The organism is Chitinivorax sp. PXF-14 (assembly GCF_040812015.1).
Taxonomy (GTDB): Bacteria; Pseudomonadota; Gammaproteobacteria; order Burkholderiales; family SCOH01; genus JBFNXJ01.
In genome coordinates this window covers 1-113,112 of sequence record NZ_JBFNXJ010000001.1, presented here as the reverse complement: position 1 = coordinate 113,112, position 113,112 = coordinate 1, and the positions used below count along the sequence as shown (strand labels likewise).

The following is a 113,112-nucleotide window of genomic DNA, read 5'->3' as shown; positions in this document are numbered from 1 at the left end:
CGCTTTCCCCGCAGAGCGCTTCTTCTGCATGGTCGGCACCAACCGTGCCGACTACGATGTTGCCCTGGGCCTGTCGCGCTCGTTTGCCGGCCACGGCAGCGATGGCCTGGTCAAGGTCGAGAATGCCTCACTCTGGGGCGTCAACGCCAAGGGTCAGTTCACCACGCCCTGTGCCACGGCCTACACCTACCGCTCGCACTCGGGCAACTTCGGCATCGTCAACAGCGAAGAAGCCTACCAGAACCTGACGCGCTTCCTGTTCGGCGACATCCGTGTCGACATCTGGCTCGACGTCGACGCCGTGCAACTGCCGCCCGACCTGCAAGGCAAGCCCGTCAACGCGCTCTATCAATTTGAAGTGCTCGCCTCGCCACGCGGCAAACGCTGGTATCTGACACGGCGCGTGGCCGAGGAAGACTCGGTCGCCTGCCGCAGCCACACCGAGCTGACCGACCCGGCCAACAAGCTCGCACGCAAGCTCTACCTGTCGACGGTGTTTCTTGCCAACAGCGGCAAGGTCAATCCGGACAGAAAATCGCTGGCCTACAGCATGACCCTCGGCGTACGCGTACCGGACTACGAAGTCGAACGCAAATTCTGGGCCGACACCCACTATGAAGGCAGCTACCTGTTCCGCGATTCCGTGGTAATTGAAATGATCCCAGCAGAAACCCCAGGCGACGCCTGGAGCATCAACTTCGCCTGGCAAAGCGACACCGTCGGCCGCGCCACCACGCCCATCGCCTACAAAATGCTCAAGACCGGCAAGCTGGAGATCCCCATCCCGTTCGGCAACAACGCCGCGCCAGGCATCCAGGGCAAGCTGCGGTTCATCGCATCGGCGTGGAATGGGTGAGAGGGGTGTCCGCCTGCCAACGGAAAAGTAGAGCGGGTATTCGAGGCGCAAACAAAAAGCCCTGATTCGAATGAATCAGGGCTTTTGATATTTGGTGGCGGAGCGCGGAACTGAACCCACGACCACTTTCAAGACTGAATAGTAACACATTTGCCTCGCGAGCGTAATTTCGATGATTTGGCCGAATCAGCCCGCCAACTCATAGCCCACGCCGCCCCCTGCCCGGCGTTTTGGGAGCACTCCGAGGCCCATCAACTGCTTGATGTGCGACACCCAATCTTGTCGCCAGTAGTCAGCTACGCCAATTCTCAAACGCGCTGTAGTTCGGCCGCCCCTTCCCTCGGTTCAGCTTGCCAAGGATCGTGGCATCGATCCGCTGATGCAGGAAGGCAACGACTTCGTCAAAACGCTCTTCCCCGAGCAATTTCCACGAGGTGCCGAACTTTCGCTTGAGTGCCTGGTGAATGGCCATGTACTTGAAATCGGACTTCCCGGTTTTATCCGCCTTCTGATACTCCTGATAGCGGTCGATCAGATGCTGGCAGTAGGCAACCTTTGCCTGCGCCGCGCCAATTGAACTCGGGGGCGGCTGAATCGATGGGCCTTTGGATTTGGTGTTTTTGATAGTGACGGTGTGAGCCTGAATAGCTCCCGGGCTCTGGATGGCCACATTGCCACTATTACCGACGATGGTTACGTCGCCACAGCTGGCCTGGAGTTGTTGAGCAATACGCGCGGCAGCCGGTGATATTTCCGCGACACCTTTTTCTTCATGGTCATGCTTAATGGACTGCAATCGGCCAACGGTAAATGCTTCCGTTTCGGTATCGATAATCTTGTGGTGCCTGCCGCACATCAAAATGAGATTCGTTGCTGCATTGCGCTCCTCCTGCGTTTGGTTCGGGTCGTATCGGGGGCCGCCGGCATTCAACGCTCGAATGTGGCAGACCTCTCCGGTCACCGTTCCACTGCTTTCCGCAATCGGCGCGGCACACCCTGGGAATGCACATTGATTTTTCGAGCGCGCAAACAAAGTCTTTATGGTTGGCAACGAAGGTGCGGTCATAAGGGAGATCGGAGCAATTTGATTTGAACTGAGGTTAGTTTGCAGCAGGTTTTACGGCAAGTGTGAAAATCACTTCCATCCCATCGATACAGCGTATTCGTCTCGCATTCTGAGCAGCGTCGGTTTTCATGCAAATTTGCATGGAATCACTGACGATGACAAGACACTGCACCTGCTGCGGCACACCCTTCGAACCCCGCCCACAAGTCCCCGACCAAGCCTACTGTTCGGCACCCGACTGCCAGCGTGCCCGCAAGCGCCAGTGGCAGCAGGCCAAGATCCAGTCCGACCCCGACTACCGGATCAACCAGCGCGCCGCCCAACGAGCGTGGTCGCAGCGCAATCAAGACTACTGGCGCAACTACCGCGACGCCCGGCCCGAATACGCGCAACGCAACCGCGAGCAGCAGCGACTGCGTGAAGCCAAGGGCATAGATGTCGATCTTGCAAAGATGGACGTGTGCGACCTGCCGACCGGTCTGTATCGAATCACGCGCCATCCAGCGTTTCCAAGGGAGATCGGCGATCCTTGGGTCGTCCAGATCGCGCCAGTCTGTGTGATGTGTCCGTGCAAGATGGACGTGTCAAGAGAGGACTTGATCGACACCCCGTCAATCCGCCCGTAACTTCGCCCCCAAACAGGCTCTCGAATATTCTGCATGGCAACGATTCCGACTGTGTGCGCTGCCGCCGTGGCGCGGCGTCGTGTTCATTGAAAGGAGTGGCAGACCCGAGAGCACCAATCACAGAGTGACCGGGCCTATGCAAGAAATCGAACCTCCTCCACACCCACCGGGGTCGGGCCCGGTGTTTCGGGCTGCGCAATACGTGCGGATGTCCACCGAGCACCAGCAGTATTCGACGGAGAACCAGGGCGACAAAATCCGCGAGTACGCCGCCCGGCGCAACATCGAGATCGTCCGCACCTACGCCGACGAGGGTAAGAGCGGGCTGCGCATCGACGGGCGGCAGGCACTCCAACAACTGATCGCCGACGTGCAGGCAGGCACGACCGATTTCCAGATCATCCTGGTCTACGACGTGAGCCGCTGGGGGCGCTTCCAGGACGCGGACGAGAGCGCCTACTACGAGTACATCTGCCGCCGCGCAGGAATCCAGGTCGCCTACTGCGCCGAGCAGTTCGAGAACGACGGCTCGCCCGTGTCCACCATCGTCAAGGGCGTCAAACGTGCAATGGCGGGCGAATACAGCCGTGAACTGTCGGCGAAGGTGTTCGCAGGCCAGTGCCGCCTAATCGAACTCGGCTTCCGCCAGGGCGGGCCTGCGGGCTACGGGCTGCGCCGTGTGCTGATCGACCAGTCCGGGTCGGTGAAGGGGCTGCTTTCGCGCGGCGAGCACAAGAGCCTGCAGACCGACCGCGTGATCTTGCAGCCTGGCCCCGACGTGGAAGTCGCCGTCGTCAACCAGATCTACCGCTGGTTCGTCGAGGATGGTCTGTTCGAGTCGGAGATCGCCGACAGGCTCAACACCAAGGTCATCGTCACCGATCTGGGCCGGGCGTGGACACGGGCCACCGTGCGCGAGGTGCTATCCAACGAAAAGTACATAGGCAACAACGTCTACAACCGGCGCTCCTTCAAGCTCAAGAAGACGCGTGTGGTGAACAACCCGGAGATGTGGATCAAGAAGGAAGGCGCGTTCGAAGGCGTCGTGCCGCCGGAGCTGTTCTACACCGCGCAGGGCATCCTGCGTGAGCGTGCACACCGCTTCAGCAACGACGAGCTGATCGAGAAGCTACGCCGCCTGTTCCAGCAGCACGGCTACCTCTCCGGCCTGATCATCGACGAGGCCGAAGGAATGCCCTCGGCGGCGGCCTACGCGCACCGCTTCGGCAGTCTGATCCGCGCCTACCAGACGGTGGGTTTCACGCCGGATCGGGACTACCAGTATCTGGAAGTCAACCAGTTCCTGCGCCGTCTGCACCCGGAGATCGTCGGCCAGACCGAGCGGATGATCGCCGAGGCCGGCGGCGTGGTCGTGCGTGATCCGGCGACCGACCTGCTCACGGTCAACCGAGAGTTCACCGTCTCGCTCGTGCTCTCGCGCTGCCAGTTGCTCGACAACGACCGCCGCCGCTGGAAGGTACGTTTCGACACCAGTCTGACGCCCGACATCACGGTTGCCGTCCGGCTCGATGAGACCAATCAAGCCGCGCTGGACTACTACCTACTGCCCCGGTTGGACTTTGGGAACTCGGGCATCCATCTGGCCGATCACAACGGCCTCGAACTCGAGAGTTACCGCTTCGACAGCCTGGACTACCTCTACGGCATGGCCGAGCGCAGCCGCATCCGGAGGGCCGCATGACGAAACCACACCACGCCACCGACCTGCAGATGATCCCGGTCGATCAGATCGCCGTGCTCAACCCGCGCGACCGCAATGGACGTGTGTTCGAGGAGATCGTCGGCAACATCAAGACCCTCGGCTTGAAGAAGCCGGTCACTGTCACGCCGCGTGACGATCTGGAGGACGGCAAGCGCTACCTGCTGATCTGCGGCGAGGGAAGGCTCAAGGCGTTTAAGTCGCTCGGTGAGAAGGAGATTCCGGCACTGGTCGTTACGGTCAACGACGAAGACGCCTTCATCATGAGCCTGACCGAGAACATCGCCCGCAGGAAATACAGCGCGCTGGAATTGCTGATGAGCATCGAGCAGTTGAGTCAGCAGGGCTACGACAAGCGCGTCATCGCACAGAAGACCGGCCTGAGCCTCGACTACATCAAAGGCATCCTGCTCCTGTTTGAGAAAGGCGAAGAACGTCTGCTCGCCGCCGTCGAGGCCGGACGGGTTCCGCTCAACGTCGCCATCACCATCGCGGGCGCCAGCGACGAAGAAGCGGTGCAGGCCGCGTTGCAGGACGCCTACGAAAGCGGCCAACTACGTGGCGGGCAGCTGATGCAGGCCCGGCGCGTGCTGCAGCGTCGCAGCGCCCTGGGCAAGACGCTGGCCCACCGGCCTGCGCGCAAGGGAGCATCCGTCACGACGTCCAGCCTGGTGCGCAACTACCAACACGAGGTCGAACGACAGAAGCTGATGATCAAGAAGGCTGAGTTCACGCAGCAGCGCCTGTTGTTCGTGATCGAGGCGCTACGTCAGTTGCTGGCCGACGAGCATTTCTCCAACCTGCTGCGCGCCGAAGGACTGGACACCTTGCCCAAGCAACTGGCCGAACGGGTCTGGGCCGGAGGCCACGCGGCATGAGTCGGCCCCCGCTGGGCTTCATACCCGATCCTCTGACACTTCCGCTGGATCGCATCCTGCCGTCGCGCAAGACGCCGGAGGGCTTACATACCTCGCGCAAGTTTAAGCAGATCATGGCCTCGATGGAGGCGGTCGGCCTGATCGAGCCCCTGAGTGTAGGCAAGGCCGACAAGGTGACTGGCCAGCACATTCTGCTCGACGGGCACATGCGATTACTGGCGCTACGACAGCTCGGCTACGCCGACGCGCCGTGCTTGATCGCCACCGACGACGAAAGCTACACCTACAACAATCGGATCAATCGCATCTCGTCCATTCAGGAGCACCACATGCTCCGGCGTGCTGTCGAGCGTGGCGTCACGCCCGACCGGCTGGCCAAGGCGTTGAACGTGGACGTCAGCCAGATCCACAAGAAGGTGAGTCTGCTCGACGGCATCTGCCCGGAGGCGGTCGAGATGCTGAAGGATCTGCACTTCGCCGCCAATCTCGGCTCGGTGCTGCGCAAGATGAAACCCACGCGGCAGGTCGAGTGCATCGAACTGATGCTCACTGCCAACAACATGACGGTCGCCTACGCCGAGGCCTTGCTCGCGGCTACACCACCGCCACTGTTAGTCGGCGAAACCAAACCAAGGAAGCTGCGGGGCGTCACCGCCGATCAGATGGCGAAAATGGAGCGCGAAATGGGAAACCTGCAAGGGCAACTGAAGCTTGTCGAGAAATCCTACGGACAAGACGTGCTGCTGCTCGTATTGGCGCGCGGCTACCTCAGCAAGCTGATCGACAACAAAGCGGTGTTCCGCTTCCTGTCGCAGCGCCAGCCCGACGTGCTGGCCGAATTCGAGAACATCGTCCAGACGGTGACGTTGGACGGCAAATGAATGCGTCCGATCACCGATGCCAGCGCTTCCTCGCCCGCCACGCCACGGCCAGCTGATGAGCACGACGAGGCAGATGTGGCCATGCACCGCAGCGCCCCCGAGGCCGATCCGACCTGTCTCTATGGCCTGATCGGCGACGTTGCTCGGGCGGGCAGCGACGGCACGGAGACCAACGCATACGCCATCGCCGCCAACTTCATGGCGTATCTGTCATGTGCCATCGGGCGTGGCGTGTATCTGCCCGTCGGCAATACCAGGCATCACGCGCGACTGTTCTGCCTGCACATCGGGCGTTCCGGCCGTGGCCGCAAGGGCGATGCGGTGTCGCTGGTGCTGCGCATCGATCAAGCACTGCGCGCGATGGACGAATCCTTCGCGCCGCAGGTTCATCGCGGTGGCCTGTCTACGCGCGAAGGACTGGCTGCGCTGATCCACGACGGCTACCGACAAGGTCGGCAGGACGTACCCGCCGTCGAAGATAAGCGACTGTGGGTGGTCGAATCCGAGTTCGCCAACGTGCTGCACCAAGGGCGGCGCGACGGCAACACGCTGTCGGCGGCACTGCGTGACTGTTGGGATGGCGTCGACCTCAAGCCCGCCACCAAGTCGAACCGGCTTTACGCCAGCGATCCGCACGTCTGCCTGAGCGGCGCGATCTCACCGGGAGAACTGACGGGGCTGATGAGCACGCGCGAACTGACCAACGGCTTCGCCAATCGCTTCCTGATGATCTGGGCAGAACGCACGCGGATGTTTCCGTTCCCGAAGGAAACGCCACAGGCGACGGTCGAGAAGTTGGCGGCGCGAACGCAAGAGGTGCTGGCCTTCGCTGGAGCCGACCAGCCCGGACGGCGAGAGCACCTGCGCATGGAGTTGTCACCGCAGGCCCAATGGCATTACAGCCAGCTCTACCGGGGTGAGCTGAACTCGAACCTCGGCGATGGCATGCTCGGGGCCATTCTGGAACGCCGGGCACCGATCCTGTTGCGCTTGGCAATGCTGATAGCACTCACGGATCTTCAAACCCGAATCGACGCCCAGCACATCGACGCGGCGATGGCATGGATTCGCCATGCCACCGCGTCGGTGCGCTTCATCTTCGTCAGTGCCGCCGATGAGGCAAAACTGGCACAAGTGCTGGAGTTGTCGAATCGCGTCCAGGACTTCCTGCGCGAGCGGGGTCAGGCCACGCGCAGCCAGATCAGCGCAGAATGTTTTCGGGGCAAGGTGCCGAAGGCGCGGCTCGACGCCAGCCTGGAACTCCTGTTGGCCAGTACGCCGCCAAAGATCACAGTGCAGTGGAACGAACGCGCCGACGGTGCACCGGGGGCACCACTGCGGGTGTATCGGCTGGCATCGGGGTAGCTGGGGGATTTTTTCGCTGATTTCGCTGAGGCAAATTAGCCGCAAGTGCTTGTCACGGCACTAATTTCGCTGATTTCGCTAATTTCGCGGGGGCCCTATGCACGGACTCATTCTCAATGGAGTGCGGCATCCACGGTTCGCCAGACAATCGGGTTAGGCGTACTGATCGACGACGGGATAAACAGCGTCGCCCCAAAGTGCATTCGGGTTGTCCATCATCAGCGCGACGATTACGGGAACGAGCTTACCCAGGAGACGAGTGCAATCACGCAACTGGTCGCGGTTGACCTTGCCGTCCCAAGTCGCGCCGCCGTGGATCAGTTGATTGCGCAGCGTGTAGAGACGATTGAACATGACCGAGAGCAGTGCGGGCGTATTGCCGCCGGCCAGCGCGGACTGCGCCGACTTCTTCGCACTGGCGAAGCGATCCTTCCATTCGTCTTCACTGATCCGGCCACGCTGGAACTCCCAAAACAGATGAAAAACGTAGGGATTGTCGAGCAGTGCGCGGATGCTGCCGGAGAACTCCGTCCAGATCAGGTCGTCGATGCGTTTGCTGGTGTCGAGGTCGCAGAGCTTTTGGAGAAAGGCTGTGAACGTGGCCTTGTCGGACGTGCGGTCACTGTCGTCGAGTTCCTGCGCGTAGGCAGCATTGAAGGCGATCCACAGAAAGATGAATTTTCCGTCCATGTCTTCCGACTGCTCGGCACGATGTAGCCAACTCAAGGCTCTGTGGATGCGCAGCGTCAGGCTGGTCGGATGTCCGTCGCGCACCAACCGATGACGCTGCTTGAGTGCAGAGTGCTCCAGCGAACTTCCGGCCATGGGTTTAAGCGTGGACATGGATCAGGCTTCCGGTTGAGACGATTCTGCTGGTTCCCGTCGCGCGATCTGGCTCCAGCCTTTGTCGAACGTGAACGTCCGCGCGTGGCCAACAGGGTTCTGAATCCTGAGAACCCGTGCCTTCTCTGCATCGGTCGCATGCTCGACCACGTACAGCCAGTACGCATCCCCTTTCGCGTGGGCATAGTCGAACTGCGTGCGGGAAAGACCCACGGGTCGGTTTTCCAGACTGCCCGTCATCGACTTGACCTCGACCCAACGAACTGGCTGGCCGCCGCCGTTGACTTCAAATAGATCAAAACCCGGGTTGCCCTCCGGTGTGCGTTGCAACCCGGGTTCGAGCGAAATGATCAGGGTAATGGCGTGATCCTCAATCTTCATCCGTGCGGCCTGATCAAGGCCGTCTGGATCGGCTTCCTCGTCGTCGGGATGGGTGCCGAGGTAGGAAATGAACGGCCTTCCGCCAGCAGAACCCGGCGCCCGTTTTCCCTGTCCCCCATTGCTGGTTCCACCGCCCTTGCCACCACCGGTGTGGCTACCAGAGCCACCGGGTGCCCCGCCGTTCCCCTGACCGCCGCCACGTGGCGTCCCAGTGCCAGCTCCACCGTGACCGCCGCGCCCTGTGCCACTCGTTGCGCCGTCGCCGCCGTCCGGGTCGTGCGTTCCTGGCGGAATGTCCGGCATCCCGTCTCCATACAGGTCTTCCGCGTCGCCGTAGACATCCTCGTCAGATGGATTTGTGTCGTCCGCCTCAGCTTCGGTCGAAACATCGTCGGACGACGCATCGCCAGATGAAGCCTCGTCCTCTGGAGGTGCACCAGTGATCCCAAGCCGGGAGGTCAGATCTGCCACACTGGTAATGCCGAGCTTTCGCAGCAAGTCGAGGGCGGCAGGATCGATACCAGCTTCTTTGGCCAGCTGGTCGATGATCGGCGGCTTGAAAGCGATTTTGGTCAGCAGGAAGGGATTGGTTTTCCAGCCGAGGGAATCGAACACCACCAGGTTCGGTGGCATGAGTTCGCCGTTGGCATCGGGCACCCAAGATGCCTCGTTGAGGTTGCGCAGGAAGGCCGCCGGAAAACTCGTAGCGTATTTGCCGTGGTGCGACCACGTGTACGCCCCATCAAAGATACCGCGCCCGCGACGTTCCTCAAGGTCGCCCAAACTCTCCCAGATCAGGCGAGCACGCTCGACACGTTGCTCTGGCGTGAGCGTCGGTAGATGGTCAAGCAAGTCTTGGAAGCCTTGCAGCATCCAGTCTTCCACGTTATCGCTGTAGCCCGAAGTCTCTGCATGGCCCGCTTGCAGGCGAAGCGCCTTCAGTCGGTCGCTCCAGTGCGGCTCATTTGGGGCCTTCTCCGGACGTGGATAGCGCAATGCACCACAAGCCTCCAATAATTCGCGCATTTCTTCGCCACGCAAGCAGGCGTATCTGTCGTCAACGATCAAGACATCCGGAACACCGGCGAAGAGTTGCTTCAGGCGATCTGTGGCGATGTAGATGCCGCCCGGTTTGGCGACGTAGCCCTCGCCGTCGCCGGCATCAACGACCATCACGAATGTAGTCTTGCGCAGCGCCGCGAGGAGCTTTTCCCGTTGCGTCTTCGAATCGGTACTGAATGCTGCACGGATGCGGTCGATGTCGGCGGCGTAGTCGTCGTCGGCAACGTCGACTGTCTCTTGCTGGTACTTCGGAAGCAGGTTCCAGACTACGTCATCGACCGGATCGGGTTCGGTGATGCCGAGAGAGATAAGGAAACTGCGTGCCTCGACCGTTGCACACACCGCTGGGCGAATCGTCGGGAAACCGGTCTTGATGGTGCTGGGCAAAAATGCCTTGGCCGTTCCGTTTTCACGGGAGACAACATGGGTCCCGTCGACGAGGCGAATCAGTGGAATCTTGTCGAGGCTACGGCGCAAGGCTGCTTCTTGGCCGCTCAGGAACTCGTAAAGCTTCAGCACCCAATTGTCGGACTGGGCCTCGAGAAATCCCTTGGACAGACGCGGAACCAGGGTTGCTGGCGTCACCTCGGTGATACCCAGTTCCTGCATTAGGTAGGTACGAATCTCCGGTTGCCTGTCCGGGGTGATGTCGCCCGTCAGCCACGCTGAGGCCTTGGAGCCGAACAGTACCTCGATCTGCTCCGGGCTGAAGAGTTCACGAAGCTCTTGCGTGCGGGCCAGTTTCGCTTGTGAGGCCGGGACAAAGCCCCCATCGAAACGTGGCAGAAGCGGTTCGTTCAATAACGCCTGTCGGACAGTTTCGAAGATAGGCGCGAACATCGCCCCTTCGGGAAACTTCTCTCGACCGAGCGGCAAACAGCGCAAGGCGGAGGTGTCCAGCATTGCGTTGTCGCGCATCCAGCGCATTGCTTCCACCAGCAGACTGGATGTCTCCTTAACCAAATGCTGGTTCCACGGCTCACCGCGTGGAATGTTGTCGCGGCTGGGCGTTGTTCGATACGGCCCCTGCACGAGAAAGCCGAGATTGGTCGGAACCACCGTTGGGAAGAACACCACCAGGGGCGAAGCAGCCACAGGCTGCACTGACCACTGACTCGGTGCATCCTTAACCGCGACTAGAGAAAACGCGACCTCTACCCGACCAACCTTTTCCTGCGCACCAGAGAACACGTCGCGGTGGAACACCAACCAGTTCTCGTCGACTTCGGGCTTGCCGGTTTCTTGGCCGATCACCGTGATGCGATGAACGTTGGGGCCGAGCGATTCTGGATCGCTGCGCAGATAGACGCCCGATGCACCGCCTTGGACGTTCCAGTTGATCTCGTTGATGTGGCGCAGAAAAAGCAGCGCCCCTGGACCCAAGTGCCGGAACCCCGCCGTGATCTCCTGTCGCGCGGTTTCGTCATCTGACTTCAGAGGAAGGACGATCAGCGTCTCGTCCGTCGAACGTTCTGTTCGATTCGCACGCCTCGGCTGCACGTAGCTCTCGACGACAAAGTCCTCGTCGCCGGAGTGAATTTCCGGGCGGTCGGTGAAGGTATAGACGGACTTGAAGCCGATGCCGAACCGGCCAATAGAGAACTTGTCCTTGGTACTTTCGGCAATGCCGCACACACCGCGCACGTCAGCCTCGTCGAACGGCCTGCCGAAGTGAGAGAGCCACAGCCGGGTCGGGGCCAATTCGAACGTGACCTTGCGCGGCCCGGGCGCGTCACCACGCCGACTAAGCGCATCTTCCGCGTTCTGCAGCAATTCAAATATGAAATGCGTCCGGTCGTCGTAGCGGTCGGCGAGCAGCATTGGACCGATCCGACCGATGTCGGTGCCGTAGCGCCGCTGGTTTTCTTCGCAGATTGCTTCGTAGTTCGACGCCACCACCGCTCCCCTCTCGGCCAGGCATCTGACTGATGCCAAGTTTGCCCAAGTCTGCCCAATTGCGAAATATTATGACAAGATATGGTGCTAAACCAAGCTCGGTGCAAATGACATGAGAAAGCCGATGAGCGACCAGCCAGACGAGATCCTCACGATTGATGAGGTTGCTGCTTTCCTGAAGGCAGGCAAACGCACGGTCTATCGCCTGGCCGCCAGCGGCAAGCTCCCCGCATTCAAGCTTGGGGGCACGTGGCGGTTCAGACGCAGCGATCTGGATCAGTGGATCGCCAGTCGCGTCGGCAAGGCGTTGGTGGACGACGACGAGGTGGAGGAATGAGCCCCAGCGCGCCCGTACTCCAGTCCAAGGCCAATCCACAGCAGCTTGAAGCCATTCTGGCCACCGATGGCCCGGTGCTCATCATTGCCGGGCCAGGATCGGGCAAGACCTTCACATTGGTCGAGAGGATCGTCTACCTCATCACCCACAAGGGAGTCGCCCCCGAGTCACTGCTGGTCGTCACCTTCACCGACAAGGCTGCGCGCGAACTGACCACCCGCATCTCGAACCGGCTCGCCGAGCTGGACATCCAGTTCAACCTGAACGAGATGTACCTCGGCACCTTCCACTCCATCTGCCTGCGGCTGCTGGAGGACTACCGGGAGTTCACCCGGCTCAAACGCAGCTTCACGCTGTTCGACCAGTTCGACCAGCAATACTTCATCTACCAGCACATCAAGGACTTCCGCGCACTGCCAGACGCCGAGTTGGTCATGGGCGATGATCAGACGGGCCGCTGGGCACAGTCGGAGAACTTGCTCAAGTGGCTCAACAAGGTCAGCGAGGAAGCGCTCGACGCAACCACACTCTCAGCTGCCCCCGAACCAGAAGTTCGTGCGTTGGCCACCTGCTTCGCCAAGTATCAGGAGCTGCTGCACGAGCACAATTCGCTGGACTTCTCAGGCATCCAATACGAGGCCTTGCAACTGCTGGAAAAGCACCCCGAGGTGTTGGCACAACTGCGTGAGAAGCTCACCCACCTGATGGTGGACGAGTACCAGGACACCAACACCATTCAGGAACGCATCCTTCTGCTCCTGGCGGGCGGGCGCCGCAATCTGTGTGTGGTGGGCGACGACGACCAGGGCTTGTACCGCTTTCGCGGTGCCACCATCCGCAACATTTTGGAGTTCCCGGCGCTGTTCGACGACAGCCAGTGCAAGCAGGTCAAGCTGACCGTTAACTACCGCTCGCACCCGGACATCATCCGCTTCTACAACGAATGGATGAAGGAGCAGGTATGGGACGACGGCACGCGCGTGTTTCGCTTTGCCAAGCAGATCGTCCCGCGTGAGGATGACTTCCCCGATCTGCCGACGGCGGTCCGGCTGGCCGCCAGTGACGACAAGGACGACACCACCAACTGGCACGCGGAGGTGTTGGCCTTCCTCAACGGGTTGAAGGACTCGGGCCAGCTTTCCGACTGGAATCAGGTCGCCTTCCTGTTCCGCTCGGTCAAGAACGACAAGGTCGTGGCACTGGCACGCTTCCTCGAAGCGCAGGGCGTGCCCGTGTTCTCGCCCCGCTCGAACATGTTCTTCGAGCGCGAGGAGATCCGCCTGATGATCGGCGCGTTGATCTTCTTGTTCCCTCAGTTTCCCAAGGTGCGGGCGTGGGCCGAAGGCGTCACGCTGCCCATTTGGGATTTCTACGATCACCAGTGCTTCAAGCCCTTCATCGATGAGCTGCGCAAGCCGGAAAACAAGCCACTGCTGGACTGGGCACGTCCGCTGGCCAAGCGCCACGCCGTGCTGACTCAGAACACCGACTACGCCTTCTCCGGCCTGTTCTATCAATTGCTGCAGTTCCCGTTGTTCTCGCGCTTCCTCACCGACGAAGCTGTGCAAGGCGTGGACAAAGGGCGCGCCGCGCGCAACCTTGGCACCTTCTCCAAGCTGCTCACCAAGTTCGAGTACCTGCACTTTGTCAGCGTGCTCAACCCCGAGTGGCTGGAAAAGAATCTGCGTGATCTGTTCAACCAGTTCCTGCGCTTCCTGCAGGACGGCGGCATCGGCGAATACGAGGATGAGGCCGAGTACGCACCCAAGGGCTGCGTCTCATTCCTGACTATCCACCAGTCCAAAGGGCTGGAGTTTCCGGTCGTGGTGTGCGGTTCGCTAGAAGCGGTGCCGCGCAAGCAGTACGGCGCGCTTGATGTGCTGCTGGAGGACGGCGGCTACCTTTCCAAGGAACGCTTCGAGCCGCTCGACCACATCAAGAACTTCGACTTCTGGCGGCTGTTCTACACCGCCTTTTCTCGCGCCCAGAACCTGCTGGTGCTGGCTGCGCAGGAAAAGCAGGGGCGCGGCAAATCGCCGTCGAAGTATTTCGAGCGCCTGTTCTACGAACTGCCCCGTTGGCGTGATGTTGATTTATCGGCACTGACCTACGAGGCAGTCAAGCAGATCAATCTAAAGCGCGAATACTCGTTCACCTCACACATCACCGTGTTCGAGAACTGCGCCGAACAATACCGCTTCTTCAAAGAGCTGGAATTCGCGCCTATCCGCGAGAGCCCGATGCTGTTCGGTACCTTGGTGCACCAGACCATCGAGGACATCCACAAGACCGTGCTGCGCGGCGAAGAAGGCACCATCACCTTCGATGCCATCAAGGGCTGGTTCTCGACCAACTACGCGATGCTGTCGAAGAAGGAGCGCGTCTACCTCGCGCCCTCCTCGCAACAAGCGGCGCTGCTGCATGTGCTGCGCTACTACGAGCGCGAGAACGGCCACTGGGACCGCATCAAGGAGGCCGAGGTCGAAATCTCGCTCATCAAGGAGCAGTACATCCTCAAAGGCAGCGTCGACTTGATCCGGGGTGAGCACGACACGGTCGAGATCATCGACTTCAAGTCGGAGAAGAAGCCCGACATGGAGAAGGATCGGGATCGCCTGCGTCAGTACCAGCACCAGCTGGAGGTGTATGCCCACCTGGTTGAGGAACGCACCGGCCAAAAGGTCAGCCGGATGCACCTGTACTACACCGGCGAGGACGGCGGGAACCCTTACGTTTCGTTTACTAAGGACGACCGCGCCATCGGCAAGACCATCGCGCGTTTCGACGACATCGTGGCGCGCATCGAGCGGCAGGACTATCAGATCGCTATACGCCCGGCCAAACTGTGCCTGAGCTGCGACATGCGTGCCTACTGTGACAACAAGAACTGGAAATTCAGGAAAAACGACTGATGAGCAAGAATACCCCCGCGCAGGAAAGCCTGCAACTGGCCACGCCCGATGGCAGCACAACCAACGTCGAGAAGTACGAGTTCGAGCCAATCAGGGGCTACCCGATGCTCAACTGGCGCGGCAAGCGCCCGTTCACCTCGACGCAGTATTACCCGGCGCAGTTGAAGGAAGTCCACGGTGAAGAGGTGGATGGCTGGCGCAACAAGATTTTTTGGGGCGACAACCTGCAGGTGATGAGTCACCTACTGAAGGAGTTCCGGGGCAAGGTTGATCTGATCTACATCGATCCGCCGTTTGATTCGAAGGCAGATTACAGAAAGCAGGTTTCTCTGCGAGGCAACAAGACGAAAGGCGATCAGGCAGCCTTCGAAGAGAAGCAGTACGGCGATATTTGGACGAACGATGAGTATCTACAGTTCCTCTACGAGCGACTTCTCTTGCTGCGCGAACTGCTAAGCCCTTCTGGAACGATATTTCTTCATTGCGATTGGCATAAGAGCCATCACATTCGTTGCTTGCTTGATGAAGTGTTCGGCCAGAACAACTTTTGCAATGAGATTGCGCGCATCAAGTCAAATCCGAAGAACTCGGAACTCACTGCGTTCGGGAACATCCACGACACGGTATTCTTTTACCGGAAGGGCGGAGGCGACTATGCGTGGACACCGCTTCGCGAGGAGAAAGACTCAGAAGACCTCGCCCGCATATTTGAGAAGGTAAATGGTGAGGGCCGCAGGTACACAACGGTAGCCCTGCATGCGCCAGGAGAACGTACCGGAGAAACGGGGCGGCCTTGGCGCAACATTCCTCCGCCGCGCGGACGGCACTGGGCATATGTTCATTCACAACTCGATGAGTTTGACGCCCAGGGGAAAATTGAATGGTCGCCATCTGGCAATCCACGACTGATCCGGTACGCAGATGAAGATGAGGGGAATCGGGTTCAAGACGTTTGGACGATGAAAGACCCACAGTATGTTGACTATCCGACTGAAAAGACAGAATCGTTGCTGGAGAGGGTCATATTGGCCTGCTCCAAGCCAGGGGATCTTGTTTTCGACTGTTTCATGGGTTCAGGCACGACCCAAGCGGTCGCCATGCAGCTTGGCCGTCGTTTCATAGGTGCAGACATTAACCTCGGATCGATCCAAACGACAACTAGACGGCTGATCGGTGTTGCCGATGGTCTACGCCAGAAGGGACTTGAAGGCGAGACCAAATATTTCATCGGCTTTGAACTGCACAACGTCAACCACTACGACATCTTCCGTAACCCCGTGCAGGCCAAGGAACTGCTGATCGAGGCTCTGGAAGTACAGAAGCTGGAATTCAGCACCGTGTTCGACGGCGAAAAGGACGGGCGGATGGTCAAGATCATGCCTGTCAACCGCATCGCCACACGCGCCGATTTGAACGAACTGATCCACAACTTCGACCAGAAGGCGTGGCAGCACCGCCACAACGAGAATCCAAACCGCCCGGTCGAGAAGATCACCCTCGTGTGCATGGGTCACGAGCCTGACTTGGCCGCGCAACTGGAGCTGGCCGCCAAGCCCTTCAAGATCGATGTCGAGGTGGTGGACATCCTACGCGACAACGCCAATCTGGAATTCAAGCGCGATTCGCAAGCTAAGGTGGCCATCAAGAACGGCGAGCTGATCATCGAGAAGTTTTACCCGATGAACTTGCTGCAGAAGCTCTCGCTGCAGAAGGAGTCGGTCGAGGACTGGAAGGAATTGGTCGAGTCGGTGCTGATCGACTGGAACTACGACGGTGCAGTGCTGCAACCGGCGATGTTGGATATCCCCGGCAAAAGCGAGATGGTCAAGGGCGCGTACAAGGTTCCGAGCGATGCGGGCACGATCCGCGTGAAGATCACAGACCTGCTGTCAGAGTCCTGGGAAGGGAGCGTCAGCAATGGCGACTAAACGCGCGAGCGCGAAGACCAGCACTGCGGGCGCATCACTGGATTTCGCCTTCTTCCGTTTCCTTTGGCAGTTTTACAAGGACAACCGAGGGACGATCCGGCAGAACTACAAGGAGCTGACCCGCAAGTTCCTCGACTTCAACAACCCGGAGAAGAACCCCAAGGCCTTCCTCCGTCAGCCGCAGTTCGAGGCGCTGGAAACCTATGTCTTCCTCAAGGAGTTCCTCGGCAACGCCAAGGTCGAAGAAGTCTTCCGGGCTTGGTACGAGCGCAGCGGGAAGTTTGAGGGCCGAAAGTTTGGCTCCTTCCTTGGCACCGCCGGGCAGGAGATGTTCTCGTTCGGGGAGTCCGACGAGCTGGAACTGAGCTCGTACAAGCTGTTGTTCGAGAAGATGCGCAAGAACTCGCGCGCCTACCCGAACTACATCTTTGCGCTGACGATGGGCACGGGCAAAACCATCCTCATGGCGACCTGCATCTTCTACGAGTTCCTGCTGGGCAACAAATTCGAGAAAGACGCACGCTACTGTCACAACGCGCTGGTGTTCGCACCTGACAAAACGGTGTTGCAGTCACTGAAGGAAATCGAGTCCTTCGACATGACCCGTGTCGTGCCGCCAGAGTATGTGAATTTCCTGACCACGCACCTGCGCTTCCACTACCTAGAGGAGGCCGGTACCTCGCTGGATACGCTGGATCGCTCGCGCTTCAACATCATCGTCTCCAACACGCAGAAGATCATCCTCAAGCGCCAGCATAAGGAAAAGACGTCAGTCGACAAGCTGTTCGGCGCGACCGGCGAAACCCTCGCCGCCAACGGCGTATATGCCGATGCCGCCGATCTCTACAACTTCGACCAGCCAGAGGAAGAAGGCGAGCTCACCACCAATCAGCGCTTCGAGAAGCTACGCCGCCTGGAGCAGTTGGGCATCTTTGTAGACGAGGCTCACCATGCCTTCGGCAAGGCGCTGGCCAAGGACATGGGCGTGGGCGCGAAGGAAACTGACACCAGCCTGCGCACGACCATCGACATCCTGGCCGCCAGCCTGAACGCGGCAGGCACCCGGGTGGTAGCCTGCTACAACTACACCGGCACGCCCTACGTGGGACGCGAGGTGTTGCCGGAAGTGGTTTACGCCTATGGCCTCAAGGAAGCCATCGACAAGGGCTTCCTCAAAAAGGTGACGCTGCACGGCTACGCCAACACTCGCACCGACGAGTTTGTCGACATCGCCATCGAGAATTTCTTGAAGGAATCTGGCGAGTTGCGCCCGGAAGGCTTGCTCCCTAAGCTGGCATTCTTCGCGGCCACCATCGACGAGCTGACCGGCGAACTGCGACCTGCTGTGGAACGTGCGCTACTCAAACACGGCATCCCAACCTCGCGCATCCTGGTGAACGTGGGCGACGACAAGCTCACCACCAACGACGACATCCGTGAGTTCAATCGACTGGACACCGAAGGATCGGAAAAGCAGTTCATCTTATTGGTCAACAAAGGCCGAGAAGGCTGGAACTGCCGCTCACTGTTCGGTGTAGGACTGTTCCGCGAGCCCAAGTCCAAGGTGTTTGTCTTGCAGGCCACAATGCGTTGCCTGCGCGCCATCGGGCAAGCCCAGCACACCGGGCACGTATTCCTCTCGGATGACAACCTCAACACGCTGAACGACGAACTGCAGCAGAACTTCCGCATCAGCGCCGACGAGCTGCAGAAGACCGGGAAGGACAAGGAGCGCGTTGAGATCCGGGTGGTCGAGCCGCCGGTCAAGATCAAGCTGGTTCGCGTGCGCAAGCAGTACCAGATGCGCGAGAAGCAGTTGGTGACCGGGCAAGAGTTGATACCTGAGCGGGCAGATGCTCAGAAGTGGAGTGAACTGGTCGAGAAGTACCGCCTGATCGAAACGCAGCAGGACGGTTTGACGGTCGCTGACGCGGCGCGTGCTTCAGGCAGCCGCACCTTTGACCTGACCTCGCGCCGGGAGAAGCGGACCTTCTCACAACTATCGCTTGTGGCCGAGGTGTCCCGCTATCTGAACCGAAGCCCCCTCGAGATCGAAGAGTTGCTCGACGCCACCAAGGAAGGCTCCACTGAACTGGTGGCCATCACCAACGAGTTCAACGAGCTGCTGTACGACGAGATCATCCCGCGCTTGTTCCGCCAGCTCTACGACCTCGACGAGTCGCAGCAGACCGAAGAGCACGAGGTCGACCTGATCAAGTTGCCCCCGAACGGCTACTACGAGGTGTCGGCGGCGAAGGACAAAATCGTCCGCATGAACGACGCGCAGATTAAAGACGAAGAGCGCGCCAAGAGCTTCCACCTCGACACCTATTGCTTCGACTCGGGCTCGGAGAACTGGCTGTTCTGGGATCTGCTGCGCGAGCAGCGGGTGAAGAAGATCTACTTCACCGGGATGCTGACCCACGGCCAGTCCGACTTCTTCATCCAGTACATCGATCCGGACTCGCGCACCGTGCGCAGCTACTACCCCGACTTCATCTTTCAGCGCGAAGAGCCGGATGGCAGCCTGAAGTACGTGATCGTCGAGGTGAAGGCCGACAACCAGATCGAGGACGCCGTGGTGCAGGCCAAGAAGGACTTCGCCCAGCAAATTGCCGTGGCCAGCGGGATGGAGTACCGCATTCTCAAGTCGTCCGATGCGGACAAGCGGCATTTTCGGGTGCTGCTGTAAGAGCTATCAGTTGCCGTTGATTTCGTAATCGTAGGTGCAGGGAAAACCAAATGACCAAAAAAAGAATCTCAAAGAGCACGCTCTCTATGTTCCTTCGCACGAAGTGCGACCGGGAACTCTATTTGTCCCTGCATGAAGATTCCGAGCTTGATGCACATGGAATGCCTGTTCCACTTCAAGCACGGCCTGGAATTGGTGTGCTGCAAACCGCAGGTCGAGATTTTGAGGATGAGCGAAATGATCAGCTGATCCAGGCATTCGGCACGCTGGTCATCTACCAACCAGACAAGGCTGGTACGAACAAGCCCGTTAAAGCTCCGCTGGCATCACTACTCGGAAAGGTGACGGCACTACCTTCGATCATCCTGCAAGCCAAGTTCGAACCGTCATCTTTTCAGAACGGCGTAATGGCAAACATCGGGCTGCAACCGGTGCAGGTTGACCAAGTTCCGCCAATCGCAGGACTCATACCTGACATCATCGTTGCGCGCCAAGCAAGGGCCGATGACGAAGAAATATGCCCAAACGGATCTAGAAAGCCAATCAATCAGGCGTCAGAAACACGATGCGCGTTGAGCATCATTGATGTGAAGCACACCAGTGAAGCGAATCCAAGCTACTCGGCTGAGGTGGCACTTTATGCGCTTTTTCTTGCGAACTGGATTGCCGATCAGGGACTGCAGAATAGTTACTTCGTCACGACTCACAGCTATTTGTGGACACGTTTCAAGCAGGGGCAATCGGTACTCGATGGACTGATGTCTGGTGCTGCTTCGGCAACACCGAATCAGTATCTGGACGCACTGATTGCCGACAGCGAAGATGCCAATCTCCGCTTTTATCTGCCAACCGTTCTGCATTTCTTCCGGGAAGACTTGCTCCGGGTCATTGCCGTCGGCGATGCCTTGCCCAACGGTTGGGTGAACCTCGAGTGGCACGTGGATGGTCGCTGCAGTGCATGCGACTGGCTGGGACATGAGAAGTGGGCGAATGCGAAGGATAAGGCGCGAATTGCGGCGCAGCCAACCCATTACTGCTACCCAGCGGCAAAGCTCACCGGTCATCTGAGTCAAATTGCAGGCATGACTCGTGGTGCGAGGAAAACGCTCCAGATCAATGCTATCCAGGACACTGCAGGGGCAGCGGCGGCTCCTTCTGCGCACCCTGCCTTTCAGCAACACAGCCATCTCAAGAAGGAGCGTAGTCGCATTCCAGCACGCGCGAATGCACTCATTTCCGCGACGACAACGGTGGACAACTCTGCGGTGCTCGCAAGTTTGGCACCTGCACCGCAGCTCCATGCCTCTATCGCAGTAAATTTCGATCCAAGCGCCGGACTACTTACGGGCTTGTCCATACTTGGTCGCGCGACTGCCTATGTAAGCGGGCAGTCCCCACGTCAGTTTGCTCCGAAGTGCTTTGTCGTCGACCAGAAGAATTTGGCAGACGAATGGGTTGCCCTGGAGGGGCTGCTATCAACCTTGTCGGACATGGTCGATCAGGCAGAAGCATTTGTTCGTGCGGCAGGAAAAACACCGCTGACCGCACAGATCGCTTTTTGGGAGCAGCGACAGTTTGAAGAGCTATGTGCGGCGATGGGACGGCATTTGCCAAAGGTGCTGAGCCTGACGAATCGGAAAACCAAAGCGCTAGCCTGGCTGTTCCCGGCTGATGAGCTGATCGAGAAGCCGGACGGTGCTGTCAGTCCATGCATTGTCTTCATCGACGAAATTGTTCGACGAGTGGTCTTTGCACCGACACCCCACGTCATTACGTTATTCGACACTGCGGAAACGTACTACTCGGGGCCGGGAGCTGTTCGTCTCGGAGATGCTTACTATCGGGAATTCCTGACCAACGGTATTCCGAGAGAGCGGATCTACGAGATCTGGAGCAACGTCACCATCATCAAGAGGGGCTCAGTTACCGTCCCTCGAAATACAGTGATTCAGGAGTTCGGCAATGCCTTGGAAAAGCAATGCCGTGCGTTGAACAGCGTGGTCGAGCGGTTGCGGACGGACTTCAAGGGGCAATTGAAGGCTAATGCTCCGAAGCTGACGCTCTCTATACCCCAGGGCAGTCGTGACGTCGCGTTCGATAGCAAGCTGTGGATCTGGTGGGAAGAACTGCAATATCAGACCAGGAAGCTGGAATCTCATCAGCGCCTAGCGCTTGATGCCGAAGCATTGGAGGCAAGTTACGAGGCTGTACGTCTTACCAATGGCCAGCCCACGGGAACGCCGAACGAGTACATCTACGATGTCTTGCCCGGGTCAACCGAAGCCAAGCTTGACGACAATGAAGGCTATCTAGCCTTGGGCAAAGAGGGATACCCAGGGCTTCCACTTCAGCGTGCCAGGGATCTGATTCCCGTCACAGCCCCTCCTTATTTAGGGCAGGGTGACACCCTTCTGACCCCGTTGTGGTCGGCTCTCTCTGTAACGCTGGTGTCATTCGACCGAGGCACACGCAAAGCAGTACTGAAGTTAAGTAACTGGCGTGAGGCAGCATTCGCGCCGTACCTGCTGGCCAATTCAACGGTCGACCTGCTGAACGATATTTTCATAACCAAGGGCCAAGGCTCATTCAAATGGTATGAGACAGTCAAAAAAATCTTAGCCTCTGTCGGCAACCCATCGATTGCGGTTGCCGATAGAAATGCTGCCACTGCAATGGGCGCTAACGCAGCAAGGCCAGGTACCGCAGCGATCACCCCACTTGCTCGCATTCTGTGGGAAGCGGACACCGTCCATGCGGCATCGGTTGTTGCCTCGCCTCAGGCTGCATCAGTAGCCGCCTACGCCAAAGCCAAGCACAACCTGAATACCAGCCAGACTGATGCCGTTGCCCACGCCGCAGAAAAGGGGCTGACCATCATTTGGGGGCCGCCAGGCACCGGAAAGACCCAGACGCTCGCTGGATGTATTCATGGACTCGTCCATGACGCTGTGCAGAGGAATCAGCCGCTGAAGGTGCTGGTCGCCGGGCCGACCTACAAAGCGGTTGAAGAGATCATCGGTCGCGTAGTTGAGTCGCTAGATGCTGACCCAACATGCTCGGCAGAGGTCTTCGTGGGATATTCCTCGTCGCAGACTCCTAAACCCTTCGCTGCGGCCAACCCTCATTTGCGTGTTGAATCATTCAATCTCAGCCAAGCCAACCAGGAAACGCAGGACTGCCTCGCTAGTTTGGCGAATACTGAGACGGTCACCATTGTCGCCACTTCGACAATGCAGGCATACAAGCTCGCAGACTGGGGTTGCGGTAGCTGCGTTGGCTCTGTTTTCGACGTCGTGATCGTTGACGAAAGCTCGCAGGTTCAGGTCACCACGGCAGTTTCTCCGCTTGCCACTCTGAAAGAAGATGCGCGACTGATCATTGCAGGCGACCATCTTCAAATGCCACCCATCATGGCTCTGGAACCACCCAAGGGTGCCGAATACTTGGTGGGCAGTATCCAGAAATACCTGCTCGAACGACCATTTGGCAATCAGATCACTCCATGTCCATTGGAAGAGAACTACCGGTCGGCTGAGGACATCGTTGCCTACGCCCGCACCATCGGCTATCGAGCAACCCTACAGGCCGCAAACGCTGCCACGGCGCTTCACTTATTGGCAGCGCCACCAACTCCCGCGTCCGGATTTCCAGGAGGCATGCCTTGGTCTCCCCTTTGGCCGCACATTCTGGCTCCCGAGAACAAGGTGCTGACTTTGCTCCATGACGATGACCTCTCATCACAAAGCAATTCCTTTGAGGCAAAGATCGTCGCTGCCTTGACTTGGTGTCTCAGGCAAACAGCGAGTGCTGAGCTTGATGGACGCGGCCCGGTTACGCATGCGGTGCCACAACCAGATCAGTTTTGGGGACGGTGTATTGGGATCGTTACACCGCACCGCGCACAGCGCGCGTTGGTGATCCGTGAACTGAGAGCGATATTTCCATCTGACCCGCCAGATTTGATCGACTCAGCAGTTGATACCGTTGAAAAATTCCAAGGGGGACAGCGTCACACGATCATTGTGACTTTCGGGGTCGGGGACGCCGACGTGATCATGGGCGAGGAAGCATTCCTCATGCAACTTGAGCGGACCAACGTCGCCATCTCCCGCGCAATGGCCAAGTGTCTGGTGGTCATGCCGATGACCCTCGCAGGACACGTTCCTCAAGACAAGAAGGCGCTCGAGACTGCACATGCGATCAAAGACTACGTCGACGAATTCTGCAACCAGGAAATCAGCAACCAGATATCGCTCGGATCAACGTTGCGGCAAGCGAAACTGCGCTACCACCGATAGCAGCTAGCGCAATCAAACTCTTTCGACGTGAAAATCAAACTCGACGGCGGCTGCAGACTCGGCTTTCATCTGATCTGCTTGCCGCTTGCCGACATCTGCTGATTTGGCCGAGCGGGTGGAGACCAAGCGCCAATCGACTCCGGACTCCTCCAGCGAATCTCTGAAGAGTTTTTTCGCATCAACCAGTGCAGACGGAATTATTCCGAATCGAACGTACATATGAAGCGATTCAGCCGACGCTGCGCTGTCGGCTATATTCTTCCAAACCTTGCCGAGCGAAGCTGCAAATACTTTCTGTCCGCCGTGATCGAGTTGCGGTCCAGCTGAGTAGTCAATGGAGTCAGGCCCACCCAGAAACCAGTTTCTCAGCCATTGATCTTGGACATACGTCCGCATTCCGTAATAAGGGGGGGACGTGATCACAATCGACGGCGCAGTGCCAATCGACCTGAACAATTCTTCCGACTGAGCATCGCCGTGTAGCACTTGAGATGTCGGACACGGTGACGCTTGCTCAAGGCCCACCAAGCGTTCGATCTTGCGACGAAGCACGCGGAGCACATCTACCTTTGGTGCTTCAAGATTCCGTTCTTTCCAGAATCTCACGGCGTAATCAGGCTTTGATGCGTAAGTCCGCGGCATTTGATTTGAAAAGTAGCCCGCGTTCTCGACGTGTTTTGGAAGTGGGCCATGCAAACATCCAAGCGCTGCAGCGCGCAAAATGGACGATGCATCTGTTTCATCGTCGAGACCGAGCAATCCCTCACGCAAGGTGCAAATATCACGGAGCGTCGATTGGTGATATGCCGAACGAAAAAATGGAGTATCTGGCAATGCGACCGGGGCGATATCTGAAATGAACTTTGCCGCAAGCTCGAGTGGTGCCTCAATGTCACAACTCGCCAACTTGGCTTTCGCAATTGCGACAGCGACGGGCGATGAGTCAATGCCCCAGGCAGAAAACCCGAACTTTCGCGCTGAGAATAGAGTTGTGCCTCGACCACAAAATGGGTCGAGCACAACTGGCTTTTCCTTTAGATGCTTTTTGAGGACCCTGTTCGGATACTCGAGCGGAAACATCGTAAAGTAAGGGCAAATTGCGTTCAGCGCATTTTCTTTGTTATAGGCAAGGGCCACGTTCTTGGTACTTGTGCTTGGCGTAAATTTTGGATATAAGGGCCAGTTTACACGGCTATGAGCGTGTAGGGAACGTTTCGCACTCATAGATCAGCTCTCCCACGCAACAACAAGCATTCGGCTTGCCTACGTGCAATCAGCCCTGGCAAGACTCTTCCGCCCCCGTAGATCCATCGGCCCAGTTCCTTTTCGGCCGCATCCCAGTCTCGTTGGTTCACTCGCCGCCGCAACGTCGACGTCTGCAACCGCCCTGTGCCAAGGTTGAATGTGAAATCCACGATGGCGGCGAGCCGCCCCTCGGGCTCCGTGGCCAGCATGGGGCAGTAACGCAGCGTGGCGGCAAGTGCCGATTGGAGATCGCGCGCCAGATAGACCTCGGCTTCGGCCTCGGTGATCTGCGGGTGATTGGGGTCGCAGAGGTGGCCATAGCCAATCGTCCAGAAGCCTGCGGGGCAGATGTAGGGGACGGCGGTGATCTTGATTCCGCGTTTCACCTTGCGCTCGTATCCCTCAAAGCGCTTGGCCAGCTCGATGGCCGCTTTTGGTACCTCAATCACGACCGCACCCGGTCAAACACGCGCCCGAGGAACCAGAAGTTCAGCACTCCGGCCCACAGCGCCTGATCGGCCTCCGTCCATGCGTGCAGAATGGCCGTACCCCAGCCAGCTCCTGCGGTCACGGCTGCTGCGAAAGCAGCCGTCTTGGCGGCGCAGTACAGGGCCATGAACCAGTAGGTGATCACGGGGCGCACGCTGATCGACAAGGCGTCGGCCCAGCGAACCCCGGTTTTCTCGCCCTGAGTCCGAACGGCTTCGCGCAAGGTTTCGATGGCTCCGACGTTCCACGCGGCATCGGCACCCGCGCCGATTTCCGACATTCGCTGCGCGCCGCGCAGCTTCTCGAACTCCAGCGCCTTATCCTGCATCGCCAGTTCGTGGCCACGCTCTCCCTTGCGGTCGAGCCATTTGAGGATTTCAGGGGCGAGGCGGAAGGCCCCACCAAGGAGGCCGCCAAGTAAAGTCTCGATCATTGCGGGCCTCCCATCAGTTTCAACTTGATGGCGGCACCGACTAGCAGTGCGGCCAGGATGCCGGTGGTGATGACCTTGACGGTGGTTTGCCAGGCTGTGCGGCGAGCATCGCGCCAGGCTTCCAGCAGGTCGCGCAGTTCGCGGATGTCGCGTGCGGCGTGGCCGTTTTCCAGGCCAAGGTGGGTCAGGACACGCTCGGCCCCGCGTTCAGCGGCGCGATCTAGCAGTTCGTCGAAGTCCTCGCGGCGCAAGAGGAGCATGTTCTCGACGAGCGCAGGCTGTTGTTGTTCGGGTTCGGTCATTGCGGTCTCCAGAAATGTGAAACCCGCCTCGTGGGCGGGTTTCTGGTGGGTACGAAGATGGGAAATCAGATGGCGAGGCCTGCGCTCCAGCCGGTGGACTTGAAGGCCGAGAGCTTGGCCTCGTCCTCGATGTAGCAAAGCCAGCCGATCTTGGGCGCGTGGTACTCCCAGGCATCGGCGATGCGCACGGCGATCTGGTTGGTTTTTCCCGCCCACACACCCGTGGCAGCCGCAGGCACGATGTAGCGGTCGCCGTTGGCGGGGCTGGCAGGGGGCGTGGTCAGGTCGCGGTCTTTCACGGACAGGCCGACCACAGCGCCGAGGCGCTTGAGGTTGGCGTCCATGCCGGTGTCCCAGCCGCTCTCGCCGAGCGTCCAGCCGTAGTTGAGCCCAAGGTTCGGGTCGGTCGATGACATGGTCTATCTCCAGAGGTTTGATGCTTGGCGAATGCGCCGGACTGCATCTGGATCGCCGGTGCGATGGCTTTGCTGCGGGTGCTGTCGCCAATGCCGCCCGACGATGGGCAGGTACAGCACGCCGCCGCGCTTGGCTACGAGCAGGGTCAGCAACCAGTCGGCGAAGTTGTTGAGGTCGGTGGTTTCTTTGAGCACGGCGTCGACGGCGGATCGACGCATCACGATCAGGCCGTGCACGTGGCTAGCGCTGTTGGCGTGTTGCCAACGGCTGTAGGCCAGACGTCGCACCGCGATGTCCTGGCCGCTTTCGTCGGTCAGTGCTTCGTCGGTGTAGGCCATCACGGCCTGCGGGCAGGCATCCAGCGCATCGGCCAGTTGTGTGAAGGCACTGGCTTCGTACAAATCGTCGGGATCGACAAAAGACACCAGCGGCAAGGTGCCTTGCGCATAGCCTGCCGCGCGTGCCTCGCCGATACGGCCCGGAATGCCGGGCAAAACGTGCAAACTGATCGGTGCTTCCTCGAGGCTGGCGATGCAGGACTCACGCCATTCGGCAGGCTCGTTTAGCGTGAGCAGATGAACATCGATGCGCGGCTCCATCACACACCTCCCCAATACTGTCCCCAGCGCAGGCCGTAGCCCGCACGATCCATGGCCCGCACCTGCGGCTGCCAGCTGCTCAAACCATCGCGCTCGGCACTGATTTCGACTGTGATGCGGTCGCCCAGCGCACCCGCATCCAGCACGGCCACTGCTGCCGTCCAGATGTAGGCGGTGCCGAGCAGCCCCGTCTCGTTACGAACCAGCACGTTGTTGCGATTGCGGATGTGTACCGTGTAGGTCACGCCCAGTTCTGGCCCGATATCGCCCTCGTCTTGCTGCACGATGTAGGCTGTCTGCTGAGTGCGGTCGCGATGTGCCCACGCGACGTTGAGATCACCGGCCACAACGGCAGGCTCAGTCTGGCCATTGAGGCGGATACGACCGGGTGGATACGGCAAAGCCTGCCGACCAGCCAGCACCATCGGCTGCCCATTGGCGGCCAACACAGGATCGCCCTGATCGGTCGAAGTGCGAGGAATCGCGCCCACGAACACCGATTCGCCCGGGGCCCGCTCCGCACCTTCGGATGCCAGCCATTCGCCGACACCGATCAACCGAGTCCCCGAGGCATGTGCTTGGGGTGTGGTGTCGAGCACGCCGCGTGCGAGATCGATGGTCGCGTTGGCAGCATCGAAGGCCAAGACGGCAACGGCCTCTGCAATCGCCCCACTGGCAGCCATCAGATACGCGTAGTCGCCCTCGGCCAGTCGCTCCGGCTGGCTGATGGCCGTCACCGGCACACCGATGGCATCGACCTCGCTGGCAGGCAAGGCTGCATCGAGCGTCAACAGTGGTGCGTAGTCTTCGCCCACCACGGCAGTGAGGTCTCCGCCCGACGCGCCGGTAGCCAGTTGCCAATTCAGTTGCCCGGTACCGCCTGCGGCCGCCAGCGCACCGAGATAGGTGTCCGTATCGGTCAGGTAGGCCAGATCTGCGCGCGACAAGCGCCGGGCCAGTTCCCAATACGGCACCTCGACGGCCAGAACCAAGGCGGGCGACAACGGTTCGATGGTCGGCTCCTCGACGTGCGGTGGCGGAGGCGACAGCACGGTGTTGCTCATCCCGAACACATCTTCCATGGCTTCGATGCGCCACTCGGCCGCGCCCAAGGTGCCTGTGTCGATGCCGGTGACGCGCACCACCATCTGATCCACACCCAAGCGCGGCCAGTTCAGCAGAAATACATCACCCGGCAATGGCGCACGCTCCAGCGTGTCGCGTGCCACCGTCAGACTCATCCGGGCCAGCGGCGAACCCAAGGCGCGCAGGTCACGCAAGGCCAGCCGCGCGGCCAGCGGCCCGTAGTTCACACCCGGGTAGTCGCGGCGTTGATTGATCACGCCGCCTTGCAACTGGATGGCGGCCAGGTTCTCGACCGTGACGGCGGCATCACCGCCGGTTTGCCAGTCGGTGTAAACGACGGTCAGTTCATTGGGCAGCTCGCCCCACTGGGCACGTTCGAAGCGTTCCAGCCGCACAATTTCGTCGGGCCCCAACAGCGGCAGGCTGTCGATCCAATAGTCGTCGCGCAGCAGCTTGAGCTCAAACGTTCCTTGTTCCGGGTCGGTGTAGAGGATGCCGCCAATGTGGTCGATAACCTGGCCGATGAAGCTCTCGATGGGCTGCTGGCGCGTCCAGATGAGATTGAGGCCGAAGCCCTCACTCGACAAAGCCCATGCCGCATTCCAGAAACTCCAGCCGATGGTGCTCTGCGGATAGCCCATACCCCAGTGCGGATCGGTGAGGCACTGCACCAGAATGTGCGCCGGGTTCATACCGACGCTGATCTCACGGCCTTCGTCCTCATCCCAGGTGCGGACTTCGGCATTCCATTCCATCCACGGCGCATCGAACCAACCCGCAGTGAAGCGCCGGACGCGCACTGCCCACGGTTTGATGTAGGGGTTGTTGGCCGCGAACAGGATCTTGCGTGCCACCAAGGACAGCACGCCCCGAAATGCCGGAATGGAACCGCCGAGGCGACTCATCAGGTAGTCGTTGCGTCCTTGTCCGGCATGACCAGAAAGCACATCGATGGTGCCGACCACGCCGCCTTCGCGCTCGTCGCCGCCAAACAGCGTGGGCTTGTTGATCGAGAGGCTGCTCAGCCCATGCCCGCTGGACAGCGGCGCACGGTCGGCATCCCCCCACGCGGTACGGTCTCCCATCTGGATTTCCTGCACGGCATCGACGGGTCCCTGGCACAAGGCCAGATGTAGCCCCATCCGGTAGCGATAGCCGACGGTTTGCTTCTTGCTGCTGCCACCCATCAGCCTTGCTCCCGCTGGCTGGATTGATTGCGGGCGTGTTCGACCACACGTTGTGCCATTGCATCGCCGGTGGCCAGCAAGGTTTCTGCGTCACAGCCATCGCGCAGGAAGGCCCGGAAATCCAGATCGTGACGCGCAAACCATGTGCGCGTGCCGTTCACGCACAGGCCTACGGCGCGTACGTGATCGATGGTGATGACGGTCTGAGTGGTCATTTCTTGCCACCTTTCTTCTTGATCGGGTCGGCTTCCAGATCGCCGTACCAGACGACGTTGGAGCCACGCAGCAGCACGGTGCCGAACACGACGGGAATCGGTCGGCCTTCTTCTGCGGTGGGGGCATCGACGTCAGACAGGGATGCCGGTTTGGGTTCGGGCGGTTTCGGCGCGAGCGCGACCGAAACCAGCGCCGCCACCACGATGACGACGAGGTACCACATGGCGATTCCTCCAGGGATTCAGAACACGCCCGTCGAGAACGGGTTTTTGCTCGGGATGGCTGGAAAGCCGCCGTAGTTGTCGAGGTTGCCGAAGCGCGACTCGCACGTGGCCGTGCTGTGATCGCAGCCAACCGTCAGCAGCACCTCGGTGTCGACTTCAATGGCCACCGGATAGAGCAACTCGACGCCACCACCGTAGTCATTGACGATCATGTGGCGCGCACCTTCCGGGGTTTGCAGCCAGCCACCGGCCAAGCCACCACTGACGCTGCCGGGCGTGCCACCATCGAGATCGACGTTGCGGCCATTGCTGTTGCTCACCAAGGCACTGGCGGAAATGGGTGAGGCACCACAGGCAGCCGAATACAGTACGTGGGAACACTTGCGGCTGTAGAGCCGCCGCAACCCGATACGCTTGAGACTGACTTGCGCCGACTCGCAGCGAACGCGAGCGACATCGTCAGCAACTTCGACGCCCAGCACCCGGCCCATCCAGCGCGTGCCGGAGATCCACCAGTAGTCGCCCCAGGTATCGCGCCGTCCGATGCGCAGGGTGATCGAGGTGGTGTCGCCGGTCAGCGAGTTGGCGAGCAGATGGCGCACCAGATCGCAGTTCGGCGGCAGTTTCAGATCCAGCGCCGATTTGGCTGCTTCGGCACCCAGTGCCAGTTCGTTGCGCTCGATGGGCAGGCTGGCGTACAGATTGCCGTCGAGATCGACATCGAATTCGTGCGGCGTCAGGTAGAACTGCGCGCTGTTGCTGACGAAGGCGTAGAGCTCGACTTCCAGCAATGGGTTCTGGCTCATCGTGCTTACTCTCCCTCGTAGGTTTGACGGTCATTGCCGCGCGGTTCGGGCAACTGGCGCGCGGTCAAGGTGATCTCCAGCAGCGTCGGGCTGTGCCAGTACAGATCGACTGCGTCGTGGTCGAGGCGGCAGCGCACGAGGCGAATGACACGGCTGCCTGCAGGCACCCAGTCGTCGAGACCTGAGCGCAGCACCAGCACACCGCCTTGATCCAGATGGCAGGTCGCCGTCAGGGCGTACTGCCGATAGCCGTCTGGGTGCACGATCAAGCAGGCGGCGGGGCGATGCCAAAAATCCGAGATTCGCGCGGAGATGTCTTTGCCATCCACGCGCAGGAAGCCATCTTCGGGATCGGCTTCGACGGTCACCCACAGGATCGGAGCCAAGCCATCGGGCAGCCAGAAGGCTTCCAGACGGCCTTGGGTGCGCCACAACCGCGCCCGCCAGATCTCGATTTCATCGAGTGAGCTGGCCAGATAGCGCCGCTGCAAAGTCGTCGTCGCCCAGGGATCGTCACGGCGCACCCACGGATCTGCAGGCGAGAAGTCTTGGCGGGTGATCGTGGCTTGCGCGGCGGCCGTTGGATCGTCACGCCAGTTGCCATCGGGCCAGACCGGAATCTCGTCGAGCCACGGGTCGTCGAGCACGTCCAAGTCCGGCGTTTGCGCGGGCGTGACAGTCGTGGTGACGCTGCCGCCGACCATCCCCGGCACCCACTGGGTCAAGTCCGCCGGATCGACAGCGCGTCCCCACACCAAGGGCATCACGCTGCTACCGGCTCCGGCAGCACGCGCCAAGGGTTCGGCCAGCCACAGCAGATCGGTTTCCACGTCGCTGAGTTGGGCGACTTGCCAGCCCTCGGGCGCAATGATCAGCACCCAGCGTTCGTCGCTGTCCCAGCCCTGTACGCCGTCATAGGTCAGACGCAGCGCGGCAGCCGGTGGGCCAAAGCGCCGCCAGTCCGCATCCGACACCTCAAGCGCCAGCGCGCCACACTCAGCTGATTGTGTGAGGTGAACGGCATACTGCGGCAGCGGCCACAGCGCCATTTGACCGAGATGATCGGCCAGCCAGTCGGCCACCAGGGCATCGGTCTGCCGGGCGTTGCCGACCTTGTAGGTCAGTGAGCGCCGAGGAATGCGGCGGCGTGCCTGACGGGATTCGTTGCCACTGGCCAGCCGTGTGACGCTGGTCTGCCACTCCAGCCGTTCCACAAGGGGCTCCATCCAATCATGACGGAAGGAAAACACGCCGCGTTGCGCATCCGGCCAAGGCTGGTCGCCGAAGGCATCCATACCGGTGGCGACGATGGCGCTTGAGGCCGTATCCCGGCGCAACACTTCGACCAGAAAGATCGGTGCATCGATGGGTGGCCAGGGGCCCGTCAAGGATTCCGCCAGCAGGCTGGCCGCCAGATTGGGCGGCAGCGGAGCGACAGCTGTTTCCGGCGTGAAGCTGGCTGCGCTCGCCCCGAAGGTGGCGCGCGAGAGCACTTCACTCTGGAAGGCGGGCAGTTCGCTTCCCGGCGTCGGCTTGCTGGAAACCTCAGCGATGTCTTGAACGACGACGCGATCCGTCATGCCGACTCCACGCCGAACTCAGCGGCATTGAAGGCGGCCTCCGTCCACTGCACGTTGCCGTTCGGATTACGCTCGAACAGCGTGCTCTGCCAGGCCAGTTGCTCCTGCAGAATGATGTCGGTGCTGACGGCGCTTTGCGCACCACTGACCACGAGACCTTTGACCTTGCCCAGACCGGCGTCGGTCTTGCGGGCCAGCATCGTGAGCTGGACGCCATAGATGGCGGGCGTGGCCATCACAGGCAACGGCTCGACATCGAAGGACTGGCGCAACCCCACGTTCGGTGCATTGATCGCCGTAGATTCGTCCTCGTCGCTCACGGCTTCCCAGGCAGCGTTACCGACCGGGCTAGCCGTCCACTGGTTCAGGCTGCCATCGGCCTGTGCCTGCAAGGCATCGACGCGCACATCACCGAGAAAGGTGTTGTTGATCGTGCCGCTGGTGTCGGCGATGTAGAAGTCGTCGACGTCGATGGTGAGCGGGCACGACTGGCCCGGAACCGCACCGACAAATGCTGTCAGCAGTTGGCCACCACCTTGAATGGTGTTCTGCGCCGTCATCTGGATGGCCAGGATGCCGTTGATGCGCACTGACAGAATGCCGTTGCTGGTGCCCTGCGTGACCTGCAACTCGATGTAGTGCCAGCCGCGCGCCGGAGCGCTGGCGACTGAGACAGAGATCAACTGGTCATAGCCGTATTGCCAGCGGTAGAGCTTGAGCCGACCGTCCTCGCCGATTTTCACGAGATGTGCGACCTGCGAGTTGGCATCGCGCACGCCCAGGAGCAGTGGCTCGGTGTAGGTGTTTGGGTACGGCACCACGCGAATGGCTGCCCCGACGATCAGGCTGGTCTTGGTGGCGTCGAGGTTCTTGACGTAGCCACCGCCCGAACCTTCCGGCAGACGCAGGGCGTAGGAGGACGGGCGACGACCATTGATGCGTGTGGCCTGCGGTGACAGATACGCCGCCTTGCCTCGTGCCAGCCACGGATCGCCAAAGCTGTCCACGGCCTGTGGGTCGTAGTGATCGAAACCGTCGATGAACAGAAGTGCCATTGGACTTTCCCCTGAAAATTCAGCCTTGCAGCGCCGCACGGATGGCCCGTGCATTGCGCCCGATGATGTTGACGATGACTTTCTCTCCGGCAGGCGACTGCAGGTGGTCGTGGGTCACGCCCGGATCGACCGCGTTGACGATGCGCACCGCCTGATTCATCTGCGGCTGCGCGGGCGGCACTTTCAACTCTGGTACGAGCCCGCCCGCTGCGAAGGCCAATTCGCCGCCCTTGAAACGTGGGCCTGCCGACAAGCCGTTGAGCGAATCGAGGAAGGCCACACCGACCTGGCGCACGGCGGCCGCCCGCACCACGTACTCGCCTGCGGACAGACGCGCCGGGATCGAATCCGAGGTGGCGCTGCCCGGCCCGGAGACCAGACCGCCGCCCGCAAACTTCTTGATGCCACCCAAGAGCGCCATCACAGCGGCGACCATGGCTACCATCGCGGCCACCGCGAGTGCCGGGCCAACGTAGGGAATGGAAGCCTGCGACGCCGCCGCCCCGGCTCCCGCCTTGGCCGCATCCATCGACACCACGGCAGTGGTTTCGGTGGTCTTTTGGGCGACCTTGGCGGCGCTGGCCGCCGCATCGACGGTCTGCTCCTGCTGGATGAAGCCGAGCTTGAGCGCCAGCATCCGCGCCTGCATGGCGATCCACTGCTGGAACGGCTGGATCACGATCTGCTGCAGGAAGGCGTCGGCCACCTGCTGGAAGATGCTCGCCAAGGCACTGCGCCAGGTCTGCGCGCCGGTGATCATCCCGTTGAGCGCACCACCAAAGCTCTCGCCGATGCGATTCCACAGCGGGGCCATTTCATCGACCGTAAGCTTTGTGCGATCCAGCTCGTTGCGCCACGCCTGCACGCGAATCACCGCATCCGGCCCGATGGCCTGCGCGGCTTGCTGCATGGTCGGCAACAAACGCTCCATCTCGGTGGCCGATTGCTGTTGCAGGGCCACGATCTGCTGACGCGCCTGTGCTTCGGTGAGCAGCCCGGCCTGCTGCTGGGTCTGAATGGCCTCCTGCGCATTGCGCAGACGCTCGGTGACCTGCCGCCATTGGGCTTCCAGCGCCGCCAGATTGGCCTGCGCCGCCTTCACGTTGATCAGCCGATCAACGAGCGACACACCTTCGGTATCGCTTTCTGCCGCCAGTCGTGCCCGCAGATCGCGGTAGCTGCGCTCGATGGCGGCTTGCCGGTCGGCATCGGTAGCCGTGCCGGTGATCTGTGCCAGTTCCTCACGTGCCTGCGCCAAGGCGTCGGCCAATTCGCGCTCGGCTTGTACGGCCTTGCGGGAATTGGCCTGCTCGATGTCCGTGCGCCGGTTGTTGAGCGTGATCAGGTCGGCTTCCGCCTTGGCGACATCGGCCTTGGCTTTCAGTCGGTCGTTTTCCGATTTGCCGGTGGTGGCGACCTGCTGACTGCGAGCCAGCTCCTGCTGCTTGCGCGCGATCTCGGCATCAATCTCGCGCTGTTCGATGGCTGTTTTCTGCGTGTAGTAGTCGCGCACCGAGACCAGACGATCTTCGAGTGCAGCATCCAGCGCAGTTTGTTGCCGGGTCAGACCGTCCTTGAGCAGCGCGAACTCGGCGTCCAGCTGCGCTTTCATCAGCGTGGTCTTCGCGCCGGTCGTGTCCTGCGCTGGCTTGACGGCCTTGGGTTTGGTCAGGCGTTGAAGCAATTCCGGATCGGCCTGGATCTTGGGTGCCTTGACCTCGATGGGCTTGGGGTCGAACAGGCTGTCACGAAAGGACGCCAGTTCATCCAGCCGTTTGACCAGATTGCCCTTGAGGTCGGCAATGATGGCCTTGGCCCCATCGGTGTTGCCCTTGAGCGCCTCGACCGCCGCCGCCACACCGGCCCCAATGGCTTCGCCCAAGGCGACGAAGGCCTTGCCGACGGTGGCGGCACCGAGGGCCAGGGTCTTGAGCACCAACACCGCGCCATCCAGGATCACGCGCAGCGTGCCGCCTTGCTTGGCCGACTCGACCATGCCACCGGCCATATCGTTCAGGGCGGGCAGCAAGGACGCGATGATCTGGTTGCCGATGCTGGTGGTGGCCAGTTTCAGCTTGTCGAGCGCATCGTTAAAGTTGCCCGCCTGCGCCGCAGTCTCACTACTCATCTGCACGCCGAGCGCCTGCATCTCGGCGGCGAGCTCATTGATGCCGTCGCGCCCCTGATTCAGGAACGGGATCAGCTCGGCTCCCGACTTGCCGAACAGTTGCACGGCCAGCGCGGTTTTTTCCGCGCCATCGGGCATGGCCTTGAAGCGCTCGGCCAGATCGAGCAGCACCTGATCGGTGGCGCGCAGGGTGCCGTCCTGGTTCTTGAACTCGACACCTACGGCGGAGAATCCGCGCGCGGCATCTTCCGATCCGGTCGCGGCTTCCAGCATCGTGGTGGACAGCTTGCGCAGCCCCTTCTCGAACGATTCGCCGGACACACCGGACTGCTCGGCTGCCGGTTTCCATACCGACAGGGTCTCGACGCTGACACCGACACGCTGCGACATCTCGTCCAGCGCATCACCAGTGTCGATGGCCGATTTGACCATCGCGGTCAGACCGGCCACGGAGACAGCCACCCCGAGGTTGGCCAGCACGCCGTTGACGCTCTTGGCCGTATCGGTGAGGCCGCCCAGCCCGCGCTTGATCGAGTCGAAAGCGGTCTTGGTCTGGTCGACGGCACTGATCAGGATTTGGGCACGGTTGCTTGCCATCAGACTTTGTCCAGTTCTTGTTGAATCGCCCGAGCCAGTGCAGGCAAGGCGCGTTGCACGCCACCCGCCAGATTCAGTCGTCGTTTGAGATCGACGCGCTTGACCAGCACGGCGATGGGAATCTCCTGGCCACGCTTGATCTGCTTGGCCCCGGTACGACCACGCTCGGCACGCTTGAAGCGGCCAAGCTGCCCGGCGTTCTCTTTGATGTTCTCGGCCACCAGCAGCACGCGACCGTTCTTCTCGATAAAGAAGGCATTGCCCGAGCGCATCAGGCCGTCAATGACCGCCTTGAAGCGCTTGGGGCCGATGCGCCCGGGCAGCAGCGGTATCAGCAAATTGCCGCTCACCGTGCCGCCTTTTTCATGCAGACCGAGCCAAGGAATCTTGCTGCCCACCAGCAGGGCGGGCAGCAGTTCGGGCTTCTTGTCGAACACCTTCACGCCCATCGAGGAGATGAAGCTGTTGCGCTTGACGGTGAAGGCGCTGCGCATCTCGGATCGCGCCGCATCACGCACTTCACGCCCGCCCGATTGCATGCCCTTGGCGACAGCGGTGTGGATGGCGCGACGCCGCTCGGTGCTCCATGCCGCCAACTGGCGCGGGTCCAGCAAGCCGGTGGTGGTCAGAGACAGGCGCACGTTTTAGTCCTTCAGGAGATCGCGTTGCAGTTGTTCGATGCCACGCTTCTCGCCCTGTGCTGCCACGGCATGAATGCCGAGCAGCTGGGCAAGTTGCTGCCGTTCGATCTGTCCGTCGGCATCCAGAAAGGCTTGCGCCTGAGCGAGCGTATAGGCCATCACGTCGCCAAGCCGGTGCCCGGCGCGGATCAGGCGGGCGACGGCACTGTCCCAGCCGAAATCGTCAGCGAGCGCAGCGTCGGCGCGAGTCGCTGGGCCGCGCCCTGAACTGCCGGGACGACGTGCGCCACGAAAAAATCCGCGTTCACCTCGAACACGGCGGCGGCCAAGTGCACGGCGTCCTCCAGCGACAGGTCGTTGATCCACGCGCGTTCACGCCGGGTGGTGATCGCCAGCAAATCCAGCACGGCATCGCCGTGCCGTCCCAGCAGCGCCATCCAGTCCGGATCACTGGTGATCTCCTCGGCCAGCGGGCGCACCACGGCCAGCAGCCGTGGCAACTCGCCCAGCCGGATCGGCGTCAGTTCCAGCGCGGTACCGGACAGCGTCACGACGACAGGCTCAGGGGGGAAGGTATTGAAGCCGTCCATCACAGCAGCACCAGACGTCCGAACTGACCGAGATCACCACCGGCTGGCTTGGTCAGATCCGCCAGTACCTGGCCCGACAGCTCAAACTTCAGCAGTTCGTCCGTGATGATCGAGAGCTCCTTGGCCGGGTTGATGGCCACGCGGTACAGGTCGATCACCACCTCGCGATTGCCGTCGGCGGTGTTGAGCCCCTCGAAGCGAATCCAGCGCTCGGGTAGTGGCTGGGTGAACATCGCCGTGCTCTGCGCCGCGCCATAGGCGTAATCGACGGTGAACGGCTCGGTGTACGGGCCGCCCGACGTGGCATCGAGCACCACCAGCGAGCCGTGCTTGGCATTGACGCTGTACTGGCTGGCCGGAAGCGTCTTGGGCGTGGCATCCAAGTCCTGGATCTGCACGGCGGACACGTTTTGCATGGTCAACGGATACAGACTGCCCGGCGTGACAGGGTTGGGCAGCAGCTCGCCAGTCACCGTGCCGGGGGTGATCGTGGTCGTGGTGCCATAGAGCGCGAGTGCCAAGTTGGTGGCGATCAGCTCTTCCAGCGTGCAGGCGAACTCGCCTTTCTTGGTCTTGATGAGTTGCAGGTCGGTCAGGCGCTGACCCGACTGAGCTTCCTGGTGCTCGATGGTGTCCACCGACAGCGACACCTTCAGCTCGGGCACGTTACCGACGAAGGTCAGCCCAGCAGGGTTGCCGAGTTCATCACGTGCGCCGATGTAGACGCGGCCTTGTCCAGAAAAGTAAGCCATGTTCAGTCTCCTTGAGTGGCTGCAGTTGTGGAAACACCGGACGTGGCATCACGGCGGGCGGGTTTGGAATCAGTGGCGGGGGTGGCCGCTTTGGCCGTGCCTTGTGCGATCAGCCAACGGGCGCTGGCGTCATTCAGATCAAGGCGATCACCTACGAAGAGGCGCTTGCCTGCGTGGGTATGGGGTTTCAGTAGTTCGATGTGCATGGGTTCATCCTGTTTGGGTAAGGTCGATGGCGTGGGTGCGGTAGCGGATTTCGTAGCGGGCGGGCAGCGCGACGGCCCCGGCGTCGGCGTCGTCGAACTCCCATTCGCAGTCGATCTCGCGCACGGCGATGACCAGACCGCCCAGATTCGGGTCGGCGAGCATTGCCGCGTGGGCCGCGACCAGCGCCTGGTCGGCGACATCGAAGGCATCCGCACCGCGTGCCACCACGGCAAGCCGGACCATCAGCAACCGGTCGACAAGGTGGTTGGCGTGGGCGGTGATGCTGTCGCCATCGACGAACAGCAGCAGCGCCGGACTGGCCTCGCGGGTGACCGGCACAGCAGGCATGCGCAGCACCGGTGTCGGGGCAATCGCAGATGCCAGGCGCGTGACGATCTCCCGCAAGAGGCGCTCGCGGACGGAGTTCATGGGGTGTTCCTCAGAGTTGGGAGAGCGAGGCGCGACGCTCGGTGCCGTCGCCGATGGCGCGCACGTCGCGCACCTGATAGGTGTTGCCTGCCACCTCGACCGTGTCCCCTGCAGCCAGCGTCAGCCAGGACGCCGGGTAGTCGATCTGGTAGTCCCGCGATAGCGCAAAACCATCCAGCACGGTTTCGTCCGGGGCACGGAAGGCACAGTGGACTGTGGTGCCCGCCACCGTGACGGCGGTCAGCAGTCCTGCACTGCGTGCCGCCTCGTACAACGTCGCGACATCCATCAGGCAGCAACGAGCTTGATCAGCACGCCTGGGCGATGGCACATCGGAAGCGGGTTGCTCTGCGTGTGAAGATCGGTACCCCGGTCGAACTTGCGTGGCTCCTGCTTGGCATACAGCGGCTGGCCGATGGTGTTCACGGTCTCGTTGAAGTCCGCTGGCGCGAAGTAGGTCGCGAAGGTATCCACCGTGCCGACCGGGAAGGCATGGGCTTCCCCTGCGGCAATGAAGCGGCGCGACCCCAGCGTGCCGTCGGCTTGCACAAAGGAAGCCTGGCCCCGGTATTCCTCAAAGGTGATGCCGCTGTAGCTGAAGCCCGAGCGCATATCGTTGATCAGCACTGCGCCCTGCTGCCAGTTCTGGTAGGCGGTCTTGACCTCTTTGTGGGTCGTCAGCGCCCGGAAGAACTCGGTCGAGCAAAGCACATGCACGCCGGTCGAGAACTCGCCGGTGAGTCCATCTTCCATGAGGCCCAGCAACTCCAGGCAGGCAGTCTTGATTTGCCCGTTGTCGGCCGCCGTCGAAAACTCGAAGGACACCGATTGCGCAGTGATGTCGAACTCGTCGAACAGATCGACGAGCTCACTGCCATCAGCGTCGAGGATCTTGCCTTTGAGCGCACCCATGCGCAGATGCTCCAGGGTGATCGCGTGCTTGTTGCGCATGGTCTCCAGATGGCGGGCCATGACACCGCCGATGGCTTCCATTTCGGTTTCGGAACCGAAGGCGCGCAGTCCTTGCACTTCCTCGGGCAGCACCACGTCGTCGTGGGGGATGTGCGGGATCACGAAGGAACGCAGGTTGCGCTTGCCACGCTCACCCACCGTGCCGGGCGAACCGGGCGCCCGGGTGGGCAGCAGATTCAGACGACCGGCGTACTCCTCGACGATGATCTGCCGGGTGCGCACCGGCTTGGCCGGGAACAGGTTGAGTTGCTCCAGCCGCCCATAGCGGTTGGGGATGAGGTTGATGGCGGCCGTCAGGCTGGCCATCGAGAAGCCGGGGTTTTCAAAAGGGTTCTGCATTTGGGATCTCCAGAAATGACGAAACCCGCCAGCGGCGGGTTTTGGGGGGAGTGAAACGGAGCGTTGGAAGTGGGTCAGGCGCGGGTTTTAGGCACTCTCGCGGGCAAGGACTCCACGTTCTGCGAGTTGCTTGATGGCAGCCACTTTGTGCGCAGTGCTGATGCCGGTCGGCCAGACCAGTGCGCCGCGTGCGACGATGGCGTGGCGGGCGATCAGGATCGCGTCCTCACGGTCGATCAGCGTCGCATCGACGTCACTGCCGAGCACGCCAACGGCGGTTTCCGTGCCGTCCGAGGCGCTCGGGTCGAGGGCCTTGAGCTTGGCGGTAGCCGTTTCGCGGCCCACCACGGTGCCCAGCGACAGGTTCTGCGCGGCCGCGACGGTGTCCTGGTCACGCGAGTAGAGATTCGGCGCTTCGTACTTCAACAGGTCGCCGAGATTTTTGGGTTGAGAGACAGTGGGCATGGCTTACTCCTTGGCGGTGAGTTTCTTGACGGCAGCGACCACCGGACTGTTTTCCGGGTGCTGGCTGGTTCCTGCATCGGCGGTGATACGCGAGGCGATTTCGGGTTGGTCGGCACGGGCGTCGAGCAAGGCGCGGCGCACCTGCGCTTCCGAGAAGCCTGCTGCGAGGAATTCCGCCGTGCGTTGGGACTGGCCCGCGATCAGGCACATCTCTGCAATGGCCTGTGCTTGGCCGCGCCCGCTGGCGAACGACTGCGACAGTGCGGCTTGGGCAACAGGCGTCGGTTGCGGATCGCTGTCGGTCTGCGGCTGGTCGCCCTGTGGGGCGGTGTCGGCCGGATCGCTCGGGTTTTCGTGGTCATCTTTCGGGTCGGTCATGGTGTTCTCCAGGGTGAAAGGTTTGCTTCGGGGCGGGTTTGAAATGGCTTGCGCGGGCAGGCTTCGCGGCGAGGCGCGGGCCACACCGGGCTGCGCCAGCCGCTGCTTGGCCGCCAACGCGTCGGTGAACTCGGTCATCACCGCATCAAACGGCATCACTGCGTCGGCGAGGCCTGCTGCCACCGCCTGCTCGCCATAGAACAGCCCCGCCTCGGTGGCGCGCACGGCATCCGGATCGATGCCGCGCATCTGTCCGACCTGATTCACGAAGATGTCGTAGAGGCGATCCACCTCGGTCTGCAACGCGGTGGTGGCCTGGGGGGTGAGTGGCTCGTGCGGGGAGAAATCGTTCTTGTGGCTGCCCGCGAAGACAGCCGTGTAGTTCAGGCCGTCCTTGGCGTCCTTCACCGACTGGTCGACGTGTAGCGCGATCACGCCAATAGACCCGACGCCAGCGGTCTGCGACAGAGTCAGGCGCTGGCAGGCTGCCGCGATGGCAAAAGCCGCCGAGTACGCGGCATCGTTGGCGTGCGCCCAGATCGGCTTGATGGTGCTGGCGGCGCGGATGCGCTCGGCCAGTTCGAACACACCCGAGGCCTCGCCGCCGGGCGAATCCAGATCGAGCAGGATGCCCGCCACCTGCGGGTCGGCCAGCGCGGCGTCCAGTCGGGCTTCGATCTCGCCGTAGGACATCAGGCCAGAGGCGGCTTCGATACCCATCGAACGTCTGACCAGCGTGCCGACCACCGGGATGACGGCAATGCCAGCCTGACCCGATGTGGCGCTTTGGCGCGGCATGGGCAGCGGCATTGCCATGTCCAGATCAGGCAAGCCGATGCGGGAACCCAGCACGGAGAGGATCACGTCGAGTTTGGGACGCGCAATGAGGAGCGGCGTCCCGTAGAGGCGGGACGCCAGATGAACGAGTTGCATGTCAGTTGTCCTGTTGGTCTTGCGGCACGGTCACCGTGGCGGCCGCATTCATGGGAGCGCCCAATGCCGATGGTTGGGGCGCTTTGTCGTGGCGCGGGTCGGAGTCGAAAACCAGACCGAGCGCATCGGCGCGCTGGTTGTCGGCGGCGATCTCGCGGTCGATATCCTCGGCGTCGTAGCCGAAGGCCGAGATGGCTTCCGATCGAGACAGCAGCCCGGCGCGAATGGCGGTCAGCATCGCGTCGAATTCCTTCTTGGGATCGACCCACTGCCAACCCTGTGGAATCCATTTGGCCGCGAAGTAGTCACGCTTCTTCTCGGTGAACTGCGGCAGCGCCAGCGCGCCTTCAAGTAGCGCCTGCTCCATCCAGGCACGCCAGATCGGACGGCACAGCTGGTGGACGATCACGCCGTGCTGGATGGCCTCACAGCGGCGGCGAAATTCCAGCAGCCCGGCCCGGATCGACGAGTAGTTCACTTGCGTCAGGTCGCCGGTCAGCATCTCGTAGGTGATGCCCATCGCCGCTGCCACCGCCCGGAACTGCATGCGCAGGAATTCGGCGTAGCTCGCACCCACGTCGGCAGGCTGACTGAACTTCACGTCCTCGCCGGGCTCCAGGATCTGCATCGTGCCCGGCTCCAGCCCGGCCAATGCTGCACCACTGGCATCCGGTAGTCCTTCACCCATCAGGTTGTCTTCAGGTGACAGGCGCGTGATGAAGCCCGCGAACATCGCGGCGGTTTTCTTGCGCACGAGCTCGGCGTCGTCGTACTGGTCGAGTTCGTTGAGCTTGACCAGTGCGCGCGCCAGCCACGGTTCGCCCCGGATCTGTCCGGGCCGCAAGGGACGAAACAGGTGAATGATTTCGCTGGCCGGGACACGCACTGTGTCGAGACCCCCCACCACGCCACCAGTGCCCGACATCGGAGCCAGTGAGCCATCACCCGGGTGTGAGCGATACAGGTGGTAAGCCACCCGCCGTCCGAGCTTGTCGAACTCGATGCCCGCACGGATGACGTTTCCGGAAGCCAATTCCTGATTCAGCGTGGCTGGCAGGTGTTCGGGTTCGAGCAACTGCAATTGCAGGCCCACCGGCAGGCCATCCTCCGGGCGGCGATAGCGCAGCCGCACCAGACATTCCCCGCCTTCGAGCATGGCGCGACAGGCCAATGCCTGCAGGCCGTAGAAATCGGTCAGTCCAGCGGCATCGGCTTCCTCGCACCAGTCCCACCACAGGCTGTGGATCGCTTCGCGCAAGGACTGATCAGCCAGCATGCTCTGCGGCTTGATGCCAGTACCGATGGCGTTCGAGACAAAGGCTTCAACGCCTGCCGCTGCCCAGGCATTGCGGCGTACCAGATCGCGGCTCTTGGCGCGCAATTCGTTCTGGGTGAACGCCAGCGCTGCGACTGCACCGGGATTACTGACCTGCCACGCCAAGGCGCGACGGCCGCCGCCGATGCCGTCATAGAACGGGGTGCCGCCAAGCAGACTCATGCCGACGCCTTTTCGTATCCGATCACGCATTCGGTCAAACCATTGCATGTTCAGAACCCTTTGCCGGTGGTGACCCGGATCTGGCGTGGCGCGCCAGGCCACAGTCCGGTGTCCACAGCCTGCTCGAAGAGGTCGCGCTTGACAGCCGAAATGGCGGCCTGGAGTTCATCGACGCTGCGGTACTCGACGGTCTTGTCGCCAAAGGTCACGCGCTTTTCGCCCTTGACCAGCGCCGCTTCCAGTGCGTCGAGGTGTGCTTGTGTGTAAGCCATCAGCGGTACACCGTGAGGTTGATTTCGGAGGAGTCGTCGAACGATGCAGACGTGGTGGCGCAACTGATGTCGACGTACTGAGCGGTCTTCTGGTCGATACTGGATCGCACGATGGCAATGCGCTGCGTGCCGCTGTTGGTGCTGCTGCGGGCAAGCGCCGTCCAGCAATAGTTGGCGTCGGGCATGGCAACGGCGAAGGTCACGCGGTAGCGACCCGCCGCCGTCCTGGTCACGCTGGCCACGTTGTGCGACGACCGCACGACGATCTGGTTGCCGACGTAGCCGAAGCACACCCACGCCCGGGCCAAACCGGGGTGGGTTGCGTCGATCTTGGTCTTGACCTCGAGTCCGACACGACTGGCCAACGCACTGATGCGCGATGCGAGGCTCATCAGACCAGCGCACCCACAAAGACCGCGACGAAATCAGTGTCGGTGTTGCCGACATCACTGGCCGCGACGGCACCGATGTTGCTGCGTGCCTGAAGTTGCTCGGCCACGGTCAGCGACTGCGCCGCATCGAAGCGCACACGGTTGTTGACGGCGGCGAGCAGCGCATCCAGGCCACTGGTGCCGTTCTGCAGCAGTTGCTGGATTTCCACCAGCGTGTCGTAGGCAGCATCGGCACCGCCCAAGATCTCGGTCTTGAGTGCATCGAGCAGCGAGACGATCTTGTTGGACGAGTACGTGGTCGTGGCCGCGACGTGCGCATCGTCGATCACCGCCGACGACACCACGGCGGCTTTCAGTTCGTTGATGGCTGCGACCAGATTCGACTTGTCGGTGGTGGTGAGGTTGGCCAGGTTGCCCGCCTTGGCGCGGACGTCGTTGAACTCCTGCGCGACGCGGATGACCAGACTTTCGATACGGGTAGCAAGACTCATGTTTTCTCCTTTGGGTGTCAGGACAGCCAGCGGCTTTTGATCACGCGCCGACCGGTGTTACGGTTGCCAGAAACAGCGAGGCCACCGCGTTGGGTGGCCTCGTTGATCGATTCAGTAGGTGTTTCAAGGGCTGGCGGACCGGCCAGCCCCAGTTGTCGCTCCAGTTCCCGCCAGTGACGTTCCTCGAAGCGATCCAGACCCGCCGCCGATGCAGCCGCGCGGGCGTAGACGTAGCAGTCGAGCGCCTCATTGCGCTCGCGCATCTTTTGCCACTCGCGCACCGGGAAGCCGTTGCGGTCGCGGCGGGTGATCAGTTGTTCCGCGCAGAGTTGCTGGATGAACTCAGCGTCGATCTTGGGCAGATGGACGAACCCGGCCGGGAACACCGTGGTCAATCCGTCCTCGCCAACATCTGCGCTCTTGCGCAGGTTGTTGTAGAACTCGAGCTTGGCGATGCTGACCGCCACCTTGTACACCTTGATGCCCCGGCGCAGCTTCTTGCCACCCTGCGAGACATCGATGGCGGTCGGCGTGCCGATCAAGGCTGCACCGCGAGGCACCCCCTTGACCGCCATCACACGCGAATCGCGGCAAGCCCGCACAAAGGCGTAGGCCTCCTGCGTCGCAAAGCCGGTATCCAAGGCAAAACGCACCAGCGGCATCGCCGCGCCGGAGGCGTGTGTCCAGGTTTCGGCCAGCATTTCAGCAAGGCGCTTCCATACCGCGTCGCGGGCGGTGTCACCCATCAGCACGCGGTGCTCAACCAGCCAGGACTCCTTGCCGCGCCCAAAGGCCCAGACCGACGCTTCGATGCGATCTTTCTGCACGTCGGCCGCGCCGACCAAGAGCAGACCGCCTTGCGGCACGCTGCCGACACGGTAGTCTTCTCGGCGCTCGACCAGTCTTTGCCAGTCCGGTGCTTCGCCTTCCTCGACCCACGTTTCGCCAAGCTCGGTGTTCTTGAAGGTCTTGATGGCAGCGGCCGATCCCGACTCCTTACTGACGGCGGCTTCCCACGCAGCGGCGATTTCACGCCACGAACGCCAGCCCACCGGGCTGTACAGTGACGACAGGTGGAAGCCTGCCGTCTTGCCCGTGCCATCGGTGATCATCACGCGCCACTCGCCGTGCTCCAGCATCCACGTCTTGTGGTGCTCGGCAATCGCGGTGTCACATGACTCGCAGATGTAGGCAGCCGTCTCCGGTTGCCCTTTGTCCCAACGCAGCTGCTCGAAACGCAGCCACTGCCGATGCGAGCAATGCGGACAAGGCACGAAGTAGCGACGTTGGTCACTGGCCTCGTACTCGCGTTCGATAGCCGACGCCCCTGAGATCGTCGGCGTCGAGACGATGAAGATCTTGCGCCGCGCGAAGGTGCGGGTGCGCGCCTCGGCCAGCGAGATCGCATCGCCTTCACCCTCGACGTCCAACGGATAGCCATCGACCTCGTCGAGAAACAGATACCGCACCGGCATTGAGCGCAGTCCGACCGCGCTGTTGGCCCCGGTCATCACCAGCACGCCACCCCGGAACTCCTTGGCCAGGATGGTGTTGCCGGAATCCCGGCTGCGCGCCGGTGCAATCAGTTCAGCCAGTGCGGACGACTCCTCGATCAGCGAATCGATCCGCTGCTTGGAGTTGCGCTTGGCCATCTCCACTGTCGGCCACACCGCCATCATTGGCCCGGGTGCGTGATGGATCACATAGCCGATCCAGTTCGATCCCATCTCGGTCGCGCCAAGCTGCGCGGCTTTCATGAACACCACACGTTCGACCGGCGAGGTCGGCGACAGGCAATCCATGATCGCTTTCAGGTACGGCGTGCGGCTGGTACGCCAGCGCCCAGGCTCTGCAGACGCCTTGCTGGAGAGCATCCGGTGGCGATCCGACCATTCGGACACGGTGAGCAGCGGGTCGGGCGTCAGTCCTTCGCGCCACGCGCGTTCAATCTCGGCAGCGCCTTCATAGTCCATGTCCATCAATCCACCCTCGGGCGCATCTCGCCCAGTTCCTGCAGGTGCTCACGCACCGCCGCCTCCAAGGCGATGTGCATCGTGTGGGGATCGACGCCGAGCTTGGCTGCCATCTGTGCCGAGATGCGTGCGGGCCAGTTCAGCCACGCATCGCGTTCAGAGCGCGCCAGTTTGAAAACGTGGGCGATGGCCTGCGGCCGATCTACCAGCTCGCCCTTGAGGCGGGCCAGACGCACCTTGTTGGTTTGCGCCTTGACCACTTCGTTGACCGTGCGCGCCTGAAGCAAGGACGTGCCACCTGCTGGCAACGCTGTAGGCCCGTCACCCGTGGTGCCGCTGGTCTCCGGTACGGCGACCTTGACGGCGCGGGTGGCAGTTCCATTGCGAGGCGCATCGGAGTTGCGTGCCCATTCGCGGTCGACGCGCTCGGCATCAATCGTTCCGTCTGCCTCCGGCGTGATCCGCCCAGCAGCGATGGCCTTGCGCACCGCTGCATCGGACACCCCTCGGTGGCGTGCGTAGGCACGAATCGAAATACCCATATTTCCCCTTCGGGGCACCTTCAATCATTTGTTCGCTCATTTGCCAAATTCGCCTGCGGATTGAGCTTGGCTTCCATCTGGAACAGCGCGTTCATACGTTCGTCATCAACACCATGAAAGGACACGGACATGAGCAAGCTCGAACAACTCCTGACCCAGATCGCGCAAAACAAGCTGGGCATCGAAACCCTGGAAACCCGCCGCTCTGACAGCCTCGATTTCCACGATGTAGCGGTCTGGTGCCTACGCGATGCGCTTGAAGCCGCCTTCAACGCGGGTCTTGAGCAGGGGCGCAATGCCAACCCGTCAGACAAGGCCAACACCTGATTGCGAAGCGAAGAGGCCAAGCAGAAAGCGCTTGGCTTCACTTGAGAACAGCGCGTTCATCACATCACCGTCCACTACATCGAAGGAGCAAAACATGACCACCACCCAACTGACCCCGGCACAGCACGCGATCCTGGACCACGCGGTTGAACACACCAGCGGCAAGATCGACTGGTTCCCCGACAACATCAAAGGCGGCGCACGCAAAAAGGTGCTCGACGGACTTTTCAACCGCGCACTGATCACCACCGACGGCACCGACTGGTTTGTCGCTGCGGAGGGCTACGACGCCCTGGGCATTCCGCGTCCCGACGTGAACAGGAAGGGCATCGGCCAGTTCGAAGCCAATCTCGACCGGATCATCGCCAACGCTGAAGGCGCGCCTGCGGCCGCGAGCGATCCCGAACTGGAAGCCGCCGTCACCGCCGCCGAAGCAACGTGGGTACAAGAGCCGACGCAGGCCAAGCCGCGCACCCGCGACAACAGCAAGCAGGCCGAAGTGATCCGGATGCTGCAACGCCCCGAGGGCGCAACCATCGGCCAAATCTACACCGCCACCGGTTGGCAGGCGCACACGGTGCGCGGCACCTTCGCTGGAGCCTTCAAGAAGAAGCTCGGCCTGAACATCGTCTCGGACAAGCCGCAGGGTGGCGAGCGGATCTACCGCATCGCCCGAAAACGAGCACAGTGAGTTTCGGCAAAGCCAAAAAAACGGCGAGAGGAGCCATGAATAGCTTGGCTTCTCTCCCCACCAGCGCGTTCATACAGGTGTCGTGATTGACGACGCCATACCAGGAAAACCGCCATGAGCACCATGACCATCACCATCGAACGCACCCCACGCACCCTGCAGTTCGCAGGCCAAAGCCTCCAGGTCGAAGAGTTGAGTATCCGCCTGCCGTTTGCACGCAAACCTGCCGACCTCGGCGAACTGGGCGGTCGCGACCAGCACAAGGTCTACATCACCGAGACCAAGGAGCTCACCCCTGCCGAATTCGACGCCTTTGGGCGCAGCCTGCTGGTGTCACGCGACTGGCTGCATGGCAAGGGTGGGGGCACTGGCGACGGCTACATCTGCGTCGAGGTCACTGCTCCCGGACGCCCTTACCTCTACGTCAATCCCGAGGGCGGTGATTACGCCCGCTACGTAGCCCGTCTCGGGTGATCGCGATTGATCGAGAAAGAAGCCAGGAACAGCTTGGCTTCTCAATCGAACAGCGCGTTACTACAGGTGTCGCAACGATCAACCCGGAGAAGACACCATGACCACCAACCAGATACCCGCCACCCAAAACGAAGCCTGGGGTTTTTGGGGCACGATGAACGAACACGCCAGCGCCGCATGGCCCCTGGCCATGAACGCCATTTCGGATGCCACCCACCAGCCCCGCGAATCGGTGCAGACCTTCCTCGACAGTCGCCACGGACGCCACTTTGCCGACGACGTCCAGAACGGCTTGCACCAAGGCCAAGCCTTGCAGGATGCGATCAAGGCCACCACCCAACGTTGGATGGGCTGGACGATTGGCCGCCAGACCAGCAAGCAGTACGGCATCCCGCGCGGCCTGCCTTACCTGACAGGCTTTGTGATCCACTGCGAAATCTGCGAAGAGATGGCTGCCTGATGACAACGCTCGCCACCGAACGCGAGCAGGCGCTGCGTTGGCTGATTGCCAACCGGCGTCCAGACGTCTCCATCGAGCAGGCCGTGCGCGTCATGTGCATGGCTCTACCGCGCGATCTCACCACTCTGCGAATCCTGCGGCGCATCGCCGAGGAAGAAGAGGCCACGCAGCCTGGCCAGCCATTCAACTGGCGCACACTTCCTGGTCTGCTGCCTCGCGGATGGCCGTCTGGCCGGTGAAGTCCTCCCACCGGCGCACGATCACATCCACGTACTTCGGATCGAGTTCGATCAGTCGCGCGACGCGATCTGATTTTTCGGCCGCAATCAACGTTGTTCCGGAACCACCGAACGGATCGAGCACCACGTTACCCGGGCGGCTCGAATTGCGGATGGCTCGCTCGACCAGCTCCACCGGCTTCATCGTCGGATGCAGATCGTTCTTCTGCGGCTTCTTGATAGCCCACACATCGCCCTGATCGCGGTCACCACACCAGTGGCGTTGCGCACCCTCAGGCCATCCGTACAAGATAGGTTCGTACTGGCGCTGGTAGTCGGCACGGCCCAGCGTGAAGGTGTTCTTGGCCCAGATGATGAACGTCGACCACTTGCCACCGGCGGCGCGAAAGGCGGCCTGCAGCACATCCAGCTCGCTGGATGACATCGCCACATAGATGCCGCCCTGGCAGTTCGCCACAGTGGGCGTCAATGCTGCCAACAGGAAGTCGTAGAAGCCATCGCCCAAGTTGTCGTTCAGGATCGCGCGATCCTTGCCGCGCATCTTGTCCTTGGCGCTGTTGGCGTAGTTCACGTTGTACGGCGGGTCGGTGAAGACCATGTCTGCCACGTCGCCCTGCATCAGCCGGGCATAGCTCTCTGCCACAGTCGAGTCGCCGCACAGCAGGCGGTGCTGGCCCATGATCCAGACATCGCCCGGGCGCGAGATGGGTGTCTCGCCAACCTCCGGTACCGCGTCCTCATCTGTCTGGCCCTCATTGTCCGGCTCGTCGCCCGCGATCAGTTCGGCCAGCGCGTCGGCGTCAAAACCGGTGATGTCCAGATCGAAACCTTCCAGCTGCAAGTCCTCCAGCTCGATCCGCAACATCGCGTCATCCCAGCCAGCGTTCTCCGCGATGCGGTTGTCGGCGATGACCAAGGCGCGGCGCTGGGTCGGGCTCAGGTGATCAAGGACGACTACGGGCACGATCTCCAGCCCAAGTTTCTGCGCAGCGGCCAAGCGCCCGTGCCCAGCGACGATGATGCCGTCACTGCCTGCAAGGATCGGGTTGGTGAAGCCAAACTCGGCAATCGATGCGGCTATCTGCGCCACCTGATCATCCGAGTGCGTCCGCGCATTTCGGGCATAGGGCAGCAGTTTGGCTGTCGGCCACTGCTCGATCTTGTCTGCCAACCAGTTCATGCCAGCACCTCATCATCAACGGTGGTGGCGCGCTCGGCGGCAACCTGTTCGAACGATTGACCTGTTGCCAGCAGCGTGACCGGCACGCCAGGGTGGTTCTGCTGAAAGCGCTTGATGGCCACGTCCACGTACTCCGGCGCGATCTCCATGCTGCGGCAGAGGCGGCCAGTGCGCTGCGCGGCCAGCATCGTGGTACCGCTTCCACCGAAGGGCTCGAACACAATGTCTCGGGCTTCGGTGTAAGCCTCGATGGCAAACTCCGGCAACGCCACCGGGAACACAGCCGGGTGATCAATGTCCTGCCCGATCTTGCCCTTGTGGCGCATCACGCGGATCACCGAGTCGGGGATGCGGGTGTCCTGCGTCGGCTGACCCTTGTGAGTCCAGCCGCCGACCTCGCCATCCTTACCGCGCATCGCCGTGGAAGACCCGTCAGCGCGCAGGTGCGATTCCTGGCCTGCGTGCTTGCAAGGCACGATCTTGTTGGGCTTGCGGCTGCTGCGATTGAAGTGGAAAACAAACTCGAAGCTGGGAGCCAGTCGGCCCTGCCAGTCGCCAGGCATGCCTGGCCCCTGATCCCAGACGTACCACGCGAAGCGCCGCCACCCATGCTGACGCATCCAGGACAGCCAGCCGTCCCAATAGGGGATGACTTCGTTGTCGCGGTGGATCAACCCAAGGTTGACCAGCACCTGACCGTCGCCCGCCATTGGCAGATGCGCGAACACACCGCGCATCAGTGCATCCCAATCGGCGATGCCGCCGGAGGTGTAGTCGCGTTGATTGCCGTAAGGCGGCGAGGTGAAGCACAGCTGCGCGGTGTCACCCTGCATCAGCGTGGCGACAACGGCCGGGTCGGTGGCGTCGCCACAGATCAATCGGTGCGAGCCGATGGCCCAGACATCGCCTTCGCGCGACACTGCGACCACTGGCGCAGCAGGAACATCGTCTGCTGCATCGGGTTCGTCGGCGTCTGCTGCATCCTGCACCACCGGTTCTGCTTCAGTGGAGGTGGCATCAGCCAGCAGCGCGTCGATCTCGATGTTCTCGAAGCCGGTCAGCGACAACTCGTAACCTGCTTCGGAAAGCTCCGCCAGTTCGAGCGCCAACATCTCCGCATCCCAGCCAGCGTCAAGCGCCAGCCGGTTGTCGGCGATGACCAACGCACGTTTCTGCGCGGTGCTGAGGTGAGCCAGTTCGATCACCGGCACTTGATCCAGCCCGAGCTTGCGAGCAGCAGCCAGACGACCGTGGCCCGCGATGATGCCGTTGTCGCCATCAACCAGAACCGGGTTTGTCCAGCCGTATTCGACGATGCTGGCGGCGATCTTTGCGACTTGTGCCTCGGAATGCGTGCGCGGATTGCGGGCGTAGGGAATCAGCGCCTCGACCTTGCGGTACTCGACGTTGAGCGTGTTCAAAGATGATGTCCTGAAAATAGAAAACCCGCCGACGAAGCCGTGGGCGGGTTTTGGGGTTAGTGCGAACTGGCGGGGTGCGAACTGCGAACCGTGCGAACCTTGGTTCGCACCCTGACGCTAAAAAAGCGCCGCGCTCGCGCCCCCCGCATTGGTTTTTGGCCAGGAAGGACCCGTTGATTTCCGGGCTGCTTCCTCTGCCGTCACCTCTGTCCAGACGATAGATGAATACTACGCAAGATCAGGTCGTTTTGTTGCAGGGGTAAAAACCGCTGATTGCCGCTTGATGGCGCACATCCCCGACCATACGCGCCAAATCACGCCAAAACTCTACGCGACCACCACACCATTGAGTTGATCTGCGACCGTCTGCAATGCCCGCTGCCAATGCCGCCATGCCGTTGTGCGGTCGCAGGCAAAGCGGATCGTGATGTCCCGCCAGCCATAGCGCTTCGCGCGCATCCATACGAGATGACGTTGCTCAACTGTGAGCCACTGCACCCAGCGCATGACTTCCAGCATTCGTTCAATCGCGTCTGGACTCGGCGGAAAGGATCGATAAACCCTCTCATCAGCAGCAAAGGTCTCCCACTCATTTCGGACAATGGCAGGCCAGCAGTTGAAGTAGCCCTGCACTCGAACAGGAGGCAACCGCCGACTGGTGCTTGCCGCCTCTTCAAACCGAGCAGCAACGTCCTCGATAGTCCACTTAGTCATTGCGTCGCCCTCCGTAGAGCCGGTCACCGATGCGTCGCACGATCTCGCGCTCGATGAAGTCCAGACGTTCGTCGGATGCGTTGACCACCAGGATGTGTTGGTCACGCCAGCCACGTTCCTTGATCGCATCCAGATCCGTGGCCTGAGGCTGCAGACGACCGAGGGGGCAGCGGTATTGGGGTGTCGGCACCTTCATGTCACACCTCCTGCGTCTCGACAGCCCAGTGCAGCAAGGCCAGTGCATCGGCTTCGTTGTCGTCGACTGGGGTGTGGCCACGCAGGCGGACGGACGCGGTCATGTCGTCCTTGCCCGCATTGCCCTTGCCGGTCGCGTGCTTCTTGATCGTGCCGACAGGAACACCCTGGTAAGGGATGTTGTGATGCTCACACCACGCGGTCAGGTGTCCCATGAAGCCACCGTAAGCGTGCGCAGCATCAACGCCAGCGTGCCGTCGAACTTCCTCGAAGAAAACCGCGTTGATGTGGTTGCTGGCCGAGAGCAGTTCATTGAGCCAGCGCTTGAAACGGAGGAAACGCATGCCGCCTCCCTCAAATCGCTGCGGCTTGAAGTGCTCCGTGCCGCTGGTGATCGTGCCGTCCAGGTGCAGCAATGCCCACCCAGTGTTTGTGCCCAGATCAAGGGCCAAGATCGTCGTGTTCATCGTTGTGCTCCAGTTCAAGGGGGAGTGACGGATGCGACGGGTTCTTTGAAGAACATCCCTTACGTGCGCGCACGCGTAGCGCGTCAATCAGGAAACCCGTCAAATCCGTCACTCGCCCGGATTGCTCAGTCATCTCGGTAGGGGTAGCCGTGGCTGTACGGCTTGGGTCTGAGGGCGATGCCCGTGATGCCACGTGCGCCCCCAGTCAGCCGACACTTCTCGAACTTGCGGGCCGCCATCAGTTCGGAAAAGCGCTTGACCGAGCCCACGTACTCACCCGCGCGCTCAGCCCATTCACGCCAGTCGGCGAACAATTCGGAAACGCCTTCGCGGTGGGTCTTGGCCAGCAGGCAACGCTCTTCGATCCACTGCCCGAGCGCGTCTTCGGCCTCGAAATACTCCTCGGTCGCCGACACCACACTGGCGGGCGGCTTCAGTCCTTGGCGTTGCCAAAGGCTGCAGCCCTCGACTGCCCACGCCAGAATGCCGTCCCGCTCCTTGAGCAGCTTTTCGGTCAGCCTGCCGTCACGCCGTTCGGGCGGGATCGTCACCGTGAACGGGATCAGGTGCAGTCGCCGCTTCATCGCCTCATCCACGTTGCGGATTGATGGCTTGTGGTTGCCCGCGATCACCAACTTGAACTGCGGCACGTACTCGAAGAAGTCCTGACGCATGAATCGCGCGGACACTTTGTCGCCACCGGTGATGGCCTTGACCTTGGATTCGTTCCACCGCCGACCCTGTTCAGTTTCGATGGATGACACAAAGCGTGAGCCGCGCAGGCCTGCCAGATCGGTCGGATGCCGGTCGGTGCGCGCCTCCATGAACGTGTCCATCGGCGCGTTGGCCGCGTAGTCGCCCAAGATGGTGGTCAGGACGTTGACGAACACCGACTTGCCGTTCGCGCCCGTCCCGTACAGGAAGAACAGCGCGTGCTCGCTGGTTACGCCCGTCAGGCAGTAGCCGACCATCAATTGCAGGTAGGCAATCAGTTCAGCGTCGCCGCCCGTGACGTCGGCCAGGAATGCGCGCCACGTCGGACTGTCGCCCTGCGGTGTGGCCGTGGTCACCTTGGTCATCCGATCATCGCGCCGGTGCGGTCGCATCCGGCCCGTGCGCAGATCAACCACGCCGCCTGGTGTGTTGAGCGCCCAAACGTCCGCATCCCACTCCTCGGCGGTGGACGCGTGCTTGGGATCGGAACGTGCGATTTTCTCGACGGACGAGATCGTGGCGGAGCTGGCCAGCTTGCCTTTGAGCCGAGGAGTGTCCGCCTTGAGCGACGCCATCCGGCAGATGCCACGCGCCAGGTGAGATACATAGAGGATCTGATCGGAATTCCAGCGCACCCCAGTCCAGACCAGCCACTTGCCCCACAGCGCGCAGTAGCGCCAGTCCTCGCCATAGCGGCGTGTGAAAGCCGAGGACAAGCCATCCTCCGTAGTCCAGTCGACGCCGGTCAGCAGATCCGGTGGTGGCGTCTCCTCGACCGAGCGCATCACCGGCATACGCTCGCCGACCGCAAGGAAGCCCCTCACATCGAAGCCTTCCGGAATGGCGTCGGCTGCATCCCAGCCATCCGGTTTGTCATCGGGTGGCACCAGGATGGCGACCGTGGTCGCGCCCGCGTTCAGAATTGCTTGCGATGCACGGTCGGCGTAATCCCAGCCCGGCGCGTCCCGGTCAGGCCAGATCAGCACGGATTTGCCCGCCAGCGGCGACCAGTCGGTCTTGTCGACGGGAGCATTCGCGCCATGCATGGCCGTGGTTGCCACCACGCCGATGGCGATCAGTGCCTGCGCACATTTCTCGCCTTCGACCAGCACAACGTGACCATCGGCAGCCAGCCCCGGCTGGTTGTACAGCGGGCGCGGATCGGGCGGAGTCATCTTGCGCCGCTTGGCATCCCACGGCCGGAATTCCTTCTTGCTTCCGGGCGGGTCGTAGCGGTACACGACCGCGATCAGTTTGCCGGTGGCATCGAAGTAGTCCCACTTGGCCGTGGCCGGGCCAAGTTCATCAAACGGCGCTTCCTTCTTGGCGCGGCGCACCGGCACTGATCGCGAACGACCGAGCAGATCGGCGGCCTCGTTGAGCACCCGAGGAAAGTCGGTGTGGACGTTGGCCCCGAGGTAGGCGGCGATCAAGGCAAAGATGTCACCACCATCACCCGTGGCACGATCCGTCCAGAGACCAGCCTTCTCGCCTTCGAGTACCACCTCGAGGCTGTCGCCCGGGCTGCCCATGATGTCCCCGATCAAAAACTTGCCCCGACGCTTCTTTCCCGCCGGAAACATCGTGGTCAGGACTGATTCCATGCGTGCGATCAGTTCAGTGCGAATCTCGTCCCGCTCGCTGTCATTGACGTTGCGCCGGCCCGTTTCTCCCGGTGGTGATGTGTCATTGAAATCAAGCATCGGCACCACCCTCGTGTGACATCTGCTGCGCAGCGATCCAGGCTTCCAGCTCGTTGGGTTTGAAGCGAACCAGTTTGCCGACGCGGTAATGCGGAATGCGACGCTCCTGTCGCTCCTTGGCTTGTGAGAGCCAATACGACGGCAGGTTGAACATCAGTGCAGCCTGGCGTACGTCGATCAGCTGCTCGCCAAGTACGTGATTCAAATTCGAGGTATTCATGCTTGTGTCCTCCAGCAGCGGTCTTGCCACGCGCACATCCGGCATTCGAAATGGGTCGGGTCATTGAAGGCTCGCGGCAGGAGATCCCCTGCATCGGTGGCCGTAATGACCTTCACCGCCCGATCCGACATGCGCTGGGCCAGGGCTGCATCAAAGGGCACGGCCTCGGTGTAGATCTCCATCGTGTCGGCGTTGAGTGCCGTGAAGATCGCCGGGTGCTCGTGCAGTTCGAGATAGGCTTGGTAGATCGCCACTTGCGCGGCGTAGACCGGCTTGGCGACAGCGAGGCGGTTTTTCTCCAGCTCGCGCCAGGACTTGTTGCCCAGACACTTGTTTTCCCAGAGCGCGGGATAAGCAAAACCATCCGGCCCGCCGACGATGACGCCGTCGATGTGGCCCTGCAGGCGTCCGTCAGCCACCGAGAAGCCGAACTGCTCGCCGTCGGCCTTGCGGGTGCGCAGGTCAAAGCCAGCATCCCGGAGCCACGCGACCATGCAGTCCTCCATGACATGGCCACGCTCGAAGATGCGCAGCATCCGGCCCGGGACATCACGCCCGTGGTCGATGGGCGCCTTGGCATACTCGAACTGCAGCGCACGCTCGCAGGCCACGCCGAGACGCGAAGCTCCGAGGTACTGGCGCTCGGACTGCTGGGCTCGGGCCCGCTGCATCCCGGCATCGACCAGCGCGGTGATCTGGCCCGAGATGCTCGAAGTGGAGTTGAAGTCCATCATGGCTTCTTCCCCTTCGGTTCTTCCCAAGGCAGGTCGTCCTCCAGATCGGCGAACGGATTGGCTGTACTCGGCGTCATGGGATCAGGCGTCGGCGGCATGCCACGCACAGGCGGGAACTTGCTCGCCTCGTGGTGTTCGACCATCGCCTCGGTGTAGCAAGTGACGATGGCGTCGATCACCTGCAGCGCCTCGGCTTCGGAGTAGTTGCCCAGCGGTTTGGTGAAGCCGATCTCGCCCGCTGCCTCGCCGAAGGACTTGAGGCACTTGCGCATCGCGGCAAGCTCGATATCAGAGGGATCGATCATGGCGACCCCCTTGATGTCGGTGCGACCATCCTTGGCGCGCAGCCAGTTGCCGTACAACGCGTGAAACGCGTTTTGGCAGCGTTGCGAGCAGAACACCCAATCGATGGGGTAGCGCCGGGGATTGCCGACACCGTGACGGTTGTCGGTGTGGCCGAATCCCCGGGCCTGTCGTTTGCAGACCCAGCATTTCATCGGCCTCCCTCACTGGGCCCAAGACGGCTTACCCGTCACGGGTGCGCGTTGCGGAGCCGGTGCCTGATACGCAGGCGCAGCGGCCTGCGCCGGAGCGCTGGAATTTGCACTGCCCGAAGCCTTGGACGGCACGCCCATCAGCTTTGCGTAGTCGGGGTGATCGGGCTCGACCGCGATCTTGACCACGTTGCGGTCTTGACCCTTGCTGTCTTTTTCGATGTCCACTCGGGCCAGAAACTCCAGGCCATCCAGTTCATGAAAGCCCTGGATGCGACGCGCAGCGGCGGCCTGCGGACTGTTGTCCTGCGGGTGAACATTGCGGGCGCTGTTAAGCGCAGCGCGGATGAAGCTGCGCCCCATCTGGCCCCAGGTCGGGCCCTTCTTGGAGTGCAGACCGATGTTCGACCACATCTTGCGCTTGGCGTGATCACCAGCCGTGACCACGAATTCGGCGGCGAGATAGATGGAGCCGGTCTCGAAAGACTCGGTGGCGTAGCCGCCGCCCCAGCCTTGCTCCGGGTCGTCATGGCCACCGGGCTTGATGGTCATGCGCACTGGCACGACCGCACCCTTGGGGATCAGGTCAAAGCCCGACTGTTGGGGATCGGCATCTTGGAAATCAAAATAGTTGGACGACATGGCGATTACTCCTTGGATTCGGTGGTGTTTGCTGTAGTGGGGGTGCCGGTGCTGCCGGGCATGGGCAATGGCGACTGGCCTGCGCACTTGTCGATCAGCGCGCCCAGATGCGGCGGCTCCAGCAGGTCGAGGCGACCGCTGCGGTCTTTGGCCGGGAAGCCATAGGGATTGACGGTGTGGGTGACGAAGGCGCGGTAGGTGCTGCCGTCCTCGGCCTTGATCTCGGCCAGCGTCACGACCTCGTCGACGATGCCGGGCAGCTCCAGGCTGGTTTTGCTGCCTTCGATCTGTGGCACGAACACCTTGCGGTTGTAGTCATCAAGACGTTCGTCGAGGATGGCAACGAACACCACGTTCTTGCCGCGTGCGTGCTGCAGATGGGTCAGTGCGCCGATCATCTCCTGGCCAAGCAGACCATATGCGGCGCGCAGATCTGGCTTGCCGGAACGGTCGCTGGTGGCACCGGGTTGCGTCTTGCACCACGCGAAGCACTGCCGGGACAACTGCGTGATCGAGTCGAGGAAGAAGGTCTGGTAGCGGTCGAGCTGCGTCGGGTTACCAAACTTCTCGATGACGTGGTCGTAATGCGCCTGCGAAAAAGCGCTCTCCGGCGGCAGTGACTTGTCCGGTCCCGCGAGGAACACGAAAAAGTCACGACTTTCCGGCCACGATGCCGGACGGATGGTGTCGCCCGGCCAGTCGGCCACGGCGAGATCGCCCGCCTCGATATCGAGGAACAAGGTGGTGGCAGGGTCGAGGTCTTTGAGCCGAGTGGTCTTGCCGATGCCGGATTTGCCCAGCATCAGCAACTTCACACCCTTGCGCTCGGCCAAGCGCTGCTGCGCGGAAATGATCGGGAGGGACATCACGCCACCTCCTTTAGTTGTTCCGCGACCGCCGGATTCCAGAGGATCTGGTAGCCGCTGTGACCGTTACGCGAGTACGGCATGGCTTCGGCCCATGCTTCACCGGCCTCGGTCAGCTCCCACTCGTCCCGGTCGTTGCGGAACTGAAGGCCGCCAGATGCCAGCAACTGATTGGTGGCCTTGGCTGAGCGACTCAGCAATTTGCCGAGCTGGGTGGCGTTGAGCGAGCAGATCGGCTCATTGGCGGCAGGCAAAGCGCGGCGCAGCACTTCCGTGGTCAGACCGGTGTTTTCCTGAATGCAGGTCAACGTGGCAGCCATCGCAATGCCGGTCTTGACGCCCGGCACCTTGGCGACCGCTTCGCCGATCAACAGGATGGCAGTGACCCGGTCGTGGGTCGGCGCGGGCAAGACGGCCATCGTGGAGGTAGCCGAATACGCGCCTGTCTTGCGGATCGCAGGCAGCACTTCACCGGTGACCCAGCGCTTGAAACGCTTGGCGGCGTCCTTGGTGCTACCGAGGATCAGGGCGTAAAGGCCCGATTCATTGACGTGGTTTTGGCGTTGACGGCCACCCGCCGTAAGGGTCTCCAATTTCTGGAGGTCCTCGGGATCGACGTGGGACTTGATCGCCTGAGACGGATTGCCCATCTCCAGGGCATCGCAAACATCGGTGGCGTTGAACCACGGCTGCCCGAGTTCATCCACCTGGACGCGCACGGCGTGCGCTTCGAACTGGAAGGGAATGATCGCGCTCATGATCAGCCCTCCCACGACACGTCGGCGATACGGTCGGCTCCACGCGCGGCACGCTTGCGCACCTCGGTGTGGAGCTCTTCCAGCGCGGTGCGACGGCGACCGAGCGCCAGTGATTCCGCATTGGCCGTCTGGATAGCGAAGGCCAGCTCGTCCACCGTGGCGGCATCAAGGGGGACAACGACGTCCTGGCCGTCGGCGCGGCGATACCGGATTTCGTCGGGAAGGTGTTCGCCGTAGATGGACGGCAGTTGCTTGCGCAGTGAAGCGATGAGATTGGTGCTCATAGTGATTACTCCGAATCGATGGAAAGGGTGAAAGACGGCTTGCCGGAATCCACAGTGCGAGCGGCGGCGAACTGCTGTTGCAAGGCAGGCGGCCAGTTCGTGAAACGGGATTCGGAGACGGACAACTTGATGTCGAGGTACCCCTCGACCTTCTCGCCTGAGGTGACGATGCGTTCGGCGATTTCGGCCAGTTGCTTCTGATCCCAGCTGACCTTCTTGGGCAACTCGAACTTCAGATGCAGCGGGCCATCGCTGATGTGTGCGGTGCCGAAGTCACGGCCGGATTCGCGCAGCGCGGTGCGTGCCTGCTCGCCGTAGCATTGATCCAGTGCCGCGTCGAACTTGGTGCGCGCCTTCTTGAGCCAGTCGATTGCCGCGTCGAGGTTTTTGTCGATCTCGTGTTTCTGCGCGGGCGGCAATGCGGCTAGCTGGCTGACGGACATCTCTGCAATGTCGGCGGGGAAGATGGTGATGTCGTTCATCGCATCTCTCCTCAAACCGCCGCACGTTCGGATGTCGAGTCGTGCAGCGCTTCGCGCTCAAACTCGAGGATCGCGTCGACCGGGTAGCCGACACGCTTGGACAGCTTCAGGTAGCGTGGACCGCGACCCTCACTGCGCCAGCGCTGCAAAGTCTTGGGGCTAACGCCCCAGCGTTGCGCGAGCTCGTTCTCGTTGAGCACGCGGCGATCACCGGGTGACATGGTGTTGATCGCCTGCTGTGGCGACTGGGGGATACTGCTGACTGGTGTCTGCATGGAATGCTCCTGTGACGTTGTTGAGTAACAGGTGTCATTCCAAACTTCGGGTGGCGAACCTTTAAGGGACGCAATGGCGAACCACGGCGAAACTCCCGGTTCGCCAAAGGGCCAGGGCAGAAAAGCAAACGGCGAGCACATGGCTCGCCGTCATCGGGTGTGTCTGGAAGCAGATCAGGCGTCGGAGAAACCGAGCAATCGGCGTTGCGCCGACCAATCGCGCGGCAGTTGCTCTTGGCGGCCGCGCAAGGTGTGTAGATTCAGGTGGCGTGGCTGACTGCCTTCGAATATCGCCTCCACGATATCGGGGGCCAGCATGGTCATGCGCAGAACCTCGGCAGCCCATCCAGGCTCGACTTTCATGGCGTGCGCCAGATCCGTGGTGGTGGGATAGATGCCTTCATCGATCAAGCGCTTCCAGTAGAAAGCCTTGCCCAGCGTTTTGATCATCGGCACATCAAAGCCACCGATCCGGTCCACGATCTCGGGGGATGGCGGTATCAGCAGTTTCCGGTTCTGGCGGCGCTTGATCGTCAGAGGCACCAGGGTGACCCGCTGCCCCTCGCTGACATAACTGCGCGCCTCGGCTCCGATCTCGATGCGGACGGCGCGCTGGCGCTGGTGAGTCGTGGCATTCATGCCCAAACCTCCTCGACACGTTCTTGGGACTCTTCGATCAAGGGATGCGTGCTGATATCCGCACCGAATCCGATCCAACCGTCCTCCCGCCAAACGATATCCAGGCCGTGCCCGTGTAGTTGCACGCGTTCGATTAACAGCCGTGTGATCCGTTGCTGCTCGGCAGGGAACAGTTGCGACCACACATCACCGATGCGCTGCATGGCAACCACCACCTGTGCTTCGTCCAACGCCGCACCGACTGGATGCTGCTGGCAGGACCGCCATACAGCGATCAGCATTTGGGGCGATGAAAGCGCCGCATGGATTTGTGCCAGCACCGCTTCTTCGATCTCAGCGGCTGGCAGGTGGCCCACGTCCGGGGTATGCGGAGCCAGGCTGGCACCTGCGTTGCGCCGCTTGTGCAGGTAAGGCACGTAGTAGCGGTACTGCCGACCGTTTTTCTTTTTCACGAAAGAGTGCAGCATGCGTTGGCCATCCGGTGCGAACAGCAGCCCCGCCAGCAATGCCGGATGCTTGGCACGGTCTTCGCGCGGTGCCTGCTTTCGTCTCTCGATGAAGGCGTGCGCCCCGTTCCACAGCTCTTGAGAAATGATGGGGTCGTGCTGGGCCGAGTACCACGTGTCGTGATTGCAAATTTCGCCAAGGTAGATGCGGTTTCGCAGCAAGGTAAAGAGGTACTGCTGATCGATGCTTCGCCCCAATCGCTCCCGGCCGAACTGGGTGACCCATGCCTTGGTGGTATGCCCTTCGATTTCCAATTCGCGGACGAGTCGCGCAGCCGAGCCGTGCTCGGCGTAGCGGCGGAAGATGTCACGCACCAGCGCGGCTTCACGTTCGTTGACGACGAGCTTTCGTTCGACCACGTCGTATCCGAGAGGTGGGACTCCGCCCATCCACATGCCCTTGGCCTTGCTGGCGGCGATCTTGTCACGGATGCGCTCGCCGGTGACCTCGCGTTCGAACTGCGCAAATGACAAAAGGATGTTGAGCGTCAATCGCCCCATCGATGTTGTGGTGTTGAACTGCTGCGTGACTGAGACGAAGGAGACGCCGTTGCGGTCGAACACGTCGACCAGCTTGGCGAAGTCCGGCAGGCTGCGTGTCAAGCGGTCGATTTTGTAGACGACCACGGTATCGATCTTCCCCGCTTCGATGTCGATCATCAGACGGCGCAACCCGGGCCGTTCCATGTTGCCGCCCGAGTAGCCGCCGTCGTCGTATCCGTCGTCGACGGCAATCCAGCCCTCATGCCGTTGGCTGGCAATAAAGGCCAAGCCCGCATCACGCTGTGCTTCGAGGCTGTTGTATTCCTGGTCGAGCCCTTCATCAGTGGACTTGCGGGTGTAGACGGCGCAGCGCTTCTTTGGCGTGACTGCGGGAGTTTGGTTTCGACGCACTGAGCTCATACCGCCCCCTTCTTGGAGGCAGGTGCCTTCAAGCCAAAGAACACCGGGCCTGACCAGTGGCTGCCCGTGATGCGTTTGGCTACAGCGGACAGGCTTTTGAAGCGTTGCCCCTGGTACTCGAAATCATTCGATCCACGCACCAGCACACGATGCTCAATGTCGTCGTAAATGCGTGTGAGAACGGAGCCGGGCAGTAGACGCTGACTATCGCCGCGCAGTTGCTTGGGCAAGATGCCAGTTTCACCAACCTCCTCGAGCTTCTTGCGCAGTGACGGTTTAAAGCCGCCAAACGCGCGCTCCTGTATCCGGTAGGCCAGGCGACTTTCCAACCAGACACGATGGTGGTGATTTGGCCGCTCTTCGAAATGGTCGTCCCAGAGTGCCCAAAGATCGTCCATCGAAAGATGGGGAATAGCCGCGACGCGGGCGGCGACTGAGGCGGGCGTGGGTGAGATTGCGTGTGCTGTCATTGGCGAACTCCGTTGTTGTGATCGGGGTTCGCATTCACGCGCTGTTGGCCGGGGAAGCCAAGGCAAACATGCTCGCTGTTTTTGGCCGTGTCGTGCGATTGGCGGGCACGAAGGCGCAGCAGCGCGGCAGCCAACAGGTCAGCGATTTCTAGATGCCCGTGCCGTGGCCGGTCAGGTGATGTGCAAATGGAGATAGGTTGGATTTCTGTCATGGCAAGCATTCCGATGGAAAACGCTGCTCATGCTAGAAACCAAGGGCACTTCGCGTAACGTGATTTAGCGGGAGTGCGCGGCTTTGGCGCTATGTTTTTTTGGGCCGGTACCAAGCCGCGCGCTGGCCATTCACTTCCCGATACCGAAGCTCGAAAAGGCCGGATTCGTGTACGACCTGCCGCCAACTGCTGCACCCATACTTGGCCGGTAATTGATCGGGATGCCGTTCTGCAATCCAACGTCCAGCGCTGGCGACCGGCGTCCACTCTTCGACAGCCAACTCATCTGCTGCCTCACGCAATGCGCGAACAATTCCGGCAGCAGGCCAATCCACCGAGCCATCCGGCGCTATACCGTTGATCACCAGATCACGGAAGGCATCGGACTGGGCAAAGTCAGCCGCCAGGCGACGGGCCTGATCCATGTGCTCCGCCCAGCCTCGCAGTTGCTCAAAGTGTTGATCGATGCGACTGTAGGCCGCCACCAAGGACTCTTGCGCACCACGGCATCCGTCCAGATTCCAAAGGTCGTGCTGGTCGATGAAGTGGTGCACCAGGTTGTTTCGCAGCAGTACCAGATCTTTCAGATCATTCTGCGTCCTATCGAAATCCTCGGCAGACATCTGCAAGCTCATCTTCATCTTGAACGAGATGATGTTGTCGGGCGCATCTGGTTCTGCGACCTCTTCTTGCTCGCCGTTGGTGACATACGTTCCGAGCAGCGTGCCAACCAATGTACCCAGCGTCTTGTTTGCGGCATCCGCAATGCGCTCCGCCTGGTTCGATTCGAGGGGTGATCCTGACGCGGAGATTTCGTGGTGGGCCACGATGGCCTTCATCAGTTGTTCGTACTGCTGCAGACGCAAGAGACAACGGCCCAGCATTCGCTGCACCTCGCGTTGCAAGGTCTGCAGCTCTTCATCTATCGGTTGGATCGGCAAGTCTGTCATCGAGGGACTCACCGTACTGGCAATTGCCCGTTCGAGACGAACTGATCGAAGCTGTCAAAGCTCTCGCTGTCTTGCCAAGACCGATCCCATGACCGTGGTTCAGCACTTTCCAGCAGCAATAGGGTGAGGACGCGATCTCCTGTGGTGTAGCTGTGCTTGAACTCGCGTAACTTCATGTGTGGCGCCTCCTCCGGGCACCAGATCGCGGCAGACATCTCCGTGCCATCCCACTCCTGCTCAACGGTGGAATCAGCAGCCAGGGTGCCGGGTATTGGTTCCTGCGGATCGTCAGTGCGCCGAATGCGGGCGCGCGTCTTGACCGCGCTGCTGCTGCGCCATTCGTACTTCACGAAGCCGTTGTCCCAATAGACAAGGATTGCCCGCTGCGTCGTGAATTTGATGAATCGGATGCAAAGCGCCTCGAACGACACCTGGAATCGTTTGGCAAGCGCGCTCAGGACATGCAGGTCGATGCGCTGGTTCGAGATCCACTCGCGCAGCAAGTCGCCGGGCATCAGCAGGTTGCTGGCAAAGTCGTCTGCCTCACGTTCGATGACACGGATGGTGTCAGCGCCGGAGTACACGCTTTCCTTGTCGCAGTTGAAACTTTGCCGCTGATCTCGGTGCAGGATGAAGTGGCCCAGCTCGTGGGCGATGGTGAAGCGCTGGCGTTCTGGATTGGCCTTGCCGTTATAGAAAATACCCCACTCGGCCGTGTCCTTTGGGTTGCGCACGAGCATGCCTTCGCAGGCATTGACGTCCAGCACCATCGGGGCTTTGATCTCCCGCACCCCTTTGCCGTAAGGCGTCTCCGGAAGCATCTGACGGACGACTTCCAGATCCACAGCATCCGGCATGCCGTCGGCGTGCCAGGCCCGCAACCATTTCAAGACTGTGCTGGCTGCGATGGAACCGGTTAGGGGCTGGGATGCGCTCAATTGTCGGACCGCCTTAACTCTTGTCAGGGAACATGATTTTGAGTGCCTGACGGTAGCGATCCTTCTCCTCGTCCGTCATTCCGGCGTACTCACGGAAGAAGGCCACATCTTCTGGGCTGGCCTGAGGTACCTGTTCGATGGGCTCGCCCATGATGTCCTCCATCGTCACGCCCAGCACCCTGGCCAGGGCCTGGACCCGCTCAGCGGAGGGACGCTGGCCGTCCTTCATCTCCAGTTCCCATATGTACGCCTTGGTACAGCCGACTTCGTCGGCGACCTGTTGCAAGGTCAATTTCTTCGCCTCGCGTAAGCGTCGCAGGCGTGCTCCGAACGCTGAAGCCATAGCGATGCTCCTGTAGGGGAAAACAGTCAGTTAACAAAAACAAGACCGCCAGTATAGCCGTGAGATACAAATGAGGTCTAGATGTGCCGAGTTGATTGACAAGCGGAAATCCGAGGTTCAGAATCGCGCTTGTATCTCGCTACTTTACTTGTGCGAAGTTCGTGTTCAGTAAACCAGTCGCTGGCCAGTGCAGTCCGTACATCGGTCGCAGACCTTCGACGCCGATCCAGAAAGGACGATCAAGATGAAGAAGACCTTTGTCGACGTGATGCTCGAGCTGCCGGTGGATGCCACGCTGCGCGACTTCTTGACTACCCACAGCCTGCCTGTGCCCGATGGCTTTGCCTGGGATGACACACCGGAGACCAGCCAGTTTCTGGTCGAAGCGGTCAAAGTCTGGCCAGACATTGCAGCCCGCGACCGGATGACGGCCAATCTCATGGCCAGCGTTCAGTTGGGCGATGTGGCAGGCAAGCAGGCGATGTTTGAGGCGGCGGTGACCGACGGTGCCGCTTTGGCGGGTTTGACGCTTTGCGCAAGTGACATCCACCGTTCCTTCTGGCTCTACGTCCACCACCCGGCGCTGTTTGAGCGCGCCTATGACTTCAGCTTTTGGGAGCAGCATGGGCAGCAGACGCAGCAATACGATCTCGGCTTGAAGCGCCAGCCGAACGGTTCGGATGCCAATCTGTCCGCGTTGCGTCATGCCATCTCTGCCTTCTACAAGCGTGAACTGCAATGTGGTGACGGCAGCGTGGCGCACTTGGTCGAGCGCAGCCCAGGGGTGTTTCTGTTGTCAGTCCATGTCAAGGATATGGCGATGCTGCGCTTGGAGTTCGAGGGCGCAACCCTGAAGCGCAGGGTCGGCAACCCCAACATTCACATGGTGCTGGAGTACGCCAAGTCCACCGGTGTCGTGCGCACGCTGGTGCGCGGCGGCGCGAAGTACCAGCAGATGCTGGTCGAGGCCTTCGCGGAGCATGTGCTGGGCGTGAAAGCGAGCGCTCACAAGATCAAGTCGCCGACGCTGGATTTGTCGATGCTGCGCACCGGGTTCGATGTGCCGGAGGTCTTTGAGGACGGTTTTTCGATGGTGCAACTCAAGGCACTCACCCTGCTCAGCCCCGACACGGCGCTCAAGATCGAATGCACGGCGATGCAGTCCAGCCAGCAGCGCTCGGTGCACGATCTGCTGAAGGAGAAGCTGCCTGGCCCGCTGGAAGGTCAGTGGGCAGTGACGGCGGCGCAGGTCAATCTCTACTACCCGCCCGAGCCGGGCAGAACTCGCCCAAAGGTGGTCACCATCGAAGTGACTAGCAAAGGGCGACTGAACCTGCACAAGTTCGACGCCACGATGCAGGCACAGCTGGAAGGCTACCTGGTTGCGGTGGGCATCTTGCAGAAGGGCCAGACCCTCAGTGCCCAGGAAGTGCCGCCGGAGTCCGACGCAGTCAATACCTCATCGGCCTTCGAGGACTGACCAATGGCAACGCACGATACCTGGGCCCTGGTTTGCCGCCTGTTCGCGGGCGGCACGCCGGTGCTGCGTTCCACGCTGTCGCCACGCGAGGTAACGGCTTTGCCTGTGCTCGGCAAAGCGGTGAGGCCAACAGTGGTGGATCAGTCTTTTGTGCTCTGCCCCCACTGCCAGCAGCACCGGGCGCAGGTCTGGAGTGATGGTCGGGGCGGCCGGATCTGTCGGTGCCCGGATTGTGGCCAGGTGCCCGTCGAAGCAATCGACGGTGCGGCGTTGGCCCTGGATGAAGACTGGCTGCGGCAGAAAATGCGCCTCGCCCTCGACATCGAGAGCCGCGACGACATCGATGACTTGGGCGACGGAGCCTGGCGAATCGGTGACGCCCGCCGTTCTCCAGTGTTGCTGGCCCGAGATCTGACACGAGTGCTGCATGAGCCGAACTTGCTGGATCGTGTGCGCGTGGCGGGCAGCAGCATCCGGGTCATCACTCCCAGGCCGCGCATGACTCGCGGATCGCCCTTCGGCTCAGGCGTGGAATGGCTGGCGCTGGAAGAACGATTCACGTTCTATGGCGGCGGGATCTCGTTCATCCCTTCGGCACCGTCTGCAGCGCCAGCAGTGGCCAATCCGGCCGCGCCTGTGAACGGGCCATTCTCGGCGGACTTCAAGTGGGCAACGCTGCCGGATGTGCAGTCCACACCAATCCGATTCACCCAAGGTCAGGCCAAGGTGTTCGAAGCGCTTTGGTCATTCAAGGGTGCCGAGGTGGACGGCGAAAGGGTCATGCAGCGCGCCGGCCAGAAGAGCGACAAGCCAATTGACCTGTTTAAGATCAAGTCGAAGGACAAGGGCAAGCCGGAGCACGAGGCGAGGCTGGCGGCCTACGGAGCACTCGTCGTCACGCAGCAACGCGCAGGCTTGTACTCCATGCCTTGCGCGGCGGCTGTGTTGGCGTGATGGATTGCTGCTCCAAGTTCACCCGACAACGAATGGCAATGGCACGCGCGCGAATCATGGTCGCAAAAGGCCATGTGCGTGTGCCACGGCGAAGAAGTTAGCGCCGATTTCGAGAGAAGAGAGGGCGGAACGGAGGGCAACCGGGGATGTTCCTGCCAGGCCACAGGACCCGGGTCGCACACGCAGAATGTGCGGGAACCCCGCGTGTCATGCGGGAAGCACAAATGAAAACGCCCAACTGAGAACAGTTGGGCGCTGAATTTTGGTGGCCAAGGGCGGAATCGAACCACCGACACGCGGATTTTCAATCCGCTGCTCTACCAACTGAGCTACTTGGCCGTCGAGAGGGCGCAATTAAACACTAGCGCGGTTTTGGCGTCAAGCACATTTTTTGCATGCATTGAAAAATCATGTCGCCGGTCTCGGTTCGCTGAGGGTGGGCGGCTTGCGTTTCTGCATTTCCAGCAGCATGCCGTGGAACTGCTCCGCGACCTCGTTCCTGACGAAGGCGAGTCCGAGCATGGGGGGCACCCACACGCCCGGCACCGAGGTCGAATGGAAGACGATGGTGGTGCCGCCGGCATCGTGGCTCAGCTGGGTGGTGCCCTCCATCTGCTTCACATTGCCGCCGACGGCGCGCGAGCGTATCTCGCTGATCGGCTTGAGCTCGATATCGCGCAACGATTCGAACGAGAAGGACAGCACACCGTAGCGTGCAACGCCCTTCTGCTGTACGCGCAGCTGTTCGCCATGGCGTTCGAGCACGTGGCTTTCGTGCACATTGGGGACGAAGCGCACCATGTGTTCGAAATCGGTCAGCACGGCCCAGGCGGCATCCTGTGAGACGTCGGTGTGCATCACGCAGTCGACGATGATGACGTCGCCATCCTGGCGCACCTTGATGTCGACGCCAGGGAAGCCGGACGGCTCGGCCTGCGCCGGGTTGAGCACCAACGCGGCAAGCAATGATGAGATGATCAGCCGCATGCCCGGCCCTCCTGCTGAAAGGCGCATTCTAACAAGCGATGCAATATCTCATAGCTCCTGCGGATCGACGTCGAGCGACCAGCGTACCTGGCGATCGGCCAGGCTGGCGAGTTGTGGCATCCACAAGCGCAGGAATTGCTGCAGCACCGGGCGCGAGCCGTGCTGCAGCAGCAATTGCGCGCGCTCGCGCCCGGCCAGGCGCGCCATGGTAGCGGGCACCGGGTCGAACAGTTCGACCGGCGCCGCCAGCGCCTGGGCCACGCGCCTTGCCTGAAACAGGAAGGCGAGTGCGGCGTCGATGCTGGCCGCCTCGGCGCGCAGCAGTGCCTGAAAGGTGAACGGCGGAAACCCGGCATCGCGGCGCTCACTCAATTGTTGCTCGGCATAGCGATCGAAGTCGTGGGCGGCCAGCGCGGTGTACATCGGGTGATCAGGGAACTGGGTCTGGATCAGCACCTCGCCGGGCACACCGGCGCGGCCGGCACGGCCGGCGACCTGCATCAGCAGCGCGAACAGGCGCTCGCCGGCACGAAAATCCGCGCTGTAGAGCCCGCCGTCGGCGTTGAGCACGCAGACCAGCGAGAGGTTGGGGAAATCGTGCCCCTTGGCCAGCATCTGGGTGCCTACGAGGATCTGCGCGCGACCGCTGTGCACCTCGTCAAAGATGTGATGCCAGGCATCCTTGCGCCGCGTGGCATCGCGGTCGATGCGCAGCACATTGGCCTGCGGAAAGTGCTGCGCGAGCGTGGTCTCGACGCGCTGCGTGCCCTGCCCCAGCGGGCGTACGTCCTGATTGCCGCACTCGGGGCAGGCCACCGGCACGGCCTCTTCCCAGCCGCAGTGGTGGCAGCGCAGCCTGCGCTCGCGCAGGTGCAGCACCAGCCTGGCGCTGCAACGGCGGCAGCCGGCGAGCCAGCCGCATTCGCCACAGAACAGCACGGGGGCGTAGCCACGACGGTTGATGAACACCAGGCTCTGTTCACCGCGCGCGAGCCGGGCGCCGAGCGCTTCGAGCACCAGTGGCGCAAAGCCCTCCAGCAGCAGGCTGCGGCGGGTGTCGATGGTGCGCACGCTGGGCAGCGCCGCAGCGGCAACGGCGCGCTGTGTCAGCTGCAGCAACTGAAAGCGCCCTGCCCGCGCGTTGTGCCAGGTCTCGAGCGACGGCGTGGCCGAGCCGAGCACGATGGGCACGTTGCGCATCCGCGCGCGGTAGATGGCGACGTCACGGGCCGAATAGCGCAGGCCCTCCTGCTGCTTGAACGAACCGTCATGTTCCTCGTCGACCACGATCATGCCGAGCCGCGGCAGCGGCGTGAAGACGGCCAGCCGGGTGCCGATGACGATATCGGCCTCGCCACGCTGCGCCGCCAGCCAATTGTGCGTGCGTTCACCGTCCGACAGCGCGCTGTGGAGCGTGGCGATGCGCCGGCCCGGAAAGCGTGCATTAAAGCGCTGCATCAGCTGTGGCGTCAGGTTGATCTCGGGCACCAGCACCAGCACCTGCCGCCCCTGCAGCAGCCGCTCGCTGATCAGCCGCAGGTAGACCTCGGTCTTGCCGCTGCCCGTCACACCGTGCAGCAGATGGGCGGCAAAGCCGGCCGTCGCGTCGATGGCGTCGAGCGCGGCCTGCTGCTCGGCATTGAGCGCCGGGCCGGGCGGCATCGCCAGCGCAGCGGAGGCCGGTGGCCAGCAACGCTCGACCCAGCCGCGCTGTTGCCAGTCCTTGAGCGTGGCGGAGGCAGTGGCGGCCAGCTCGCGCAGCAGGCTGTCTTCGCAATAGCCGTCCTGCAGCACCACCCACAGCCGCTGGCGGGCATGGGCACGCGGGCTCAGCGCACCGGGGATGGCTGCGCGGCCCGATTCGGTGAGATGCCAATAGCTGGGCGCATCGGGCACGAAAATGGCTGTCTGGCGCAGGCGCACGGGCAGCCCGGTAAAAACGGTCTGCCCCAGCGGGTACTGGTAGTAGTCGCTGCAGAAGCGCCACAGCGCGAGCACATCGGCCGAGATGGCGGGCATGTCGTCGATCACCGCGCCGATTGGCTTCAGCCGGGCCGGCTCGTAGTCCGACGTGCCAGCCAGCTCGAACACGATGCCGGCCATGCGCCGTCGGCCGAACGACACCACCACGCGCCGGCCGACATCGGTTTCGGTCAGGCCTGGCGCGAGATAGTCGAACAAGCCTGGAAGCGGCACATCGAGTGCCACGCGAGCAATCAGCACAGCCTCTCGCTAGCGCGATATTTCATTGTCATCTTCTCGTAACTTCTCACCAAACAGCGCTAGTGCAATGAGCCGAAAGCACTTTTTAGAAAATCCACAAATTATGTGGATAACTTTGTGGATTAACCGGGATAAATTGCCCAAGCTCCCGGTGAATAAGGCATTTTGTTAGTTTGCGCAAAAAATCGGCAACAATATTTAAATTTTAAATTCAAATACTTGCATAGCAATAGCAGGTGCGTAGGTCATGCCGGCATTCCGATGTGTGATGGGCTACCGACATGTGCACAACCCTGTCATTGTCAAGCCGATTCGCTCAACTTTTTCGGTTGACAAGCGCATCCTCGACCACCTCGCGCAGCAAGGGGATACCCTCATCGATCTGCGCCGGCGTCGCCAGACTGAAGTTTAACCGTAGCGCACCCGAGGCCTCCATCGGCGTCGCGAAGAACGGCTCGCCCGGCATGAAGGCGACGTCGCGTTTGAGCGCCGCTTCGAGCAGAGCGCGGGTATTCAGCTTGTCTCGCAGCTTGAGCCACAGGAAAAGCCCGCCCGGCGGCACCTGCCAGCTCGCCACCTCGCCCAGATGACGGGCCAGCGCATCGGCCATGTAGTCGCGCTGCTGGCGGTAGTAGCTGCGCGCCTCGCGGATGTGGGCATGGTAGGCCGGTGTTTCGAAATGTTCGGCCAGATACCACTGCCCCACGCGGTTGGTGTGCAGGTCCACCGCCTGCTTGAGGCGCGTGAGATAGGGCATCAGCGACTTGCTCGCCACCAGGAAACCCACGCGCAGGCCCGGCATCATGGTCTTCGAGAAGCTGCCGAGGTAGATCCACGGCGCACGGGTCAGGCGCGCGCAGAGCGGCGTGCGGTCCACCTCGTCGTACATCAGCTCGCGATAGGGTTCGTCCTCGATCAGGGGGATGTCGAGCTCGTCGAGCGTCTCGGCCACCGCCATACGCGTCTCGGCCGAGTAGCAATAGCCGGAGGGGTTCTGGAAGGTCGGGATCAGGTAACAGCAGGCCGGCTTGTGCTGCCTCGCCTTGGCGGCCAGCTCATCGGCATCGATGCCGTGCGGATTCAACGTCAGCTCGTCGAACGTGGCACCGAATAGCTTGAAGTTCTGCAATGCCGCCAGATAGGTCGGCGCCTCGACCATCACGCGCGTACCGACGTCGATGAACAGCTTGGAGGCGAGGTCGAGCCCCTGCTGCGAGCCGGAAAGGATCAATACCTGATCGGGGCCGGCATCGATGCCGAGCTCACGCACATGAGCCGATACCTTCTCGCGCAGGGCCATCTCGCCCTCGCTCGCACCGTACTGGCGCAGCTCCGGCGGCAGGCCGGCAAAGTCGAAGGGGGGCATGATGTGCGATGCCGGCAGGCCGCCCGCAAACGAAATCACGCCGGGGCGCTGCGTCAGCGCGAGAATTTCTCGAATCAGGGAACCGGACAACCGGTCGATACGCTCGGAAAACATAACCTGCTCCAGGGTAGGGTCATGCTAGCAAGTGTACCGTCGCCGGGACGGGCATTACAGCAACAATTCTCGTGGACGCTGGCACAAAACTGTACCGCCACGCAGATTGCCCTGCGAATGCGGCCGGATTCCCCCGCAGCCGGCCCTGGGCGCGGCCGACAGGCGCGCGTCAGTTGCCGCCGAAGACATCTTGCAGCACGTCGGCCACGATGCCGGTCGTCGCCGAGATCAGCACCAGGTCGGTGCCGACCACCTGCCAGGTATAGCCGTCATGCACCGGCAGACGCACCTTCAGGCGATTGGGCACAGCTTTCTTGCCGATGTCCGGCGGCAGCGGCTTGCCGCGCACGAGGCTCTTGCGGATGCCGGGTGGCAGCGCGGCATAGCCGCTGCGGTCGATCTGCAGCTCGCGCACATAGCCACGCGCCGTCTCCGCGCTGATGTCGGCACGGGCCAGGTTGAGCTCGACGGCATCTTCGTTACCAACCTCGTGCCAATCCTTTTTCTGCGCCTTACCGGCGTGGGTAAGCTTACCCTTGCTGTCGGGCGAGCTGGCGTAGGACGGTGGGAGGACGAGCGTGCTCGATAACGACAGCAGCAACATGGCACGGCAGACGGATTTGGTACAGCGCATGGCAAGCCCTTTTGCGGAGATGACACGGCAAGCATAGCCTGCCTTGGCCTTCACGGCGCGCGGCTTGAGCATAGCAGGCAGCAGCACGCCCCGTGGGGCTGCTACTCCCACTGCCTTTCACGCAGCCGGAGGGCAATGTCGGCAATCCCGTCGAACCGCCCCAGCACCTCCTTCAGATTAATGAATCTCGCCCCTTGTATGCCGCCTGGCGAGGTCTTTTCAAAATGCGTGGCCGCCATGTCGCCACAGAAGAAGCGATGGCCGTCCGCGATGTCGTAATCGCATTCCACCCTGGCGTCGTCGATGATCGCGCGGATAGCGGCATCAAAGCGATCGGTCGGCTCGCCATCGACCAGCGTTTTTATCAGCAGGCCGCCCGCCAGGGTGACGTCGAACACGCTCTTGGTGGCCAGCACGGCTCTCACCGCTTTCTGGCTGTAGACGCCGACGTAGGCATGTGGCGTGTAGCCACGGTCGGATGGCTGGAAGTAGATGCCATGTTGCTGGTTGATGCCAATGCTCTGCCCGCACGGCACGACCCGCATCAGATCTCGGGACTGATCGAACAGGCCGGTATCGTTGCAGTATTCGATGTAGTCCTCGACCAGCTCGATGATCGAGTCTTCATGCGGCTTGAACAGTGCCCCGACCGCATTGCAGATGTCCTCGAAGGTGATGTACTTGATGACGACGCCGGGAAAGCGCGCCCTGACCTGCTCCACGGCCGCCTGCTCGGCGCTGCCGAGCGGGGTCTTGGTCAGCAGCAGCAAGATCCGCTGCGCCTCGGCACCAAAGCCCGCGGCGTGGCGCGCCAGCTGGTCGGCATCAACCGGCGCATCGACCTTGGCCTCGATGGCGATCTTGAAGCTCCGCTGCAGCAGCGTGCCATCGGGCACCGAGCTGCCTGCGCGCTGCTGCTGCGCGATTTCGAGCCCGATGTAAATCGCCTCGCCGGTCAGCTCGGACAGCAGGCGCGAGGCGGAACGGGCGGAATATTCATAGATGCGAGCCAGCAGTTGCAGCGTGTTGTTGGTGACCGTGTTCTCGATCGACGAATAGCGCTGGAAATAGTGGATGCGCGACATATCGCCCTAACTGCCTCACTCAAGCCGCCGGCGTTTCACCGTGGTACTGCCGGCTGCCCTCACGTACTGCCTCCACCAGCGCCGTCACATGCTCGGGATTGGTGAACTGCGAGATGCCGTGGCCGAGGTTGAACACGTGGCCGTTGCCGTGGCCGTAGCTGGCCAGCAGCACGTCGACCTCCTGCTTGATCGCATCCGCCGAGGCGAACAGCGCGTTCGGGTCAAAGTTGCCCTGCAGCGCGACCTGGTCACCGACACGGGCGCGGGCCTGGCCCAGGTCGACGGTCCAGTCGAGGCCGACCGCGTCGCAGCCGGTGGCGGCGATGCTTTCGAGCCACAGGCCGCCACCCTTGGTGAACACGATCACCGGCACCTTGCGCCCTTGGGATTCGCGCTTGAGGCCGCTGATGATCTGCTCGATATAGCGCAGCGAGAATTCGTGATAGGCGTTGTGGCTCAGCGCACCGCCCCAGGTATCGAAGATCTGCACCGCCTGGGCGCCCGCCTCGATCTGCGCGTTGAGGTAGGCGGTGACAGCGCGGGCGTTGACGTCGAGCACGTGGTGCAAGAGCTCGGGGCGGTTATAGAGCATGGTCTTGACGTGCATCCAGTCGCGCGAGCCGCTGCCTTCAATCATGTAGCAGGCGAGCGTGAACGGGCTGCCGGAGAAGCCGATCAGCGGCACACTACCGTCGAGCGCACGGCGGATCTGGCTGACCGCGTCGAGTACGTAGCGCAGCTTGTCGGTCGGATCAGGCACGGTCAGGTTACGGATTTCCCATTCGTCGCGCAGCGGGCGCTCGAACTTGGGGCCCTCGCCCTCGGCGAAATACAGGCCGAGGCCCATCGCATCGGGCACGGTAAGGATGTCGGAGAACAGGATGGCGGCATCGAGCCGGTAGCGCGCGAGTGGCTGCAGCGTCACTTCCGTCGCCAAGTCAGGGCTCATGCATAGCTGCATGAAGCTACCGGCGCGGCGGCGCGTCTCGCAGTATTCGGGCAGGTAGCGGCCAGCCTGGCGCATGAGCCAGATCGGTGTGTACTCGGTAGGTTGGCGCAGCAGTGCGCGCAGGAAGGTGTCGTTCTTAAGTTGAGTCATGATCAGTTTCCGTCTGCCGTTGACCGGCTCAAAGCGATTTCATGAAATCCTGGATACCCTTGAGCAGCATCTCGACCGCAATGGCGGTGAGGATGAGCCCCATCAGGCGTTCGAAGGCGGTGACAACGCGCTCACCCACCCACTTCTGAATTTGTCCCGCAAAGCTGAGCACCACCGCACACAGCAGCATGGCGATGGTCAGCGCCCCCATCCACTCCATGATCTTGCCGGGCTGGCGCGAGGCCAGCAGCATCACCGTCGCCAGCGCGGACGGCCCGGCCAGCAGCGGGATGGCAAGCGGCACGATGAAGGGTTCGTGCTCATCATCGGTGCCGAACACGCCGTCCGGATGCGGAAAGATCATGCGCAGCGCGATCAGGAACAGGATGACCCCGCCGGCGATGCCGAGCGAGGTATCGGACAGGTGCATCAGGTCGAGAAAGCGGTCCCCGAAAAACAGGAACAGCATCAGGATCACGTAGGCAATGAATACCTCGCGCACCACCACCAGCCTGCGGCGCTGCTTGTCGACACTCTTGAGCGCGCTGATGAAGATGGGAATATTGCCCAGCGGGTCGGTCACGAGGATCAGCAGGATCGTGGCCGAGGCGAATGTGTAGTCCATGGCGCAAGGCGGTTAGCAAGCAATCCCGCATTTTAGCAGGCCGCCCGCCTTGGGGCGAAAATCGAAAAAGAGGGTGACGTCATCCGCCCCCCAATCCGCTCAGGTTCCGCTTTCGCACAGGGCCCCTGACGCGCAAGCATCGCGCCATTTGATCAGCCCGAGTTGTTTTTTCCGCGTCAGCGCATCGTAGAAGTCGCCCTGGTGGACGATCTTGCCGCCCTTGCCCGGATCAGCGACAGCCCCTTGAGCTCGATCGGCTTGCCGGTGGGCTTGTCACCCTCGAATGGGATGCCGGTATTGGTGCCGCTGAACACCCACCGAAAGGCGACAGTATCCCGGGTCACCAACGGCTCGCCGACCATCTTCCATCTGATATCCGGCAGGGCCTGGATGAAGAACTTGATCACGCTGTCGCGCGCCGGTAGCGGTCGAGCAGATAAGGCAGGAGGTAGCCCGTCATCATCGCAGTAGCACCCACGTTGAGCCGGCCTGTCATGGTGTCCGGGCAGGCGGACAGCGCCTGTTGTGTGTTGCGTACCGAGGCCAGAATCTGGTGGGCGTGCGCAGGAACTGGAGCCCGGCTGGCGGGTGAGTACCTAAGCCGTCACGGCAGGCAATACCTTAATTTGGCAGGCGTAAGGTCGCGCTTGCCGGCACGAGGCCAGCCATCGTCAGCGGGAGCGGTTGTGCGGCATGGACGCAGACCCCAGCCACGTCCGTCACCAGCCCGGCGCCGAGCGTTGCCTTCCACGACAGCGACAGGGTATGTCTGACAACGGCAGGTGCCGTCGCCGAGATTTGCATTGCTGGCGCAGGCATGCGATGCCGGGCGGCGCGTTCACGGCCAGCATGCCCGGCGGTCGGCACCGCGTCAGAGGGGCTGGCAGCTGCGCTTGCAGTCATGGAGTCATTGCGGGCATCGGTCATCGTCGTTCTCAGCAGAAACAGAAGGGGCCCAATACAGGTAATGGGAAAACGCAGTCACCCGATCAAGCCATCCATACGATTTAAAGCAAATGTCATACCCGAACGGCATTTTCTTTTTAAGCTTTAGCTTTCCCCATAAAAATCAGTCCCCTGGAAAAGCCCGGGGCAGAACGGATATGGAGCATCATATACGAGTGTAAAAATATATGACAAATGCACGTGCTTTGAAACAAAAACACCCCGGCGCGTCCGGGGTGTTTTTATTGACGCCAGAGTGAAGCCGGGTGCTTACCAGACCTTCATGTACTCGAGCATGCCTTCCGCGGCCTGACGGCCTTCGAATACCGCACGCACCACGAGATCCGCACCTCGCACCTGGTCGCCACCGGCAAAAACCTTCGGGTTGCTGGTCTGGTGCTTGTAGGCTTGGCGGGCCGGCGCTACCGTGCGGCCGCGCTCATCCACCTTGATGCCCTGTGCATCGAACCAGCTTTCGGCTTCAACCTGGAAACCGAATGCAACGATGACGTGATCACATTCGATCACCTCTTCGGAGCCCGGCACCACTTCCGGAGCACGGCGGCCCTTGGCATCCGGCGCACCGAGCTGGGTCGTCACAAGCTTGACACCGAGGCTGCCGTTGGCGAGCTTCAGCATCTCGACCGGCTGGCGATTCCACAGGAAGCTAACTCCTTCTTCCTTGGCATTGTCCACTTCGCGCTTGGAGCCCGGCATATTGGCTTCGTCGCGGCGGTAGGCACAAATCACGCTCTTGGCTTGCTGGCGGATCGAGGTGCGGTTGCAGTCCATCGCGGTATCGCCACCGCCGAGTACCACGACCCGCTTGCCTTCCATCGACACGAACGCCTCGCCTTCCGGCAGGGTGTTCATCTTGTTGCGTACGTTGTTGATGAGGAACGGCAGCGCTTCCAGCACACCCGGCAGGTCTTCGCCCGGGAAGCCGCCCTTCATGTACTTGTACGCCCCCATGCCCATGAATACGGCATCGTAGTCATTGAGCAATTCGTCGATGGTGACGTCGGTGCCGACATTGGTGCTCAGACGGAACTCGACACCCATTTCTTCCATGATGGAACGGCGGCGCTGGATGACTTCCTTCTCCAGCTTGAACTCCGGAATACCGAAGGTCAGCAGGCCGCCGATTTCCTCGTAGCGGTCGAACACGACGGGCTTCACGCCATTGCGGACCAGAATGTCGGCACACGCCAGACCGGCCGGGCCGGCACCGATCACGGCAACCTTCTTGTCGGTCCACACTACGCCGGACATATCCGGACGCCAGCCCTGCTTGTAAGCCTCATCGGTGATGTACTTCTCGATCGAGCCGATGGTCACCGCGCCGAAACCACCCTGGTTCAGCGTGCATGCGCCTTCGCACAAGCGATCCTGCGGGCACACACGGCCGCAGATCTCGGGCAGCGAGTTGGTCTTGTGGCTCAACTCGGCCGCCTCGAACAGCTTGCCCTCGTTGACGAGCTTGAGCCAGTTCGGGATGTAGTTGTGTACCGGGCACTCCCACTCGCAGTAGGGGTTGCCACAGGACAGGCAACGGCCGGCCTGCTCCTCGGCGTCGATCTTGACGAGCGGCCTGTAGATCTCGCGGAACTCGATCTTGCGCGCTTCCGCCGGCTTCTTGTCGCCGGGGTTGCGCTGGACAGTCATGAATTGAAATACGTCTGCCATGGGTCGTTACCTATTAATCCTTGAGCAAGCTATCGAGCTTTGCGGCCTTCGGCTTCACGAGCCAGAAGTACGGCATCTGTTCTTCGAAATGATCGAGCAGCCACTGGCCACGTTCCGAACCGGTGTTCTTGACATGCTCCTCGATCTTCTCGCGCAGGAAGGCACGGTACTGGCCGGTCGCTTCGTTGTTGATCAGATGGATGTCGATCAGCTCGTTGTTGTAGCGATAGGCGAAACGCTCGTTCGGGTCGTAGACGAAGCCGAAGCCACCGGTCATACCCGCACCGAAGTTCACGCCCGTCTCGCCGAGCACGATGACGCAGCCGCCGGTCATGTATTCGCAGCCGTGGTCACCCACGCCCTCGACAATCGCCAATGCCCCGGAGTTACGCACGGCGAAACGCTCGCCGGCCGTACCAGCGGCAAACAGCTTGCCGCCGGTTGCACCGTACAGGCAGGTATTGCCGATGATGGCCGCCTCATGCGCCTTGAAGCCAGAGCCCTTGGGCGGGCGCAGTGCGATCTGGCCGCCGTTCATGCCCTTGCCGACGTAGTCGTTGGCATCGCCTTCGACGCTGATGCTCAGACCCTTGGCATTCCAGACACCGAGCGATTGGCCGGCGGAACCCTTGAGGTTCAGCGTCAGACTATCTTCAGGCAGGCCGTCGGCGCCATGCAGCTTGGCGATGACGCCGGACAGGCGTGCACCGATCGAGCGGTTGACGTTGCGCACTTCGTATTCGAGCGTGATCGGTGTCTTGCTCTCGATCGCGTCGAGTGCGTCCTGCACCATCTGCTCGGCCAGCTCGCCCTTGTCGAAGGACGGGTTGCGGTCCTGCACGCAGAAGCGCGGCTCGCTCTCCGGGATGCGGCCTTCAGAGATCAGGGAACCGAGTTGCAGGCGCTTCTGGCGCTCGCTCTCACCTTCGAGCAGTTCGAGCAGATCGAAGCGGCCGATCAGCTCTTCCATCTTCGACACACCGAGCGCCGCCATCCATTCGCGGGTTTCCTGTGCGATGAACTGGAAGTAGTTCATCACCATCTCGGGCAGGCCGATGAAGTACTTGGTGCGCAGCTTGAGCTCCTGCGTTGCGATACCGGTCGCGCAGTTGTTCAGGTGGCAGATACGCAGATACTTACAGCCAAGCGCCACCATCGGGCCGGTGCCGAAGCCGAAGCTCTCGGCGCCGAGAATCGCGGCCTTGATCACGTCGAGGCCGGTCTTCAAACCACCATCCGTCTGCATCCGCACGCGGCCGCGCAGACCGTTGGCACGCAGCACCTGCTGTGCCTCGGTGAGGCCGAGCTCCCACGGCGTACCGGCATACTTCACCGACGAGAGCGGGCTCGCACCGGTGCCGCCGTCGTAACCGGAAATCGTGATCAGGTCGGCGTAGGCCTTGGCGACACCCGCCGCAATCGTGCCCACGCCGGGCTCGGCCACGAGCTTCACCGACACCAGCGCCTGCGGGTTGACCTGCTTCAAGTCGAAGATCAGCTGGGCCAAGTCTTCGATCGAATAGATATCGTGGTGAGGCGGCGGCGAAATCAGCGAAATGCCGGGCTTGGAGTGACGCAGCTTGGCAATGGTCGCACTGACCTTGTCGCCAGGCAGCTGACCACCTTCACCAGGCTTGGCACCTTGCGCCACCTTGATCTGCAGCACCTCGGCGTTGACCAGGTAGTGCGGCGTGACGCCGAAACGACCAGAGGCCACCTGCTTGATCTTGGACATCTTGATCGTGCCGTAGCGCGCCTGATCCTCACCGCCTTCACCGGAGTTGGAGCGTGCGCCCAAGCGGTTCATCGCCTCGGCTAGCGCCTCGTGAGCCTCGGGGCTCAAGGCGCCGAGCGACATGCCGGCGGAGTCGAAGCGCTTGACGATCTCGGTCACCGGCTCGACGTCATCGACCGAAATGCTGTCCGCCGCGTTGACCTTGACCTGGAACAGATCGCGGAACATCGCCACCGGGCGCTTGTTCACGAGGTCGGCGTAGCGCTTGTATTCCTTGTAGTCGCCATTCTGCACAGCCTTTTGCAGCTGCATCACGACGTCTGGATTGTAGGCGTGGTATTCCTCGCCGAACACATACTTGAGCAGACCGCCTTGCGAGATCGGGCGCATGGTGTTGAATGCGCTGCGGGCCAGCTTCTGCTGGTCCTCTTCGAAATCACTGAAGGTGCTGCCCGAGATGCGCGAGGTTGTACCCGGAAGGCACAGGTCGACCACGTCATCGTGTACACCGACGGCTTCGAACAGCTGGGCGCCACGGTAGCTGGCGATGGTGGAGATACCCATCTTCGACAGCACCTTGAGCAGGCCCTTGTTGATGCCCTTGCGGTAGTTGCTCATTGCCGTTGCCGGCGTGGCGTCGACGTCGCCAGTCGCGATCAGCTCGTAGATGGTCTGGTAGGCGAGGTACGGGTAGATCGCCGTTGCGCCATAGCCGATCAGGCAGGCGAACTGGTGCGGATCGCGCACCGTCGCGGTTTCGACCACGATATTGCAGTTGCAGCGCAGGCCGGCATTGATCAGTGCATGGTGCACGGCGCCGGTTGCGAACAGCGCGTGGATCGGCAGCTTGTCCTTGCCGATCTTCTTGTCGGACAACACGAGGATGACCGCGCCGCCATTGACAGCCTCGATCACCTGGCGGGTCAGCAGCTCGATCGCACCCTTGAGGTCGTATTCCTTCGGGTCGTAGCACAGATCGAAGAACGCCGCGCGGTAGTGCAGGTCACCAATCGAGGTGATGCGCACGAACTTCTCGAACGACAGCACGGGCGAGCGGACCTCGAGGCGTTTGGCGTGATCGGCAGTCTCTTCGAACACATTCTTCTCGGAGCCGAAGATGGTGTTCAGCGACATCACGATCGCTTCGCGGATCGGGTCGATCGGCGGGTTGGTCACCTGCGCGAACTGCTGGCGCAGGTAGTCGAACGGCGAGCGGACCTTCTGGCTCAACACGGCCATCGGCGTGTCGTCACCCATCGAGCCGACTGCCTCCTGGCCGTCATCGGCCAGCACGCGGATGATCTGGTCGCGCTCTTCGAACGAGACGTTGTACATCTTCTGGTACTGCAGCAGCGTGCCGCGATCCATCTCGGGCAGCGACGAATCCTCGTCGAGGCCCAGCTCGAGATAGCGTGCATGTTGCTTGACCCAGTCACGGTAGGGGTGCTCGGTCTTGAGAATGGTGTCGATGTCGTCGGGCAGCAGCAGCTTGCCAGTCGACAGGTCGGCGGCGACGATCTGACCAGGCTTGACGCGCCCCTTCCTGACCACATCCTCGGGCTTGTACGGCCATACGCCGACTTCGGAGGCGATGGTCAGGTGGCGATCTTTGGTGATCACGTAGCGCGCCGGACGCAGGCCGTTGCGGTCCAGCATACAGGCTGCATAGCGGCCATCGGTCAGCACGATGCCGGCGGGGCCGTCCCACGGCTCCATGTGCATGGAGTTGTATTCGTAGAAGGCCTTGAGGTCGTGATCGGTGGTATCGACGTTCTGCCAGGCAGGCGGCACCAGGAGGCGCAACGCGCGGAACAGCGAGATGCCGCCCATCAGCAGACCTTCGAGCATATTGTCGAGGCTCATCGAGTCGGAGCCGTCGGTCTGCACGATCGGGCGCACGTCGTCCATGTTCGGGATCAGCGGCGAGGACATGATCGCTTCGCGCGCCTTGGCCCAGTAGCGGTTGCCCTGAACGGTGTTGATCTCGCCATTGTGCGCAAGGAAGCGGAACGGCTGTGCCAGCTTCCACTGCGGCCAGGTATTGGTCGAGAAGCGCTGGTGGTACACCGCCAGGCTCGACTCGAAACGCGGGTCACGCAGATCGGGGAAGAACAGCGCCAGGTTGGCAGGCGTCACCAGCCCCTTGTAGGAGATGGTGTAAGGTGACAGCGTTGGTGTGTAGAAGGCCTTGTCGGCTTCCTTGTTGGCCTTTTCGGCGAGGCGACGGCCAATATAGAGCTTGCGCTGGAAAGTGGCGACGTCCATGCCTTGCGGGCAGTTGACGAATACCTGCTGGATCTCCGGCAGCGTTTCGAGTGCGTACTCGCCACAGGCCTCGATGTTGACCGGCACCTTGCGGAAGCCGGCAACGGTCAGCCCTTGCTGCTCGAGGAACATGCGCAGCTTGGAGCGCGACGCCGCGCCGACTTGCGGATCGGTGCTATGGAACACCAGACCCGCCGCGTATTCCTTGGCGAGCTGAATGCCGGACTCGTTGGCCACGGCACGAAGGAAACCATCAGGCTTGCGGAACAACAAACCACAACCATCACCCGACTTGCCGTCAGCCGCAACCGCGCCGCGGTGCGTCAGGCATGCCAGCGAGTTCATCGCGGTCTCTACCAGCCAGTGACTGGGCTTGTCATCCATATTGGCGATCAAGCCAAAACCGCAACTATCCTGCTCAAAGTGCGGGCGATACAGCGTACCGTCTAACCAACTCTGTCTTTGCATTGCCGACTCTGCGTAAAATCAAGAGAAAAGGCTTTGATTTTATATGCAAAATTCAGTCATATCAACAGGATTTGTGCGACGCACTATGAAACAAAAGCCAACACAAACACCAGAAACACTAATTTTATTGCGCAAATCACGAGCAACGCATTGGCTTTGTTGCGGGTTTTTATTACAAAATCGCGACAGAATTTTTTAAAAACCCGTCAAAAAACAAACACTTCAAACCCAATCCCTGGCAATCAGGAATTTCCTGTACAGCCCATCCTCTGCCGACCCCGCCTCCGGCTGCCACTGGTATCGCCATTTGACGATCGGCGGCATCGACAACAAGATCGACTCCGTGCGCCCCCCCGATTGCAAACCGAATAGTGTGCCACGGTCGAACACCAGATTGAATTCGACGTAGCGCCCGCGACGATAGGCCTGAAAATCGCGTTCGCGTTCGCCATAGGCCAGCACCCGGCGTGCTTCGACGATCGGCAGATACGCCTTCAGGAAGTGGTCGCCCACGCTGCGCATCAGGCCAAAGCAGTGCCCGAAGCCCCCCTCGCTCAGATCGTCGAAAAAGATGCCACCGATCCCGCGCGGCTCCTGCCGGTGCTTGAGATAGAAATAGTCATCGCACCAACGCTTGTAGCGAGCATGGCAGTCGTCACCGAACGGCGCCAGCGCCGCACGGCAAGTCTGGTGAAAATGCCGGGCATCATCCTCGAAACCGTAATACGGCGTCAGGTCCATGCCGCCACCAAACCACCAGACGGGTTCGGCGCCATCCTGGCTGGCGATGAAAAAGCGCACGTTCATGTGCACGGTGGGAACATAGGGGTTGCGCGGGTGCAGCACCAGCGACACGCCCATTGCCTCCCAGCTACGGCCCGCCAGCTCAGGGCGGTGAGCACTTGCTGATGGCGGCAGGGTGGCGCCCCGCACATGGGAAAACAGCACGCCGGCCCGCTCGAAAACCGCACCATCCTCGATCAGGCGGGAGACACCCCCGCCACCTTCCACCCGCACCCATTCGTCCCGCAGGAAAGGGGCTCCCTCGATCTGCTCGAGGGCGGCCACGATCGACGCCTGGAGCGCCAGAAGATAGTCTTTGACCTGCGACACTTGGTCCATGGGGCATCACTCTAGAAGTGCCGGCCACGCCAGGCCGGCAACGGAAGAAAAAATCAATTAGTGGCGTTCGCGCTGGGCGATTTGTTCGGCGACGATCTGCTCGATCGTGCCGCGTAGATCCTGCTTGATGTCAGCCATGACGACACGCAGCGCATCGTCCAAGGTTTCTTTATACAGCGCGGCGAGCTTGATTGCGAACCGCTGACGCACCAGCGCTTCGACACGAGCCTCCAGCGTATCTTCGACGTCGAGCCAGATGGCGGCTGCCAGCGACTGTGCCTCACCTTCCAGCGAGGCGGTGGACTTGGGCTCGGCGACGATCTCGCCCCCGGCGCCCTCATCGAAGGCAGGCAGCGACACATCCAGCGGCATCAACCCCATGGCGTCGTATGGCACGCCGTACAGGTCAGCTGCGGCCTCGCCGGACACGGCAGGCGCTTCGATCGCAGCCAGCTCGATGGAGGTCATCGCTGCGGTCCCCTCGGCTGGCGCATCCGGTACCATGATAGGCGGGGATGCCTCTTGCACCACCTCGAGCAGTACGGGGATGTCGTCCACGAGTTCATCAACATGAATCTCGATGGCGCCACCCGCCACATCCATGAGCTCAACCACGGGGGAACGCTCGACTGGCAAGTCGAACTCGAGCACGATCTCGTCCGCAGCCTCACCGAGCAAGCCGGCCAGCGGGTCCGCATGGGGGACGGCAAAGGCGGTGACATCGGCCAGCGAATCGGGCAGCGCCTCCTCCAGCACCGGGATGTCGGCATCCTGGTCGACCTCGGGAAAGGCCGCCGCGGCAGTGTATTCAGGGGCCAGATCCTGCAGGACGGGAATATCGTCATCCTGCTCCACCACCACCTCGGTCAGTACCGGGATATCGGCATCACCGTCGCCAGCCAGCGGATGCGTGCGATGCCGGGAGAGCAATGCGTCGACGCGGTCAAATACGCCTGGTTCATCCGGTTTGTTGGGCTGGTCTGACATGACAGCTATCCGCCAAGGTGGCTCAAGTTATGGGATTGCACAGCATAGCCGCTGTCGCGGTAGTGGCGAAAACGGTTGCGGGCTGCGGCAGCGACGGTCGGGTCCGTGTCCACCACCTCGATCAATCGTTCAAAGCGGGCAAAGAACGGCGGCGGCTCCGCCTGCAGGTTGATCAGCACATCGAGATGCGGAAATTGCTTGATCTCATGATCGATGATGACCGGTGTCTCGCCAGCCAGTGCCGAGGCACTGCGGCAATGCGGGACGAAACTGAGCTGGGCGTAGGTCCACAGCCGTTCGTCCAACTCGGCCGTCTGGCCAGGGCCGGCGGTGAACACCACCACCTTCTGCCCCAGGCCATAGGCCTTGGCGACCAGCTGGCAGACGATGCCCAGCCGGTCGTTCACATGCGTATAAAAATCAATCCTCGTCATGCTGGGCGCTCTCGCCATCAGCCTCGGTCACGCGCTTGGGGCGGCCACGCATCGGCACCTTGCCTTCGAGCTGATCGGCACGACCGATCAGGAAGCGCGACAGCAAGGGCACCGGGCGGCCGGTGGCCCCCTTCTCCTTGCCGGATTTCCAGGCCGTGCCGGCGATATCGAGGTGAGCCCACTCATATGCCTTGGCGTAACGGGACAGGAAGCAGGCAGCAGTAATCGATCCGGCCGGGCGGCCGCCGATATTGGCCATGTCGGCGAAATTGCTCTTGAGCTGATCCTGATATTCGTCCCACAACGGCATGTGCCAAGCCTTGTCGCAGGCATCCTCGCCGGCGGAGCTGAGCTCGCGCGCCAGGCCATCATGATTGGCATAGAGGCCGGTGGCGACATGGCCAAGCGCAATGATGCAGGCGCCGGTCAAGGTGGCGACGTCGACGACGGTATCGGGCTCGAAGCGCTCGACATAGGTCAGCGCGTCGCACAGGATCAAGCGGCCTTCGGCATCAGTATTAAGGATTTCAATGGTCTGCCCCGACATCGAGGTGACGATGTCGCCCGGCTTGCTGGCATTGCCTGCCGGCATATTCTCGCAGGTGGGGACGACGGCATATACATTGAGCGGCAGCTTCATCTGCGCGGCAGACTGGATCGTGCCAAGCACGGTCGCAGCGCCACACATATCGTATTTCATCTCGTCCATGCCCTCGCCCGGCTTCAGCGAGATGCCGCCCGAATCGAAGGTGATCCCCTTGCCGACCAGCACAATGGGCTTCACCTTCTTGTCGGCCCCGTGATAGCGCAACACGATCAGCTTGGGCGGCTGAATACTACCCTTGGCAACGGACAGCAAGGAGCCCATGCCGAGCGCCTCCATGTCATTGGCCTCGAGCACCTCGAGTTCGAGGGAAAACCTGCCGGCAATCTCCTTGGCCGTTTCCGCCAGATAGGTCGGCGTACACACGTTGCCGGGCAGATTGCCCAGGTCCTTGGCCAGATCCATGCCTTCGGCGATCGCCTGGCCGCGGCGCAAGGCATCCTCGCCGATGGACAGCTCGCTGCGGCGCGAGACAGACAGCGTCAGCTTGCGCAACTGGCGGCGAGCGTCATCCTGCTTGCTCTTGAACCGGTCGAAGCGATACAGGCACTCGTACACCACCTGGGTTGCATGCTCGATGCGCCAGGCGATCTCACGCTTGCGCACGGGCACCTCAGTCAGATAGAACACCGCCTCCGGCGCGCCGGTCTCCATCAAGGCCTTGACCGCGGAGCGAATGGCGGTGTGGTATTCCGCATCCTTGAATTCGCGCTCACGCCCAAGGCCGACCAGCAACACGCGATCGCACAGGGTATGCGGCACGTTGTGCAAGAGCAGCGTGGAGCCAAGCTTGCCCTCGAGATCCCCGCGCCGCAGGATGTCGCTGATATAACCGTTGGAGATGCGATCGAGCAAATCCGCAGCCAAAGTCAGCTTGCGAGAATCAAAAATCCCGACCACGACGCATGCCGTGCGCTGCTTTTCCGGACTACCGCTTTTTATGCTAAATTCCACCGCTCGCTCCTCTAGAATATCAGTAGCGCTATCTGCTTACCCTGCCCGCTCTTCCTGTCGCCCGAATTCTACGTTTTGACGGAAATGGGCACTAAAACCAAATTATCCAGAATTCCGGCTGGAAATGTCAAAAAAGCATGATTTTTAAGCGAAGCTACCAACGCGAGCTGGCCGTACTGACTCTTGCGGTCTTTCTCGTGCTCATGGCCATCATCTCGACGACGCTCATCGTGCGCCTCCTGGGCCAGGCGGCGACCGGCCGGCTGGCGACCGATGCGGTGCTGATCACACTGGGTTTTGCCACCCTGCGCTACCTGCCGATACTGCTCTCGCTTTCGATGTTCATTGCCACCCTGATGGCACTGACCCGTGCCCATCGCGATCACGAGATGGAGGTCTGGCAGAGCTCCGGGCTCAGCGTGACGGACTGGATACGCCCCACGCTGGGCTTCGCCGCCCCCATCCTGGTGCTGGTGACCATACTGAGCTTCGGCCTCTCGCCATGGGCAGTCAGGAAGAGTGAGGACTATCGCCAGAAGCTCATGTCGCGCGACGAAACCGCGGCCATCGCCCCCGGCGTCTTCAAAGAATCCAAACAGGCAGACCGCGTGTTCTTCATCGAGAACTACAGCGGGGAACATGGGTCGGCCACCAATATTTTCGTGCAGTCCGAGAAAAACAACAAAACCCGGATAGTCAGCGCCAACCACGGATATTTGAACTCGGACAAGGACGGCAATCGCCAGCTCGTACTCCTGAACGGACGTCAGTACGAGGGCGAATCGGGCAGCCTGATCTATCGTATCGTCGAATTTGATCGCTACACCGTGGCCATCCCCCCCAAGGATGGCGGCATGACCACCACCCCCGTGCAGGGCATGACGACACCCGAGCTGTTACGCAACATGAACAACGACAAGCATGCAGAGCTGGCCTGGCGCCTCGCGGCACCAATCGGCGCGATCCTGATGCTGACCCTGGCCATCCCCTTGAGCTTCGTCAAACCACGGGCCGGCCGGTCACTCAACCTAGTGCTGGCCATCCTGATCTACATGGTTTACAGCAATTCGCTCTCCGTGGCCCAGGCCTGGATCGCCCAAGGCAAGCTGCACCCGGTCATCGGCCTGTGGCCCGTACACCTGACCATGCTGGCACTGGTGCTGATCCTGCTCAGCGCCCGCTCCGGCAGTTTCCGGCAATGGAGGAAGCGCGCATGAACACGCTCTCCCGCTACCTGTCGTCCGAGGTCGTCAAGGGCACCTTGCTGGTGTTTGCGGTGCTATTGGGCCTGTTTGCCTTTTTCGACGTCATCAATCAGCTGGATGACGTCGGCAAGGGCAACTACCGCATGCACTACGTCTTCATGTTCGTGGGCCTGAGCATCCCGGCCCATATCTACGAGCTGTTTCCCGTCGCTGCACTGATCGGCTCGCTGTTCTCGCTGTCGCAGCTGTCCGCCAATTCGGAATATGCGGTCATGCGCGCCAGCGGGCTATCGAACACCCGCATCGTCACCTATCTGCTGCCGGCCGGCCTGTTGTTCGCGCTGCTGACTTTCGCCTTTGGTGAGTACATCGCACCACCAGCCGAACGCGCAGCCAACCAGCTGCGTCTGCAGGCGACCAACTCGGTGGTTGCGCAGGAATTCCGCTCCGGCCTGTGGGTCAAGGATGACCGGCACTTCATCAACGTTCGCCAAGTGTTGCCGGACAACACTCTGCGCGATCTGCGCGTGTATTCGTTCGATGAGCGCTACAATCTGACCGGCATCACACGAGCCACCCATGGCAAACATCTGCGCGACGGGCTATGGCAGCTGAGCGGCATCACCGAAACACGGCTGTTCGCCAGCCAGCAAGTCAGCGTCGTCACACGTAGCGAGATGCAATGGCAATCGGTACTGACGCCCAGCGTGCTGTCGATACTGCTGGTCGTGCCCGAGCACATGCCGGTCGGCGATCTGTGGAGCTATATCGAGCACCTGAAGGACAACAAGCAGAAGACGTCGCGCTACGAGATCGCACTATGGAGCAAGCTGCTCTATCCCTTCGTGGCCGTCTGCATGATGTTCCTGGCCCTACCGTTCTCGCAGACCCAGCGCCGCAGCGGCAACGTTGGCCTAAAGCTGTTCATCGGCATCATGCTTGGCCTGACTTTCCACTTCGTCAACAGCCTGTTCAGGCACCTGGGCCTGCTCTACGAATGGAACCCGCTGTTCTCGGCCGCCTTGCCGTCAAGTATCGTGATTCTCCTGGGCATCATCATGCTGTGGCAGCAAGAACGCCGCTAGAACGGCTCAGCGCTTGGCGCCGCACGGGGGAAGCAAGGCCGTCCGGGTGGCCGTCAGCCGGTCATACAGGAAGCGACGATCGTCATCGAGCCAGGCCCAGGCCAGCACAACAAGCAAAAATACACAGCTGGCCGCAAAGTAGGGTAATACCGAGGGCTGGTGGCGATACCAGGCCCCGGTCAACACCGGCCCGCCAAAACACAGGGCAAGCAGGCATAGTCTGGTGGCCGCCTGGCGCCAGTCAAGCGGGCGATCCCCCTCCATGACCAGTCGCAGACGCCAGGCGCGCATTGCCAGAGTCTGGCCACCGCGCGTCCAGCTGCGGACAAAGTAGCCGGCCACGGCACCGAGCACCAACATCCAGATCAGCCGCCAGAACCACGGGCCCTGCACCACAGCAGTCAGACCCGCGCGCTGGGCCAGCGGCAACAGAGCCATCGGCAGCAACAGCCCCACCACGAACACCAGCGCGAACAGAATCACAAATTCGTAGAGCATACAAAGCAAACGCCGCCAGGGGCTGGCGGCGGGCAAGGCAGAGTGCATCATTTATCCTGAGGAGGTTGCGCAGGCACAGCGGGCGGCTCGGCAGGCAAAGGCGCGTGCCTTGGTGTTACCGTCTTTGATGCGCCGGGGCGCACCGTCGACTGCTTGATACGCTGCTTGACCTGCTGCCGCTTGTCATGCGGCAGGTCGTGCAACTGTTTGTAGTTCTTGCGCGCCAGCTTGCGCTGCTCTGGCGTCAGCGTCGCCCATTCGCGCAGGCGCGACTGGATGCGCTGCTGCTCGACCGGCGTCATCGTGGGATAGCGCTTGGCCACCTGCAGCAAGCGGCGGCGCTTGATATCGGGATAGGAGTTCCACTCCTTTTCGATGGGCGCGAGAACCTGTTGCTGCTGTGGTGTCAGCTGCGCCCAGGCCGGCATTGCCGGCTCGGCGGCATGCAGCAACCCGGCCAGCAGCAATCCAGCCGCGAGTACGATCACTCTCAACATACTACCGCTCAATCCACTGTTCGAAGCGGTTGTCCACATAGGCCTGCAACGGCAAGTCGTCTGCGAGCAGCACGGCGTCGATATCGTCGTCCGGCTGATCAAGGTTATACCAATAGAGGCCACCGGCCAGCCCCAACAACAGCACCAGGCCCGAGGTGAACACCGACAGGCTGCTCGGATGCCAGTCATGGCGCTCGAGCCAGCCATCGACCAGCGACAAGCCCGTGACGCGCCGCGCCACGGCATGCGGATAGCGCGCCAGCGCCGCCTGCCGAGCCTGCCCGAGGCGCGCCGCCAGCCGCGCATCCAACGCCGGCAGGCCTGCATCAAGCTGCCGCTTGATTTTTGTGGTATCCAATCCTTGTCTCATAATTCAACCCCCTTACTGCGCAACCAATCCGCCATGGCATGGGTGGCGCGCGAGCAGTGCGTCTTCACGCTTCCCTCGGAACACCCCATCGCCTGCGCCGTTTGCGACACATCCATCTCTTCCCAATAACGCAGCAGGAATGCCTCCCGTTGACGTGCAGGAAGTCTGTGCAAACCCTCCTCCACTACCGCTAGGACACGCTCGCGATTCAACTGTTCCTCGGGCGCGGCAAACGCCATCGAGGAGGATTCCGCCTCCAGCACCTCGAGCGGATCGCGCTCGTCCTGATCGTCGTCCTTGCTGGTGAACGCCGACAGCAGCGTCGTCCACATCGAGCGAACCTTCTGCCGCCGAAAATAGTCGCGGATCTGGTTTTGCAGAATGCGCTGGAACAACAGCGGCAACTCGGCCAGCGGCTTGTCTGAATATTTTTCGGCGAGCTTGAGCATCGCGTCCTGCACGATATCGAGTGCGGTGTCCTCATCCTGGACCGCGAACATGGCGTACTTGAAAGCACGCCTGTCGACATCGGCCAGAAATTTCGACAGTTCCTGATAGGTAGCCAGAACCCGGCCCTCTTGGCGATAGCGGGAGCCGACGAATGTTGCAGGCCCACTTTGGTTGATGAATTGCGCGGGGCGAATGCTAGCAAATCTCGCCGCCGAATCCCATAGCGATCAGCGGTTTGCCCCGCTGGTGCAATGCACCAAGGGGGTTGACCAGCCCCGCCCGCTTCGGGTAACGTTGACCCTCCCTTACCGGGTTCCCCGCGTCGCTTGCACGATTGGCACACAAAGCTGGTTGCGAGCGGCCAAAAGGCAGAACCGTGTTCTGACCTAGCGCGCACCTCCGAGAGGTTCGCACAACCACAGACAGCAAAGTTGACCACCAGCGACTGCGCCTGTTCCTGTCCCCAAGGCAAGCACCCTTCGGGACCGAAAACCCTTTCATATGAACAAACTTTCGGTTAACGAAAAAAGGACAGACATGGAACTCACAGGCGCGGAAATCGTCGTGCGTTGTCTGCAGGAAGAGGGCGTTGAATACGTCTTCGGCTATCCTGGCGGCGCGGTTCTCGAAATTTACGATGCAATCTTCAAGCAAGAGGCATTCAAGCACGTTCTGGTGCGCCACGAGCAGGCCGCGGTTCATGCCGCCGATGCCTACTCGCGCTCCAGCGACAAGGTCGGCGTTGCCCTGGTGACCTCGGGTCCGGGCGCAACCAATGCTATTACCGGCATCGCCACCGCTTACATGGATTCCATCCCGCTGGTCGTGATCTCCGGCCAGGTGCCGACGGCCGCGATCGGCCTCGATGCCTTCCAGGAAGTCGACATGGTCGGCTGCACACGCCCCTGCGTGAAGCACAACATCCTGGTCAAGGACATCAACGATCTCGCATCGGCCTTCAAGAAGGCGTTCTACATCGCCACCACCGGCCGTCCCGGCCCGGTCGTGATCGACGTCCCCAAGGACGTGACGCTCAAGAAGACCGAATTCAGCTACCCGTCAAGCGTATCGATGCGCTCCTATACGCCGATCGGTAAGGGACACCCGGGCCAGATCAAGAAGGCCGTGAACCTGCTGCTCGAAGCCAAGCGCCCGCTGGTGTACGTCGGCGGCGGCGCCGTGCTGGCCAATGCCTCCGAGCAGGTCAAGGAGCTGGTGCAGAGCCTCGGTGTGCCGTGTACCAACACGCTGATGGGCCTCGGCGCCTACCCGGGCACCGACAAGCAGAACCTCGGCATGCTCGGCATGCATGGCACTTATGAGTCCAACCTGGCCATGCAGTACTGCGATGTGCTGATCGCTATCGGCGCACGTTTCGACGACCGCGTGATCTCGGTGCCGAGCCATTTCCTCAGCTCGCCGAAGAAGATCGTTCACATCGACATCGACCCGAGCTCGATCGCCAAGCGCGTGAAAGTGGACATCCCCATCGTCGGCAACGTCAAGGACGTGCTCGACGAGATGCTCAGCATCCTGCGCCAGTCGCCTGAACGGCTCGATGCCAAGGCACTCGACGCGTGGTGGAAGCAGATCAACGAGTGGCGTGAGCCGAACTCGATGTTCTTCCAGAACTCGGACGTCGTCATCAAGCCGCAGTACGTGGTACAGAAGCTGCACGAACTGACCGGCGGCGATGCCATCGTCACCTCGGACGTCGGCCAGCACCAGATGTGGGCGGCGCAGTATTACAAGTTCGATCGCCCGCGCCAGTGGATCAATTCGGGCGGCCTCGGCACCATGGGTGTCGGCCTGCCGTACGCGATGGGCGCGCAGCTCGCCAACCCCGATGCGACCGTATGCTGCATCACCGGTGAAGCGTCGATCCAGATGAACATCCAGGAGCTCTCGACCGCCAAGCAGTACCATACGCCGGTCAAGATCATCAACCTGAACAACCGCTACCTGGGCATGGTTCGCCAGTGGCAGGAGTTCTTCTACGGCAACCGCTACTCCGAATCCTATATGGATGCCCTGCCCGACTTTGTGAAGCTGGCCGAGGCCTATGGCCACGTCGGCATGCGCATCGAGAAGCCGTCCGACGTCGAGGGCGCGCTCAGGGAGGCGCTGGCGCTGAAGGAACGCCTGGTGTTCATGGACTTCCTGACCGATCAGTCCGAAAACGTATTCCCGATGGTGCAAAACGGCAAGGGCCTGAACCAGATGGACCTGCCGGCCCACATGCGCAATCTGCAGCAAGTGGCCACCAGCAAAGAACGCGACTACGGCAACCTGAGCTAAGGGACGGACCCATGCGACACATTCTCTCCATTCTGATCGAGAACGAAGCTGGCGCGCTGTCCCGCGTAGCTGGCCTGTTTTCGGCACGCGCCTACAATATCGAATCGTTGAGCGTTGCGCCGACCGAAGATGCCACACTATCACGGATGACCATCGTGACCTCCGGCTCCGATGATGTCATCGAGCAGATCACCAAGCAGCTCAACAAGCTGATCGAAGTCGTCAAGGTGATCGACCTCAACGAATCGGATCACATCGAGCGCGAGCTGATGCTGATCAAGGTACGCGCGACCGGCAAGGACCGCGAGGAAATGAAGCGGATGGCGGACATCTTCCGCGGCCGCATCATCGACGTGACGGAAAAGACCTACACGATCGAGCTGACCGGCCCGGGTGAGAAGCTCAACGCCTTCATCGAGGCACTGGACCGCACCGCGATCCTCGAAACCGTGCGTACCGGTGCTTCCGGCATCGGCCGCGGCGAACGCATTCTGAAGATTTAAATTGAACAGGTGCGCTTGCGCACCGGCAACCGAGGCGGGGTCACCCGCCCGACCACCGAAAGGATTGAAGATGAAAGTTTATTACGACAAGGACGCCGACCTCTCCCTGATCAAGGGCAAGAAGGTCACCATCGTTGGCTACGGTTCGCAAGGCCACGCCCACGCACAAAACCTGACCGACTCCGGCGTCGACGTTACCGTCGGCCTGCGCAAGGGTGGTGCTTCGTGGGGCAAGGTTGAAGCCGCCGGCATCAAGGTTGCTGAAGTCAACGAAGCGGTCAAGGGCGCCGATCTCGTGATGATCCTGCTGCCGGACGAGAACATCCCCGAGGTCTACAAGAACAACGTCGAACCCAACATCAAGCAAGGCGCGACGCTGGCCTTCGCTCACGGCTTCAACGTGCACTACAACCAGGTCGTGCCGCGCGCCGACCTCGATGTGATCATGGTTGCGCCGAAGGGCCCAGGCCACACCGTCCGTTCCGAATACAAGCGTGGCGGCGGTGTTCCTTCGCTGATCGCGGTTTACCAGGACAAGTCCGGCAAGGCACGCGACATCGCCCTGTCCTATGCGGCGGCCAACGGCGGCACCAAGGGCGGCGTGATCGAGACCAACTTCCGTGAAGAAACCGAAACCGATCTGTTCGGCGAACAGGCCGTTCTGTGCGGTGGCGCGGTCGAGCTGGTGAAGATGGGCTTCGAAACCCTGACCGAAGCCGGCTACGCGCCGGAAATGGCTTACTTCGAGTGCTTGCACGAGCTGAAGCTGATCGTCGACCTGATGTACGAAGGCGGCATCGCCAACATGAACTACTCGATCTCGAACAACGCCGAATACGGCGAGTACGTGACCGGCACAGAAGTCATCAACGAGCAGTCGCGTGCCGCGATGCGCAATGCGCTGAAGCGCATCCAGACTGGCGAATACGCCAAAATGTTCATCCAGGAAGGCAAGACCAACTATCCTTCGATGACAGCGCGCCGCCGTCTGAACGCTGTTCACCCGATCGAAGTCGTCGGCGAACAGCTGCGCGACATGATGCCGTGGATCAAGGCAAACAAGCTGGTCGATCAAAGCAAGAACTGATCGCCGCTGCGATCCCCAGCAAAACGGCCGCTACATGCGGCCGTTTTTATTTTTACTCTTGTCGTCCGTGTATTATGATTGGTTAATATTCCACCTAGTTGCCGCCTTGCGCGTAAGCAAGGTGAGCCCCAGCCACCATGGTGTCACAGATGTCAGACTCGTTACCCGTCATATCGGTCGACCAGCTGGTCATTGGTCTATATGTCCACCTCGATCTGCGCTGGACCGACCATCCATTCACCTTCAACAACTTCAAGCTCAAGTCGCCGGATCAGATCGACACGATTCGCAGCCTCGGCCTGGAAAATGTCCGCTACGACCCGGCGAAAAGTGACGTACCGCCAGGCCCGGTGCCCACCACGCCGCAGCCCGTGCCACCTCCGCCACCACAGCAATCCCCACAACAGGCGGCCAAGCTCGCACGCATGGAGCGCCTGAGCAAGCAGCGTGAGGCGATCGCCGCGACCGAGCGGGAATTCATGTCCGCCGCCGGCAGCATCAAGAACATCACGCGCAACCTGTTCTCACGCCCGGCCGAGGCGATGGAGGAAGCCAACGCGCTGGTGACACAGATGGTCGAATCCCTGCTCACCGACCGCGACGTCGCCATCCACCTGATGAACGACAAGGTGGCTGGCGAAGAGGTGTACTACCATTCCCTCAACGTCGCCGTGCTTGCCATGATTCTCGGCAAGGAGAGCGGCCGGACACCGGACGAGATCAAGACCATCGGCGTCGGCTCGCTGTTCCACGACATCGGCAAGCTCGAAATCCCCGAGCGCATCCTGATGAAGACCGAGCCGCTGACCAAGGCAGAAGCCGACTTCATGCGCCAGCATTGCGCCTACGGCCTCACCATCACAAAGAAGCTCGGGCTGCCGACCGAGGTGCTGGCGGTGATCGCCCAGCATCATGAGGCGATGGACGGCAGCGGCTACCCAACGGGCTGCAAGGGCGACAAGATCACGCGCGCGGCCCAGGTGGTCGCCATCGTCAATGCCTACGACAACCTGTGCAATCCGATCAACCTCAACCAGGCGGTAACGCCCCACGAGGCGCTGTCGCTGCTGTTTGCCCAGCAACGCGCACGCTATGAATCGCATGCGCTGAACACCTTCATCCGCTGCCTGGGGGTGTTCCCGCCCGGCACGGTGGTGCGGCTGTCGAACGACATGCTGGGCATCGTGATGTCGGTCAATTCGAGCAAGCCGCTGAAGCCCGCGGTACTGGTCTATGATCCGGATATCCCCAAGAACGAGGCAATCATCGTCGACCTCGAAAATGAAAGCGACCTCAATATCGCCAAGGCGATCCGCCCAGGGCAGCTGCCGCGTCCGGTCTATGAATACCTGAGCCCACGCAAGCGCGTGACCTACTACTTCGACGCACCTGGCCAAGCCGGCAAGCCCGCCTGAGCATGATGATCTCCCCAAGCGACCTCTCGGTCATGATGCTGGCAGCCAGTGACGAGCTGCTGCTGGTGGTCGACCCCAGCAATCGGCACATCGTCGCCGCCAACCCGCGGGCCGCGACGATGCTGGGGCTGACGGTGGACGAGCTGATCGGCCGCCCGATCACCGACCTCGAGCGCTCGCTGCCGGACATGTTCTACTGGAACGAAGTCGCCAGCGGACATCACCAGGAGATCGCACTGGCCGAGGGGCTCTATGCCCGCACCGATGGCAGCCTGCTGGCAGTCGAGAAGTCCATTCGCGCCATCGAAAGCAATGGCCAGGACTGGCTGGTGATCCGTGCGCGCGACGCCCAGGCGCGGCAGAATGTCGAATCCGAGCTGGAACACGCGATGTCGATGCTGCGGGCGACACTCGAGTCGGTGGCGGAAGGCATTCTCGTCATCGACCTGCACGGCAACATCGGCAACTTCAATCACCGTTTTGCCGAGCTTTGGCAGCTGCCGTCCGAGCTGCTGCGCGAAGGCGACGATCAGGTGCTGTTCGACCGCATCTGGGGCCAGTGCAAGGACTCCGAGCAGGTCTGCGAGCGCTTCCTGGAATTACGCGAGGCGCGCGACAGCCTCAGTTTCGACACGCTGGAACTGCTCGACGGCCGCGTCTTCGAATGCCGCTCCTGCCCCCAGATGTGGCGTGACCAGGTGCTGGGCCGCGTGTTCAGCATCACCGACATCACCGAGCGCATGGCCGTACAGCACGAACTGGCCGATGCACGCGACAAGGCCTTGGCGGCCTCACGAGCCAAGTCGGATTTTCTGTCGCAGATGAGCCATGAGCTGCGCACCCCGCTGAACGCCATCATCGGCTTCGCCGAATTGCTGCAGGAGGAGCTGGGCCAGGAGCAGCAGGCTTCGCTGCAGGCGATCACCGGTGCCGGCTGGCACCTGCTGGACCTGATCAACGAAGTGCTCGATCTGGCCAAGGTCGAGGCCGGGCGCCTGACGGTGGAGAGCAAACCGGTCGAGCTGAGCGCGCTGCTGCACGATTGCCTGACGCTGGTGGCGCCGCTTGCGGAGCGCCGCGCCGTGCGGCTGGCACCACTGGCCGCCGGGCAGGCCTGCTGGGTGATGGGGGACGAGCGGCGCCTGCGTCAGGTCGCGTTCAACCTGTTGTCCAACGCCATCAAGTACAACCGCGAGCAGGGCGAGGTAAGCCTGCATCTCGAACGGCAAGCCAACACCATGACGCTCGCCGTGCGCGACACCGGCATCGGGGTCAGTGCCGAGGATCAAGCCAAGCTGTTCCAGCCTTTCTCGCGCGTCGGCAGCAAGCAGAAGACCGAGGAAGGCGCCGGCATCGGCCTGTCGTTCACCCGCCAGCTGCTGCAGCTGATGGGCGGCGACATCAGCCTGCAGAGCGAGCCGGGGCGCGGCAGCGTGTTTACCGTCAACATTCCCGCCGCCGAGCCGCCACGCGCGTCTCAGCCCACGGCAGCGGCGCCCATGGCGCCAGCACCGGGCACCGACGACATCACGGTGCTCTACATCGAGGATGATCCGGTCTCGCGCTTGCTGCTGACACGCGTCTTTGCCAAGCAGGCGACGATCAGGTTCTTCACGGCGGACTCGGGCGCCAGCGGCATCGCGCTGTGCGAGGAGATCCACCCTACCCTGGTGCTCAGCGACATGAACCTGGGCGACATGACGGGCGTGGAGATCCTGCAGGCCTTGCGCAACCGGCCGACCACCTGCCAGGTGCCGGTCTGGGCACTGTCGGCGAACGCCATGCCGAGCGACATCGCGGAGGGCCTGTCGGCCGGATTCGAACGTTACCTGACCAAGCCGGTGGACGTGGCCGCGCTGCTCAACGCCATCCGCAGCTGGGCCACATCTCAGCCGGGAACGGAATTCGACATTTAGACAGCCCCGGCCATCGGCGACCGCCGAGACCGCCCGCACACCAGCACCAGCCAGACGCCGGAGAGGCCCACCCCAAGCGCGTGGTGAGAACCCGCCCCGTGTTTTGCGTTAAAATGGCGCGGTTTGACCACACACAATATCGGCCAGGCCGCCTGCCACCCGCAGATTGCCGTCCCGCCAGGCTGGCGATACGCCGCCACGCCCTACCTAACCTGCTCCCGGAGGCCCATGCATCCGTTTAATCGACGTCGCGACGATCGCGACATGACGCTGCGCCAGCAAAGTATCTACCTGCTGCCCAACCTGTTTACCACGGCAGCCCTGTTCGGCGGCTTCTTCGCCATCGTGCAGGCCATGAATGGCCGCTTCATCCTCGCCTCGGTCGCCATTTTCGTGGCCATGGTGCTGGATGGCCTGGATGGCCGGGTCGCCCGCCTGACCCACACCCAGAGCGCCTTCGGTGCCGAGTACGACAGCCTGTCCGACATGGTCAGCTTCGGCATCGCCCCCGCGCTGGTGGCCTACGTCTGGATGCTCAAGAGCATGGGCAAGCTCGGCTGGACCGTGGCCTTCGTCTATGCCGTCGGTGCCGCGCTGCGTCTGGCGCGCTTCAACACCATGCTGGCGGTGCAGGACAAGCGCTGGTTCCAGGGCCTGCCCAGCCCGGCGGCCGCCGCGCTGGTGGCGGGCTTTGTGTGGATCTGCAACGAATACGAGATCGACGGCCCGGCGATCAAGTGGATGATGCTGGCGTTCACACTGTTCGCCGGCCTGACCATGGTCAGCAATGTGCCGTTCTACAGCTTCAAGGAGCTCAATGCGCGCAAGGCGGTGCCGTTCGTCGCGCTGCTCGCCGTCGTCGTGTTCATCGTGATGATCTCCGTCGAGCCGCCCATGGTGCTGTTTGGCCTGTTCGTCTGCTATGCGCTGTCAGGCTACCTGATTGCCCTGCTGCGCCTCAGACGCAACAAGCAGGACGATACGCAGGATACCGGCCCCCAGTAATTTTGACTTAATGTCTAAAAAAGCCGCATCACCAACTACCCATCTCTAAAAATGCGTCAAATTTAATTTGACGCATTGTCCAAATCTCACTATCCTGCTCATCAAGTTGATAGCAGGATAGTGCCATGTCGTTCGACATCGATCGTCTAATCGCCGACTTCGGCGGCCCCACCAAGCTCGCGGAAGACTTCAACCGCATCTTCCCCAACGAGCCCTTGTCGCGTGCAGCCATCTATAAGTGGCGCGAGCGTGGCAGCATTCCTGCCAGCTATATCGCCCGCATCTCCGAGGTGGCATCCTCGCTGGGCCGCCCATTCAACATTCACGCCTATTCCGTCAACACGATTTCGAACAACCCGTCGGGTGCGAACAGCCCGGCTTCCAGGAGCACCCCAGCCATGAGCGATCGTTTGTACATCTTCGACACCACCTTGCGCGACGGCGAGCAGAGCCCCGGCGCATCGATGACCAAGGAAGAAAAAATCCGCGTCGCCCGCCAGCTGGAAAAACTCGGCGTGGATGTCATCGAGGCCGGCTTTGCCGCTGCCAGCCCCGGTGACTTCGAGGCGATCAAGGCGATCGCCGAGATCGTCAGGGAATCGACCATCTGTTCGCTCGCCCGCGCCAACGAGAACGACGTACGCCGTGCCGGCGAGGCGATCAAGCCGGCCGCCCGGGGCCGCATCCACACCTTCATCGCGACCAGCCCGATCCACATGCAGAACAAGCTGCGCATGAGCGAGGATCAGGTCGTCGAGGCGGCGGTAAAGGCCGTCAAGATCGCCCGCGAGTACACCGACGATGTCGAATTCTCGGCCGAGGATGCCGTGCGTTCGGAGATGGATTTCCTCGTCCGCGTGTTCGACGCCGTGATCCAGGCTGGCGCGAAGACCATCAATGTGCCCGATACCGTCGGCTATTCGATTCCCGCGCAATGGGGCGAGCGCATGCGCCAGCTGATCGAGCGCGTGCCCAATTCGGACCAGGTGATCTGGTCCACCCACTGCCACAACGACCTGGGTATGGCCGTCGCCAACTCGCTCGCGGCAGTCGCCAACGGCGCGCGCCAGGTCGAATGCACGATCAACGGCCTTGGCGAGCGGGCTGGCAATGCCTCGCTCGAAGAAGTGGTGATGGCGGTGAAGACGCGCCGTGACCTGTTCAATGTCGAAACACGCATCGATACCACACAGATCGTGGCGTCGAGCAAGCTGGTATCGACCATCACCGGCTACCCGGTGCAGCCGAACAAGGCCATCGTCGGCGCCAACGCCTTTGCCCACGAATCGGGCATCCATCAGGATGGCGTGCTCAAGCACCGCGAGACCTACGAGATCATGCGCGCCGAAGATGTGGGCTGGCACGCCAACAAACTCACGCTGGGCAAGCTTTCCGGCCGCAACGCGTTCCGCACGCGGCTGAAGGAGCTCGGCATCGAACTGGAAAGCGAAGAGGCGCTGAACGCCGCCTTCGCCCGCTTCAAGGAGCTCGCCGACAAGAAGAGCGAGATCTTTGACGAAGACTTGCACGCGCTGGTCAGCGACGAGCTGATCACCCATGAGCAGGAGGACTACAAGTTCGTCTCGCTCGCGACCCACACGGAGACCGGAGAACAGCCGGCAGCCGAAATCGTGTTCGTTGATCACGGCCACGAGAAACGTAGCAAGGCCACGGGCTCCGGCCCGGTGGACGCCACCTTCAAGGCCATCGAAAGCGTTGTTGAGAGCCACGCCGAACTGCAGCTGTACTCGGTCAACGCGATCACCAGCGGTACCGATAGCCAGGGCGAAGTGACAGTACGGCTGGCGCGCGACGGCCGCATCGTCAACGGCCAGGGGGCGGATACGGACATCATCGCCGCCTCCGCCAAGGCCTACCTCTCGGCGCTGAACAAGCTGTCGAGCAAGGCAGAGAAGGTTCAGGCTCAGCCGCTGGTGTGAGGCATCGAGCCGGCAACACGAGAACGCGCCCGAGGGCGCGTTTTTCATTTCATGGCTGACAACGCCGCCAGCTGGCGGTCATGCAGCCGCGCCAGGCTCAGCTGCGCGGCAAGCGCGCCGATCATCGCGCAGAACATGTCCCACTGGGTGTCCCACACATCGCCCTGGGTGCCGAGGAAGGCATCGGCACCCTGCCCCAGCAGCACGGCGGCCAGCCATTCGACCAGCTCGTAAGCGGCGCTGATGCCGAGGCACATCAGCACGATGATGAAGAACAGCAGCTTACCCGGCTTGAGCGCGGTGTTGCGCAGCAGGATCTCGCGAATCGCGATGGCCGGCACGAAACCCTGCATCAGGTGGCCGACGCGGTCGTAATAGTTGCGCGCGAGGCCGAATTCGTCGCGCAGCCAGTTGAACGCCGGCACCTCGGCATAGGTGTAGTGGCCGCCCACCAGCAGCACCAGCGCATGCAACCAGACCAGCAGGTAGAGCAGGCTGGTGAGCGGAAAGCGGGCCCGCGTCAGCACCATCACGGCCAGCGCAATGCCGGCCGGCGCAACCTCCATGCCCCAGGTGCCGGCATCATGGGGCTGCCAGCCCGACCAGCATGAAGCGGCAAGAAAGCTGATCAGCAATACCCAGAGCAGGCGAGTCTGGCCGGTCTGCATGGTTATACTCCCGCTGCAAGGCGCTTCATGGCGCGCGCGTAATAGATCACGCAGACGAAGAACAGCATCGATAAGGCGACCTCGATCTGCGCCAGCATCTGCGACAGTCCGTGGTCCGACCAGCCGCGCACCACACCCTCGGTGAAATAGATCAGGATGAACATGCTCGACCACTGGTAGGTGTAGACCTTGCCGCGCAGGATGCCGAACAGCGGGAACAGCAGGAACACCACCTTGAGCACGAGCCACGATCCGCCCGGGCGGATCGGCGCGAGCCACAGCTCCCAGGCGAGGCAGAGAAAGATCAGCGCGGTCAGGCTTGCGACCGAGCCGAGATAGAGCAGACGATTCAGGTTCATTTGGCGAGTTTCAGTGCGGTCTCGGCGAGGCGGCGGCCCAGCGCGAGACACAGTTGTTTTTCATGTTCGGATACCGGCTGGTCGGACATCATGCCCGCCACGTGGCTGGCGCCGTAAGGGGTGCCGCCGGTCTGCGTCAGGTTGAGCGCAGGCTCGGTGAACGGCAGGCCGACCAGCACCATGCCGTGATGCAACAGCGGCAGCATCATGCTGATCAGCGTCGCCTCGTTGCCGCCGTGCATGGCGCCGCTGCTCGTGAACACGCAGGCGGGCTTGCCGGCGAGCGTGCCGCGCGTCCATTCGCTGGCCGTGCCATCCCAGAAATACTTCATCGGTGCGGCCATGTTGCCGAAGCGGGTCGGGCTGCCCAGCGCGACGGCGATGCACTCGTCGAGGTCCTGCCGCTCCACATAGGGCGCGCCGCTGTCGGGAATGGCGGGCTCGCTGGCTTCGCACACGGTCGAGACCTTGGGCACGGTGCGCAGGCGCGCGCGGCAGCCGGCGACACCCTCGACGCCGCGTGCAACGAGCTGGGCGAGCTGTTTCACGGCGCCGTGATGGCTGTAATAAAGAACCAGAATATCGTGCATGGGACGGGGGATGGAAAAACGGATGCGCTATTATATTGGGCAAAGACCAATCCCGCCGCCGATTTCCCCCGACACCATGCTGCTGACGCTGATCGACCGTGCCAAGCGCACGCCCCTGCACGCCCCCGCCGGCTTCCTGCGTTATGTCTTCACGCGCTTCCAGCAGGACCAGTGCCTGCAGACCGCCGGCAGCCTGACCTTCACCACGCTGCTGGCGCTGGTGCCCTTCCTGACCATCGTGCTGATGATCTTCTCGGCCTTCCCGGTGTTCGAGAGCTTCAGCAACCAGTTCAAGGTCTTCCTGCTGACCAACCTGGTGCCGACCTCGTCGGGCAAGATCATCACCGTGTACATGCGGCAGTTTTCCGATAACGCGGCGAAGCTCACCGCGGTCGGCATCATCACGCTGGGCGTCACCTCGCTGATGATGATCCTCACCATCGAGCGCGCCTTCAACGCCATCTGGCGCGTGACCACGCCACGCCCCATGTTCCGCCGCATCATCATGTACTGGGCGGCGCTGACGCTGGGCCCGATCATCATCGGCGCCAGCCTGAGCCTGACCTCATGGCTGCTCACGCAGTCGATGGATTACGCCAAGGAGGTGCCCTTCGGCGAGGCGGCGCTGGCCAGTAGCGTGCAGCTCTTGCTCGGCATGGCGACCTTCTCGCTGCTGTACTACGCCGTGCCGAACTGCGAGGTGCCGGTGAAGCATGCGCTGACGGCCGGCGCCGTGGCGGCGGTGGTGTTCGAGTTCGTGAAGCGGGGCTTTGCCGTCTACATCAAGGGCATGGGCAGCTACAAGCTGGTGTATGGCGCATTTTCGAGCTTCCCGATCTTCCTGCTGTGGCTGTATGTGATGTGGGCCACCATCCTGTTCGGCGCCGTGCTGTCGGCCAGCCTGTCGTACTGGGAAACCCAGGCCTGGCGCCGCAAGCCGCTCGTCGGGCGCAGCTTCTTCGACGCCATCCGCGTGCTGGTGCAGCTCTATCACGCCCAGCAGCGCGGCGAGGCACCCTCCGCCAGGCAGCTGCAGAAGAAGCTGCACTGCGGGCTCGACCAACTGTCGCAGCTGCTCGCGCGGCTGCACAAGGCCCAGCTGATCGACCGCAACGACGGAAACGGCTGGCTGCTGCGCCGCAGCGCCGAGCGCATCACCCTGGCCGAACTGTACCACCTGCTGGTCATGGTGCAGCTTCGCCCCGACCGCATGCACCCGCAGGAACAGGCACTGGCGGCCTTTCTGGCCGGGCCGCTGGGGCAGATCGAGGGCGCGCTGGCAATGGATCTGAAAGACCTGGCGGAGCGTGCCGGGCTCGACGGCTGACACCCACCACGGCCAGCACCCGTAGCCTAGGCCTGCTCCAGCATGTCGAGCGCGGCCGAAACGAACAGGCTGACTTCCTCGCCGTCGACCACATAGGGCGGCATGAAATATACCGTATTGCCCATCGGGCGGATCAGCACGCCGTGCTCCATCGCCAGGCAGAAGGCCCAGCTGGCAAAATCGGGCCGCGCGGTGTCGACCTCGAAGGCCCAGATCATGCCGAGGTGGCGGAAGTGCCGCACCTTGGCGTGGTGCATGATCGGCTCCATCAGCGCCGTGAACCAGGCGGCACGCACGCGATTGCTCTCGATCACCTCCTCATGTTCGAAGATGTCGAGCACCGCCAGCGCCGCACGGCAGGCCAACGCATTGCCGGTGTAGCTATGGCTGTGCAGGAAGCCGCGCGTGACATCGTCGTGGTAGAAGCCGGCATAGACCTCATCGGTCGTCAGCACGGCCGACAACGCCAGGTAGCCGCCGGTGATGCCCTTCGACAGGCAAAGGAAATCCGGCTTGATGCCGGCCTGCTGATGCGCCCACATCGTGCCGGTGCGGCCAAAGCCGACCGCGATCTCGTCGGCGATCAGATGCACCTGGTAGCGGTCGCACAGCTCGCGCGCGCGCCGCAGGTAGGCCGGGTGGTACATCGCCATGCCGGCCGCGCCCTGCACCAGCGGCTCGACGATCAGCGCGGCGGTGCTCGCGTGGTGCTGCGCCAGGAAGTCGGCCAGCGCATCGGCGCAGCGCAGCGCATAGGTCTCGTGGCTCTCGCCGGGTGCGGCCAGGCGCCAGTCGGGGCTCGGCACCTGGTGGCTGTGGCGCAGCAGCGGCGCATAGGTGTCGCGGAACAAGGCCACGTCGGTCACCGACAGCGCGCCCAGCGTCTCACCGTGATAGCTGTGCTGCAGGCTGACGAAGCCTACCTTGTCGCCACGCCCGGCGTTGCGCCAGTAGTGAAAGCTCATCTTGAGCGCGATCTCGGTCGCCGAGGCGCCATCCGAGCCGTAGAAGGCATGGCCCAGGCCGGTCAGCGCCGCCAGCCGCTCGGACAGCTCGACCACCGGCCGCTGGGTAAAGCCGGCCAGGATCACGTGTTCGAGCGTATCGAGCTGCGCCTTGATGGCATCGCCGATGAGCGGGTTGCAGTGGCCGAACAGGTTGACCCACCAGCTCGATACCCCGTCGAGATAGCGCTTGCCGTCGAAGTCGATCAGCCACGGCCCTTCACCGCGCTCGATCGGCACCAGCGGCAGCGTCTCGTGGCGCTTCATCTGCGTGCACGGGTGCCATACGGCCTGCCGGCTGCGCGCCAGCCAGTCTTGGTTGCTCATGCTGCTTCCTTGCAAAATGTCGATCGGTGCTGTGTTAGCATGCGCCGACCCGTTTCGTGTTGCCGACCATGTCCGAGCCCAAAAAAACCATCCGCTACGTCCCCTGCCCGAGCTGCGGCGCACAGGTCGCCTGGCTGTCTGAGAACGCGTTCCGGCCGTTCTGCTCCGAGCGCTGCAAGCTGATTGACCTCGGCCAGTGGGCCAACGAGCAATACCGCATTCCGACCAAGGACGACACGCCGCCGGACGACGACGTGCTCAGCTGAGCTGTACTTCGTTCTCCAGCGCCTCGCCACGCTCGAAGGCGCGCACATTAGCCAGCGTCGTGTGGGCGATATTGTCGAGCGCCTCGCGCGTCAGAAAGCCCTGGTGCGAGGTGATCAGCACGTTGGGGAAGGTCAGCAGGCGCGCCAGCTGGTCATCCTGCAACGGCGCCTCGGACAGATTCTCGAAGAACACCCCCTCCTCCAGCTCGTAGACGTCGAGCCCCACCCCGCCGAGGCGCCCCGACTTGAGCGCGGCGATCACCGCGTGCGTGTCGATCAGCGCGCCGCGGCTGGTGTTGACGATCAGCGCCCCGGGCTTCATGCGCGCAATCGCGTGGGTGTCGATCAGGTGACGGCTCTGCGGCGTCAACGGCAGGTGCAGCGACACTACGTCGGCCTGCGCCAGGACCTCGTCCATGCTTGCATACTCGAAGCCCAGCCGCTCGGCCAAGGCCGTGTCCCGTCCCAGATCATAGACCAGCGTACGGCAGCCGAAGCCGCGCGCGATGCCGATGGCCGCCTGGCCGATGCGCCCGGCGCCGACGATGCCTATCGTCTTGCCATGCAGATCGAAGCCAACCAGCCCGTCGAGCGAGAAATTGCCGTCGCGCACGCGGCCGTAGGCGCGGTGCGTCTTGCGCACCAGCGTCAGCAGCAGCGCGAAGGCGTGCTCGGCCACCGCATGCGGCGAGTAGGCCGGCACGCGCACCACGCGCAGGCCGAGACGGTTGGCCTCGGCAATGTCGACCGCGTTGAAGCCGGCCGCACGCAAGGCCACCAGCCGCACACCGGCCCGCGCCAGCACGCCGAGCGCGGCGGCGTCGAGCCTGTCGTTGACGAAGGGGCAGACCACGTCGAAGCCGCCGGCAAGCTCGGCCGTCTGCGCGTTCAGGCGCGGCTCGAAAAAGCACAGCTCATGGCCGAATGCGGCGTTGGCGTGCTCGAGCGCCTCGCGGTCGTAGCGGTGGGTATCGAAGACGGCAATGCGCATGGGGCCTCCGGGCCTGCCGGTCGAGGCAGGGATGGTTAATGGCTGGAAAACGGTACGGTGACGGCCTCGCCGTCCACGCTCAGCGTCATGAGCCAGTCGCGGCGTCCTTGCACGCAGACGGGCAGCATGACCTTGGCGGCCCAGTTTCCGTCATTTGCGGCGAGCAGGCGATACTGGTTACTCCCCATATCCATGCCGCGCATGGCAAAGCTGGCCTTGACCTCGCGCGCCTGCGCAACCTTCACGGCCACGTCGAACGGCGCCATCGCCGTGATGGGCTGGCCGAAGCGCAGGCTGACTTCGCGCTCGCCCACCTTGAAACGGCAGCCCGCCGCCGGGTCGGCACAGGTCACAGACGGCGGCGGCTGGTCCGGCCCGCTGCAGGCGGCCAGCAACACGAGCGGCGCGAGCCAGCGCCTCACCAGGCCTGCCTCAGCATCGCGATGCCGTGCGCGCCGTGGGCCTGTGCGGTAGCAAGGTCGCCCGGCGCAAGGCCGCCGAGCGCGTAGATCGGGAATGGCCAGCCATGCGCGTGCAGCGCGCGGAAGGCCTCCCAGCCCAGCGCCGGCTGGCCCGGGTGCGAGGCCGTCGGCTGCGCCGGGCCGAGCAAGGCATAGTCGAGGCCGAGCCGCGCCACCTGTTCGAGCTCGCGCAGATCGTGACAGGAGGCGCCGACCCAAGGCAGATCGGGGCGCTCGCCGGCCGCCAGCAGCGCACCGCTCGACAGGTGCACGCCATCCACCCCCGCCTCGTGGGCCAGCGTCACATCGCCGTTGATCAATACCTTGGCGCCAAAGGGCCGGGCGCGGGCCACGACTTCGCGGGCAAAGGCCAGCTGCTGCTCACGTGGCCAGCTCTTCTCGCGCACCTGGATCAGCCTGAGACCACGCTCCAGCGCGGCCTCCAGCCTTGCCAGCAGCGGCGCGGCGCCCCATTCCTGGGCATTGGTGATCGCATACAGCTCAGGCAGCGCCAGTGCGCGGAAGATCGGCGTATTGGCCGGCAGCACCGGCGACACGTCGAGCACGCCGGCACGCTGCCAGGCGAACTGCTGGCCCTCGTGCGGATGCGGCTCGCCGCGCCAGCGGTGGACGAGAAAGAAATTCAGGCACACCTTGGCGTGCGGATAGGTGAATACCTGCGTGAGCCACGGCGTGGCGTGCTCGACCTCGATGCCGAGCTCCTCGCGCAATTCGCGCGTCAGCGCATCGGCGCGTGCCTCGCCGGGCTCGACCTTGCCGCCGGGAAATTCCCAGTAGCCCGCGTAGACCTTGCCCTCGGGCCGGCTGGCGAGAAAGAAACTACCGTCGGGCTGGCGCAGCACCCCTGCGACGACATCGACGATCTTGTCCTCCACCGTGTCGCTCATGCGGCGCCATCCTGCAGGCGGCCGGCCCAGTCGCGGGCAAACTGCCAGGCCACGCGGCCCGAGCGCATGCCACGCGATAGCGACCACTGCAGCGCCTCGCGCGTCACCAGTTGGCCATCGACATCGGCCACGCCGAAGTGACCGAGCCAGTGGCGCACCGCGGCCAGGTATTCATCCTGGCCGAACGGGTAGAACGACACCCACAGGCCGAAGCGCTCGGACAGCGAGACCTTTTCCTCGACCGCCTCGGCCGGGTGGATTTCCTCGCCGACGTGGCGCGTACGCTCGTTCTCGTGGAAATACTCGGGCAGCAGGTGGCGGCGGTTTGACGTCGCGTAGATCAGCAGGTTGTCGGTGGCGGCCGCCACCGAGCCGTCGAGCGCCGACTTGAGTGCCTTGTAGCCGGCCTCGCCCTCGTCGAAGGACAGGTCATCGCAGAAGATCACATAGCGCTCGGGGCGCTCGGCGATCAGATCGACGATGTCGGGCAGATCGACCAGATCGGATTTGTCCACCTCGATCAGGCGCAGGCCATGGCCCGCGAACTCGTTGAGCACCGCCTTCACCAGCGAGGACTTGCCGGTGCCGCGCGCGCCGGTCAGCAGCACGTTGTTGGCGGGCTTGCCGTGCACGAACTGGCGCGTGTTCTGCTCGATCAGCCGCTTCTGCCGGTCGATATTGTGCAGGTCGGCCAGGCCGATCCTGTGCAGGTGATGCACGGCTTCGAGAAAGCCGCGCCCCTGGCGCTTGCGCCAGCGGTAGGCCACGGCATCCCAGGCCACGTCTGGCACGGCAGGCGGCAGGATCTGTTCGAGCCGGTCGATCAGCTGCTCGGCACGCGCAACGAGGTGTTCGAGGGGCAGGGTCATGGGGGGTCCAATACAGGGAGGGCGGCCATCAGGCGGGGCGGCGGGTGAGCCGCGGGCGCGATGCCCGCGGCACTTGGGACAGGGATCAGGTACGGTAGTCGGCGTTGATGCGCACGTAGTCGTAGGAGAAGTCGCAGGTCCACACCGTGGTCTCGGCCGGGCCGCGCTTGAGCAGCACGCGGATGGTGATCTCGGACTGCTTCATCACGCGCTGGCCGTCCTCTTCCTTGTAGTCGGGGTTGCGGCCGCCGTCCTTGGCGACCCACACACCGTCGAGGTAGAGGTCGATCAGGCTCACGTCGAGATCGCCGATGCCGGCATAGCCGACGGCCGCCAGGATGCGACCGAGGTTCGGGTCGGAGGCGAAGAACGCCGTCTTCACCAGCGGCGAATGGGCGATCGCATAGGCCACGGCCTTCACCTCATCCTCGTTCCTGCCGCCTTCAACCTTGACGCTGATGAACTTGGTCGCGCCTTCGCCATCGCGCACGATGGCCTGCGCCAGCCATTGCGACACCTCGGTCACGGCATCGCGCAGCGCGGCGAACTCGGCGCTGTCGGCATCGTTGAAGCCCGGCACCGCAACCTTGCCCGAGGCGATCAGGATGAAGGAGTCATTGGTCGAGGTATCGCCATCGATCGTGATGCGGTTGAACGAGCGATCCGCCGCGTGGCGCAGCAGTGCCTGCAGCAGCGCCTGCGGCACGGCCGCGTCGGTGGCGACGAAGCCGAGCATGGTCGCCATGTTCGGGCGGATCATGCCGGCGCCCTTGGAGATGCCCGTGATGGTGATGGTCTGGCCGCCGATGGTGACGCGCTTCGACGTCGCCTTGGGCTGGGTGTCGGTGGTCATGATCGCCTCGGCGGCGTTGGCCCAGTTGTCGGCCTTGAGGTCGGCCACCGCGTCGGGCAGGCCGGCGAAGATCTTGTCGACGGGCAGCGGCTCGAGAATCACGCCGGTGGAGAACGGCAGCACCTGCGACGACTTCACGCCGAGCTTGCTCGCCGCCGCCTCGCACACCGCGCGCGCGTCGAGCAGGCCCTTTTCGCCGGTGCCGGCATTGGCGTTGCCGGTGTTGATCACCAGCGCACGGATATTGCCGTGGCCCAGGTGATCCTTGGAAACCAGCACGGGCGCCGCGCAGAAGCGGTTCTGCGTGAACACGCCGGCCACCGAGGCACCTTCGGCCAGGCGCAGCACCAGCACGTCCTTGCGGTTGGGTTTCTTGATACCGGCGCAGGCATAGCCGAGCTCGACCCCGGCGACCGGGAACAATTGGGCGGGATCGATGGCGGGCAGGTTGACGGGCATGGCGATTCCTTAAGGGCAGGGGTTCGGACGCAAAACGCGTATTTTAAACGAGTTTGACTGCAAGTTTGACGGCGGCCACACACAAGCGCCGCCCGACCTCAAAACAGGCTGGCCTGCGGGTTCGACAGCAATTTGCGCAAAGGTTGCGGAATGCCGGCGGCGAGCGCCTGCTCGCGCGTGAACCAGTCCCAGTCCGGCTCAGCGGCAAGCGCCGTGCCGCGCGCCACCTGCAGCGCATGGGGGGTGATGGTGAGACGGAAATGCGTGAACACATGCTCGAAGTCCGCAGCGGCCTGGTCGGCCAGCAGCGTCAGGCCGTGCTGCGTGCAAAAAGTCTCGGCATCGAGCGTGGACGCCACCTCGGGCAGGCACCACAGGCCGCCCCAGATGCCGCTCGGCGGGCGCCGCGTGAGCAGCAGCCGGTCGCCGTCCCAGGCCAGCAGCATGACCGTGGCCCGGCTCGGGATGGCCTTTCTCGGCTTCGGTGCCGGCAGCACGGCGGTCAGGCCGTCGCGCAGGGCAACACAATCCGTGCTGACCGGGCAGGCATCGCAGCGCGGCTTGCCGCGCGTGCAGATGAGGCTGCCCAGGTCCATCTGCGCCTGCGTGTAGGCCTCGATGCCGATGGCCGGCAGCAAGGCCTCGGCCTCGGCCCACAGCCGGGTCTCGATCTTCTTGTCGCCGGGGTAGCCATCCACGCCAAGCCAGCGCGCGAGCACGCGCTTCACGTTGCCGTCGAGAATCGCCCGGCGCTGCCCGAACGAAAACGCACAGATCGCCGCCGCAGTGGAACGCCCAATACCCGGCAGCGCCTCGACCAGCGCGACATCGTCGGGAAACACGCCGCCATGCCCGGCCACAATCTGCTGAGCGGCCTTTTGCAGATTGCGCGCCCGGGTGTAGTAGCCGAGCCCGCTCCAGGCCGCCAGCACGTCGTCGAGCGGCGCCGCGGCCAGCGCGGCGATATCGGGAAAGCGTTCGAGAAAGGCCAGGTAGTAAGGGATCACCGTGGCGACCTGGGTCTGCTGCAGCATGATCTCGGACAACCAGACCCGGTAAGGGTCGCGCGAGTGCTGCCAGGGCAGATCGTGGCGCCCGTGGGCTTGCTGCCAGGCAATCAGGCGGCCTGCAAAATCGTTGCTGGATGGGGGCACGGTCAGGGAAAAAGCGGGAAATATCAGTGGGCTGCCATATTAGCAAAAGCCGCGTCGATGCTATAAGATACGGACGGCGTTTTGCATCGCGCCAGACGGTCCGACTGGCACCGATCTTGCCGGTTTGCCCGGCCCAAAACAATACCAATACCGTTTAAATCGGGTGGAGTCAGAATGAAAAAAAACCTGTTCCGCGCAAGCATGCTTGCCGTCAGCCTTGCCTTTGCCGCCAACGCGTTTGCCGCCGGCGGTGAAATCCGCGTAGGCCAGTCGGTGGCGCTGACCGGCCCGCTGTCTGATTCGGGCAAGGACTACTCGACCGGCATGAAGGCCTATTTCGACTCCATCAACGCCAAGGGCGGCGTGGGCGGCAAGAAGATCACGCTGATCGTGAAAGACGACGCCAGCCTGCCCCCCAAGACTTACCAGAACACCCAGGCACTGATCAACGATAACGTCGACGTGCTGGCCGGCTACACCGGCACCCCCAACATCGCGCTGATCGTGCGCACCAAGGCGCTGCAGAAAGCCAATATCGCGCTGGTCGGCCCGCTCACCGGCGCCGACTCGCTGCGCGCGCCCTACGGCACCGAGGAAAAGGCCGCCGGCCAGGGCAATTACAAGCTCGAGGCCGACTCGATCCAGGAAGGCTACATCCCGCAGCTGTTCCACGTCCGCGCGAGCTACGGCGACGAGGCGCGCAAGATCGTCAAGCAGGCGGTGAGCCTCGGCATGCAGAAGATCGGCGTACTGTATTCCGACGACGCCTTCGGCAAGACCGGCCTTGCCGCCGTGCAGGCCGCGCTGCGCGAGCACAATCTGGAGCTCGCCACCAAGGGCATCTACAACCTCAAGACCAATGCCGTCGGCGACGCAGTGAAGACCATCAACGCGGTGAAGCCACAGGCCATCGTGATGATCGCCAACTCCGACGCAGCCACCGCCTTCGTCAAGCAATACCGCGACCTCGACCCGGGCGCACAGCTGTTCGCGCTGTCCACCGTCGGCTACAAGTCGCTGACCAAGTCCGTGGGCGAAGACGCGCACGGCGTGGGTATCTCGCAGGTGGTGCCGATGCCGTGGAACTCGCTGACCCCCGTATCGAAGGAACACCTGCGGGTCATGAAGGAATTCGCCCCCGACCAGCCGGTCACCTACGCCACGATGGAAGGCCATATCGTCGCCAAGGTCATCGCCGAAGCGGTCAAACGCGGCGGGGTCTCACGCGAGAAGATGTCCGGCGCGCTCGAAAGCCTGAAGGGCTACGACGCGGGCGGCTACATCGTCAACTTCGGCCCGCAGGAACGCCGCGGATCGAAGTATGTCGACATCACCGTGATCAGCAAGGATGGTGAGCTGATGCGCTGATACGCCAGCCGGCAGATGCGCGCCACGCGAGGCGCGCGCCATAAAGCATGGTTGAAAATCGAGTGGCCCGGCCTGAATGACCGGGCCATTTTTCTGCCCGCAGGCAGGGGCGTGTTTTGTGGGCATCGACATGGCGGCGCTGGGTGCAGCCACACGCAAACCGGCGTATGGGTGAAATTGGCGGTGGTTATC

Annotated in this window: 113 protein-coding genes and 1 tRNA gene (1 of these 114 only partly in view); 30 read left to right on the top strand and 84 right to left on the bottom strand. The window is 62.1% G+C overall.

Annotated features, from left to right (window positions below; all coding sequences use genetic code 11):
- A protein-coding gene (locus ABWL39_RS00570; RefSeq protein ID WP_367786199.1) for an esterase/lipase family protein crosses the window boundary here: on the top strand, positions 1-856 show its 3' portion. 737 nt of this gene lie to the left of the window's left edge; only the last 856 of its 1,593 coding nucleotides appear in the window; its start codon lies beyond the left edge, outside the window; it ends in the stop codon at positions 854-856.
- 292 nt (positions 857-1,148) lie between these two features.
- Here ABWL39_RS00570 and ABWL39_RS00565 read toward each other — a convergent pair whose 3' ends face one another.
- On the bottom strand, positions 1,149-1,922 hold the full coding sequence (locus ABWL39_RS00565; RefSeq protein WP_367786197.1) for an HNH endonuclease signature motif containing protein: 774 nt from the start codon (positions 1,920-1,922) through the stop codon (positions 1,149-1,151).
- A 140-nt stretch (positions 1,923-2,062) separates the two neighbouring features.
- On the opposite strand from ABWL39_RS00565, the gene ABWL39_RS00560 reads away from it, so the two are divergent.
- The 5 genes from ABWL39_RS00560 (at position 2,063) to ABWL39_RS00540 (ending at position 7,392) form a co-directional block, all read left to right on the top strand.
- The gene (locus ABWL39_RS00560; protein WP_367786195.1) at positions 2,063-2,548 is read left to right on the top strand and encodes a hypothetical protein; all 486 of its coding nucleotides are present in this window, start codon (positions 2,063-2,065) and stop codon (positions 2,546-2,548) included.
- Between the two features lie 136 nt (positions 2,549-2,684).
- On the top strand, positions 2,685-4,250 hold the full coding sequence (locus tag ABWL39_RS00555; protein ID WP_367786193.1) for a recombinase family protein: 1,566 nt from the start codon (positions 2,685-2,687) through the stop codon (positions 4,248-4,250).
- On the top strand, positions 4,247-5,146 hold the full coding sequence (locus ABWL39_RS00550) for a plasmid partitioning protein RepB C-terminal domain-containing protein (protein WP_367786191.1): 900 nt from the start codon (positions 4,247-4,249) through the stop codon (positions 5,144-5,146). Before ABWL39_RS00555 ends, ABWL39_RS00550 begins: the two co-directional genes overlap by 4 nt.
- A complete protein-coding gene (locus tag ABWL39_RS00545; RefSeq protein ID WP_367786190.1) occupies positions 5,143-6,027 on the top strand; it encodes a plasmid partitioning protein RepB C-terminal domain-containing protein in 885 nt (294 codons plus the stop codon). The genes ABWL39_RS00550 and ABWL39_RS00545 overlap by 4 nt, the downstream gene beginning before the upstream one ends.
- On the top strand, positions 6,028-7,392 hold the full coding sequence (locus ABWL39_RS00540; protein ID WP_367786189.1) for a hypothetical protein: 1,365 nt from the start codon (positions 6,028-6,030) through the stop codon (positions 7,390-7,392).
- 153 nt (positions 7,393-7,545) lie between these two features.
- Here ABWL39_RS00540 and ABWL39_RS00535 read toward each other — a convergent pair whose 3' ends face one another.
- Together ABWL39_RS00535 and ABWL39_RS00530 are read right to left on the bottom strand one after the other, a co-directional pair.
- Positions 7,546-8,202 (bottom strand): hypothetical protein, encoded by a 657-nt coding sequence (locus ABWL39_RS00535; protein ID WP_367786903.1) that lies wholly within the window; start codon positions 8,200-8,202, stop codon positions 7,546-7,548.
- A 36-nt stretch (positions 8,203-8,238) separates the two neighbouring features.
- Positions 8,239-11,574, bottom strand: a complete 3,336-nt coding sequence (locus tag ABWL39_RS00530) for a DUF3883 domain-containing protein (protein ID WP_367786188.1) — start codon at positions 11,572-11,574, stop codon at positions 8,239-8,241.
- A 124-nt stretch (positions 11,575-11,698) separates the two neighbouring features.
- On the opposite strand from ABWL39_RS00530, the gene ABWL39_RS00525 reads away from it, so the two are divergent.
- The 5 genes from ABWL39_RS00525 to ABWL39_RS00505 are packed head-to-tail and all read left to right on the top strand — an operon-like array spanning position 11,699 to position 23,741.
- Entirely contained in the window at positions 11,699-11,911 is a 213-nt protein-coding gene (locus ABWL39_RS00525) for a helix-turn-helix transcriptional regulator (RefSeq protein WP_367786186.1), read from the top strand.
- Complete coding sequence (locus tag ABWL39_RS00520; RefSeq protein ID WP_367786184.1) at positions 11,908-14,823, top strand: ATP-dependent helicase; 2,916 nt, start codon at positions 11,908-11,910, stop codon at positions 14,821-14,823. The genes ABWL39_RS00525 and ABWL39_RS00520 overlap by 4 nt, the downstream gene beginning before the upstream one ends.
- Entirely contained in the window at positions 14,823-16,751 is a 1,929-nt protein-coding gene (locus ABWL39_RS00515; RefSeq protein ID WP_367786182.1) for a site-specific DNA-methyltransferase, read from the top strand. Before ABWL39_RS00520 ends, ABWL39_RS00515 begins: the two co-directional genes overlap by 1 nt.
- Positions 16,741-19,443, top strand: a complete 2,703-nt coding sequence (locus tag ABWL39_RS00510; protein WP_367786180.1) for a TnsA endonuclease N-terminal domain-containing protein — start codon at positions 16,741-16,743, stop codon at positions 19,441-19,443. Before ABWL39_RS00515 ends, ABWL39_RS00510 begins: the two co-directional genes overlap by 11 nt.
- Positions 19,444-19,493: 50 nt before the next feature.
- On the top strand, positions 19,494-23,741 hold the full coding sequence (locus ABWL39_RS00505) for a DEAD/DEAH box helicase (protein WP_367786178.1): 4,248 nt from the start codon (positions 19,494-19,496) through the stop codon (positions 23,739-23,741).
- Positions 23,742-23,753: 12 nt separating this feature from the next.
- Here ABWL39_RS00505 and ABWL39_RS00500 read toward each other — a convergent pair whose 3' ends face one another.
- From ABWL39_RS00500 to ABWL39_RS00360, 29 genes are all read right to left on the bottom strand, one after another.
- Entirely contained in the window at positions 23,754-24,878 is a 1,125-nt protein-coding gene (locus ABWL39_RS00500; protein WP_367786176.1) for a DNA methyltransferase, read from the bottom strand.
- A gap of 83 nt (positions 24,879-24,961) precedes the next feature.
- Positions 24,962-25,435, bottom strand: a complete 474-nt coding sequence (locus ABWL39_RS00495; protein ID WP_367786175.1) for a lysozyme — start codon at positions 25,433-25,435, stop codon at positions 24,962-24,964.
- Positions 25,432-25,908: a hypothetical protein gene (locus tag ABWL39_RS00490; RefSeq protein ID WP_062794232.1), complete on the bottom strand. Its 477-nt coding sequence runs from the start codon at positions 25,906-25,908 to the stop codon at positions 25,432-25,434. The genes ABWL39_RS00495 and ABWL39_RS00490 overlap by 4 nt, the downstream gene beginning before the upstream one ends.
- Positions 25,905-26,210 (bottom strand): DUF6127 family protein, encoded by a 306-nt coding sequence (locus ABWL39_RS00485; protein WP_020200523.1) that lies wholly within the window; start codon positions 26,208-26,210, stop codon positions 25,905-25,907. The genes ABWL39_RS00490 and ABWL39_RS00485 overlap by 4 nt, the downstream gene beginning before the upstream one ends.
- A gap of 65 nt (positions 26,211-26,275) precedes the next feature.
- The gene (locus ABWL39_RS00480) at positions 26,276-26,626 is read right to left on the bottom strand and encodes a DUF2793 domain-containing protein (RefSeq protein WP_367786173.1); all 351 of its coding nucleotides are present in this window, start codon (positions 26,624-26,626) and stop codon (positions 26,276-26,278) included.
- Between the two features lie 3 nt (positions 26,627-26,629).
- The gene (locus ABWL39_RS00475; RefSeq protein WP_367786171.1) at positions 26,630-27,226 is read right to left on the bottom strand and encodes a hypothetical protein; all 597 of its coding nucleotides are present in this window, start codon (positions 27,224-27,226) and stop codon (positions 26,630-26,632) included.
- Positions 27,226-29,499: a phage tail protein gene (locus ABWL39_RS00470; protein WP_367786169.1), complete on the bottom strand. Its 2,274-nt coding sequence runs from the start codon at positions 29,497-29,499 to the stop codon at positions 27,226-27,228. Before ABWL39_RS00470 ends, ABWL39_RS00475 begins: the two co-directional genes overlap by 1 nt.
- Positions 29,499-29,714: a hypothetical protein gene (locus ABWL39_RS00465; RefSeq protein WP_367786167.1), complete on the bottom strand. Its 216-nt coding sequence runs from the start codon at positions 29,712-29,714 to the stop codon at positions 29,499-29,501. Before ABWL39_RS00465 ends, ABWL39_RS00470 begins: the two co-directional genes overlap by 1 nt.
- Entirely contained in the window at positions 29,711-29,938 is a 228-nt protein-coding gene (locus ABWL39_RS00460; RefSeq protein WP_009521704.1) for a hypothetical protein, read from the bottom strand. The genes ABWL39_RS00465 and ABWL39_RS00460 overlap by 4 nt, the downstream gene beginning before the upstream one ends.
- Positions 29,939-29,956: 18 nt before the next feature.
- Positions 29,957-30,745, bottom strand: coding sequence for a DUF2163 domain-containing protein (locus ABWL39_RS00455; RefSeq protein WP_367786165.1), 789 nt, complete (start codon positions 30,743-30,745; stop codon positions 29,957-29,959).
- A 5-nt stretch (positions 30,746-30,750) separates the two neighbouring features.
- Positions 30,751-32,325: a hypothetical protein gene (locus ABWL39_RS00450; RefSeq protein ID WP_367786163.1), complete on the bottom strand. Its 1,575-nt coding sequence runs from the start codon at positions 32,323-32,325 to the stop codon at positions 30,751-30,753.
- Positions 32,322-33,380, bottom strand: coding sequence for a hypothetical protein (locus tag ABWL39_RS00445; protein ID WP_367786162.1), 1,059 nt, complete (start codon positions 33,378-33,380; stop codon positions 32,322-32,324). Before ABWL39_RS00445 ends, ABWL39_RS00450 begins: the two co-directional genes overlap by 4 nt.
- A gap of 19 nt (positions 33,381-33,399) precedes the next feature.
- A complete protein-coding gene (locus ABWL39_RS00440; protein ID WP_367786160.1) occupies positions 33,400-36,105 on the bottom strand; it encodes a phage tail protein in 2,706 nt (901 codons plus the stop codon).
- Positions 36,105-36,746, bottom strand: coding sequence for a DUF6441 family protein (locus tag ABWL39_RS00435; RefSeq protein WP_367786158.1), 642 nt, complete (start codon positions 36,744-36,746; stop codon positions 36,105-36,107). Before ABWL39_RS00435 ends, ABWL39_RS00440 begins: the two co-directional genes overlap by 1 nt.
- Before the next feature lie 3 nt (positions 36,747-36,749).
- Positions 36,750-36,905, bottom strand: coding sequence for a hypothetical protein (locus ABWL39_RS00430; protein ID WP_367786156.1), 156 nt, complete (start codon positions 36,903-36,905; stop codon positions 36,750-36,752).
- Between the two features lie 29 nt (positions 36,906-36,934).
- Positions 36,935-37,336 carry a hypothetical protein gene (locus tag ABWL39_RS00425; RefSeq protein WP_367786154.1) on the bottom strand — a complete coding sequence of 134 codons (402 nt, stop codon included), beginning with the start codon at positions 37,334-37,336 and terminating at the stop codon, positions 36,935-36,937.
- Positions 37,336-38,088 carry a hypothetical protein gene (locus ABWL39_RS00420; protein WP_367786152.1) on the bottom strand — a complete coding sequence of 251 codons (753 nt, stop codon included), beginning with the start codon at positions 38,086-38,088 and terminating at the stop codon, positions 37,336-37,338. Before ABWL39_RS00420 ends, ABWL39_RS00425 begins: the two co-directional genes overlap by 1 nt.
- A 2-nt stretch (positions 38,089-38,090) precedes the next feature.
- Positions 38,091-38,294 carry a hypothetical protein gene (locus ABWL39_RS00415; protein WP_367786150.1) on the bottom strand — a complete coding sequence of 68 codons (204 nt, stop codon included), beginning with the start codon at positions 38,292-38,294 and terminating at the stop codon, positions 38,091-38,093.
- A gap of 4 nt (positions 38,295-38,298) precedes the next feature.
- Positions 38,299-38,724 (bottom strand): hypothetical protein, encoded by a 426-nt coding sequence (locus ABWL39_RS00410; RefSeq protein ID WP_367786148.1) that lies wholly within the window; start codon positions 38,722-38,724, stop codon positions 38,299-38,301.
- Between the two features lie 10 nt (positions 38,725-38,734).
- A complete protein-coding gene (locus ABWL39_RS00405) occupies positions 38,735-39,013 on the bottom strand; it encodes a hypothetical protein (RefSeq protein WP_236213235.1) in 279 nt (92 codons plus the stop codon).
- Positions 39,013-40,035, bottom strand: coding sequence for a major capsid protein (locus ABWL39_RS00400; RefSeq protein WP_367786146.1), 1,023 nt, complete (start codon positions 40,033-40,035; stop codon positions 39,013-39,015). The genes ABWL39_RS00405 and ABWL39_RS00400 overlap by 1 nt, the downstream gene beginning before the upstream one ends.
- 87 nt (positions 40,036-40,122) lie before the next feature.
- The gene (locus ABWL39_RS00395) at positions 40,123-40,500 is read right to left on the bottom strand and encodes a head decoration protein (protein WP_367786144.1); all 378 of its coding nucleotides are present in this window, start codon (positions 40,498-40,500) and stop codon (positions 40,123-40,125) included.
- Between the two features lie 3 nt (positions 40,501-40,503).
- Entirely contained in the window at positions 40,504-41,811 is a 1,308-nt protein-coding gene (locus tag ABWL39_RS00390) for a S49 family peptidase (RefSeq protein WP_367786142.1), read from the bottom strand.
- A gap of 1 nt (position 41,812) precedes the next feature.
- Positions 41,813-43,357: a phage portal protein gene (locus ABWL39_RS00385; RefSeq protein ID WP_367786140.1), complete on the bottom strand. Its 1,545-nt coding sequence runs from the start codon at positions 43,355-43,357 to the stop codon at positions 41,813-41,815.
- Positions 43,358-43,359: 2 nt separating this feature from the next.
- Complete coding sequence (locus tag ABWL39_RS00380; protein WP_367786138.1) at positions 43,360-43,581, bottom strand: phage head-tail joining protein; 222 nt, start codon at positions 43,579-43,581, stop codon at positions 43,360-43,362.
- Entirely contained in the window at positions 43,581-43,973 is a 393-nt protein-coding gene (locus ABWL39_RS00375; RefSeq protein ID WP_367786136.1) for a hypothetical protein, read from the bottom strand. The genes ABWL39_RS00380 and ABWL39_RS00375 overlap by 1 nt, the downstream gene beginning before the upstream one ends.
- Positions 43,973-44,464 (bottom strand): hypothetical protein, encoded by a 492-nt coding sequence (locus ABWL39_RS00370; RefSeq protein ID WP_012080616.1) that lies wholly within the window; start codon positions 44,462-44,464, stop codon positions 43,973-43,975. Before ABWL39_RS00370 ends, ABWL39_RS00375 begins: the two co-directional genes overlap by 1 nt.
- Positions 44,465-44,481: 17 nt before the next feature.
- Positions 44,482-46,443, bottom strand: a complete 1,962-nt coding sequence (locus tag ABWL39_RS00365) for a phage terminase large subunit family protein (protein ID WP_367786134.1) — start codon at positions 46,441-46,443, stop codon at positions 44,482-44,484.
- Positions 46,443-46,979: an elements of external origin gene (locus ABWL39_RS00360; RefSeq protein ID WP_367786132.1), complete on the bottom strand. Its 537-nt coding sequence runs from the start codon at positions 46,977-46,979 to the stop codon at positions 46,443-46,445. The genes ABWL39_RS00365 and ABWL39_RS00360 overlap by 1 nt, the downstream gene beginning before the upstream one ends.
- A 129-nt stretch (positions 46,980-47,108) precedes the next feature.
- Between ABWL39_RS00360 and ABWL39_RS00355 the strand changes: the two genes are divergently transcribed.
- The 5 genes from ABWL39_RS00355 (at position 47,109) to ABWL39_RS00335 (ending at position 49,170) form a co-directional block, all read left to right on the top strand.
- Positions 47,109-47,306 (top strand): hypothetical protein, encoded by a 198-nt coding sequence (locus ABWL39_RS00355; RefSeq protein ID WP_055451284.1) that lies wholly within the window; start codon positions 47,109-47,111, stop codon positions 47,304-47,306.
- Positions 47,307-47,400: 94 nt separating this feature from the next.
- The gene (locus ABWL39_RS00350; protein WP_367786129.1) at positions 47,401-47,997 is read left to right on the top strand and encodes a DUF3489 domain-containing protein; all 597 of its coding nucleotides are present in this window, start codon (positions 47,401-47,403) and stop codon (positions 47,995-47,997) included.
- Between the two features lie 114 nt (positions 47,998-48,111).
- The gene (locus tag ABWL39_RS00345; protein ID WP_367786127.1) at positions 48,112-48,471 is read left to right on the top strand and encodes a hypothetical protein; all 360 of its coding nucleotides are present in this window, start codon (positions 48,112-48,114) and stop codon (positions 48,469-48,471) included.
- A gap of 97 nt (positions 48,472-48,568) precedes the next feature.
- Entirely contained in the window at positions 48,569-48,931 is a 363-nt protein-coding gene (locus tag ABWL39_RS00340; protein WP_367786125.1) for a hypothetical protein, read from the top strand.
- Positions 48,931-49,170 carry a hypothetical protein gene (locus tag ABWL39_RS00335; protein ID WP_367786123.1) on the top strand — a complete coding sequence of 80 codons (240 nt, stop codon included), beginning with the start codon at positions 48,931-48,933 and terminating at the stop codon, positions 49,168-49,170. Before ABWL39_RS00340 ends, ABWL39_RS00335 begins: the two co-directional genes overlap by 1 nt.
- Here ABWL39_RS00335 and ABWL39_RS00330 read toward each other — a convergent pair.
- The 22 genes from ABWL39_RS00330 to ABWL39_RS00225 all read right to left on the bottom strand — a co-directional run bounded on the left by ABWL39_RS00330 (position 49,115) and on the right by ABWL39_RS00225 (position 65,280).
- Entirely contained in the window at positions 49,115-50,350 is a 1,236-nt protein-coding gene (locus ABWL39_RS00330) for a site-specific DNA-methyltransferase (RefSeq protein WP_367786121.1), read from the bottom strand. The two genes, ABWL39_RS00335 and ABWL39_RS00330, sit on opposite strands and share 56 nt — an antisense overlap.
- On the bottom strand, positions 50,347-51,771 hold the full coding sequence (locus ABWL39_RS00325; RefSeq protein ID WP_367786119.1) for a site-specific DNA-methyltransferase: 1,425 nt from the start codon (positions 51,769-51,771) through the stop codon (positions 50,347-50,349). The genes ABWL39_RS00330 and ABWL39_RS00325 overlap by 4 nt, the downstream gene beginning before the upstream one ends.
- 327 nt (positions 51,772-52,098) lie before the next feature.
- Positions 52,099-52,485 carry a DUF6362 family protein gene (locus ABWL39_RS00320; RefSeq protein WP_024958063.1) on the bottom strand — a complete coding sequence of 129 codons (387 nt, stop codon included), beginning with the start codon at positions 52,483-52,485 and terminating at the stop codon, positions 52,099-52,101.
- Positions 52,478-52,681, bottom strand: coding sequence for a hypothetical protein (locus ABWL39_RS00315; protein WP_020200558.1), 204 nt, complete (start codon positions 52,679-52,681; stop codon positions 52,478-52,480). Before ABWL39_RS00315 ends, ABWL39_RS00320 begins: the two co-directional genes overlap by 8 nt.
- A gap of 1 nt (position 52,682) precedes the next feature.
- Complete coding sequence (locus ABWL39_RS00310) at positions 52,683-53,147, bottom strand: crossover junction endodeoxyribonuclease RuvC (RefSeq protein ID WP_367786117.1); 465 nt, start codon at positions 53,145-53,147, stop codon at positions 52,683-52,685.
- Between the two features lie 125 nt (positions 53,148-53,272).
- Entirely contained in the window at positions 53,273-55,564 is a 2,292-nt protein-coding gene (locus ABWL39_RS00305; protein ID WP_367786115.1) for a phage/plasmid primase, P4 family, read from the bottom strand.
- Positions 55,557-55,784 carry a helix-turn-helix domain-containing protein gene (locus ABWL39_RS00300; protein WP_367786114.1) on the bottom strand — a complete coding sequence of 76 codons (228 nt, stop codon included), beginning with the start codon at positions 55,782-55,784 and terminating at the stop codon, positions 55,557-55,559. Before ABWL39_RS00300 ends, ABWL39_RS00305 begins: the two co-directional genes overlap by 8 nt.
- Positions 55,781-56,518, bottom strand: coding sequence for a hypothetical protein (locus tag ABWL39_RS00295; RefSeq protein ID WP_367786112.1), 738 nt, complete (start codon positions 56,516-56,518; stop codon positions 55,781-55,783). Before ABWL39_RS00295 ends, ABWL39_RS00300 begins: the two co-directional genes overlap by 4 nt.
- Complete coding sequence (locus tag ABWL39_RS00290) at positions 56,515-57,015, bottom strand: DUF6511 domain-containing protein (protein WP_367786110.1); 501 nt, start codon at positions 57,013-57,015, stop codon at positions 56,515-56,517. Before ABWL39_RS00290 ends, ABWL39_RS00295 begins: the two co-directional genes overlap by 4 nt.
- Before the next feature lie 9 nt (positions 57,016-57,024).
- Positions 57,025-57,654 (bottom strand): hypothetical protein, encoded by a 630-nt coding sequence (locus ABWL39_RS00285; protein ID WP_367786109.1) that lies wholly within the window; start codon positions 57,652-57,654, stop codon positions 57,025-57,027.
- A gap of 5 nt (positions 57,655-57,659) precedes the next feature.
- Positions 57,660-58,520: an ATP-binding protein gene (locus ABWL39_RS00280; protein WP_367786107.1), complete on the bottom strand. Its 861-nt coding sequence runs from the start codon at positions 58,518-58,520 to the stop codon at positions 57,660-57,662.
- The gene (locus ABWL39_RS00275; protein ID WP_367786105.1) at positions 58,520-59,278 is read right to left on the bottom strand and encodes a Bro-N domain-containing protein; all 759 of its coding nucleotides are present in this window, start codon (positions 59,276-59,278) and stop codon (positions 58,520-58,522) included. Before ABWL39_RS00275 ends, ABWL39_RS00280 begins: the two co-directional genes overlap by 1 nt.
- Before the next feature lie 2 nt (positions 59,279-59,280).
- Positions 59,281-59,562 (bottom strand): hypothetical protein, encoded by a 282-nt coding sequence (locus ABWL39_RS00270; protein ID WP_286743902.1) that lies wholly within the window; start codon positions 59,560-59,562, stop codon positions 59,281-59,283.
- Positions 59,563-59,567: 5 nt separating this feature from the next.
- Positions 59,568-60,044: a hypothetical protein gene (locus ABWL39_RS00265; protein WP_184038907.1), complete on the bottom strand. Its 477-nt coding sequence runs from the start codon at positions 60,042-60,044 to the stop codon at positions 59,568-59,570.
- An 11-nt stretch (positions 60,045-60,055) separates the two neighbouring features.
- The gene (locus ABWL39_RS00260; RefSeq protein WP_367786102.1) at positions 60,056-60,319 is read right to left on the bottom strand and encodes a helix-turn-helix transcriptional regulator; all 264 of its coding nucleotides are present in this window, start codon (positions 60,317-60,319) and stop codon (positions 60,056-60,058) included.
- 174 nt (positions 60,320-60,493) lie between these two features.
- On the bottom strand, positions 60,494-60,958 hold the full coding sequence (locus tag ABWL39_RS00255) for a hypothetical protein (protein WP_367786100.1): 465 nt from the start codon (positions 60,956-60,958) through the stop codon (positions 60,494-60,496).
- Positions 60,955-62,367 (bottom strand): recombinase family protein, encoded by a 1,413-nt coding sequence (locus ABWL39_RS00250; RefSeq protein WP_367786098.1) that lies wholly within the window; start codon positions 62,365-62,367, stop codon positions 60,955-60,957. The genes ABWL39_RS00255 and ABWL39_RS00250 overlap by 4 nt, the downstream gene beginning before the upstream one ends.
- Positions 62,364-62,837, bottom strand: coding sequence for a DUF2924 domain-containing protein (locus ABWL39_RS00245; RefSeq protein ID WP_367786096.1), 474 nt, complete (start codon positions 62,835-62,837; stop codon positions 62,364-62,366). Before ABWL39_RS00245 ends, ABWL39_RS00250 begins: the two co-directional genes overlap by 4 nt.
- Complete coding sequence (locus ABWL39_RS00240) at positions 62,834-63,049, bottom strand: hypothetical protein (RefSeq protein WP_367786094.1); 216 nt, start codon at positions 63,047-63,049, stop codon at positions 62,834-62,836. The genes ABWL39_RS00245 and ABWL39_RS00240 overlap by 4 nt, the downstream gene beginning before the upstream one ends.
- Before the next feature lie 89 nt (positions 63,050-63,138).
- Positions 63,139-63,888, bottom strand: a complete 750-nt coding sequence (locus tag ABWL39_RS00235) for an OST-HTH/LOTUS domain-containing protein (protein ID WP_367786901.1) — start codon at positions 63,886-63,888, stop codon at positions 63,139-63,141.
- A 119-nt stretch (positions 63,889-64,007) separates the two neighbouring features.
- Positions 64,008-64,937 carry an ImmA/IrrE family metallo-endopeptidase gene (locus tag ABWL39_RS00230; protein WP_367786092.1) on the bottom strand — a complete coding sequence of 310 codons (930 nt, stop codon included), beginning with the start codon at positions 64,935-64,937 and terminating at the stop codon, positions 64,008-64,010.
- A gap of 13 nt (positions 64,938-64,950) precedes the next feature.
- Positions 64,951-65,280 carry a helix-turn-helix transcriptional regulator gene (locus ABWL39_RS00225; RefSeq protein ID WP_013517374.1) on the bottom strand — a complete coding sequence of 110 codons (330 nt, stop codon included), beginning with the start codon at positions 65,278-65,280 and terminating at the stop codon, positions 64,951-64,953.
- 244 nt (positions 65,281-65,524) lie between these two features.
- Between ABWL39_RS00225 and ABWL39_RS00220 the strand changes: the two genes are divergently transcribed.
- Both ABWL39_RS00220 and ABWL39_RS00215 read left to right on the top strand, forming a co-directional pair.
- Positions 65,525-66,760 (top strand): hypothetical protein, encoded by a 1,236-nt coding sequence (locus ABWL39_RS00220; RefSeq protein WP_367786090.1) that lies wholly within the window; start codon positions 65,525-65,527, stop codon positions 66,758-66,760.
- Positions 66,761-66,763: 3 nt separating this feature from the next.
- Complete coding sequence (locus ABWL39_RS00215; RefSeq protein ID WP_367786088.1) at positions 66,764-67,714, top strand: hypothetical protein; 951 nt, start codon at positions 66,764-66,766, stop codon at positions 67,712-67,714.
- A gap of 263 nt (positions 67,715-67,977) precedes the next feature.
- Here ABWL39_RS00215 and ABWL39_RS00210 read toward each other — a convergent pair.
- The 16 genes from ABWL39_RS00210 to ABWL39_RS00135 all read right to left on the bottom strand — a co-directional run bounded on the left by ABWL39_RS00210 (position 67,978) and on the right by ABWL39_RS00135 (position 87,047).
- A tRNA-Phe gene (locus ABWL39_RS00210) sits at positions 67,978-68,053 on the bottom strand.
- Positions 68,054-68,122: 69 nt separating this feature from the next.
- On the bottom strand, positions 68,123-68,701 hold the full coding sequence (locus ABWL39_RS00205; RefSeq protein WP_367786086.1) for an SRPBCC family protein: 579 nt from the start codon (positions 68,699-68,701) through the stop codon (positions 68,123-68,125).
- A 48-nt stretch (positions 68,702-68,749) separates the two neighbouring features.
- A complete protein-coding gene (locus ABWL39_RS00200) occupies positions 68,750-70,924 on the bottom strand; it encodes a primosomal protein N' (protein ID WP_367786085.1) in 2,175 nt (724 codons plus the stop codon).
- Positions 70,925-71,240: 316 nt separating this feature from the next.
- Complete coding sequence (locus ABWL39_RS00195; protein ID WP_367786083.1) at positions 71,241-72,404, bottom strand: PLP-dependent aminotransferase family protein; 1,164 nt, start codon at positions 72,402-72,404, stop codon at positions 71,241-71,243.
- Positions 72,405-72,573: 169 nt separating this feature from the next.
- Positions 72,574-73,038: an anti-virulence regulator CigR family protein gene (locus ABWL39_RS00190; RefSeq protein ID WP_367786081.1), complete on the bottom strand. Its 465-nt coding sequence runs from the start codon at positions 73,036-73,038 to the stop codon at positions 72,574-72,576.
- Positions 73,039-73,139: 101 nt separating this feature from the next.
- Entirely contained in the window at positions 73,140-74,123 is a 984-nt protein-coding gene (locus tag ABWL39_RS00185; protein ID WP_367786080.1) for a hypothetical protein, read from the bottom strand.
- Positions 74,124-74,142: 19 nt separating this feature from the next.
- Entirely contained in the window at positions 74,143-75,222 is a 1,080-nt protein-coding gene (hemE, locus tag ABWL39_RS00180; protein WP_367786079.1) for a uroporphyrinogen decarboxylase, read from the bottom strand.
- 28 nt (positions 75,223-75,250) lie between these two features.
- Entirely contained in the window at positions 75,251-75,847 is a 597-nt protein-coding gene (locus ABWL39_RS00175) for a MarC family protein (RefSeq protein ID WP_367786078.1), read from the bottom strand.
- A 176-nt stretch (positions 75,848-76,023) separates the two neighbouring features.
- Positions 76,024-76,254: an ester cyclase gene (locus ABWL39_RS00170; protein ID WP_367786077.1), complete on the bottom strand. Its 231-nt coding sequence runs from the start codon at positions 76,252-76,254 to the stop codon at positions 76,024-76,026.
- Positions 76,255-76,468: 214 nt separating this feature from the next.
- Positions 76,469-76,750 (bottom strand): hypothetical protein, encoded by a 282-nt coding sequence (locus ABWL39_RS00165; protein WP_367786076.1) that lies wholly within the window; start codon positions 76,748-76,750, stop codon positions 76,469-76,471.
- Between the two features lie 312 nt (positions 76,751-77,062).
- The gene (locus ABWL39_RS00160; protein ID WP_367786075.1) at positions 77,063-78,478 is read right to left on the bottom strand and encodes an FAD-dependent oxidoreductase; all 1,416 of its coding nucleotides are present in this window, start codon (positions 78,476-78,478) and stop codon (positions 77,063-77,065) included.
- A 13-nt stretch (positions 78,479-78,491) separates the two neighbouring features.
- Positions 78,492-82,946 carry a glutamate synthase large subunit gene (gene gltB, locus ABWL39_RS00155; protein ID WP_367786074.1) on the bottom strand — a complete coding sequence of 1,485 codons (4,455 nt, stop codon included), beginning with the start codon at positions 82,944-82,946 and terminating at the stop codon, positions 78,492-78,494.
- Positions 82,947-83,168: 222 nt separating this feature from the next.
- A complete protein-coding gene (gene hemF, locus ABWL39_RS00150) occupies positions 83,169-84,068 on the bottom strand; it encodes an oxygen-dependent coproporphyrinogen oxidase (RefSeq protein WP_367786073.1) in 900 nt (299 codons plus the stop codon).
- Positions 84,069-84,125: 57 nt separating this feature from the next.
- Complete coding sequence (locus ABWL39_RS00145) at positions 84,126-85,055, bottom strand: hypothetical protein (RefSeq protein WP_367786072.1); 930 nt, start codon at positions 85,053-85,055, stop codon at positions 84,126-84,128.
- A gap of 5 nt (positions 85,056-85,060) precedes the next feature.
- Positions 85,061-85,489 (bottom strand): DNA polymerase III subunit chi, encoded by a 429-nt coding sequence (locus tag ABWL39_RS00140; protein ID WP_367786071.1) that lies wholly within the window; start codon positions 85,487-85,489, stop codon positions 85,061-85,063.
- A complete protein-coding gene (locus tag ABWL39_RS00135) occupies positions 85,476-87,047 on the bottom strand; it encodes a leucyl aminopeptidase (protein WP_367786070.1) in 1,572 nt (523 codons plus the stop codon). Before ABWL39_RS00135 ends, ABWL39_RS00140 begins: the two co-directional genes overlap by 14 nt.
- Before the next feature lie 137 nt (positions 87,048-87,184).
- On the opposite strand from ABWL39_RS00135, the gene lptF reads away from it, so the two are divergent.
- Both lptF and lptG read left to right on the top strand, forming a co-directional pair.
- A complete protein-coding gene (gene lptF / locus ABWL39_RS00130; RefSeq protein ID WP_367786069.1) occupies positions 87,185-88,264 on the top strand; it encodes an LPS export ABC transporter permease LptF in 1,080 nt (359 codons plus the stop codon).
- On the top strand, positions 88,261-89,337 hold the full coding sequence (gene lptG / locus ABWL39_RS00125) for an LPS export ABC transporter permease LptG (protein WP_367786068.1): 1,077 nt from the start codon (positions 88,261-88,263) through the stop codon (positions 89,335-89,337). The genes lptF and lptG overlap by 4 nt, the downstream gene beginning before the upstream one ends.
- Positions 89,338-89,343: 6 nt before the next feature.
- Here lptG and ABWL39_RS00120 read toward each other — a convergent pair whose 3' ends face one another.
- Genes ABWL39_RS00120 through ABWL39_RS00105 form a run of 4 tightly spaced genes read right to left on the bottom strand, consistent with a single transcriptional unit; the run spans position 89,344 to position 91,268 of the window.
- On the bottom strand, positions 89,344-89,883 hold the full coding sequence (locus ABWL39_RS00120; RefSeq protein ID WP_367786899.1) for an RDD family protein: 540 nt from the start codon (positions 89,881-89,883) through the stop codon (positions 89,344-89,346).
- Entirely contained in the window at positions 89,883-90,332 is a 450-nt protein-coding gene (locus ABWL39_RS00115) for a DUF3106 domain-containing protein (protein ID WP_367786067.1), read from the bottom strand. The genes ABWL39_RS00120 and ABWL39_RS00115 overlap by 1 nt, the downstream gene beginning before the upstream one ends.
- 1 nt (position 90,333) lies before the next feature.
- Positions 90,334-90,690: a DUF3619 family protein gene (locus tag ABWL39_RS00110; protein WP_367786065.1), complete on the bottom strand. Its 357-nt coding sequence runs from the start codon at positions 90,688-90,690 to the stop codon at positions 90,334-90,336.
- A gap of 8 nt (positions 90,691-90,698) precedes the next feature.
- Positions 90,699-91,268 carry an RNA polymerase sigma factor gene (locus ABWL39_RS00105; RefSeq protein ID WP_367786897.1) on the bottom strand — a complete coding sequence of 190 codons (570 nt, stop codon included), beginning with the start codon at positions 91,266-91,268 and terminating at the stop codon, positions 90,699-90,701.
- Between the two features lie 421 nt (positions 91,269-91,689).
- On the opposite strand from ABWL39_RS00105, the gene ilvB reads away from it, so the two are divergent.
- The 7 genes from ilvB to ABWL39_RS00070 all read left to right on the top strand — a co-directional run bounded on the left by ilvB (position 91,690) and on the right by ABWL39_RS00070 (position 101,316).
- Positions 91,690-93,450, top strand: a complete 1,761-nt coding sequence (gene ilvB / locus ABWL39_RS00100; protein WP_367786063.1) for a biosynthetic-type acetolactate synthase large subunit — start codon at positions 91,690-91,692, stop codon at positions 93,448-93,450.
- Positions 93,451-93,461: 11 nt separating this feature from the next.
- On the top strand, positions 93,462-93,953 hold the full coding sequence (ilvN, locus tag ABWL39_RS00095) for an acetolactate synthase small subunit (protein ID WP_367786061.1): 492 nt from the start codon (positions 93,462-93,464) through the stop codon (positions 93,951-93,953).
- Positions 93,954-94,023: 70 nt separating this feature from the next.
- Positions 94,024-95,040, top strand: coding sequence for a ketol-acid reductoisomerase (gene ilvC / locus ABWL39_RS00090; protein ID WP_367786060.1), 1,017 nt, complete (start codon positions 94,024-94,026; stop codon positions 95,038-95,040).
- 149 nt (positions 95,041-95,189) lie between these two features.
- Positions 95,190-96,455, top strand: coding sequence for an HD-GYP domain-containing protein (locus ABWL39_RS00085; protein WP_367786059.1), 1,266 nt, complete (start codon positions 95,190-95,192; stop codon positions 96,453-96,455).
- Positions 96,456-96,457: 2 nt separating this feature from the next.
- A complete protein-coding gene (locus tag ABWL39_RS00080; protein WP_367786058.1) occupies positions 96,458-98,371 on the top strand; it encodes an ATP-binding protein in 1,914 nt (637 codons plus the stop codon).
- Positions 98,372-98,599: 228 nt separating this feature from the next.
- Complete coding sequence (pssA, locus tag ABWL39_RS00075; protein ID WP_367786056.1) at positions 98,600-99,376, top strand: CDP-diacylglycerol--serine O-phosphatidyltransferase; 777 nt, start codon at positions 98,600-98,602, stop codon at positions 99,374-99,376.
- Positions 99,377-99,501: 125 nt separating this feature from the next.
- Positions 99,502-101,316, top strand: coding sequence for a 2-isopropylmalate synthase (locus tag ABWL39_RS00070; protein ID WP_367786054.1), 1,815 nt, complete (start codon positions 99,502-99,504; stop codon positions 101,314-101,316).
- Between the two features lie 44 nt (positions 101,317-101,360).
- On the opposite strand, the gene ABWL39_RS00065 is transcribed toward ABWL39_RS00070, so the two are convergent.
- From ABWL39_RS00065 to wrbA, 3 genes are read right to left on the bottom strand one after another with little or no spacing between them, the layout of a single operon-like run.
- On the bottom strand, positions 101,361-101,984 hold the full coding sequence (locus ABWL39_RS00065; RefSeq protein WP_367786052.1) for a DUF2238 domain-containing protein: 624 nt from the start codon (positions 101,982-101,984) through the stop codon (positions 101,361-101,363).
- Between the two features lie 2 nt (positions 101,985-101,986).
- Complete coding sequence (locus ABWL39_RS00060) at positions 101,987-102,343, bottom strand: DUF2069 domain-containing protein (RefSeq protein WP_367786050.1); 357 nt, start codon at positions 102,341-102,343, stop codon at positions 101,987-101,989.
- Positions 102,340-102,933: an NAD(P)H:quinone oxidoreductase gene (wrbA, locus tag ABWL39_RS00055; RefSeq protein ID WP_367786049.1), complete on the bottom strand. Its 594-nt coding sequence runs from the start codon at positions 102,931-102,933 to the stop codon at positions 102,340-102,342. Before wrbA ends, ABWL39_RS00060 begins: the two co-directional genes overlap by 4 nt.
- A gap of 22 nt (positions 102,934-102,955) precedes the next feature.
- Between wrbA and ABWL39_RS00050 the strand changes: the two genes are divergently transcribed.
- A complete protein-coding gene (locus ABWL39_RS00050; protein WP_367786047.1) occupies positions 102,956-104,260 on the top strand; it encodes a YihY family inner membrane protein in 1,305 nt (434 codons plus the stop codon).
- Positions 104,261-104,286: 26 nt separating this feature from the next.
- Here the strand turns inward: ABWL39_RS00050 and bioA are convergent, their stop codons facing one another.
- Positions 104,287-105,591, bottom strand: a complete 1,305-nt coding sequence (bioA, locus tag ABWL39_RS00045; RefSeq protein WP_367786046.1) for an adenosylmethionine--8-amino-7-oxononanoate transaminase — start codon at positions 105,589-105,591, stop codon at positions 104,287-104,289.
- Between the two features lie 68 nt (positions 105,592-105,659).
- Here bioA and yacG point away from each other — a divergent pair, with 68 nt between their 5' ends.
- Positions 105,660-105,857 (top strand): DNA gyrase inhibitor YacG, encoded by a 198-nt coding sequence (gene yacG, locus ABWL39_RS00040; RefSeq protein ID WP_367786045.1) that lies wholly within the window; start codon positions 105,660-105,662, stop codon positions 105,855-105,857.
- Here yacG and ABWL39_RS00035 read toward each other — a convergent pair.
- The 6 genes from ABWL39_RS00035 to mutY form a co-directional block, all read right to left on the bottom strand.
- A complete protein-coding gene (locus ABWL39_RS00035; RefSeq protein ID WP_367786044.1) occupies positions 105,850-106,848 on the bottom strand; it encodes a 2-hydroxyacid dehydrogenase in 999 nt (332 codons plus the stop codon). The two genes, yacG and ABWL39_RS00035, sit on opposite strands and share 8 nt — an antisense overlap.
- 35 nt (positions 106,849-106,883) lie before the next feature.
- Positions 106,884-107,270, bottom strand: a complete 387-nt coding sequence (locus ABWL39_RS00030) for a hypothetical protein (RefSeq protein ID WP_367786043.1) — start codon at positions 107,268-107,270, stop codon at positions 106,884-106,886.
- Complete coding sequence (locus tag ABWL39_RS00025; protein WP_367786042.1) at positions 107,267-108,217, bottom strand: Nudix family hydrolase; 951 nt, start codon at positions 108,215-108,217, stop codon at positions 107,267-107,269. Before ABWL39_RS00025 ends, ABWL39_RS00030 begins: the two co-directional genes overlap by 4 nt.
- Entirely contained in the window at positions 108,214-109,086 is an 873-nt protein-coding gene (locus ABWL39_RS00020) for an ATP-binding protein (RefSeq protein ID WP_367786040.1), read from the bottom strand. The genes ABWL39_RS00025 and ABWL39_RS00020 overlap by 4 nt, the downstream gene beginning before the upstream one ends.
- An 85-nt stretch (positions 109,087-109,171) precedes the next feature.
- Positions 109,172-110,398, bottom strand: a complete 1,227-nt coding sequence (gene argJ / locus ABWL39_RS00015; RefSeq protein ID WP_367786038.1) for a bifunctional glutamate N-acetyltransferase/amino-acid acetyltransferase ArgJ — start codon at positions 110,396-110,398, stop codon at positions 109,172-109,174.
- Positions 110,399-110,496: 98 nt separating this feature from the next.
- Entirely contained in the window at positions 110,497-111,552 is a 1,056-nt protein-coding gene (gene mutY, locus ABWL39_RS00010; RefSeq protein ID WP_367786037.1) for an A/G-specific adenine glycosylase, read from the bottom strand.
- A gap of 174 nt (positions 111,553-111,726) precedes the next feature.
- On the opposite strand from mutY, the gene ABWL39_RS00005 reads away from it, so the two are divergent.
- Positions 111,727-112,920, top strand: a complete 1,194-nt coding sequence (locus tag ABWL39_RS00005) for an ABC transporter substrate-binding protein (protein ID WP_367786035.1) — start codon at positions 111,727-111,729, stop codon at positions 112,918-112,920.
- The last annotated feature ends 192 nt before the right edge of the window (positions 112,921-113,112 follow it).

Excerpts from the sequence above, each read along its gene's own strand:
- ABWL39_RS00565 (WP_367786197.1), bottom strand. The coding sequence starts at position 1,922 with ATGACCGCACCTTCGTTGCCAACCATAAAGACTTTGTTTGCGCGCTCG.
- ABWL39_RS00560 (WP_367786195.1), top strand. The coding sequence starts at position 2,063 with ATGGAATCACTGACGATGACAAGACACTGCACCTGCTGCGGCACACCC.
- ABWL39_RS00555 (WP_367786193.1), top strand. The coding sequence starts at position 2,685 with ATGCAAGAAATCGAACCTCCTCCACACCCACCGGGGTCGGGCCCGGTG.
- ABWL39_RS00550 (WP_367786191.1), top strand. The coding sequence starts at position 4,247 with ATGACGAAACCACACCACGCCACCGACCTGCAGATGATCCCGGTCGAT.
- ABWL39_RS00545 (WP_367786190.1), top strand. The coding sequence starts at position 5,143 with ATGAGTCGGCCCCCGCTGGGCTTCATACCCGATCCTCTGACACTTCCG.
- ABWL39_RS00540 (WP_367786189.1), top strand. The coding sequence starts at position 6,028 with ATGCGTCCGATCACCGATGCCAGCGCTTCCTCGCCCGCCACGCCACGG.
- ABWL39_RS00525 (WP_367786186.1), top strand. The coding sequence starts at position 11,699 with ATGAGCGACCAGCCAGACGAGATCCTCACGATTGATGAGGTTGCTGCT.
- ABWL39_RS00520 (WP_367786184.1), top strand. The coding sequence starts at position 11,908 with ATGAGCCCCAGCGCGCCCGTACTCCAGTCCAAGGCCAATCCACAGCAG.
- ABWL39_RS00515 (WP_367786182.1), top strand. The coding sequence starts at position 14,823 with ATGAGCAAGAATACCCCCGCGCAGGAAAGCCTGCAACTGGCCACGCCC.
- ABWL39_RS00510 (WP_367786180.1), top strand. The coding sequence starts at position 16,741 with ATGGCGACTAAACGCGCGAGCGCGAAGACCAGCACTGCGGGCGCATCA.
- ABWL39_RS00505 (WP_367786178.1), top strand. The coding sequence starts at position 19,494 with ATGACCAAAAAAAGAATCTCAAAGAGCACGCTCTCTATGTTCCTTCGC.
- ABWL39_RS00490 (WP_062794232.1), bottom strand. The coding sequence starts at position 25,908 with ATGATCGAGACTTTACTTGGCGGCCTCCTTGGTGGGGCCTTCCGCCTC.
- ABWL39_RS00485 (WP_020200523.1), bottom strand. The coding sequence starts at position 26,210 with ATGACCGAACCCGAACAACAACAGCCTGCGCTCGTCGAGAACATGCTC.
- ABWL39_RS00480 (WP_367786173.1), bottom strand. The coding sequence starts at position 26,626 with ATGTCATCGACCGACCCGAACCTTGGGCTCAACTACGGCTGGACGCTC.
- ABWL39_RS00475 (WP_367786171.1), bottom strand. The coding sequence starts at position 27,226 with ATGGAGCCGCGCATCGATGTTCATCTGCTCACGCTAAACGAGCCTGCC.
- ABWL39_RS00470 (WP_367786169.1), bottom strand. The coding sequence starts at position 29,499 with ATGGGTGGCAGCAGCAAGAAGCAAACCGTCGGCTATCGCTACCGGATG.
- ABWL39_RS00465 (WP_367786167.1), bottom strand. The coding sequence starts at position 29,714 with ATGACCACTCAGACCGTCATCACCATCGATCACGTACGCGCCGTAGGC.
- ABWL39_RS00460 (WP_009521704.1), bottom strand. The coding sequence starts at position 29,938 with ATGTGGTACCTCGTCGTCATCGTGGTGGCGGCGCTGGTTTCGGTCGCG.
- ABWL39_RS00455 (WP_367786165.1), bottom strand. The coding sequence starts at position 30,745 with ATGAGCCAGAACCCATTGCTGGAAGTCGAGCTCTACGCCTTCGTCAGC.
- ABWL39_RS00450 (WP_367786163.1), bottom strand. The coding sequence starts at position 32,325 with ATGACGGATCGCGTCGTCGTTCAAGACATCGCTGAGGTTTCCAGCAAG.
- ABWL39_RS00445 (WP_367786162.1), bottom strand. The coding sequence starts at position 33,380 with ATGGCACTTCTGTTCATCGACGGTTTCGATCACTACGACCCACAGGCC.
- ABWL39_RS00440 (WP_367786160.1), bottom strand. The coding sequence starts at position 36,105 with ATGGCAAGCAACCGTGCCCAAATCCTGATCAGTGCCGTCGACCAGACC.
- ABWL39_RS00430 (WP_367786156.1), bottom strand. The coding sequence starts at position 36,905 with ATGGCCTATACGCTCGCTCAGGCGCAAGCCTTTCTGGATGCCGACGGA.
- ABWL39_RS00425 (WP_367786154.1), bottom strand. The coding sequence starts at position 37,336 with ATGGACGGCTTCAATACCTTCCCCCCTGAGCCTGTCGTCGTGACGCTG.
- ABWL39_RS00420 (WP_367786152.1), bottom strand. The coding sequence starts at position 38,088 with ATGGCTTACTTTTCTGGACAAGGCCGCGTCTACATCGGCGCACGTGAT.
- ABWL39_RS00415 (WP_367786150.1), bottom strand. The coding sequence starts at position 38,294 with ATGCACATCGAACTACTGAAACCCCATACCCACGCAGGCAAGCGCCTC.
- ABWL39_RS00410 (WP_367786148.1), bottom strand. The coding sequence starts at position 38,724 with ATGAACTCCGTCCGCGAGCGCCTCTTGCGGGAGATCGTCACGCGCCTG.
- ABWL39_RS00405 (WP_236213235.1), bottom strand. The coding sequence starts at position 39,013 with ATGGATGTCGCGACGTTGTACGAGGCGGCACGCAGTGCAGGACTGCTG.
- ABWL39_RS00400 (WP_367786146.1), bottom strand. The coding sequence starts at position 40,035 with ATGCAGAACCCTTTTGAAAACCCCGGCTTCTCGATGGCCAGCCTGACG.
- ABWL39_RS00395 (WP_367786144.1), bottom strand. The coding sequence starts at position 40,500 with ATGCCCACTGTCTCTCAACCCAAAAATCTCGGCGACCTGTTGAAGTAC.
- ABWL39_RS00390 (WP_367786142.1), bottom strand. The coding sequence starts at position 41,811 with ATGCAACTCGTTCATCTGGCGTCCCGCCTCTACGGGACGCCGCTCCTC.
- ABWL39_RS00385 (WP_367786140.1), bottom strand. The coding sequence starts at position 43,357 with ATGCAATGGTTTGACCGAATGCGTGATCGGATACGAAAAGGCGTCGGC.
- ABWL39_RS00380 (WP_367786138.1), bottom strand. The coding sequence starts at position 43,581 with ATGGCTTACACACAAGCACACCTCGACGCACTGGAAGCGGCGCTGGTC.
- ABWL39_RS00375 (WP_367786136.1), bottom strand. The coding sequence starts at position 43,973 with ATGAGCCTCGCATCGCGCATCAGTGCGTTGGCCAGTCGTGTCGGACTC.
- ABWL39_RS00370 (WP_012080616.1), bottom strand. The coding sequence starts at position 44,464 with ATGAGTCTTGCTACCCGTATCGAAAGTCTGGTCATCCGCGTCGCGCAG.
- ABWL39_RS00365 (WP_367786134.1), bottom strand. The coding sequence starts at position 46,443 with ATGGACATGGACTATGAAGGCGCTGCCGAGATTGAACGCGCGTGGCGC.
- ABWL39_RS00360 (WP_367786132.1), bottom strand. The coding sequence starts at position 46,979 with ATGGGTATTTCGATTCGTGCCTACGCACGCCACCGAGGGGTGTCCGAT.
- ABWL39_RS00355 (WP_055451284.1), top strand. The coding sequence starts at position 47,109 with ATGAGCAAGCTCGAACAACTCCTGACCCAGATCGCGCAAAACAAGCTG.
- ABWL39_RS00350 (WP_367786129.1), top strand. The coding sequence starts at position 47,401 with ATGACCACCACCCAACTGACCCCGGCACAGCACGCGATCCTGGACCAC.
- ABWL39_RS00345 (WP_367786127.1), top strand. The coding sequence starts at position 48,112 with ATGAGCACCATGACCATCACCATCGAACGCACCCCACGCACCCTGCAG.
- ABWL39_RS00340 (WP_367786125.1), top strand. The coding sequence starts at position 48,569 with ATGACCACCAACCAGATACCCGCCACCCAAAACGAAGCCTGGGGTTTT.
- ABWL39_RS00335 (WP_367786123.1), top strand. The coding sequence starts at position 48,931 with ATGACAACGCTCGCCACCGAACGCGAGCAGGCGCTGCGTTGGCTGATT.
- ABWL39_RS00330 (WP_367786121.1), bottom strand. The coding sequence starts at position 50,350 with ATGAACTGGTTGGCAGACAAGATCGAGCAGTGGCCGACAGCCAAACTG.
- ABWL39_RS00320 (WP_024958063.1), bottom strand. The coding sequence starts at position 52,485 with ATGACTAAGTGGACTATCGAGGACGTTGCTGCTCGGTTTGAAGAGGCG.
- ABWL39_RS00315 (WP_020200558.1), bottom strand. The coding sequence starts at position 52,681 with ATGAAGGTGCCGACACCCCAATACCGCTGCCCCCTCGGTCGTCTGCAG.
- ABWL39_RS00310 (WP_367786117.1), bottom strand. The coding sequence starts at position 53,147 with ATGAACACGACGATCTTGGCCCTTGATCTGGGCACAAACACTGGGTGG.
- ABWL39_RS00305 (WP_367786115.1), bottom strand. The coding sequence starts at position 55,564 with ATGCTTGATTTCAATGACACATCACCACCGGGAGAAACGGGCCGGCGC.
- ABWL39_RS00300 (WP_367786114.1), bottom strand. The coding sequence starts at position 55,784 with ATGAATACCTCGAATTTGAATCACGTACTTGGCGAGCAGCTGATCGAC.
- ABWL39_RS00295 (WP_367786112.1), bottom strand. The coding sequence starts at position 56,518 with ATGATGGACTTCAACTCCACTTCGAGCATCTCGGGCCAGATCACCGCG.
- ABWL39_RS00290 (WP_367786110.1), bottom strand. The coding sequence starts at position 57,015 with ATGAAATGCTGGGTCTGCAAACGACAGGCCCGGGGATTCGGCCACACC.
- ABWL39_RS00285 (WP_367786109.1), bottom strand. The coding sequence starts at position 57,654 with ATGTCGTCCAACTATTTTGATTTCCAAGATGCCGATCCCCAACAGTCG.
- ABWL39_RS00280 (WP_367786107.1), bottom strand. The coding sequence starts at position 58,520 with ATGTCCCTCCCGATCATTTCCGCGCAGCAGCGCTTGGCCGAGCGCAAG.
- ABWL39_RS00275 (WP_367786105.1), bottom strand. The coding sequence starts at position 59,278 with ATGAGCGCGATCATTCCCTTCCAGTTCGAAGCGCACGCCGTGCGCGTC.
- ABWL39_RS00270 (WP_286743902.1), bottom strand. The coding sequence starts at position 59,562 with ATGAGCACCAATCTCATCGCTTCACTGCGCAAGCAACTGCCGTCCATC.
- ABWL39_RS00265 (WP_184038907.1), bottom strand. The coding sequence starts at position 60,044 with ATGAACGACATCACCATCTTCCCCGCCGACATTGCAGAGATGTCCGTC.
- ABWL39_RS00260 (WP_367786102.1), bottom strand. The coding sequence starts at position 60,319 with ATGCAGACACCAGTCAGCAGTATCCCCCAGTCGCCACAGCAGGCGATC.
- ABWL39_RS00255 (WP_367786100.1), bottom strand. The coding sequence starts at position 60,958 with ATGAATGCCACGACTCACCAGCGCCAGCGCGCCGTCCGCATCGAGATC.
- ABWL39_RS00250 (WP_367786098.1), bottom strand. The coding sequence starts at position 62,367 with ATGAGCTCAGTGCGTCGAAACCAAACTCCCGCAGTCACGCCAAAGAAG.
- ABWL39_RS00245 (WP_367786096.1), bottom strand. The coding sequence starts at position 62,837 with ATGACAGCACACGCAATCTCACCCACGCCCGCCTCAGTCGCCGCCCGC.
- ABWL39_RS00240 (WP_367786094.1), bottom strand. The coding sequence starts at position 63,049 with ATGACAGAAATCCAACCTATCTCCATTTGCACATCACCTGACCGGCCA.
- ABWL39_RS00235 (WP_367786901.1), bottom strand. The coding sequence starts at position 63,888 with ATGAAGGCCATCGTGGCCCACCACGAAATCTCCGCGTCAGGATCACCC.
- ABWL39_RS00225 (WP_013517374.1), bottom strand. The coding sequence starts at position 65,280 with ATGGCTTCAGCGTTCGGAGCACGCCTGCGACGCTTACGCGAGGCGAAG.
- ABWL39_RS00220 (WP_367786090.1), top strand. The coding sequence starts at position 65,525 with ATGAAGAAGACCTTTGTCGACGTGATGCTCGAGCTGCCGGTGGATGCC.
- ABWL39_RS00215 (WP_367786088.1), top strand. The coding sequence starts at position 66,764 with ATGGCAACGCACGATACCTGGGCCCTGGTTTGCCGCCTGTTCGCGGGC.
- ABWL39_RS00205 (WP_367786086.1), bottom strand. The coding sequence starts at position 68,701 with ATGCGGCTGATCATCTCATCATTGCTTGCCGCGTTGGTGCTCAACCCG.
- ABWL39_RS00195 (WP_367786083.1), bottom strand. The coding sequence starts at position 72,404 with ATGTTTTCCGAGCGTATCGACCGGTTGTCCGGTTCCCTGATTCGAGAA.
- ABWL39_RS00190 (WP_367786081.1), bottom strand. The coding sequence starts at position 73,038 with ATGCGCTGTACCAAATCCGTCTGCCGTGCCATGTTGCTGCTGTCGTTA.
- ABWL39_RS00185 (WP_367786080.1), bottom strand. The coding sequence starts at position 74,123 with ATGTCGCGCATCCACTATTTCCAGCGCTATTCGTCGATCGAGAACACG.
- hemE (WP_367786079.1), bottom strand. The coding sequence starts at position 75,222 with ATGACTCAACTTAAGAACGACACCTTCCTGCGCGCACTGCTGCGCCAA.
- ABWL39_RS00175 (WP_367786078.1), bottom strand. The coding sequence starts at position 75,847 with ATGGACTACACATTCGCCTCGGCCACGATCCTGCTGATCCTCGTGACC.
- ABWL39_RS00165 (WP_367786076.1), bottom strand. The coding sequence starts at position 76,750 with ATGACTGCAAGCGCAGCTGCCAGCCCCTCTGACGCGGTGCCGACCGCC.
- ABWL39_RS00160 (WP_367786075.1), bottom strand. The coding sequence starts at position 78,478 with ATGGCAGACGTATTTCAATTCATGACTGTCCAGCGCAACCCCGGCGAC.
- gltB (WP_367786074.1), bottom strand. The coding sequence starts at position 82,946 with ATGCAAAGACAGAGTTGGTTAGACGGTACGCTGTATCGCCCGCACTTT.
- hemF (WP_367786073.1), bottom strand. The coding sequence starts at position 84,068 with ATGGACCAAGTGTCGCAGGTCAAAGACTATCTTCTGGCGCTCCAGGCG.
- ABWL39_RS00145 (WP_367786072.1), bottom strand. The coding sequence starts at position 85,055 with ATGTCAGACCAGCCCAACAAACCGGATGAACCAGGCGTATTTGACCGC.
- ABWL39_RS00140 (WP_367786071.1), bottom strand. The coding sequence starts at position 85,489 with ATGACGAGGATTGATTTTTATACGCATGTGAACGACCGGCTGGGCATC.
- lptF (WP_367786069.1), top strand. The coding sequence starts at position 87,185 with ATGATTTTTAAGCGAAGCTACCAACGCGAGCTGGCCGTACTGACTCTT.
- lptG (WP_367786068.1), top strand. The coding sequence starts at position 88,261 with ATGAACACGCTCTCCCGCTACCTGTCGTCCGAGGTCGTCAAGGGCACC.
- ABWL39_RS00120 (WP_367786899.1), bottom strand. The coding sequence starts at position 89,883 with ATGCACTCTGCCTTGCCCGCCGCCAGCCCCTGGCGGCGTTTGCTTTGT.
- ABWL39_RS00115 (WP_367786067.1), bottom strand. The coding sequence starts at position 90,332 with ATGTTGAGAGTGATCGTACTCGCGGCTGGATTGCTGCTGGCCGGGTTG.
- ilvB (WP_367786063.1), top strand. The coding sequence starts at position 91,690 with ATGGAACTCACAGGCGCGGAAATCGTCGTGCGTTGTCTGCAGGAAGAG.
- ilvN (WP_367786061.1), top strand. The coding sequence starts at position 93,462 with ATGCGACACATTCTCTCCATTCTGATCGAGAACGAAGCTGGCGCGCTG.
- ilvC (WP_367786060.1), top strand. The coding sequence starts at position 94,024 with ATGAAAGTTTATTACGACAAGGACGCCGACCTCTCCCTGATCAAGGGC.
- ABWL39_RS00085 (WP_367786059.1), top strand. The coding sequence starts at position 95,190 with ATGTCAGACTCGTTACCCGTCATATCGGTCGACCAGCTGGTCATTGGT.
- ABWL39_RS00080 (WP_367786058.1), top strand. The coding sequence starts at position 96,458 with ATGATGATCTCCCCAAGCGACCTCTCGGTCATGATGCTGGCAGCCAGT.
- pssA (WP_367786056.1), top strand. The coding sequence starts at position 98,600 with ATGCATCCGTTTAATCGACGTCGCGACGATCGCGACATGACGCTGCGC.
- ABWL39_RS00070 (WP_367786054.1), top strand. The coding sequence starts at position 99,502 with ATGTCGTTCGACATCGATCGTCTAATCGCCGACTTCGGCGGCCCCACC.
- ABWL39_RS00065 (WP_367786052.1), bottom strand. The coding sequence starts at position 101,984 with ATGCAGACCGGCCAGACTCGCCTGCTCTGGGTATTGCTGATCAGCTTT.
- ABWL39_RS00060 (WP_367786050.1), bottom strand. The coding sequence starts at position 102,343 with ATGAACCTGAATCGTCTGCTCTATCTCGGCTCGGTCGCAAGCCTGACC.
- wrbA (WP_367786049.1), bottom strand. The coding sequence starts at position 102,933 with ATGCACGATATTCTGGTTCTTTATTACAGCCATCACGGCGCCGTGAAA.
- ABWL39_RS00050 (WP_367786047.1), top strand. The coding sequence starts at position 102,956 with ATGCGCTATTATATTGGGCAAAGACCAATCCCGCCGCCGATTTCCCCC.
- bioA (WP_367786046.1), bottom strand. The coding sequence starts at position 105,591 with ATGAGCAACCAAGACTGGCTGGCGCGCAGCCGGCAGGCCGTATGGCAC.
- yacG (WP_367786045.1), top strand. The coding sequence starts at position 105,660 with ATGTCCGAGCCCAAAAAAACCATCCGCTACGTCCCCTGCCCGAGCTGC.
- ABWL39_RS00035 (WP_367786044.1), bottom strand. The coding sequence starts at position 106,848 with ATGCGCATTGCCGTCTTCGATACCCACCGCTACGACCGCGAGGCGCTC.
- ABWL39_RS00025 (WP_367786042.1), bottom strand. The coding sequence starts at position 108,217 with ATGAGCGACACGGTGGAGGACAAGATCGTCGATGTCGTCGCAGGGGTG.
- ABWL39_RS00020 (WP_367786040.1), bottom strand. The coding sequence starts at position 109,086 with ATGACCCTGCCCCTCGAACACCTCGTTGCGCGTGCCGAGCAGCTGATC.
- argJ (WP_367786038.1), bottom strand. The coding sequence starts at position 110,398 with ATGCCCGTCAACCTGCCCGCCATCGATCCCGCCCAATTGTTCCCGGTC.
- ABWL39_RS00005 (WP_367786035.1), top strand. The coding sequence starts at position 111,727 with ATGAAAAAAAACCTGTTCCGCGCAAGCATGCTTGCCGTCAGCCTTGCC.